109 protein-coding genes and 2 tRNA genes (1 of these 111 only partly in view) are annotated in these 111,849 nt (G+C 66.8%); 50 read left to right on the top strand and 61 right to left on the bottom strand.

Annotated features, from left to right (window positions below):
- The 6 genes from BW981_RS09820 to galU all read right to left on the bottom strand — a co-directional run.
- On the bottom strand, nt 1-145 hold the beginning of the coding sequence (locus BW981_RS09820; RefSeq protein ID WP_076438590.1) for a DUF29 domain-containing protein. It extends 356 nt beyond the left edge of the window; only the first 145 of its 501 coding nucleotides appear in the window; it begins with the start codon at nt 143-145; its stop codon lies beyond the left edge, outside the window.
- A 25-nt stretch (nt 146-170) separates the two neighbouring features.
- On the bottom strand, nt 171-407 hold the full coding sequence (locus BW981_RS09815) for a BolA/IbaG family iron-sulfur metabolism protein (protein WP_076438589.1): 237 nt from the start codon (nt 405-407) through the stop codon (nt 171-173).
- Between the two features lie 11 nt (nt 408-418).
- Nucleotides 419-2,629 carry a phosphoribosylformylglycinamidine synthase subunit PurL gene (purL, locus tag BW981_RS09810; protein WP_139333714.1) on the bottom strand — a complete coding sequence of 737 codons (2,211 nt, stop codon included), beginning with the start codon at nt 2,627-2,629 and terminating at the stop codon, nt 419-421.
- A gap of 93 nt (nt 2,630-2,722) precedes the next feature.
- Nucleotides 2,723-3,160: an acyl-CoA thioesterase gene (locus BW981_RS09805; protein WP_076438587.1), complete on the bottom strand. Its 438-nt coding sequence runs from the start codon at nt 3,158-3,160 to the stop codon at nt 2,723-2,725.
- On the bottom strand, nt 3,157-4,047 hold the full coding sequence (locus BW981_RS09800) for a methyltransferase domain-containing protein (protein WP_076438586.1): 891 nt from the start codon (nt 4,045-4,047) through the stop codon (nt 3,157-3,159). The genes BW981_RS09805 and BW981_RS09800 overlap by 4 nt, the downstream gene beginning before the upstream one ends.
- 57 nt (nt 4,048-4,104) lie before the next feature.
- Complete coding sequence (gene galU, locus BW981_RS09795; protein WP_076438584.1) at nt 4,105-4,986, bottom strand: UTP--glucose-1-phosphate uridylyltransferase GalU; 882 nt, start codon at nt 4,984-4,986, stop codon at nt 4,105-4,107.
- 169 nt (nt 4,987-5,155) lie between these two features.
- Between galU and galE the strand changes: the two genes are divergently transcribed.
- On the top strand, nt 5,156-6,148 hold the full coding sequence (gene galE / locus BW981_RS09790) for a UDP-glucose 4-epimerase GalE (RefSeq protein ID WP_076438582.1): 993 nt from the start codon (nt 5,156-5,158) through the stop codon (nt 6,146-6,148).
- A 39-nt stretch (nt 6,149-6,187) separates the two neighbouring features.
- Here the strand turns inward: galE and rnk are convergent, their stop codons facing one another.
- On the bottom strand, nt 6,188-6,613 hold the full coding sequence (rnk, locus tag BW981_RS09785; protein WP_076438580.1) for a nucleoside diphosphate kinase regulator: 426 nt from the start codon (nt 6,611-6,613) through the stop codon (nt 6,188-6,190).
- A 318-nt stretch (nt 6,614-6,931) separates the two neighbouring features.
- Between rnk and BW981_RS09780 the strand changes: the two genes are divergently transcribed.
- The gene (locus tag BW981_RS09780; protein WP_076438578.1) at nt 6,932-8,164 is read left to right on the top strand and encodes a lytic murein transglycosylase; all 1,233 of its coding nucleotides are present in this window, start codon (nt 6,932-6,934) and stop codon (nt 8,162-8,164) included.
- Nucleotides 8,165-8,222: 58 nt separating this feature from the next.
- The gene (locus tag BW981_RS09775; protein WP_076438576.1) at nt 8,223-9,425 is read left to right on the top strand and encodes an SGNH/GDSL hydrolase family protein; all 1,203 of its coding nucleotides are present in this window, start codon (nt 8,223-8,225) and stop codon (nt 9,423-9,425) included.
- Nucleotides 9,426-9,511: 86 nt separating this feature from the next.
- Here BW981_RS09775 and BW981_RS09770 read toward each other — a convergent pair whose 3' ends face one another.
- Nucleotides 9,512-10,936, bottom strand: coding sequence for a glutamate synthase subunit beta (locus tag BW981_RS09770; RefSeq protein ID WP_076438574.1), 1,425 nt, complete (start codon nt 10,934-10,936; stop codon nt 9,512-9,514).
- A 111-nt stretch (nt 10,937-11,047) separates the two neighbouring features.
- The gene (gene gltB, locus BW981_RS09765) at nt 11,048-15,715 is read right to left on the bottom strand and encodes a glutamate synthase large subunit (RefSeq protein WP_244560289.1); all 4,668 of its coding nucleotides are present in this window, start codon (nt 15,713-15,715) and stop codon (nt 11,048-11,050) included.
- Nucleotides 15,716-16,424: 709 nt separating this feature from the next.
- Here gltB and BW981_RS09760 point away from each other — a divergent pair.
- Nucleotides 16,425-17,477 (top strand): threonine aldolase family protein, encoded by a 1,053-nt coding sequence (locus tag BW981_RS09760; protein ID WP_076438570.1) that lies wholly within the window; start codon nt 16,425-16,427, stop codon nt 17,475-17,477.
- Nucleotides 17,478-17,583: 106 nt separating this feature from the next.
- Complete coding sequence (locus BW981_RS09755) at nt 17,584-18,483, top strand: hypothetical protein (RefSeq protein ID WP_076438568.1); 900 nt, start codon at nt 17,584-17,586, stop codon at nt 18,481-18,483.
- 77 nt (nt 18,484-18,560) lie between these two features.
- On the opposite strand, the gene BW981_RS09750 is transcribed toward BW981_RS09755, so the two are convergent.
- Nucleotides 18,561-19,031: an Hsp20 family protein gene (locus BW981_RS09750; protein ID WP_076438566.1), complete on the bottom strand. Its 471-nt coding sequence runs from the start codon at nt 19,029-19,031 to the stop codon at nt 18,561-18,563.
- A gap of 187 nt (nt 19,032-19,218) precedes the next feature.
- Here BW981_RS09750 and BW981_RS09745 point away from each other — a divergent pair, with 187 nt between their 5' ends.
- Nucleotides 19,219-20,271 carry an alpha/beta fold hydrolase gene (locus tag BW981_RS09745; protein WP_083712290.1) on the top strand — a complete coding sequence of 351 codons (1,053 nt, stop codon included), beginning with the start codon at nt 19,219-19,221 and terminating at the stop codon, nt 20,269-20,271.
- Here BW981_RS09745 and hisN read toward each other — a convergent pair.
- Both hisN and BW981_RS09735 read right to left on the bottom strand, forming a co-directional pair.
- Nucleotides 20,176-20,958, bottom strand: coding sequence for a histidinol-phosphatase (gene hisN, locus BW981_RS09740; RefSeq protein WP_076438563.1), 783 nt, complete (start codon nt 20,956-20,958; stop codon nt 20,176-20,178). The two genes, BW981_RS09745 and hisN, sit on opposite strands and share 96 nt — an antisense overlap.
- Before the next feature lie 330 nt (nt 20,959-21,288).
- Entirely contained in the window at nt 21,289-22,137 is an 849-nt protein-coding gene (locus BW981_RS09735; protein ID WP_076438951.1) for an N-formylglutamate amidohydrolase, read from the bottom strand.
- Between the two features lie 325 nt (nt 22,138-22,462).
- Here BW981_RS09735 and BW981_RS09730 point away from each other — a divergent pair, with 325 nt between their 5' ends.
- The 3 genes from BW981_RS09730 to BW981_RS09715 all read left to right on the top strand — a co-directional run bounded on the left by BW981_RS09730 (nt 22,463) and on the right by BW981_RS09715 (nt 24,392).
- Entirely contained in the window at nt 22,463-22,822 is a 360-nt protein-coding gene (locus tag BW981_RS09730) for a cell cycle two-component system response regulator CpdR (protein ID WP_054143348.1), read from the top strand.
- A gap of 122 nt (nt 22,823-22,944) precedes the next feature.
- Nucleotides 22,945-23,019, top strand: a tRNA-Val gene (locus BW981_RS09725).
- Nucleotides 23,020-23,504: 485 nt separating this feature from the next.
- Nucleotides 23,505-24,392, top strand: a complete 888-nt coding sequence (locus tag BW981_RS09715) for a hypothetical protein (protein WP_139333711.1) — start codon at nt 23,505-23,507, stop codon at nt 24,390-24,392.
- Nucleotides 24,393-24,690: 298 nt separating this feature from the next.
- Here BW981_RS09715 and BW981_RS09710 read toward each other — a convergent pair whose 3' ends face one another.
- Genes BW981_RS09710 through BW981_RS09690 form a run of 5 tightly spaced genes read right to left on the bottom strand, consistent with a single transcriptional unit; the run spans nt 24,691 to nt 28,080 of the window.
- Nucleotides 24,691-26,532, bottom strand: coding sequence for a phage major capsid protein (locus tag BW981_RS09710; protein ID WP_076438557.1), 1,842 nt, complete (start codon nt 26,530-26,532; stop codon nt 24,691-24,693).
- Nucleotides 26,533-26,564: 32 nt separating this feature from the next.
- Nucleotides 26,565-26,765, bottom strand: coding sequence for a hypothetical protein (locus tag BW981_RS09705; RefSeq protein WP_076438555.1), 201 nt, complete (start codon nt 26,763-26,765; stop codon nt 26,565-26,567).
- Nucleotides 26,765-27,304, bottom strand: a complete 540-nt coding sequence (locus BW981_RS09700; RefSeq protein WP_076438553.1) for a hypothetical protein — start codon at nt 27,302-27,304, stop codon at nt 26,765-26,767. Before BW981_RS09700 ends, BW981_RS09705 begins: the two co-directional genes overlap by 1 nt.
- Before the next feature lie 52 nt (nt 27,305-27,356).
- A complete protein-coding gene (locus tag BW981_RS09695) occupies nt 27,357-27,575 on the bottom strand; it encodes a hypothetical protein (protein ID WP_139333710.1) in 219 nt (72 codons plus the stop codon).
- Nucleotides 27,576-27,591: 16 nt separating this feature from the next.
- On the bottom strand, nt 27,592-28,080 hold the full coding sequence (locus BW981_RS09690) for a hypothetical protein (protein ID WP_139333709.1): 489 nt from the start codon (nt 28,078-28,080) through the stop codon (nt 27,592-27,594).
- A gap of 417 nt (nt 28,081-28,497) precedes the next feature.
- On the opposite strand from BW981_RS09690, the gene BW981_RS09680 reads away from it, so the two are divergent.
- Complete coding sequence (locus tag BW981_RS09680) at nt 28,498-28,782, top strand: Arc family DNA-binding protein (protein ID WP_175624088.1); 285 nt, start codon at nt 28,498-28,500, stop codon at nt 28,780-28,782.
- A 400-nt stretch (nt 28,783-29,182) separates the two neighbouring features.
- Here the strand turns inward: BW981_RS09680 and BW981_RS09670 are convergent, their stop codons facing one another.
- The 4 genes from BW981_RS09670 to BW981_RS09655 form a co-directional block, all read right to left on the bottom strand.
- Entirely contained in the window at nt 29,183-29,485 is a 303-nt protein-coding gene (locus BW981_RS09670) for a hypothetical protein (RefSeq protein WP_139333708.1), read from the bottom strand.
- A gap of 42 nt (nt 29,486-29,527) precedes the next feature.
- Entirely contained in the window at nt 29,528-31,825 is a 2,298-nt protein-coding gene (locus BW981_RS09665; protein WP_076438540.1) for a hypothetical protein, read from the bottom strand.
- 518 nt (nt 31,826-32,343) lie between these two features.
- On the bottom strand, nt 32,344-33,672 hold the full coding sequence (locus BW981_RS09660) for an AAA family ATPase (RefSeq protein ID WP_244560283.1): 1,329 nt from the start codon (nt 33,670-33,672) through the stop codon (nt 32,344-32,346).
- Between the two features lie 379 nt (nt 33,673-34,051).
- On the bottom strand, nt 34,052-35,884 hold the full coding sequence (locus tag BW981_RS09655; RefSeq protein WP_076438538.1) for a methyl-accepting chemotaxis protein: 1,833 nt from the start codon (nt 35,882-35,884) through the stop codon (nt 34,052-34,054).
- Between the two features lie 341 nt (nt 35,885-36,225).
- On the opposite strand from BW981_RS09655, the gene BW981_RS22540 reads away from it, so the two are divergent.
- The 3 genes from BW981_RS22540 to BW981_RS09645 all read left to right on the top strand — a co-directional run bounded on the left by BW981_RS22540 (nt 36,226) and on the right by BW981_RS09645 (nt 37,550).
- Nucleotides 36,226-36,594: a hypothetical protein gene (locus tag BW981_RS22540; RefSeq protein WP_210188657.1), complete on the top strand. Its 369-nt coding sequence runs from the start codon at nt 36,226-36,228 to the stop codon at nt 36,592-36,594.
- A gap of 254 nt (nt 36,595-36,848) precedes the next feature.
- Nucleotides 36,849-37,148: a hypothetical protein gene (locus BW981_RS09650; RefSeq protein WP_076438536.1), complete on the top strand. Its 300-nt coding sequence runs from the start codon at nt 36,849-36,851 to the stop codon at nt 37,146-37,148.
- A gap of 60 nt (nt 37,149-37,208) precedes the next feature.
- Nucleotides 37,209-37,550 carry a hypothetical protein gene (locus BW981_RS09645; RefSeq protein ID WP_076438534.1) on the top strand — a complete coding sequence of 114 codons (342 nt, stop codon included), beginning with the start codon at nt 37,209-37,211 and terminating at the stop codon, nt 37,548-37,550.
- A 63-nt stretch (nt 37,551-37,613) separates the two neighbouring features.
- Here the strand turns inward: BW981_RS09645 and BW981_RS09640 are convergent, their stop codons facing one another.
- Nucleotides 37,614-37,829 (bottom strand): DUF2934 domain-containing protein, encoded by a 216-nt coding sequence (locus BW981_RS09640; protein ID WP_175624087.1) that lies wholly within the window; start codon nt 37,827-37,829, stop codon nt 37,614-37,616.
- Nucleotides 37,830-37,951: 122 nt separating this feature from the next.
- The gene (locus tag BW981_RS09635; protein WP_175624086.1) at nt 37,952-38,968 is read right to left on the bottom strand and encodes a bile acid:sodium symporter family protein; all 1,017 of its coding nucleotides are present in this window, start codon (nt 38,966-38,968) and stop codon (nt 37,952-37,954) included.
- Between the two features lie 96 nt (nt 38,969-39,064).
- On the opposite strand from BW981_RS09635, the gene BW981_RS09630 reads away from it, so the two are divergent.
- Both BW981_RS09630 and BW981_RS09625 read left to right on the top strand, forming a co-directional pair.
- Nucleotides 39,065-39,955 (top strand): LysR family transcriptional regulator, encoded by an 891-nt coding sequence (locus BW981_RS09630; protein WP_076438530.1) that lies wholly within the window; start codon nt 39,065-39,067, stop codon nt 39,953-39,955.
- Nucleotides 39,956-40,095: 140 nt separating this feature from the next.
- Complete coding sequence (locus tag BW981_RS09625; RefSeq protein ID WP_076438528.1) at nt 40,096-41,025, top strand: GGDEF domain-containing protein; 930 nt, start codon at nt 40,096-40,098, stop codon at nt 41,023-41,025.
- Between the two features lie 27 nt (nt 41,026-41,052).
- Here the strand turns inward: BW981_RS09625 and denD are convergent, their stop codons facing one another.
- The 7 genes from denD to BW981_RS09590 form a co-directional block, all read right to left on the bottom strand.
- The gene (gene denD / locus BW981_RS09620; RefSeq protein WP_076438526.1) at nt 41,053-42,033 is read right to left on the bottom strand and encodes a D-erythronate dehydrogenase; all 981 of its coding nucleotides are present in this window, start codon (nt 42,031-42,033) and stop codon (nt 41,053-41,055) included.
- Nucleotides 42,034-42,076: 43 nt separating this feature from the next.
- The gene (locus BW981_RS09615) at nt 42,077-42,823 is read right to left on the bottom strand and encodes an SDR family oxidoreductase (RefSeq protein WP_076438524.1); all 747 of its coding nucleotides are present in this window, start codon (nt 42,821-42,823) and stop codon (nt 42,077-42,079) included.
- Between the two features lie 25 nt (nt 42,824-42,848).
- Nucleotides 42,849-43,295: a GNAT family N-acetyltransferase gene (locus tag BW981_RS09610; protein ID WP_076438521.1), complete on the bottom strand. Its 447-nt coding sequence runs from the start codon at nt 43,293-43,295 to the stop codon at nt 42,849-42,851.
- Nucleotides 43,296-43,298: 3 nt separating this feature from the next.
- The gene (locus BW981_RS09605; protein WP_076438519.1) at nt 43,299-44,000 is read right to left on the bottom strand and encodes a GNAT family N-acetyltransferase; all 702 of its coding nucleotides are present in this window, start codon (nt 43,998-44,000) and stop codon (nt 43,299-43,301) included.
- Complete coding sequence (locus BW981_RS09600) at nt 43,997-44,323, bottom strand: hypothetical protein (RefSeq protein ID WP_076438517.1); 327 nt, start codon at nt 44,321-44,323, stop codon at nt 43,997-43,999. The genes BW981_RS09605 and BW981_RS09600 overlap by 4 nt, the downstream gene beginning before the upstream one ends.
- A complete protein-coding gene (locus BW981_RS09595; protein ID WP_076438515.1) occupies nt 44,320-45,159 on the bottom strand; it encodes an isocitrate lyase/PEP mutase family protein in 840 nt (279 codons plus the stop codon). The genes BW981_RS09600 and BW981_RS09595 overlap by 4 nt, the downstream gene beginning before the upstream one ends.
- 212 nt (nt 45,160-45,371) lie before the next feature.
- Complete coding sequence (locus BW981_RS09590) at nt 45,372-47,234, bottom strand: IlvD/Edd family dehydratase (RefSeq protein WP_083712259.1); 1,863 nt, start codon at nt 47,232-47,234, stop codon at nt 45,372-45,374.
- A 259-nt stretch (nt 47,235-47,493) separates the two neighbouring features.
- Between BW981_RS09590 and BW981_RS09585 the strand changes: the two genes are divergently transcribed.
- Nucleotides 47,494-48,678: a pyridoxal phosphate-dependent aminotransferase gene (locus tag BW981_RS09585; RefSeq protein WP_076438513.1), complete on the top strand. Its 1,185-nt coding sequence runs from the start codon at nt 47,494-47,496 to the stop codon at nt 48,676-48,678.
- A gap of 5 nt (nt 48,679-48,683) precedes the next feature.
- Nucleotides 48,684-49,016: an SMR family transporter gene (locus tag BW981_RS09580; protein WP_076438943.1), complete on the top strand. Its 333-nt coding sequence runs from the start codon at nt 48,684-48,686 to the stop codon at nt 49,014-49,016.
- A 98-nt stretch (nt 49,017-49,114) separates the two neighbouring features.
- On the opposite strand, the gene BW981_RS09575 is transcribed toward BW981_RS09580, so the two are convergent.
- Nucleotides 49,115-49,930, bottom strand: a complete 816-nt coding sequence (locus BW981_RS09575) for a DUF3108 domain-containing protein (protein ID WP_076438511.1) — start codon at nt 49,928-49,930, stop codon at nt 49,115-49,117.
- Nucleotides 49,931-50,222: 292 nt separating this feature from the next.
- On the opposite strand from BW981_RS09575, the gene rpmB reads away from it, so the two are divergent.
- Nucleotides 50,223-50,510, top strand: a complete 288-nt coding sequence (gene rpmB, locus BW981_RS09570) for a 50S ribosomal protein L28 (protein ID WP_076438509.1) — start codon at nt 50,223-50,225, stop codon at nt 50,508-50,510.
- A 177-nt stretch (nt 50,511-50,687) separates the two neighbouring features.
- Here the strand turns inward: rpmB and BW981_RS09565 are convergent, their stop codons facing one another.
- The 10 genes from BW981_RS09565 to BW981_RS09520 all read right to left on the bottom strand — a co-directional run bounded on the left by BW981_RS09565 (nt 50,688) and on the right by BW981_RS09520 (nt 63,397).
- Complete coding sequence (locus BW981_RS09565; protein WP_076438507.1) at nt 50,688-51,683, bottom strand: esterase-like activity of phytase family protein; 996 nt, start codon at nt 51,681-51,683, stop codon at nt 50,688-50,690.
- On the bottom strand, nt 51,683-53,581 hold the full coding sequence (cobT, locus tag BW981_RS09560) for a cobaltochelatase subunit CobT (RefSeq protein WP_076438505.1): 1,899 nt from the start codon (nt 53,579-53,581) through the stop codon (nt 51,683-51,685). The genes BW981_RS09565 and cobT overlap by 1 nt, the downstream gene beginning before the upstream one ends.
- Nucleotides 53,578-53,994, bottom strand: coding sequence for a GNAT family N-acetyltransferase (locus BW981_RS09555; RefSeq protein ID WP_076438503.1), 417 nt, complete (start codon nt 53,992-53,994; stop codon nt 53,578-53,580). The genes cobT and BW981_RS09555 overlap by 4 nt, the downstream gene beginning before the upstream one ends.
- Nucleotides 53,995-54,008: 14 nt before the next feature.
- The gene (cobS, locus tag BW981_RS09550; protein WP_076438501.1) at nt 54,009-54,992 is read right to left on the bottom strand and encodes a cobaltochelatase subunit CobS; all 984 of its coding nucleotides are present in this window, start codon (nt 54,990-54,992) and stop codon (nt 54,009-54,011) included.
- A 151-nt stretch (nt 54,993-55,143) separates the two neighbouring features.
- Entirely contained in the window at nt 55,144-56,298 is a 1,155-nt protein-coding gene (locus tag BW981_RS09545) for a glycosyltransferase family protein (protein ID WP_076438499.1), read from the bottom strand.
- A complete protein-coding gene (locus BW981_RS09540; protein WP_076438497.1) occupies nt 56,295-57,569 on the bottom strand; it encodes a glycosyltransferase in 1,275 nt (424 codons plus the stop codon). The genes BW981_RS09545 and BW981_RS09540 overlap by 4 nt, the downstream gene beginning before the upstream one ends.
- Entirely contained in the window at nt 57,566-58,228 is a 663-nt protein-coding gene (locus BW981_RS09535) for a hypothetical protein (RefSeq protein ID WP_076438495.1), read from the bottom strand. The genes BW981_RS09540 and BW981_RS09535 overlap by 4 nt, the downstream gene beginning before the upstream one ends.
- A gap of 87 nt (nt 58,229-58,315) precedes the next feature.
- Nucleotides 58,316-60,148: an adenylate/guanylate cyclase domain-containing protein gene (locus BW981_RS09530; protein WP_175624085.1), complete on the bottom strand. Its 1,833-nt coding sequence runs from the start codon at nt 60,146-60,148 to the stop codon at nt 58,316-58,318.
- Between the two features lie 13 nt (nt 60,149-60,161).
- On the bottom strand, nt 60,162-60,614 hold the full coding sequence (locus BW981_RS09525; protein ID WP_076438491.1) for a cyclic nucleotide-binding domain-containing protein: 453 nt from the start codon (nt 60,612-60,614) through the stop codon (nt 60,162-60,164).
- Nucleotides 60,611-63,397, bottom strand: a complete 2,787-nt coding sequence (locus tag BW981_RS09520) for an ABC transporter ATP-binding protein/permease (RefSeq protein ID WP_076438489.1) — start codon at nt 63,395-63,397, stop codon at nt 60,611-60,613. Before BW981_RS09520 ends, BW981_RS09525 begins: the two co-directional genes overlap by 4 nt.
- A gap of 224 nt (nt 63,398-63,621) precedes the next feature.
- Between BW981_RS09520 and BW981_RS09515 the strand changes: the two genes are divergently transcribed.
- The 15 genes from BW981_RS09515 to BW981_RS09445 all read left to right on the top strand — a co-directional run bounded on the left by BW981_RS09515 (nt 63,622) and on the right by BW981_RS09445 (nt 79,079).
- The gene (locus BW981_RS09515) at nt 63,622-65,502 is read left to right on the top strand and encodes an ABC transporter ATP-binding protein (RefSeq protein ID WP_076438487.1); all 1,881 of its coding nucleotides are present in this window, start codon (nt 63,622-63,624) and stop codon (nt 65,500-65,502) included.
- Nucleotides 65,499-67,457 (top strand): ABC transporter substrate-binding protein, encoded by a 1,959-nt coding sequence (locus tag BW981_RS09510; RefSeq protein ID WP_076438485.1) that lies wholly within the window; start codon nt 65,499-65,501, stop codon nt 67,455-67,457. The genes BW981_RS09515 and BW981_RS09510 overlap by 4 nt, the downstream gene beginning before the upstream one ends.
- Nucleotides 67,458-67,464: 7 nt before the next feature.
- The gene (locus BW981_RS09505; RefSeq protein WP_076438941.1) at nt 67,465-68,463 is read left to right on the top strand and encodes an ABC transporter permease; all 999 of its coding nucleotides are present in this window, start codon (nt 67,465-67,467) and stop codon (nt 68,461-68,463) included.
- Nucleotides 68,460-69,647, top strand: a complete 1,188-nt coding sequence (locus BW981_RS09500) for an ABC transporter permease (RefSeq protein ID WP_076438483.1) — start codon at nt 68,460-68,462, stop codon at nt 69,645-69,647. The genes BW981_RS09505 and BW981_RS09500 overlap by 4 nt, the downstream gene beginning before the upstream one ends.
- A 21-nt stretch (nt 69,648-69,668) precedes the next feature.
- Nucleotides 69,669-70,799, top strand: a complete 1,131-nt coding sequence (locus tag BW981_RS09495) for a glycosyltransferase family 4 protein (RefSeq protein ID WP_076438481.1) — start codon at nt 69,669-69,671, stop codon at nt 70,797-70,799.
- Nucleotides 70,796-71,584 carry a polysaccharide deacetylase family protein gene (locus BW981_RS09490; RefSeq protein ID WP_076438479.1) on the top strand — a complete coding sequence of 263 codons (789 nt, stop codon included), beginning with the start codon at nt 70,796-70,798 and terminating at the stop codon, nt 71,582-71,584. Before BW981_RS09495 ends, BW981_RS09490 begins: the two co-directional genes overlap by 4 nt.
- A gap of 120 nt (nt 71,585-71,704) precedes the next feature.
- Nucleotides 71,705-72,979, top strand: a complete 1,275-nt coding sequence (locus BW981_RS09485; protein ID WP_076438477.1) for a glycosyltransferase family protein — start codon at nt 71,705-71,707, stop codon at nt 72,977-72,979.
- A 67-nt stretch (nt 72,980-73,046) separates the two neighbouring features.
- Nucleotides 73,047-73,238: a twin transmembrane helix small protein gene (locus tag BW981_RS09480; RefSeq protein WP_076438475.1), complete on the top strand. Its 192-nt coding sequence runs from the start codon at nt 73,047-73,049 to the stop codon at nt 73,236-73,238.
- A gap of 145 nt (nt 73,239-73,383) precedes the next feature.
- Nucleotides 73,384-73,983: a hypothetical protein gene (locus tag BW981_RS09475; RefSeq protein ID WP_076438473.1), complete on the top strand. Its 600-nt coding sequence runs from the start codon at nt 73,384-73,386 to the stop codon at nt 73,981-73,983.
- Between the two features lie 69 nt (nt 73,984-74,052).
- Entirely contained in the window at nt 74,053-74,634 is a 582-nt protein-coding gene (locus BW981_RS09470) for a cob(I)yrinic acid a,c-diamide adenosyltransferase (RefSeq protein ID WP_076438471.1), read from the top strand.
- A gap of 67 nt (nt 74,635-74,701) precedes the next feature.
- Complete coding sequence (locus tag BW981_RS09465) at nt 74,702-75,400, top strand: rhomboid family intramembrane serine protease (RefSeq protein ID WP_076438469.1); 699 nt, start codon at nt 74,702-74,704, stop codon at nt 75,398-75,400.
- 161 nt (nt 75,401-75,561) lie between these two features.
- The gene (locus BW981_RS09460; RefSeq protein WP_076438467.1) at nt 75,562-76,308 is read left to right on the top strand and encodes an electron transfer flavoprotein subunit beta/FixA family protein; all 747 of its coding nucleotides are present in this window, start codon (nt 75,562-75,564) and stop codon (nt 76,306-76,308) included.
- Nucleotides 76,308-77,252, top strand: a complete 945-nt coding sequence (locus BW981_RS09455; protein ID WP_076438466.1) for an electron transfer flavoprotein subunit alpha/FixB family protein — start codon at nt 76,308-76,310, stop codon at nt 77,250-77,252. Before BW981_RS09460 ends, BW981_RS09455 begins: the two co-directional genes overlap by 1 nt.
- A gap of 71 nt (nt 77,253-77,323) precedes the next feature.
- Nucleotides 77,324-78,208 (top strand): 3-hydroxybutyryl-CoA dehydrogenase, encoded by an 885-nt coding sequence (locus tag BW981_RS09450; RefSeq protein ID WP_076438464.1) that lies wholly within the window; start codon nt 77,324-77,326, stop codon nt 78,206-78,208.
- A 313-nt stretch (nt 78,209-78,521) separates the two neighbouring features.
- A complete protein-coding gene (locus tag BW981_RS09445) occupies nt 78,522-79,079 on the top strand; it encodes an HNH endonuclease (RefSeq protein ID WP_076438939.1) in 558 nt (185 codons plus the stop codon).
- A 4-nt stretch (nt 79,080-79,083) separates the two neighbouring features.
- Here the strand turns inward: BW981_RS09445 and BW981_RS09440 are convergent, their stop codons facing one another.
- Nucleotides 79,084-79,611: a disulfide bond formation protein B gene (locus BW981_RS09440; RefSeq protein WP_076438462.1), complete on the bottom strand. Its 528-nt coding sequence runs from the start codon at nt 79,609-79,611 to the stop codon at nt 79,084-79,086.
- 12 nt (nt 79,612-79,623) lie between these two features.
- Nucleotides 79,624-80,235: a YqaA family protein gene (locus tag BW981_RS09435; RefSeq protein WP_076438459.1), complete on the bottom strand. Its 612-nt coding sequence runs from the start codon at nt 80,233-80,235 to the stop codon at nt 79,624-79,626.
- 197 nt (nt 80,236-80,432) lie between these two features.
- On the opposite strand from BW981_RS09435, the gene BW981_RS09430 reads away from it, so the two are divergent.
- Nucleotides 80,433-80,517 (top strand) — tRNA-Leu (locus tag BW981_RS09430).
- A 55-nt stretch (nt 80,518-80,572) separates the two neighbouring features.
- Here the strand turns inward: BW981_RS09430 and BW981_RS09425 are convergent.
- From BW981_RS09425 to BW981_RS09415, 3 genes are all read right to left on the bottom strand, one after another.
- Nucleotides 80,573-80,818, bottom strand: coding sequence for a DUF6894 family protein (locus tag BW981_RS09425; RefSeq protein WP_076438457.1), 246 nt, complete (start codon nt 80,816-80,818; stop codon nt 80,573-80,575).
- 186 nt (nt 80,819-81,004) lie between these two features.
- Complete coding sequence (locus BW981_RS09420; protein WP_076438455.1) at nt 81,005-81,208, bottom strand: hypothetical protein; 204 nt, start codon at nt 81,206-81,208, stop codon at nt 81,005-81,007.
- Nucleotides 81,209-81,218: 10 nt separating this feature from the next.
- Nucleotides 81,219-81,788 carry an ATP-dependent Clp protease proteolytic subunit gene (locus BW981_RS09415; protein ID WP_076438937.1) on the bottom strand — a complete coding sequence of 190 codons (570 nt, stop codon included), beginning with the start codon at nt 81,786-81,788 and terminating at the stop codon, nt 81,219-81,221.
- A 202-nt stretch (nt 81,789-81,990) separates the two neighbouring features.
- Between BW981_RS09415 and BW981_RS09410 the strand changes: the two genes are divergently transcribed.
- Together BW981_RS09410 and BW981_RS09405 are read left to right on the top strand one after the other, a co-directional pair.
- On the top strand, nt 81,991-82,254 hold the full coding sequence (locus BW981_RS09410) for a hypothetical protein (RefSeq protein WP_076438453.1): 264 nt from the start codon (nt 81,991-81,993) through the stop codon (nt 82,252-82,254).
- 123 nt (nt 82,255-82,377) lie between these two features.
- On the top strand, nt 82,378-82,893 hold the full coding sequence (locus BW981_RS09405; protein ID WP_076438451.1) for an invasion associated locus B family protein: 516 nt from the start codon (nt 82,378-82,380) through the stop codon (nt 82,891-82,893).
- A gap of 68 nt (nt 82,894-82,961) precedes the next feature.
- Here the strand turns inward: BW981_RS09405 and BW981_RS09400 are convergent, their stop codons facing one another.
- From BW981_RS09400 to BW981_RS09380, 5 genes are all read right to left on the bottom strand, one after another.
- On the bottom strand, nt 82,962-83,861 hold the full coding sequence (locus BW981_RS09400) for a cation diffusion facilitator family transporter (protein WP_139333706.1): 900 nt from the start codon (nt 83,859-83,861) through the stop codon (nt 82,962-82,964).
- A gap of 474 nt (nt 83,862-84,335) precedes the next feature.
- A complete protein-coding gene (locus BW981_RS09395; protein WP_076438449.1) occupies nt 84,336-85,868 on the bottom strand; it encodes a malonate--CoA ligase in 1,533 nt (510 codons plus the stop codon).
- A gap of 28 nt (nt 85,869-85,896) precedes the next feature.
- The gene (locus tag BW981_RS09390; RefSeq protein WP_083712289.1) at nt 85,897-87,294 is read right to left on the bottom strand and encodes a malonyl-CoA decarboxylase; all 1,398 of its coding nucleotides are present in this window, start codon (nt 87,292-87,294) and stop codon (nt 85,897-85,899) included.
- A 157-nt stretch (nt 87,295-87,451) separates the two neighbouring features.
- Nucleotides 87,452-87,763 (bottom strand): hypothetical protein, encoded by a 312-nt coding sequence (locus tag BW981_RS09385; RefSeq protein WP_076438933.1) that lies wholly within the window; start codon nt 87,761-87,763, stop codon nt 87,452-87,454.
- A 92-nt stretch (nt 87,764-87,855) separates the two neighbouring features.
- Nucleotides 87,856-88,770: an NAD(P)-dependent oxidoreductase gene (locus tag BW981_RS09380; protein WP_348521403.1), complete on the bottom strand. Its 915-nt coding sequence runs from the start codon at nt 88,768-88,770 to the stop codon at nt 87,856-87,858.
- Nucleotides 88,771-88,862: 92 nt separating this feature from the next.
- Here BW981_RS09380 and BW981_RS09375 point away from each other — a divergent pair, with 92 nt between their 5' ends.
- Nucleotides 88,863-89,930 carry a LacI family DNA-binding transcriptional regulator gene (locus BW981_RS09375; RefSeq protein WP_076438443.1) on the top strand — a complete coding sequence of 356 codons (1,068 nt, stop codon included), beginning with the start codon at nt 88,863-88,865 and terminating at the stop codon, nt 89,928-89,930.
- A gap of 7 nt (nt 89,931-89,937) precedes the next feature.
- Here BW981_RS09375 and BW981_RS09370 read toward each other — a convergent pair whose 3' ends face one another.
- The 5 genes from BW981_RS09370 to ugpC all read right to left on the bottom strand — a co-directional run bounded on the left by BW981_RS09370 (nt 89,938) and on the right by ugpC (nt 95,408).
- Nucleotides 89,938-90,840 (bottom strand): NAD(P)-dependent oxidoreductase, encoded by a 903-nt coding sequence (locus BW981_RS09370; protein ID WP_076438441.1) that lies wholly within the window; start codon nt 90,838-90,840, stop codon nt 89,938-89,940.
- Nucleotides 90,841-90,921: 81 nt separating this feature from the next.
- Entirely contained in the window at nt 90,922-91,827 is a 906-nt protein-coding gene (locus BW981_RS09365) for a carbohydrate ABC transporter permease (protein ID WP_076438439.1), read from the bottom strand.
- Complete coding sequence (locus BW981_RS09360; protein WP_076438436.1) at nt 91,820-92,776, bottom strand: carbohydrate ABC transporter permease; 957 nt, start codon at nt 92,774-92,776, stop codon at nt 91,820-91,822. Before BW981_RS09360 ends, BW981_RS09365 begins: the two co-directional genes overlap by 8 nt.
- 167 nt (nt 92,777-92,943) lie before the next feature.
- Nucleotides 92,944-94,248, bottom strand: a complete 1,305-nt coding sequence (locus BW981_RS09355) for an ABC transporter substrate-binding protein (RefSeq protein ID WP_083712256.1) — start codon at nt 94,246-94,248, stop codon at nt 92,944-92,946.
- 107 nt (nt 94,249-94,355) lie between these two features.
- Nucleotides 94,356-95,408, bottom strand: coding sequence for an ABC transporter ATP-binding protein (gene ugpC / locus BW981_RS09350; protein ID WP_076438432.1), 1,053 nt, complete (start codon nt 95,406-95,408; stop codon nt 94,356-94,358).
- Between the two features lie 201 nt (nt 95,409-95,609).
- Between ugpC and BW981_RS09345 the strand changes: the two genes are divergently transcribed.
- The 6 genes from BW981_RS09345 (at nt 95,610) to BW981_RS09320 (ending at nt 101,264) form a co-directional block, all read left to right on the top strand.
- Entirely contained in the window at nt 95,610-96,380 is a 771-nt protein-coding gene (locus tag BW981_RS09345; RefSeq protein ID WP_076438430.1) for a FadR/GntR family transcriptional regulator, read from the top strand.
- A gap of 142 nt (nt 96,381-96,522) precedes the next feature.
- Nucleotides 96,523-97,497 carry a 2-hydroxyacid dehydrogenase gene (locus BW981_RS09340; protein WP_076438429.1) on the top strand — a complete coding sequence of 325 codons (975 nt, stop codon included), beginning with the start codon at nt 96,523-96,525 and terminating at the stop codon, nt 97,495-97,497.
- Nucleotides 97,498-97,602: 105 nt separating this feature from the next.
- Nucleotides 97,603-98,496: a tellurite resistance TerB family protein gene (locus tag BW981_RS09335; RefSeq protein ID WP_076438427.1), complete on the top strand. Its 894-nt coding sequence runs from the start codon at nt 97,603-97,605 to the stop codon at nt 98,494-98,496.
- A 171-nt stretch (nt 98,497-98,667) separates the two neighbouring features.
- The gene (locus BW981_RS09330) at nt 98,668-99,558 is read left to right on the top strand and encodes a UbiA family prenyltransferase (protein WP_083712255.1); all 891 of its coding nucleotides are present in this window, start codon (nt 98,668-98,670) and stop codon (nt 99,556-99,558) included.
- Nucleotides 99,555-100,868: an FAD-binding oxidoreductase gene (locus BW981_RS09325; protein WP_076438424.1), complete on the top strand. Its 1,314-nt coding sequence runs from the start codon at nt 99,555-99,557 to the stop codon at nt 100,866-100,868. Before BW981_RS09330 ends, BW981_RS09325 begins: the two co-directional genes overlap by 4 nt.
- Nucleotides 100,869-100,976: 108 nt before the next feature.
- The gene (locus BW981_RS09320; RefSeq protein WP_076438423.1) at nt 100,977-101,264 is read left to right on the top strand and encodes a hypothetical protein; all 288 of its coding nucleotides are present in this window, start codon (nt 100,977-100,979) and stop codon (nt 101,262-101,264) included.
- Between the two features lie 86 nt (nt 101,265-101,350).
- On the opposite strand, the gene BW981_RS09315 is transcribed toward BW981_RS09320, so the two are convergent.
- From BW981_RS09315 to BW981_RS09305, 3 genes are all read right to left on the bottom strand, one after another.
- Nucleotides 101,351-102,793, bottom strand: coding sequence for an aspartate aminotransferase family protein (locus BW981_RS09315; RefSeq protein WP_076438421.1), 1,443 nt, complete (start codon nt 102,791-102,793; stop codon nt 101,351-101,353).
- Nucleotides 102,790-103,794: an NAD-dependent epimerase/dehydratase family protein gene (locus tag BW981_RS09310; protein WP_076438419.1), complete on the bottom strand. Its 1,005-nt coding sequence runs from the start codon at nt 103,792-103,794 to the stop codon at nt 102,790-102,792. The genes BW981_RS09315 and BW981_RS09310 overlap by 4 nt, the downstream gene beginning before the upstream one ends.
- Before the next feature lie 111 nt (nt 103,795-103,905).
- Nucleotides 103,906-104,274, bottom strand: a complete 369-nt coding sequence (locus BW981_RS09305; RefSeq protein ID WP_076438417.1) for a DMT family transporter — start codon at nt 104,272-104,274, stop codon at nt 103,906-103,908.
- Nucleotides 104,275-104,480: 206 nt separating this feature from the next.
- Here BW981_RS09305 and BW981_RS09300 point away from each other — a divergent pair, with 206 nt between their 5' ends.
- The 5 genes from BW981_RS09300 to BW981_RS09280 all read left to right on the top strand — a co-directional run bounded on the left by BW981_RS09300 (nt 104,481) and on the right by BW981_RS09280 (nt 109,764).
- Nucleotides 104,481-105,113 (top strand): hypothetical protein, encoded by a 633-nt coding sequence (locus BW981_RS09300; protein ID WP_076438931.1) that lies wholly within the window; start codon nt 104,481-104,483, stop codon nt 105,111-105,113.
- 323 nt (nt 105,114-105,436) lie between these two features.
- Complete coding sequence (locus BW981_RS09295; protein WP_076438415.1) at nt 105,437-106,369, top strand: ABC transporter ATP-binding protein; 933 nt, start codon at nt 105,437-105,439, stop codon at nt 106,367-106,369.
- The gene (locus BW981_RS09290; protein WP_210188656.1) at nt 106,366-107,148 is read left to right on the top strand and encodes an ABC transporter permease; all 783 of its coding nucleotides are present in this window, start codon (nt 106,366-106,368) and stop codon (nt 107,146-107,148) included. Before BW981_RS09295 ends, BW981_RS09290 begins: the two co-directional genes overlap by 4 nt.
- Nucleotides 107,149-107,316: 168 nt before the next feature.
- Nucleotides 107,317-108,924: a peptide chain release factor 3 gene (locus BW981_RS09285; RefSeq protein WP_076438413.1), complete on the top strand. Its 1,608-nt coding sequence runs from the start codon at nt 107,317-107,319 to the stop codon at nt 108,922-108,924.
- A gap of 150 nt (nt 108,925-109,074) precedes the next feature.
- A complete protein-coding gene (locus BW981_RS09280) occupies nt 109,075-109,764 on the top strand; it encodes an OmpW/AlkL family protein (protein ID WP_076438411.1) in 690 nt (229 codons plus the stop codon).
- 65 nt (nt 109,765-109,829) lie between these two features.
- Here the strand turns inward: BW981_RS09280 and BW981_RS09275 are convergent, their stop codons facing one another.
- The gene (locus tag BW981_RS09275) at nt 109,830-110,294 is read right to left on the bottom strand and encodes an Lrp/AsnC family transcriptional regulator (protein WP_076438927.1); all 465 of its coding nucleotides are present in this window, start codon (nt 110,292-110,294) and stop codon (nt 109,830-109,832) included.
- Between the two features lie 192 nt (nt 110,295-110,486).
- Between BW981_RS09275 and BW981_RS09270 the strand changes: the two genes are divergently transcribed.
- Together BW981_RS09270 and BW981_RS09265 are read left to right on the top strand one after the other, a co-directional pair.
- Nucleotides 110,487-111,008, top strand: a complete 522-nt coding sequence (locus tag BW981_RS09270; RefSeq protein WP_076438410.1) for a cysteine dioxygenase — start codon at nt 110,487-110,489, stop codon at nt 111,006-111,008.
- A gap of 69 nt (nt 111,009-111,077) precedes the next feature.
- On the top strand, nt 111,078-111,665 hold the full coding sequence (locus tag BW981_RS09265) for a glycoside hydrolase family 19 protein (RefSeq protein ID WP_076438408.1): 588 nt from the start codon (nt 111,078-111,080) through the stop codon (nt 111,663-111,665).
- 7 nt (nt 111,666-111,672) lie between these two features.
- Here the strand turns inward: BW981_RS09265 and BW981_RS09260 are convergent.
- A partial coding sequence (locus BW981_RS09260) for a PLP-dependent transferase (protein WP_175624050.1) occupies nt 111,673-111,849 on the bottom strand: 177 nt, incomplete at its 5' end.

Raw genomic sequence — 111,849 nt, 5'->3', positions numbered from 1 at the left:
CCAAGGTCTCGATCTCCTCGACAATGTTCTGCCAGTCGATGGAGTTCGAAAGCTCAGGCCGAGCGCGCACGAGTTCGCGAATGGCCTGAGACTGCTGCTCGGCCCAGGCGACGATGTCGTCCTCGTAAAGCGTATCGGCCGGCATGGCAGCCTCCGCGGAAACTCGTCCCCTAATTCTGGGGAACCGAGGTCGTCAGCGCAAGGGCGTGCAGGACGCCGCCCATGTTCCCCTGCAGCGCGGCATAGACCATCTGGTGCTGCTGCACCCGGGTCTTGCCCTTGAAGGCGGCCGAGGTCACGGTCGCCGCATAGTGGTCGCCGTCGCCGGCGAGATCCTTGATCTCGACGATCGCGTCCGGCAGCGCCGCCTTGATCATCGCCTCGATGTCGTGGGCATCCATCGCCATGGCGGTTCTCCTCAGGCGGCCTTGCCGGCCATGTAGGACGGCAGCCAGTCTTCGTGGATGCTGCGCAGATCGGTGATCGCCAGCGCCGGCTCGCCCGGCAGGCTGAGCGAAACGCCGCCCGTCCGGCCGATGGCAAGCGCCGGCACGCTGGCCGCCTTCGCCGCTGCGAGGAGCGCGTCCGCCTCGGCGGCAGGCACCGCCAGGACATAGCGCGCCTGGTCTTCGCCGAAGAGCACGGCATGAGCCGGGCCGGCCGGCAGCGTCTCGATCGTCGCGCCGATGCCTTTCGCCATCGCCATCTCGGCGAGCGCCACGGCGAGCCCGCCATCCGACAGGTCATGACAGGTCGTGACCTTGCCGGACTCGATCAGCCCGCGGACGAAATCGCCGTTGCGGCGCTCGATGGTGAGGTCGACCGGCGGCGGGGCGCCTTCCTCACGGCCGCAGACGGTGGCGAGATAGGCGCTCTGGCCGAGCCAGCCCGCGGTCTCGCCGATCAGGATGATCGCCTCGCCCTCGGCCTTGAAGGCGACGGTCGCATGCTTCGTCACATCGGCCATGACGCCGACGCCGCCGATGGTCGGGGTGGGCAGGATCGAGACGCCGTTGGTCTCGTTGTAGAGTGAGACGTTGCCGGAGACGACCGGGAAGTCGAGCGCCGTGCAGGCCTCGCCGATGCCCTTGATGCAGCCGACGAGCTGGCCCATCACCTCGGGCTTCTCCGGATTGCCGAAGTTCAGGTTGTCGGTGATCGCGAGCGGCCTGGCGCCGGTGGCGGTGAGGTTGCGCCAGGCTTCCGCCACCGCCTGCTTGCCGCCCTCGAACGGGTCGGCCTCGCAGTAGCGCGGGGTGACGTCGGCCGTCATGGCGAGGCCCTTGGGCCCGTCCTCGATGCGGATCACGCCGGCATCGCCGCCGGGCGTCACCACGGAATTGCCGAGGATCAGCGTGTCGTACTGCTCCCAGATCCAGCGCTTGGACGACAGGTCCGGCGAGCCGATCAGCTTCCTGAGCGCGTCGGCGTTCCCGCAAGGCGGGGTCACGCTCTCGGGCGCGACGCGCTGCTGCGGCGGGGTCTCGATCCAGGGCCGGTCATATTCGGGCGCCTCGTCGCCGAGCTCCTTGATCGGCAGGTCGGCCATGACCTCGCCCTGGTGCTTCACGACGAAGCGGAGGCTGTCGGTGGTGTGGCCGATGACGGCGAAATCGAGCCCCCATTTGCGGAAGATCGCCTCGGCGGCGTCCTCATGCCCCGGCTTGATCACCATGAGCATGCGCTCCTGGCTCTCGGAGAGCATCATCTCATAGGCGCTCATGCCCTCCTCGCGGCAGGGCACCTTGTCGAGGTCGAGCTCGACGCCGAGGTCGCCCTTGGCGCCCATCTCCACGGCCGAGCAGGTCAGGCCCGCCGCGCCCATGTCCTGGATCGCATCGACATGGCCGGCGGCCATGATCTCGAGGCAGGCCTCGAGCAGCAGCTTCTCGGCGAAGGGGTCGCCGACCTGCACGGTCGGGCGCTTCTCCTCCGACTTGTCGTCGAATTCGGCCGAGGCCATGGTCGCGCCGTGGATGCCGTCGCGGCCGGTCTTGGAGCCGAGATAGACGATCGCCTTCCCGACGCCCGAGGCCTTGGCGTAGAAGATTTCGTCGGCCCGGGCGATGCCGACCGCCATGGCGTTGACCAGGATGTTGCCGTCATAGCGGCTGTGGAAGCCCGTTGCGCCGCCGACATTCGGCACGCCGAAGGAATTGCCGTAGCCGCCGATGCCGGCGACGACGCCGGAGACGAGATGGCGCGTGCGCGGATGCTCCGGCGAGCCGAAGCGCAGCGCGTCGAGCACCGCGATCGGTCGCGCGCCCATGGTGAAGACGTCGCGCAGGATGCCGCCAACGCCCGTCGTGGCCCCCTGATAGGGCTCGATGAAGGAGGGGTGGTTGTGGCTCTCCATCTTGAAGACGATCGCGGTGCCGTCGCCGATGTCGATGACGCCGGCATTCTCGCCCGGGCCCTGGATCACCCAGGGCGCCTTGGTCGGCAGCGTCTTCAGATGGATCTTCGACGACTTGTAGGAGCAGTGCTCGTTCCACATCGCCGAGACGATGCCGAGCTCGGTGATCGTCGGCTCGCGGCCGATCAGGTGCAGGAAGCGCTGATACTCGTCCGGCTTCAGGCCGTGCTCGGCCACAAGCTGCGGGGTGATCTTGATGTCGTTCGGAATCACGGGCTCAGGCTTCCTGGCGGTCCGGCGGGCGATGGAGGCGGCATAACCCGTGTGCGGCTGCGAGACAACGTTTGAGCGATGTCCCGCTTCTTTTCAGGCGCGCATGTCCGCCAGGGCCGCCCGCAAGGCAGCGGGAACGGGCACCGGCCTCTGGTCCGCGCGGCCGACATAGACATGCGTGAAGCGCCCCTGCGCCGCCGCCTGGTCCCGGCCCTCCCGGAAGATGCCGATGCGATAGGTCACCGAGCTGGTGCCGAGCCGCTCCACCGCAAAGCCCGCCTCGACCGTCTCGGGAAAGGCGACGCTCTCGAAATAGGTACAGGCGGTCTCGACCACGAGCCCGACGATCTCGCTGCCGCCAAGGTCGAGAAAGCCGTTCTCGATCAGCCAGGCGTTCACCGCCGTGTCGAACCAGGAATAGTAGACGACGTTGTTGACGTGGCCATAGGCGTCATTGTCGTGCCAGCGCGTCGGAATGACGCGGAAGACGCGCAGATCGGCGCGGCTGAGGCGGGGCTGCCGCTCGCTCACCGCGGCGTCCCCGGCTCGGTGCCGGGCCTGATTTCCGGCACGCCCAGCGCGTCCGCCAGCCGGGCCTTGGCGGAGCCCGGCTTCAGCGGCTTCTGCTGGCTTTCATGCGGGGCCCAGCCCGAGAGCCAGACGCATTCGAAGGTCGCGCGCACCCGCCCGTCCGGATCGGCGAAGCGCTCGGCATAGATCGCGGCCGCCCGCAGCAGGGTTGCGCGCCGCAAGGGAGCCTTGCGGCGGGCGATGAGCGCATTGGCCCAGCCCATCGCGCGCAGGTCGCGCATCAGCCCGAAGGCGTCGCGGTAGCGCACGGTGACGATCTCGCTGTCGATGACCGGCAGGGCGAAGCCCGCGCGCTGGAGGAGCCCGCCGAGATCGCGCAGGTCGCCGAAGGGCGCGACGCGGGGGCTGACACCACCGCTCGTCTCGCTCTCGGCTTCGAGCAGGGCCTGTCGCAACTCCTGCAAAGTCCGCCCCCCGAGCAGGCAGGCGATGAAGAGCCCGTCCGGCCGAAGCGCACGCTTGATCTGGACGAGCGCGCCCGGCAGGTCGTTCACGTTCTGCAGGGCGAGCAGCGAGACCGCGAGGTCGAGCGATCCTGGCCCGAAGGGCAGGCTCTCCAGATCGCCGACGAGATCGGGCGAGGCGCCGCCCGTCGCTTCCGCCAGCCGCCAGAGCTGCTGTGCCTTGCCCCCCAGCACCGACCCGACGACGGGAAGCGGCGTGCCCAGATCGGCCGCGACGGCAAACTGGCGCAGCACGGCGCCGAGCCGCTCCTCCAGATCGCCCGCCACCCGTTGCAGCAGGAAATCCGGATAGTCGCCGGCGAGCGCCCGCATCAGCCGCGAACGGCCGAGCGCGCGATCGAAGACGAGGCTCTGATCGCTCAACGGCTCATCTCCCGAACGATGCGGCCGCGCGCCGGAGAGCGCCGGCCATCCCCGATCTCAGCGATCCAGCAGCCGCTCGATCTCGGCGCGCAACTGCGGGGCGAGATCGTTGCGGTCCAGCGCATAGGCGATGTTGGCGGTGAGGAAACCGATCTTCGAGCCGGTGTCGTAGATCTCCCCGTCGAAGCGGACGGCATGGAAGCTTTCCAGCCGCGACAGGGCGACCATCGAATCGGTGAGCTGGATTTCGCCGCCCGCGCCGGGCTCCTGGTTGGCGAGCAGGTTGAAGATCGTCGGCTGCAGGATGTAGCGGCCGCTGACATGCAGGTTGGAGGGCGCCTTGCCCTTCGGCGGCTTCTCGACCATGCCGGTGATCCTCGAGACCTTGGCATTGGCATCCTCGACCGCGACGATGCCGTATTGATGCGTCTGGTCCTCGGGAACGGGCGCGACGGCAATGTGGTTGCCGCCATGCTTCTCGTAGGCGTCGATCATCTCGGCGAGGCAGCCCTTCCCGGACAGGGCATAGTGCAGCATGTCGGGCAGCAGCAGCGCGAAAGGCTCGTCGCCGACGATCTCGCGCGCGCACCAGACCGCGTGGCCGAGGCCCAGCGGCGCCTGCTGGCGGGTGAAGCTCGTTGCGCCCGCGAGCGGCAGGTCGGCCTTCAGCGCCTCCAGCTCCTTGAGCTTGTTGCGCTTGGCGAGCGTGTCGTCGAGCTCGTAGGCCATGTCGAAATGGTCTTCGATCACCGCCTTGTTGCGCCCCGTCACGAAGATGAAGTGCTCGATGCCCGCCGCGCGCGCCTCGTCCACCACATGCTGGACGACCGGCCGGTCGACGATGGTCAGCATCTCCTTCGGGATCGCCTTGGTGGCCGGCAGGAAGCGGGTGCCGAGTCCGGCGACGGGCAGGACGGCCTTGCGGATTCGTTGCGTCATGAAAGGTCCATTGGTGCCGTGGCAGGTGCCGAAGCCGGGCGGGTGGTCGGTTGCGCCCTCTCCTTTCGGAAGCGGGCGATGGTGCTCTATAGGAGAAAGGGCTTGAGAACCCGTCAACGCTTTTTCGTTAAGGCGGGTTCCCGGCCGGTGCGGATGGGGGACGATGCGGATGGCAGTGCTGGTTTCGGGCGGCGCGGGCTATATCGGCAGCCATATGGTGCTGGAGCTGCTCGACCGCGGTGAAAAGGTCGTCGTGCTCGACAACCTCTCCACCGGGTTCTGGTGGGCGGTGCCGCCGGAGGCGGTCTTCGTGCAGGGCGATGTCGGCGACCAGCAACTGGTCGAGTCCGTCATAGCCGAGCACGGGGTGAGCGAGATCGCCCATTTCGCGGCGCGCATCGTGGTCCCTGAATCGGTCAGCGACCCTCTCGGCTATTATTACAACAACACGGTGAAGACGCGCGCGCTGCTGGAAAGCGCCGTGCGCTGCGGCGTGAAGCACGTCATCTTTTCCTCCACCGCGGCGGTCTATGGCGAGCCTGCCGTCTCGCCCGTCCCGGAGGAGATCGCGCTCGATCCGATCAACCCCTACGGCCGCTCCAAGCTGATGAGCGAATGGATGCTGCAGGACGCGGCGAAGGCACACGGCTTTTCCTATGTCGCGCTGCGCTACTTCAACGTCGCCGGGGCGGACCCGCGCGGCCGCTCGGGCCAGTCTTCCCCGAACGCGACGCATCTGATCAAGGTCGCGAGTCAGGCCGCGCTCGGCCAGCGCGAGGGGCTGACGATCTTCGGCAGCGACTATGCCACGCCCGATGGCACCTGCGTGCGCGACTACATCCACGTCACCGACCTGGCCCGCGCCCATCTCGCCGCGCTCGACCATCTGCGCGGCGGGGGAGCCAGCCTGACGCTGAACTGTGGCTATGGCCGCGGCTATTCGGTCCGGCAGGTCGTCGATGTGGTGAAGAAGGTCTCCGGGGTCGATTTCCCGGTGACGATGGCCGAGCGGCGGGCGGGCGATCCGGGCTCCCTGATCGCCCGGGCCGACCGCATCCGCGCCGAACTCGGCTGGTCGCCCGAGCATGACGACCTCGAGGAGATCGTCGGCCAGGCGCTGGCCTGGGAGGACAAGCTCAGGACCAGGAACGCTTCGGCTTGAACGCTTCGGCTTGAACGCCTTGGCCTGAGCGACCTCTCCTCACGCCGCTGCGACGTCCTGCACCGGCTCGCCGACGGCGGCCACGGTGAGGCGGCGGACCTCCCCGCTGCGTGTCGTCCAGTCGATGGAACGGCCGGCCGCCATGCCGAGCAGAGCCACGCCGACCGGCGTCATCACCGAGATGCGGCCCTTCTCGATATCGGCGTCCTGCGGCCAGACCAGCGTCACGCTGGTCTCGCGGCCGGTGCTTTCGTCGCGGTAGCGGATCAGGCTGCCGATGCGGGCATGCTCCGCCGAGACGCGCCCCTCCGGCAGGATGCGCGCCCGGTCGAGCTCGCGGGTCAGCTCTTCGGCGAGCTCGGGCATGGTGTTGACGGCGCCGGCCGCGATGCGGCTGAGCATGGCGTGGTCGGCGGCCGTCACGGTGATGGCGGGGCGCGCGGGCGCCCGGTTCTTGGCAGTCATGGGTCTATCCTTGGAAAATGGCGCAGCGCCGGCACGCTGTTCGGCGCGCCGCGATGCCTGGAAATCTCGGAAAAACGCGCCCCCGGACCGGAGGCGCGACGCGCGACAGGCCCGGGGCTACGAGCCCGCGATAAGGATCCCCGGCCGAAGGCGGCCGTGCTGGAAGCTGAAGGCGCTGTGCATGCGTCAAGAGTCGGACAATCCCCGCGGCTTGTCAAATCGTCGCGGCAGGGGCGTCTTGGGAGCCGATTAACCGCTGATTAATCTTGTTCAGGCGCTTTGGAGATGGTTTCATTCCTCTCGCAGCCGGGAGCCCCCATGCGCCTGACCGTCATCGCCGCTTCGGCCCTGCTGAGCCTGACGCCGGTCTTCGCGCAGGTCACCGGCTCGATTTCCGTCTCGCGCAATCCCAACGGCGTCCAGGCCGCCACGCCCGCCAGCGCCGGCTTCGAGATCTTCCTGCAGCGGCTCTGGCCGCAGGCTCAAGCCCGCGGCATCTCGCGCCAGACCTTCGACCTCGCCTTTCGCGGCGTGACGCCGGACCCCTCCATCGTCGCGCTGACGAAGAAGCAGTCCGAGTTCAGCGCCCCGATCTGGAACTACCTGACCAACGCCGTCGGCGGCGGTCGCGTCGCGCGCGGCCAGGCTGTCGCGGCCGAGAACGCCGCCGTCCTCGCCCAGGTCGAGGCGCGCTACGGCGTGCCGAAGGAGGTCGTGCTCGGCGTCTGGGGCATGGAAACCAATTACGGCTCCTTCAAGGGCAACAAGGACGTCATCCGCTCGCTGGCGACGCTCGCCTCGATCCGCTACCGCGGCGACTTCTTCCGCGACGAGCTGCTGGTCGCGCTGGAGCTGATCGAGAAGGGCTATGCCGGCCGCGACGAGCTGCGCGGCTCCTGGGCCGGCGCGATGGGCCACACCCAGTTCATGCCGTCGAGCTACCTGAAATATGCCGTCGACTGGACCGGTAACGGCCATGCCGACATCTGGACCTCGTCGAGCGACGCGATCGCCTCCACGGCGAACTACCTCAAGAGCTTCGGCTGGGTGCCGGGCCTGCCCTGGGGGATGGAGGTCGCGCTGCCGGAGCGTTTCGACCATCGGCTCGACAAGGGCAGCTTCGCCTCCTTCCGCAGTGCCGGCGTCACCCGCGCCGACGGCCGCCCCCTGCCCTCCTCCGGCGAAGGGCGCCTGTTCTATCCCGCCGGCCATACCGGGCCCGTGCTCCTGCTGACGGCGAACTTCGGCGTCATCAAGAAATACAATTCCTCCGACGCCTATGCACTGGCGGTCGGCCATCTCGGCGACCGCATCATGGGCCGCTCGGCGATCCAGGCGGACTGGCCGGTGAAGGCCGCCCGGCTCGACATGGCCGGCACCAAGGATCTGCAGCGCCGCCTGAAGTCGCTTGGACTCTACGACCACGATGCCGATGGGCGCATCGGCACCGGGACGCGCGAGGCGGTGCGCCGCTATCAGATCAGCGTCGGCGAGGTCGCGGACGGCTACCCGACGCCGGCGCTCCTCTCGCGCATGCGCGGCGGCCGCTGACTCACCAAGCCCTTCGGCCTATGATGGTGCTCTCCGGGACCGCCGGAAGGGACGGCTGATGCGCCTGCGCTCGCTACTGACGACCCTCGCTGCCATCTGCCTGCTGCTGCTGATCGGCGGGCCGGAATCCCTCGCCCAGCAGCCTCCGCAGCAACGCAACCTGTTCCAGTTGTTCTGGCAACTGCCCACCCAGCCCCCCAGGCCACAGGTCCAGCCGCGCCAGCGGGCCGCCCCTGCGGTGAAGCGCCGGACAGCGCCGGTCGTGGTCCGCGACGACCCCGTCATCCCCAAGGTCGATGTCGCCCATCACATCGTCGTGCTGGGCGATTCCCTTGCCAACCTGCTCGCCGAGGGGCTGGACGACGCTCTGAACGACAGGCCGGATGTCGAGGTCGTCGCGCGCACGCGCGCGGATTCCGGGCTGGTGCGGTCCGATTTCCACGACTGGCCGAAGGCCGTCGCCGAGCTGCTGGCGAGCGACCAGAAGATCGGCATCGCGGTGATGATGATCGGTCTCAACGACCGCCAGGCGCTGCGGGACGGCGAGACGGCTCTCGAGCCGCTGAGCCCGCGCTGGCTCGAGCTTTATCGCGAGCGCGTCGACGGCATCGCCAGGGCTTTCGCCGACAAGCGGATTCCCCTGATCTGGGTCGGCGTGCCCCCGGTCCAGAACGCCCGCCTCTCGACCGATCTGGTGACGCTGAACGAGCTCTACCGCGAGCGCGTCGAGAAGGCCGGGGGCACCTATGTCGATCTCTGGGGCGCCTTCGTCGATGCCGAGAACCGCTATACGGCGTCCGGCCCCGACGTCTCAGGCCAGACGACGCGGCTGCGGCTGGGCGACGGCGTTCATTTCACCCGCGCGGGCGCCCGCAAGGCAGCGCATTTCGTCGATCTCGTCATCCGCCGCATGATCGAGGCGGCGCCGCAGGCCAGTGTCGTGGCCTTGCCCACCGCACCGGACACCGGCGCGCCGACCGCGCCTGAACTGAAGCCCGGCGGCGTCGAGCGGCTGATCGACCAGATGGTCGCGGGGCTGCCGGTCCTCGGCCTTGCCGACGCGCTGCGCGCCCGCCCCCTCGCGGGGCCGATCCAGCCGCTCACCGGGATGATGCCGACAGGCGAGCAGCCGCTTCTCGCTTCGACAAGCGAAGCCCGCGGCACCGGAGAAGCCGCGCTCCGGCTGGAACGGGTCTTCGGACAGGGCCTCGTCCCCGAGCCGGTTCCGGGACGGCTGGACGATGTGCGCTGGCGGCGCTGACCGCAAACTCACGACAGAGCGCGTCGGCCCAGAGACGGCCGGGTCAAGCGCGGCCATGACGCGGCCATGACGCGGCCGCGACGGCCTCACACCGGCAGGATCGTCGCGCCCATCAGGTCCTTGTCGATCGCATGCGCGGCCTGGCGGCCCTCGCGGATCGCCCAGACGACGAGGGACTGGCCGCGGCGCATGTCGCCGGCGACATAGACCTTGTCGACGCTGGTCCTGTAGCCGCGATCGTCGGCCACGACATTGGCGCGCTTGTCCATCGCCACGCCGGCCTGGGTCAGCATGCCCTCGGCGACCGAGCCGGCGAAGCCGATGGCGAGGAAGCACAGATCGGCCTGCAGCACGAACTCGCTGCCGGGAATGGGCTTGCGCTTCTCGTCCACGCGGGCGCATTTCACGCCGGTCAGCCGGCCGTTGCGGCCTTCCAGCCCCAGGGTCGCCGCCTGGAACTCGCGCTCGGCGCCCTCCGCCTGCGAGGAAGAGGTGCGGAACTTCGTCGGCCAATAGGGCCAGACCGTCAGCTTGTCCTCGATCTGCGGCGGCATCGGCCGGATGTCGAGCTGCGTCACCGAGAGCGCCCCCTGGCGGAAGGCCGTGCCGACGCAGTCGGACGCGGTATCGCCGCCGCCCACCACCACGACATGCTTGCCGGCGGCCAGGATCGGCGCCTCATGCGAGACGTCCTCGCCGCCGACGCGCTTGTTCTGCTGGGTGAGGTACGGCATCGCGTAGTGCACGCCGGCGAGATTGGTGTCCGGCAGGCCGGGATCGCGCGGCATTTCGGCGCCGCCCGTCATCAGCACGGCGTCGTGCTCGGCGGCTAGCTGGGCGAAGGGCACGGTGACGCCGATGTTCTGCCTGTAGTGGAAGGTGACGCCCTCGGCCTCCATCTGCTTCACGCGGCGGTCGATGTGCTTCTTTTCCATCTTGAAGTCGGGAATGCCGTAGCGCAGCAGGCCGCCGGCCTTGGCCTCGCGCTCATAGACATGGACATCGTGCCCGACACGGGCGAGCTGCTGCGCCGCCGCCATTCCGGCGGGGCCGGAGCCGACGATGGCGATGCGCTTGCCGGTGCGCCTGGCCGGGATTTCCGGCGCGATCCAGCCCTCCTGCCAGCCCTTGTCGGCGATGGCCTGCTCGATCGTCTTGATCGTGACCGGCATGTTCTCGAGGTTCAGCGTGCAGGCCTCCTCGCAGGGCGCGGGGCAGATGCGGCCGGTGAACTCCGGGAAGTTGTTGGTGGAGTGGAGGTTGCGCAGCGCATCCTCCCAGCCGCCGGAATAGACCAGCTCGTTCCAGTCCGGGATCTGGTTGTGCACCGGGCAGCCGGTCGGCCCGTGGCAGAACGGAATGCCGCAATCCATGCAGCGCGCCGCCTGCTTCTTGACGTCGCGCTCCTCCAGCGGGAGCGTGAACTCCCGGAAATGGCGGATGCGGTCGCCGGCGAGCTGATACTTCTGCTCCTGCCGGTCGTATTCGAGGAAGCCCGTGACCTTGCCCATGCCCTGTCTCTCGCCGTCCTGCCCGGATTGAGGCCCGGGGTGCCCCGCCGCGGCGGGGAGCCTGTCCTGATCGCATGACCGGGGCCAGCGGGCCCCGGCGGTGGCGTCGCCTTACTCGGCGGCCTGCAAGCTGCGGGCCTGCTCCATCTCGCGCAGCGCGCGGCGGTATTCGACCGGCATCACCTTGACGAACCTGGTCCGGTAGTCGGCCCAGTTGTCGAGGATCGCGCGCGCCTTCGCCGAGCCGGTATAGGTGAAATGGTTGGTCAGCATCTGCATCAGGCGCTCGTCGTCATGGCCGGACATGTTGGTCATGTCGATCCGGCCCTTGGTTTCGAGATCGCCGCCGTGATGGTGCAGGCGCTCCATCAATTCCTCCTCCTCCTCGACCGGTTCCAGATCGACCATGGAGAGGTTGCAGCGCGACTTGAAGGTGCCGTCCTCGTCCAGCACATAGGCGATGCCGCCCGACATGCCGGCCGCGAAGTTGCGCCCCGTCTGGCCGATGACCGCGACGACGCCGCCGGTCATGTACTCGCAGCCATGGTCGCCCGTGCCTTCCACCACCGCGATGGCGCCGGAGTTGCGCACCGCAAAGCGCTCGCCCGCGACGCCCCGGAAATAGGCCTCGCCCGAGATCGCGCCGTAGAGCACCGTGTTGCCGACGATGATCGAGCGCTCCGGCGACGCCTTCGAGGCCGGATCGGGCTTCACGATCAGCTTGCCGCCCGAGAGGCCCTTGCCGACATAGTCGTTGGCCTGGCCGGTCAGCTCCACAGTCACGCCGGCCGCCAGGAAGCAGGCGAAGCTCTGACCGGAGGTGCCCTTCAGCTTCACCGTGATGGTGTCGTCCGGCAGGCCGGCATGGCCGTATGCCTTGGCGACGACGCCCGACAGCATCGCGCCGGTCGAGCGGTCGACATTGCAGATCGTCTCCTCGATCGTGACCGGCGTGCCGGTCTCGACAGCGCCCTGCGCCGCCGCGATCAGCCTGCGGTCCAGCACGTCGTCGATCGGGTGCTTCTGCCGCTCGACATGGCGGATCGCCACGCCCGGCAGCTCGACCTTGTGGAAGAGCCTGGAGAAATCGAGCCCCTTCGCCTTCCAGTGGTCGATCGCCTCGCGCTTGTCGAGCAGGTCCGTACGGCCGACGAGCTCCTCGATCCTGGTGAAGCCCATCGCCGCCATCAGCCGGCGGACATCCTCGGCCACGAAGAAGAAGTAGTTCACGATATGCTCGGGCAGGCCCTTGAAGCGCTTGCGCAGCACCGGGTCCTGCGTCGCGACGCCGACCGGGCAGGTGTTGAGGTGGCACTTGCGCATCATGATGCAGCCGGCCGCGATCAGCGGCGCGGTCGAGAAGCCGAATTCATCGGCGCCCAGCAGCGCGCCGATGATGACGTCGCGCCCGGTGCGCAGGCCGCCATCGACCTGCAGCGCCACGCGCCCGCGCAGCTGGTTCAGCACCAGCGTCTGCTGCGTCTCGGCGAGCCCGATCTCCCAGGGCGAGCCGGCATGCTTCAGCGAGGTCAGGGGGCTCGCGCCCGTGCCGCCCTCGAAACCGGAGATGGTGATGTGGTCGGCGCGCGACTTGGCGACGCCCGCCGCGACCGTGCCGACCCCGATCTCGGAGACGAGCTTGACCGAGACATCGGCCGCCGGGTTGACGTTCTTCAGGTCGAAGATGAGCTGCGCCAGATCCTCGATCGAATAGATGTCGTGATGCGGCGGCGGCGAGATGAGGCCCACGCCCGGCGTCGAATGGCGCGTCCGGGCGATCTTGGCGTCGACCTTGTGGCCGGGCAGCTGGCCGCCCTCGCCGGGCTTGGCGCCCTGCGCCACCTTGATCTGCATCACGTCGGAGTTGACGAGATACTCCGTCGTCACGCCGAAGCGGCCGGAGGCGATCTGCTTGATCGCCGAGCGCTTGGAGCGGCCATCCGCCATCGGCTTGAAGCGGATCGATTCCTCGCCGCCCTCGCCGGTGTTGGACTTGCCGCCGATCTGGTTCATCGCCAGCGCCAGCGTCTCATGCGCCTCGCGCGAGATCGAGCCGAAGGACATCGCGCCCGTCGCGAAGCGCTTCACGATCTCGGAGGCCGGCTCGACGCTCTCCAGCGGCACCGGCTGGCGCCCGTCATCCGCCGCCATCTTGACCTTGAACAGGCCGCGGATGGTGCTCAGCCGCTCGGCGTCGTCATTCACCTGGCGGGCGAAGTCCTCGTAGCGATCCTGGGCGTTGAGGCGCACCGCATGCTGCAGCGAGGCGACGACATCCGGCTTCCAGACATGGTCCTCGCCGCGGATGCGATACATGTACTCGCCGCCGATATCGAGGCTGTCGCGATAGATCGGCGAGTCGCCGAAGGCGTCGCGGTGTCGGCGCAGGCTCTCCTCGGCGATCTCCTCCAGGCCGACGCCCTCGATGGCTGTGCCGGTGCCGAAGAAGAACTTGTCGACGAAGGCGGTCTTGAGGCCGACGGCGTCGAAGATCTGCGCGCCGCAATAGGACTGGTAGGTCGAGATGCCCATCTTGGACATGACCTTCAGCACGCCCTTGCCGACGGACTTGATGTAGCGCTTGACCACCTCGCCGGCATCGACCTCCTCGGGGAAGGCGCCCTGCGCATGCTGGTCGAGCAGGGTGTCGAAGGCCAGATAGGGGTTGATCGCCTCGGCGCCATAGCCGGCGAGGCAGCAGAAATGATGGATCTCGCGCGGCTCGCCGGTCTCGACCACGAGGCCCGCCGAGGTCCGCAGGCCCTTCCGGATGAGATGATGGTGCACGGCCGCCGTCGCCAGCAGGGCCGGGATCGGGATGCGGTCCGCCCCGACCTGCCGGTCGGACAGGATGATGATGTTGTAGCCGCCATGGACCGCCGCCTCGGCGCGCTCGCAGAGCCGTTCCAGCGCGCCTTCCATCCCCGCCGCGCCCTCGCGCGCCGGATAGGTGAAGTCGATCGTCTTGGTGTCGAAGCGATCCTCGTAATGGCCGATGCAGCGGATCTTCTCGAGATCGTCATTGGTCAGGATCGGCGTGCGGACCTCCAGGCGCTTGCGCCGCGAGGTGCCCTCCAGATCGAGGATGTTCGGCCGTGGCCCGATGAAGGAGAGCAGGCTCATCACCAGCTCCTCGCGGATCGGGTCGATCGGCGGGTTGGTCACCTGCGCGAAGTTCTGCTTGAAATAGGTGTAGAGAAGCTTCGACTTGAGCGAGAGCGGCGAGATCGGCGTGTCGGTGCCCATCGAGCCGACAGCCTCCTGCCCGGTCACCGCCATCGGCGCCATGAGCAGGCGGACATCCTCGGTGGTGTATCCGAAGGCCTGCTGGCGATCGAGCAGCGGCACGTCGGTGCGCGAGGCCCGCGCCTCGACCGGCGGCAGGTCCTCCAGCACGATCTGGGTGCGCTTCAGCCAGTCCTTGTAGGGGTTGGCGAGGCACAGCGAGGTCTTGATCTCGTCGTCGCCGATGATGCGGCCCTGTTCGAGGTCGATCAGCAGCATCTTGCCGGGCTGCAGGCGCCACTTCTCGACGATCTTCTCCTCCGGGATCGGCAGCACGCCGAATTCCGAGGCGAGGACGACGAGCCCGTCATCGGTGACGAGATAGCGCGCGGGCCTGAGGCCGTTGCGGTCCAGCGTCGCGCCGATCTGGCGCCCGTCGGTGAAGGCGATGGCGGCCGGCCCGTCCCAGGGCTCCATCAGCGCGGCATGGTATTCGTAGAAGGCGCGCCGCTCCTCGTTCATCAGCGGGTTGCCGTTCCACGCTTCCGGCACGAGCATCATCATGGCGTGGGTCAGCGAGTAGCCGCCCTGCACCAGGAATTCGAGCGCGTTGTCGAAGCAGGCGGTGTCGGACTGGCCCTCATAGGAGATCGGCCAGAGCTTCGAGATGTCGGAGCCGAACAGCTCGGAATCGACGGAAGCCTGCCGCGCCGCCATCCAGTTGACGTTGCCGCGCAGCGTGTTGATCTCGCCGTTATGCGCGACCATGCGATAGGGATGGGCGAGGCGCCAGGACGGGAAGGTGTTGGTGGCGAAGCGCTGGTGCACCAGCGCCAGCGCGCTCTCGAACCGCTCGTCCTGCAGATCCTTGAAATAGGTTCCGAGCTGGTTCACCAGCACCATGCCCTTGTAGACGATGGTGCGGCAGGACATCGAGACGGGGTAGTATTCCGCCGTCTTGCGCTCCTGGTGCTTGTAGACCTTGTTCGAGACCGACTTGCGCAGGACATAGACCTGCCGCTCGAATTCGTCCTCATCCGTGATGTCGGCAGGCCGGCCGACGAAAAGCTGGCGATGCACCGGCTCGGTCTCCAGCACCGCCTTGCCGAGATCGGCATTGTCCACCGGCACGTCGCGCCAGCCGAGGAAGTCGAGCCCCTCCTCCTCCACGGTCTGCGCGATGATCTCCTCGCACATCGCCCGGCTGCCGGCGTCCTGCGGCATGAAGAACTGGCCGATGGCGTAGAATCCCGGCTCCGGCAGCGAGATACCGAGCGCTGCGCACTCCTCCTTGAAGAAGCGATGCGGGATCTGGGTGAGGATGCCGCAGCCGTCGCCGAGCTTGGGGTCGGCGCCGACGGCACCGCGATGGTCGAGATTGCGCAGGATTTGCAGGCCCTGCTCGACCAGACCGTGGCTCTTGCGGTTCTTCATGTCGGCGACGAAGCCGACGCCGCACGAGTCCTTCTCGTGGCGCGGATCGTAGAGGCCCTGGCGCATCGGCAGCGCCGGATCGCGCACCGCCGGGAAACGCCCTGCTTCTTCCGCACCCATCGATTGGCTGGTCGCGCTCATCGTCAAACCCCGCTCGCCGGACCCCGCCGGCGATGCCGGCTGGCAGACAAAACCTCGATCGTTCTCATCGCCGCCGCGGCCAGCCCCGCCCGGAACGCTCCGGACGCGAGGGGTGGAGGCCAAGGCGGATCAGCCGCCTCGATCGCCGCCCGGCCCAGGGGCGCGGTCGCGGCGGTCGATCTTGCTGTGGAGCCCCGGATCGATCCGAGGCTCTGGTCAGAGGCTTGCTTGCTCAGGTCATCCCCGCGCCCGCGTCCTCCGCAGGCGCTTCGGGCTTGCTTGGCCCGGTCGCGCCTGTCTTCAGGCCGTCGTTTTACGGACGGCGCGCATACGATCGGCTTTGGCGTCTTTGGCCTGGCCCTTCGTCATGCTCGCCTCCGTTGCGACGGCGCGACCGGAACCTGGGAGGGTATTCGGTCGGCGCGATGAAAAATGGGACAGCAACACTGTCCTATCGGGATGAATTTGCCAGAATTCCAATCTGGGCACAAGCGCCGATTTCGGCCGAAAACGAAATTTTGTTGCGATATGACGATTCGCATGGACATTTCCGGAAAGAAACCCCGACTCAGGCAGCACGCTTCTTGTTTTGCGGGGATGACGCGGCAGCCCCCTTGCGTGCCGCGCAGGCCGCACCTTCCGGGCGCCCGGCTTGGCACGGTCCCGGCGAGTATCTAACCCTTCTCCCATGAACTTCATCAGCGACAACGCCGCCGGCGCCAGCCCCCGTGTCATGGCCGCGCTCGCTGCCGCCAATGACGGCCCCGCCGCCGGCTATGGCGCCGACGACTGGACGAAGCGCGTCGAGGAGCGGCTTTCCGCGATCTTCGAGCACGAGGTCGCAGCCTTCCTCGTCACCACCGGCACGGCGGCCAATGCCCTGGCGCTCGCCAGCGTCGTCCGGCCCTGGGGCGCGGTCATCACCCATGAGGTGAGCCACATCGTCGAGGACGAATGCGGCGCGCCGGAATTCTTCAGCGACGGTGCCAAGCTGGTCGACCTGCCCGGCCCCGGCGCCAAGCTCAGCCCCGAGGCCGTGACGCAGGCGCTCCACCATCTCCCGCAGGGCAACGTCCACAATGTCCAGGCTCAGGCGCTCTCGATCACCCAGGCGACCGAATGCGGCACGATCTACACCCCGGCTGAGGTGGCCGCGCTGCGCGAGGCGAGCGCCGCCAGCCGCCTGACCTTCCACATGGACGGCGCCCGCTTCGCCAACGCGCTGGTTTCGCTCGGCTGCACGCCGGCCGAGATCACCTGGAAGGCCGGCATCGACGTGCTCTCCTTCGGCGGCACCAAGAACGGGGCCTGGGCGGCCGAGGCCGTGGTCTTCTTCGACCCGGCCCGGGCCGACGAGATGAAATGGCGCCGCAAGCGCGCCGGACAGACCTTGTCGAAGGGGCGCTTCCTCGGCGCGCAGTTCGAAGGCCTCCTGGCGAACGACCATTGGCTCGACCTCGCACGCCACGCCAACGCGCAGGCAACCCGGCTGGCGCAGGCGGTTGAAGCCGGCGGCAAGGCCCGCCTCGCCTGGCCGGCGCAGGCCAACGAGGTCTTCATCCTCCTGCCGGCCGAACTGGATGCCGCGCTGAAGGCGGCCGGCGTCCGCTACCATGCCTGGTCATCCCGCTCGCTGGCGCCGGGCAATGCCTTGCGGGCTGGCGAGATCGTCGCCCGCTTCGTCATGTCTTTTGCGACCGATCCGGCGGAGGTCGAGCGGCTCACGGCCCATTTCAACTGAGATCGGGCCGGTTTCGCCCCGAATTCAGCCGCATGCCCGCCTCATTCCCTAAGACAATGCCCGGTTCAGCGACACCGCGTTAACAATCGCGTCGAGGAACATTGGCATGGCATATCGTTCGACGGCTGCATGGCGCATGGGCATGATCGGCCTCGCCGCGGCCGGCGCGCTCGCCGGCTCAGCAGGCGGCGCCGCCGCGCAGTACTATTATTACGAGGACGCTCCCTCCCCGCCCGCCGCGATCTATGGCTACGGCCCGCGCTATGGCGGCTATGATGATGGCTACCGATACGAGGACGACGAATTCTATCGCCCCGCCCCCCGGCGACGCGCGCCGGCGGCCGTCACGCCCGATGCGATCGGACGCATCGCCTTCGAGCGCTATGGCATCGTCCGGATCGAACGGCTGGTCCGCAGCGCCGACGCCTATGTTGTCGACGGGTCCAGCGCCGATGGCCGCCGCCAGCGCCTGGTGCTGGACGCCTATGCCGGCAGTCTCGTCCGGCGCCAGGCCCTGTCCGCAAAGCCGAACTCCGAGGTCGCGCGTACCGATCCGCGCGAGCAGCCTCGCCCGCGCACAGCGCCAAAACCACCTGAGCGGCCGGCCGAGCTGAAGCCGCAGGCAAGCGCGCCGGCGGCCGCGCCCCCGGCGAGCCCGGAGAAGCCCGCGCCCGACAAGCCGGTCGCCCCGCCCGTCGAGGCCAGCGCGCCGGCTACGGTCGCCGCACCTCCAGCACCGGTCAAACCGGCCGAAGGCGCCACCGCTGCACCGAACCCGCAGAGCGGAGCGTCACAGCCCAAACTGGTCAATCCTGACGACGTCCGCGCGCCCGAATGGCCGCGCCCCCGCGCCGTGCCGGACGTCAAGCCGCCGCAGGCGACGGCGGCCATACCCGCGCCCGCTTCGCCAGCCGCCCCCGCAATGCCGCCCGTGCAGGGCCAGGATAGCGGCTCCGCGCAGCCGAAGCCCGATGTCGTCATCCCGCCGGTGACGCCGCTCGAATGATGCGGCCATGAAAAAGGGCTCCCGTTGCCGGGAGCCCCCTCGTCTTCGAGTCTGAAGCTCGATGACGACGGTCGCGATTACGCAGCCTTGGCGGCCTCGACCTTGGCTTCGATCACCTTGGCCGAACCGGCGCCGATCGGGATCTGGCGCGGCTTCTTGGCCTCGGGAATCTCGCGGACGAGATCGATATGGAGCAGGCCGTTCTCGAGGCTGGCCCCCGTCACCTGCACATAATCGGCAAGCTGGAAGCGACGCTCGAAGGCACGGGCCGCAATGCCCTGATGCAGGACCTCGCGCTTCTCGTTCTCCTGGCCGGCCTTCTCGCCCTTCACGGTCAGCGCGTTCTCCTTGCTCTCGATCGAGAGGTCGGATTCGCCGAAGCCCGCGACCGCGATGGTGATGCGGTAGGCGTTCTCGGCGGTGCGCTCGATATTGTAGGGCGGATAGGTCGGAGCCGCGTCGTTGCTCGAAGCCTGGTCGAGCAGGGAAAACAGGCGGTCGAAGCCGACGGTGGAACGATAGAGCGGGGAAAGATCGAAATGACGCATGGTTTGTCCTCCAAAGAAGCGACTGTCATGGTGGCCCGCCTCGCCTGAGCACGGGCCGTCTTCGGTTCGCGCAGCCGGTCTCCAGCCTGCGCAGGACTGATCTGGGAAACGGTTTTCGGCTTTTCAAGTGGTCTCCACGAAGGGCATAAACGGGCTCGGCATGCTCGCCGCAAAGCCCGGAGCTCCGATGGCCGAGGCCAGCCTCTTCCACCTTCCCGACTACCCTGTTCCGGGCCACGGCAAGGTCTGGACCGCCGTCACCCGGGACCGGGCGCAGTTGCGCTTCGCAAGCTGGCACCCGACGGTGCGACCGGTGCGCGGCACGGTCGTCGTCATCCAGGGCCGGGCGGAATTCATCGAACGCTACAGCGAGACGGTTGCCGAGCTGCGCCGCCGCGGCTTTCATGTCCTGACCTTCGATTGGCGCGGCCAGGGCGGCTCGCAGCGCTTCGTCCGCCGCGGCCGCAAGGGCCATGTCGGCTGGCTGAAGCACTATGAGGCCGACCTCGCCTTGGCGATGGACGAGATGCGGGCGAAGTTCCCGCCCCCCTATTTCGTGCTCGCCCATTCGATGGGGGCGGCGCTCTGCCTCGACGCCTCGCGGCGCGGGGCCCTGCCGGTCTCGCGCATGGTCGCGCTGGCGCCGATGCTGGGGCTGTCGATGGTGGCGCGCCCCCGCGCCGCGAGCCGGCTGGCGAGCCTGCTGTTCTGGCTCGGTTTCGGGCGCGCCTTCGTGCCCGGCGGCGGCGACACCGCGATCGCGACCAAGCCCTTCGCCGGCAACCGGCTGACCAGCGATGCGGCGCGCTATGCCCGCAACAGCGCTCTCTCGGCCGCCGCGCGCGAGCTCTGCGTCGGCGACCCGACGATCGCCTGGGTCAGGACCGCCTTCCGGCTGATGGCACGGCTTGCCGCGCCGGGAGCGGCCAGCGAGATCGGGGTGCCGACGCTGATCATCGCGGCCGGGCAGGACCCGGTGGTCTCGACGCCGGCGATCGAGCGCTTCGCCGCCCGGCTCAAGACCGGCCAGGCGATCGTCCTGCGCGAGGCCCGCCACGAAATCCTGATGGAGAACGACGAGATCAGGCAGCGGTTCTGGGCCGCCTTCGACGCCTTCATCCCGGGCGAGGACGCAGCCGCGCCCTCAGCCGGCGAGCCGGGCGAGCGCGGCCTCGTGCAGCGCCTTGCTGGCGGCGGCGACGACACGCCCGCCCCCGGCAGCGCTGCCGCCGTCCCATGAGGTCACGACGCCTCCGGCGCCCTCGATGATCGGGATCAGCGCGACGATGTCGTAGGGCTTCAGCCCGCTCTCGATCACCAGATCGACATGCCCCGCCGCCAGCATGCAATAGGCGTAGCAATCGCAGCCATAGCGCGAGAGCCGCACCTGCGCCTCGACCCGCGCGAAGGCCTCCGCCTCCGCCCCCTCGAACAGCGAGGGCGAGGTCGTCATCAGCGTCGCGGTCGCGAGCTCGGCCGTCTTGCGGGTTCGCAGGCGGCGCGGGCCGCCCGGCCCCTCATAACGTGACTCGCGGCCGTCGCCGGAGAAGCGCTCGCCCGAAAAGGGCTGATGCATCATGCCGTAGACCGGGACGCCGCCGCGCGTCAGGCCGATCAGCGTGCCCCAGACCGGGATGCCCGAGATGAAGGCGCGCGTGCCGTCGATCGGATCCAGCACCCAGACATATTCGGCATCGGTATTCTCACTGCCGAACTCCTCGCCGAGCACACCATGCTGCGGAAACTGCTGCTGGATCATCCGGCGCATCACCACCTCGCCGGCCTTGTCGGCCTCGGTGACCGGATCGAAGACGCCGCCGCGCGACTTGTCCTCGGCGACATGATGCGCTCGGAAGAACGGCAGGATGGCTTGGGCCGACTGTGTCGCGAGCTCCCCGACAAAGGCCTTGAAATCCACTGCGCCCATATTCCGCCCTGTCTCTCTTCTTCGCACCGCAACATACGCGTCCGGAGACGCCGCCGCGAGCAGATCACACACCGGCATCCACCGCGCAAACAGTTCGACTCGCAACGATTTTCATGGCGGCATGCGTTGATTGCATGGCTAACCTGACACAGGACAAATCCGCTTGATCTTCGGCGCCGCAATGTCATATTGTGCAGGTGCGAAGGGGAGATTGCCTCAATCCTTCGCTTGCCCTCCTTGGGCGTTTCCTCCCTAGACTTGGGCCGCCACGCAAGTGTGCGGCCCTTTTTTCTGGGCGACGCATCGTCTTCCGGCGCAGGCCTGCCGGCTCTACTCGGCCGCCTCACGCCACTCCTCGAGCCAGCCGCTCCAGCGCGCGAAGCAATCGGCCATCGCCCGGGAAATCGCCTCCTGCAGTGCGGGAAAGCCCGCATGCGGGGTCAGGGTCGGCTCGTCCATGTAGAGCGCGCGATTGATCTCGATCTGGAGCGCATGTACGCCGGAGCCGGGCGCGCCGTAATGCTCGGTGATGAAGCCGCCTGCATAGGGCCGGTTGCGCGTCACCCGGAGGCCCAGGCCCGCGAAGGCCTCTTCGGCGATGTCCATGATGTAGCCGGCCGCGCTCGTCCCGAATCGGTCACCCAGGATGATGTCGGATTTCGGCAGCCCGTCGCGGTCCAGCCCGGCGGACGGCATCGAGTGCGCGTCGACCAGGATGCAGGTGCCGAACGCCGCCTGCGTGCGCTGCACCAGCCCGCGCAGCCCGGCATGGTAGGGGCGATAGAGCGCGTCGATCCGCGCCAGCGCCTCGGCCACCGGAATGCGGCCGCGATAGATTTCCTGCGCATCCCCGACGATCCGGGGAATCGTTCCGAGCCCGCCCGCCACCCGCATCGAGCGCGTATTGGCGAAGGCAGGCACACGCCCCTCGAACATGCGGGGGTCGAGTTCATAGGGCTCGCGGTTGACGTCGAGATAGGCGCGCGGGAATTCGGCCACCAGAAGCGGCGCCCCCAACGCGACGCTGTGGGAGAAGAGCCGGTCGACGAAGGCGTCTTCCGAGCGCCTGAGGCCCCTGAGCGGCAGGCGCGCATTGTCGACGAAGCCGCGCGGATAGCGCCGGCCGGCATGGGGCACGTCGACGACCACCGGCACGACCTGGAGCGCCGGCTGGTACAGGCTGAAGGCACGTTCGATCTCGCCGACGACATCGTCGGGCCCGGGCGGGAACGGATCGCTGGACAAGCTCATCTGCTGTGACTGAAGCACACAAATCCGGCGCTTAGAAGCCGCTTCGCGAAAGCGGCCTCGCGCAATCGGGATTCACCGGTTGTTTACCATAATGCGAGCTTATAGGAGGACTTGGTTCCAACGGCGCAGCCGTCTCGCTACCCAGCCCGCAGGGCCCGGCGGCGGACGGGCGCAAGATGCATCGATTCGGACGCGGGCCTTGCCCGGGCAGCGTCCGCTGAAGACAGGCCTCGGGGACGGACAGAACTGGCCCATGACGAAGATTTTGCTCGCGGAAGACGACAACGACATGCGTCGCTTCCTGGTCAAGGCCCTGCAAAACGCGGGCTACGACGTCGCCTCCTTCGATAACGGCCTGTCGGCCTATAACCGTTTGCGGGAGGAGCCCTTCGAGCTCCTGCTGACCGACATCGTCATGCCGGAGATGGACGGCATCGAGCTGGCACGCCGTGCCACCGAGCTCGACCCCGACATCAAGGTGATGTTCATCACCGGCTTCGCCGCCGTCGCCCTCAACCCCGATTCGCAGACTCCGAAGGATGCGAAGGTGCTGTCCAAGCCCTTCCACCTGCGCGAATTGGTGAGCGAGGTGGAGAAGCTGCTGGCCGCCTGAAAATTATGCGGCAGATGCCTTGCCAGCCAAAAGGCGAGCCGCTATAGCCCCCTCACCTCGCAGCATGGCTGCGGCCGTCAGGCCCGGACATGCTACCCCGTCGCGTCGCCAGGCGCGGCATCGGGCGCGTAGCTCAGCGGGAGAGCACTACGTTGACATCGTAGGGGTCACAGGTTCGATCCCTGTCGCGCCCACCATTTTTAGCCCCGTCTCGCAATAACTTAGCGGGACGGGGCGTTGCCCCCACCCTCCGCAGATCGTCAGCGTTCAACTGCACTTCAACAGCAAACAGCCTCGTTGACGTGAGCTTTTGCAGTTCGCTGATGACGAAATCCGTAGCTAGCGCGACATCGGCGACCACATCGACATCGAACGCCTCATAGTGCTCGGTCGTCGTCGACCCCTCCTTCACAGTATGGCCCAGCCAGAGCGAGCGCAGCTCGCGGGGGACCCGCGGGCACATCTTGCGGACATGCGTCGCCATGAAGGCGCGGATCGTACGCTGCGTTAGATCCGGCACGCCGGCCTCATCCGCGATTCGCTTGATCGCTTTCTTCACCGTGCCGACGCGCTGGCCTTTGTAGGTCAGCAGCGGAATGGCGAGGTTCGGTCGCGCGCCGTTCTTGGCCTGCCATGCCGCAGCGTCTTCCTCGCGCCAGGCGTCAAGCCAGTCGGAAAGCCCATGCGTCGCCATGATCACCGGTCGGCGCTTGTTCGTCTGGATGCGGCCGGGTGGATTGAGATCGATTGCCCCGGTCCCTCGATTGCATTGGATGACTGGGTCGAAATCGGTGATGGCCTCCGGGCGCGCCCAGGTGTTGAGGGCCAAGATGACCCAGCGGCGAAGGTGCTTCGTCTCGATCGAGTCGATGAATGTCGCCATCTGCTGCAGTGTCGGGACAAAGCCGCCCTTTTTCGGGGGCGCGATCTGGAGCTCTTTCGCGATCCGGGCGCGTTGATAGACGACCTTGGGAGCGTGCGAAACGAGTGCGCCTTCCACCATGCTGCCGAGCGGGTCTGGCCGCATCTTCACAGCCGCAGCATCATTCATCGCGGCGCCGAGCACACTCAGCGTCCGGTCGATCGTCGCGGCGCTATGGCGATAGGTCTTGTGGCAGAACCGGGCGAGGTCGAGCTGGCGCGACGGCGTCCAGAACGAAACCGGTGCAGCCAGGTTTCGCGCCTCATCGCGCAGGTAGTCGGTGACGATCGCGACGGCGCGAGCGGCCTGCTCTTCGCTGGCGATCGAGGTGGCGTGGCCGTTGAGGTAGGCCTCCATGACGTGCACTGTCAGGACTTGATTGGGGTGAGGGCATTCGTCTGCCGACCGCGCCGGGGCCGCAGCGATGAGGGCGATGAGTGCTTGCTTCGCCTCATCGCCAACCGTTGTGCGCAGGCTTCGGCGGCGGACAGAGCGAGATCCGGCGTCATACCGGCAGGCGTAGAAGATGCCGCCACGGTCGGGCCAGGGAACGTCGAGATAGTAGCCGCCGAATTCCCATCCGACGGCTGGGTCGGGATGATCGGTGCCTTTGCGGTTTCGGTCTGCCACGATGCTGTCCTGTGGTAGCGATGATCGAGATATTCCTGCACAGCTTCGGCCGTGTAGTGCGGACCGGACGGGAAGGCGTAAAACGCAATCAGCCCAGCCTTGCGCGCCCGGCGCATTTCGCCAGACTTGAGAAATCGCCAGCGCTGTTCCACCTCGGATTCCGAGAGGTAGGACGCCGGGTCGATGACGGGCATGGTCGCGTGCGGCATAGCGCTCGGTCTTTGAGTGAGAGTGTCCGCGCCCCGCTCCGTCATGGAGAGAACCGAAGCAGGGCGCGGGTTTGCGGCGGGCGCCACCAGATCGCCCGCCATCCCGGCTAGGCTAGGCCGGGATTCCGATAGGCGCCGCGGAAGTCGACCGCAGCAAAGCCGACGTCGTGTTCGATCTTGGCCTTGACGCCCTGAGTCTCGAATGGCGAGTGCAGCGTCAGCCGGGGTGCGATGTACCCCTCCAGCAGGCTATAGATGAAGGTGGGGACCTTCGTCGGGTCGGCGAAGAGATACCAGGAGTTGTCAGGGATCTCCGGGGTGACCACCTTGGTCAGCGTGCCGGCAAACGGATTGGCCTTGCTGACCTCATTCGGGACGATCGAGGCCAAGAGTCTGTCAGCCGCCAATTCCTGATCAGGTCCGACGACAATGAATTTCGGCTCGGATTGCACGAACAGGCCGTCGAGCGACTTTTGCTTTCGCATCGCCGAGCGCGCCGCGGAAATCATGGTCTCGTTGACGCCGCCGGCGGTGGCGGGCAGAGTGCCGTCGGTCGTGTTGAAGATGGGGCGGTTGGTCGACTGGAGCGTCGGTCCCGCCTTGGCAGCCGAGAGGACAAGCGTCCAGAAAAGGCGCTCCTCAAACGCGATGACACGCTCGCCATAGCTGTTCAGCAGATCGTCGATCGCGCCATAGTCGTCATTGACGAGCATCTGTCGCGTGAAGCCGAGGCCCTTGGCATAGGGCGCGACCATCAGATACTCGCGGCTTTCGGAGAAGGTTCCGAAGGTGATTTCGCCACCTTCCGCCAGCTTGGCCAGGGCCGGCAGGTCACCAGGTCGATAGTGCGGGGCCGGACGGAAATCCGAGAGGTCGCGGCGCCGGCATAGCGTGCGATATGTCGGCTGGGCTGCGGTGTAGCGCTCAGCCATGCGGCCATTCGTGGCCGTTTCGAACATCGCCGGAAAGTCCGACGTTGCATGGAACGCGCGCTTGAGAATGCGCTCGCGCTCGGCGGCCGAATGTCCGATGCGGCCGCGATGGCCGATAACTTCCGCCGCCAGCTCGACCAGCGGAATATCGAAATAGCGTTGCGACGAGGCCGAGCGCGGCGCGCTTTCTCCGGCCATCCGGCGCATCAGCTCCTGCGACATGTCGCGGAGGCGGATGTCCCCCTCGTCGCGGCCGATCGAGACCGAGTAGTCCACGGCACGCGGCACGAGCGGCTGAGTACGAGCGGCCAGCGCGTCCAACGCCGCTGCGCGGAAGGTCTCGACTGGCGTGCCTTCCTCGATCGCGTCATCGATCGCCTGCTGGGGCATCCCGCCCCTGCGGCCGATATTCGTGATATCGCGCACGCGAGAGCGTTCGGCCCGGGTCTGCGGGGCTGTATTGTCGACCGGCGGAACCGTCGGGTTGGCGTTGGTGTGCGAGTCGTCTTCGAGGTCCATGGACCCGGTTCCTTTCAAGGAGCGCACCACAGCGGCCTTGTCGGCGGGGATCGAGACGAGCGAGACCTCGTACAGTTCCCAATCGACGGCGCGGACCGAGTCGGTGCCGGAGGAGGAGTGACGCTGGCTCCAGTCGCGGACGCTGAAGCCGATCGAGAATTGCGACAGCTCGCCGCGCGCAACCTGGCCTTCGGCCTTGCGGCCCTCGTCCGTGTCGGCGAAGCGCAGCAGCGCAATGAGTTGCCCTTTTTTCATCGTAACCTTGACCACGGTTCCGATCGGGCGGTCGGGATTGTGGTTGAGCAGGAAGGCCATGCGACCGCCGTCCGCGCGGCCGAGATCGGCGGCATCGTCCGACATGACGAGAATTTCTTTGACGCCGTAGCGCTCGATCGGCGTGTCTGTCGCGACAACGGCTTCGATCGTGTGAGCATCCGAATCGTAGCTCGACGGAGCGGCGAGGGCGCGCGGGTCAGGCGCCTTGAGGCGCGTCTGCATCCGATCGTGCGAGCGTGAGAGAAGAGCGACAATCACTCGCTTTCCTCCGAAACTTCCTCGCCGAGCGCTTCCTCGATGTCATCGAGCGCGTCGGCGATGTCGTTCATGGCCTCGAAATCGAGGACATAGCGGCCTTGTGCATCGACCTCGGTGGTATCGAAGTCGAGGTGCTCGCGGAGCGTGGCAAGCGCAGCCCTCGGTCCTGCCGAGTTCGATGAAAGACCGCTGCACATCAGGCCTCACCACCGCGCGGGGTGGACAGCTCTGCGATCCAGTCGAGAACCGGCGCGATGCCATCCTCCTGCGCAGCGGCATGAACATCGACCAGGAGCTGGCTGAAATTGACGAGAGACACCGTGGACAGCGCGAAGCCTGCGCCTGCGGCCGGGAGTCGCTCGCCGGAGTGCTCGTGATAGAAGGCAAGATCGTTGATTGGGCCGAAGATGGCGAACGGCTCGTTCATCCCGTGATGAAGAACCTTGCAGAGACCGAAATAGATCGGCTCCGAGCCGGGGACGAAATCGTTGCGGTGCCTCTCCAGCATCGCCGAGTAGCCATTGACGACGGTGGTGCTTGCTTCCCCCTGGTCGATGGAGTTTTGCGCGAGCGCAACGGCCAGGCGGGTCATGAGCGCCTCGTTGACGCCATATCCGTTGTAGCCTTCGCGCTCCGCGCTCGCGCCTTGCACAGTCGGCGTCAGGTTGTTGCGAGCGAGGTATTTCAGTTTGGCGTCGCTGAGGCCGGTGATCTTGAGATGCTGCCTACGGTTCATCGAACCCTCCTAAGTGGAATTGGATCACTTATGGATCAGAAAAATTTCCCCGTCAAGAAATTGGATCGCTGAAGGATCTATTTCTGGCAGCCTCGATGATCGCGCGCGCCCGCTCGATCGGGTCGGGGCGCTGAACAAGCGCGTCGCGGCCGGCGATCAACTTTTCCAGAATGGGTGAGAAGCGCGCGCCGTGGGCGACGACGCATTCCGCCAGGTAGAGGATTGCGTCGTCATAATCTTTCACGGTCAGAGGGGTGTGCGGGCCTGGCATAGGGCACTCCATCGAATTATCGGTCGACGGCTTCCGTTTCGCCCACACTCCGGCCTTCCGGGAAAAGCTCGGCGACCGTCTCGAATGGGTTGCGCCAGCAGCACCGGTAAAGTTCGGCAAGATCGGCGATTCCGTCACGGGCCGGATCGAGGCCGGCGGCGTCGACCATGACGCGGATCGCTGACCCTAGCAGCCGCGAGATTGCGCGATCATCCTCCGGTCGGCGGTCCGTGAATATTTCCGAGACCGAATGGAGCTTCATCGCTGCCGCGAGCTGCACGGTGGCGCCCGCCAACGACTGAGCGGGAAAGGCAGCCAGCGCTCCGATCAGCGTGTCGTCGCGATCGTAAAGATGCTCGGCGGCCCGGGTCATGTAGGCGTCGCCGGGCGATTCGCGCTCCCTAAGCGACTGTTCCTCAGCCTCGACGCGCGCCATCTCGGTGCGAAGGCGGGCAATCTGCCGGCCGATCGAGAGATGGAAGTCAGTTGTGGCCTCTTCGGGCAAGCCGGGAGCGGCTGCCGCAACGCGTGCGCTGTGCATTAGAAGTCTCCGAACGGGAATGAGATAACGGCCGCGATGGCGACGAACGCGACTAGTCGCGACTGAACTGCGTGATTGAGTTGCCGGCAGTGACGCTCGATGGCGGAAGTGACGAGGTGACCTCGCCAGCCAGCGCGGCTTCGAGGTGGACTATCAACTCCGCGTTCATCGAACGACGGTTGGCCCGTGCTGCCGCCGCGAGGCGATCTCTCAGGCCTTCGGGAAGGCGGACCATGAATTTATCCAATTGAGCGCTCGGAGCCACGTTGCTGCCCTCTAGTGTCACGGTGACTTATAATGTCACCGTGACGTATCTTCGTCAATCAGAAAAGTCACGGTGACATCATTTTCAAGGTGTCACCGTGATAGTATGGAATGCCAATGAGCGAGAAGCAGGTCCGAGAGCACGATAAAGTCATGTTGCGCCTGCCAGACGGCGTGCGCGAGATGCTGAAGCTCCAAGCCGATCACAACAAGCGCAGCATGAATGCAGAGATCGTAGCGCGGCTGCTGGAAAGCCTCGAGCCTTGGAAACCGGGCGATCAGCCCTTGGTCTACAAGGAATCCAAGCACGAATTCCCGGCCGAAAGCTACGATGTAGACGTACTGCTCAATCGTCTCGATCAGATCGCGCAGAAGATCTCCAAGGGCAGGGCAAAAAAGTAGCGGCGAGTCATTATGGCAATAGAAACCGTGCTGCCAGACAGGACCGCCCTCGCCGCCGATACGCCGATCCGGATTGCCGTTGCCGCTGCATTGGCCTTTCCCGACGGGTCGATGAAAGCGGGTGGTCTTCGGCGCGAACGCGATGCAGGTCGCTTGGAAACCTGGATCACGGCAGGGAAAGAATACACCTCGCTCGCTGCTATCGATGAGATGACCCGCAGATGCCGAGAGGAACGAAGGGCGCGGTCTCTACAGCCGTCTATCTCTCCGGCTCGCACACCTCATCAATCCGCCTCGGAAGAGCAGCAGAGCCAGATTGCCCTAGCGGCGGCACTGGCCCGCTGCGAAACGCGCTCGCCTAAGAAATTGTCGCACGAAGAGTGACACCCTCTTACTGGCGTTACTGCCGGGATTTCCCCGTAAGGGTCAAAATATCGTCCGCCATCCCGCGCATAGCGCGCAGCATGTTGAGAAAGTCGGCTTCCTCGTCACCCGTCGGGGTGATCGTCGAGGCGACGAGCCCACGCTCCTCGCACCAGCCGCCGATCCCAGAGAGGAAATCCTGCATGGCGGCGAAGGAGCCCTCATAGGCAATGTGCCGGGCCTCCTCCATCTCCTCGCACAGCTCCTGCATCTCCCGCTGCAAGGCCTCGACATCCAACCTGGTTACCGGGACGATGTGATCTTCGTCGTCAAGCTTCATGGTCATATTGCTCTCCTTCTGACGGGTTCGCAGGACCGCGCGTCAGCGCGGCCCCATCTGGCGACCGGTTTCGGGAGCTGCGGCCTCCGTCATGGAGCGCCCCGTCGAGCCCGGGCCACTTGCGTCGACAGCGATGTGGCCGACTTGGGAGAGCACGGCTTTCACAATCTTGACGATGAAATCCGGAGTGGGTTCAACAGTCACATTGACGCCGACCAGCGCCTGACCTTCCAGCTTCGCCGTGACCTGGTCGGGCTTCACCACGGGCTCGACCGCTGTTTCGGAGCGCCGCTGCAAGTCCATCATCGCTCGGCCGCGGGCGGCCTCCGGATCGCGTCGGAAAGCATCCTGGGCCAGCCTCGACCGCTCGAATACATCCGGCCCGACTTTGAAATAGGTCTCAGCACGGTTCTTCATCCGCTCGTCACTTTCGAGCGCCTTCTGGATGAGGAGCGGGACGGCTAGGCCACCCGCGACGGCGCCGCCACCAACGCCGACCGCCATGCTGCCCAACCGCAACAAGACGCCCGCTCCCTGCGTGAGATAGGTCGCCAGGGCTCCACCGGCAATCGCGCCGCCAGCGACGCCGGCGCCGGTGGCTGTCTTGTTCCCGCGCGCGGCCTCGGCTGCGCTGTTGAGGTTCTCGGCTGCCGCGTCCGCAGCCTTCTTCAACGGCTCGATGGCTGGATCGCTGATGGCCGCGCCGACATTCTTCAGACTGCCCTTGACCCGATTCACAGCGAGATAGGGATCATCCTTCAGCGCCTGGTCGACACCGGGGAGGCCTTTCGCCTTCTCGACAGTGGCCCGGTCCTTCTCCAGACGAGCCATCTGCGTCATCATCAGGTTGATGATGTATTCCGCATTGCGATCGCTAAAGAAGGTCGAGATAATGGCGGACCGCTCCTCAGGCTTCACGCCTTTTTCGTCCATGGCGGGGATCGCGAAATCCCTAACCCACTCCAGCGGGTTCTTTTCGGCAATCTTCCAGCCCTTGACGGCATCCTGCCGGACGCCCTTCACGTCTTCATCTTTGGTGGCGATTACGCCGGCCGGGTCGATAAGGCCGTACTCCGTCATCGCTTCAGCCGCGCGCTTCTTCATCTTGCCGCCGACCAAGGCCTGGCGCAGCGTCATCAGCGCCGTACCGAGGCGATCGCCGCCAAGTTCCGGCAGCATGGTCGGCATAACCGACTTGAGAAAATCGAAGCTGGCGGCCGATCCGGCCGATTTACTGCTTTTCGCGAAGTTGAGGATTTCCTCGCCGCGCAGCGCGGAGCCGTGGACCTGCACCATCTGCGTCATGAAATCCGCGTACTCACGCAGTTTTTTCGGTTCCGACGAATAGCCGAGGATCTCGCCGGCCTTGATCAGCATGCCAAGCTGGTAGCCGTGCTCCCCCTCGCTAGCTTGAGGCGATTTCTGCCGCATGGCCGTCAACACCTTGAAGAAGTCCGGTACGTTCTGCAGCGTCTGCTGGAGATCTCCACCGAAGGTCGGGCGGGCCTCGCGGATGATGTTCATCGCCGTGGCGGGCGCGACGCCATATTGCGCGGCGAAGCGGTTGGCGCGGTGTTCCAGCGTCTCGATCTCTTTGTCGGTCCAGCCGGCCTGACGTGCCTGAGAACGCTCGGTGTCGACGTTCATGCCGGAGAGCATGGTATCCTGCACCGTTTGCCAGATACCGACGCCAGCGACAGCCTCAGGAAGCCCGACCGGATGCCGCGGGGCCGGTGGGTGCGACATGATTGGCGATGCACCGGGAAGTTTCGTGAGCGGTGTACGGAAATTCGAGACCACACGCGCCTGCTGCCTCAGCGCGCGCGTCGTGGCCGTGATCTTCTCTCGAATCTCGGCCTGCTGGCGCCCCAGGCCGACAAGCGGCATCCCGAGGTCGCTAACTGCCCGCTTGGCTGCGATCGCAGCGCGGCTGCTATCGCTGAAAGCGGCGCTGGCGTTGCGAACCTGCCGCTGTGCCGCCTCGTAGTCGCGCGCAAGGCGCCGGCTGGGCTCGCCAGCGGCGTTCATTTCCCGGCCAAGGGAGCGGACGTTGGCTTCGGCATCCCGAAAGGCGGTGCGCGTCTCGGCCATGCGCTTCATCGATCGTGTCAGATTATCGATGGCCTGATCCTTCCGGCCAAGCTGATCGAGATGCGTGGATGTCGCTTTCGTGAACTCACCAAACTTCCGGCTCATCTCGGAGAGCTGACGAATGTTGGCGCGGGAAACGACCTGCGCGGCCTTGCTGGTCGCCTCAAGATTCTTCGCGACCGAGGCAAATGCCTGGCCTGTGGCGTCCTTTGCGGTGATGAGGGCTTGGGCCTCAATAATCTTGACCATGGTTCAGCTCCTGAGTGCTGGGCATGAGTTCGCGATCGCGCGCCAGGTGGCTCGCGGCGAATTTCGACAAAGCAGAAGGGTCGGTGGAAGGCTGGTGCGCCCATAAGTTGCAGGGGCGAGACCGGGCCTTGATCGTTGCGCAAAGCGTTGCGTTGCACCGAAATCGTTGCACCCAATTTCGATCCGGCCACTAGCAAAAAGCCGGGCCATTTCCATTGCGCAGGGGGGGTACCCTTGGGGAAGGACCCGCGAGGCCCGAGGCGCAATCCGTTTCCGCACTCGGCTTGATCGGGAAGGACGGCCTCGGGGTCCTGCTTCGGGGCGTTCAAGTGACCGAGCCGGGCAGGCCAGGCGCCCCGCCACACCCACTGCCTCGGGTGCCACACCCGCCGACCGCTCCTGCCCCACCCTTACGCCCCCCCTAAAGGGGGGGCTATAGGGAGGTGGGGCAAGCCCGGTTTGCCCCGCCGCCACACCATGCAGTGCCACACCTTTCAAGGTGTGGCAGATCGACCTCGTCATGGCACTTCTCCCGGTACGACAAACTCCCGCGTCATGCGTTTCGCGTCCTGACGCTTGACGACCTTCAGCCAGCCCTCGGCCACCCATTTCTTGACGAGCAGCTTCATGGCGATGCGCACGGAAGCATCTTCGGCGTCCAAGCCGAGGGCCTCGGCGATGACCAGGCCGACCCAGGTCTTCGCCTGCTGATCGTGACGCCACTCACCCTGCGAGATGCGCCCGAGGGCTGCGCGAACGTCGTCGACTGTGACGTCCTCGTTCGGGTCGGGCCACTTCCAGCCCGTCACGACGCCAACGTCGTCGCCGGGGATATCCGGCGTTGCGTTCCCGAGCTGGACCGAGATGAGCTTCAACCAGCGCGCACCTTCCGCCGGCGGGGCGAGGTTCGCCTTCACGTCGTCTATGCGCACATGCGAACGGGCCTGCTCGACCTTTGCCTTTTCCGCATCATCCTTGGACATCTGGTTCAGCGTCCGGGCAGACCGGACCGCGGCAAGCAAGGCGCTGGCCCCGCGGGCGTCGTCAGCCGTCACGTCACCGCTGCCGCCGATCGCCAGCTTGCGGGCGTGATGGACGAACTCGACGGCGCAGCCCGTCTCGTCCGCGATCTGCGCCCATCGTTTGCAAACCGCGGCAATCTGACCGTTGTCGTTCTCGGAAACCTCGTGGCTCGACACGAACGGGTCGATGATGACCACATCGATGCCGTTTTCACGGATAGTCTCGACCAGGTCCCGCTGGACGTCATCGCGCAGAATGATTCCGCGAGGGCTTGCGCGAGCGATGCTGATCTCGGTCTGGCGTCCAGTGTCGATGAAAAGCCGACCGTCGAGACATGCGGGGTCGATGAGGTAGTATATGCAGGCCGCAGCGATGCGGCGCTCGATCTCGTCGCGAGGATCTTCGCCGTTCCAATACCAGACGGTTAGAGGTTTCGGCGGCTCGATACCGAGCAGCGGCTTTCCGCTCACCATGGCCAGCGCTTCCGTCAGCCCAAGTGCAGACTTTCCTACGCCACCCGGCGCGATGGTCGCGGAGAGGTATTTCCGCACGTAGTGGCGGCCATAGAGAAACTCGCGCGGCGGGATCGAGCTCGGGCGTTGCCAGACGAATGGAGTCGCGGTGATCGGCTTCCGTCGACGTTCTTCCTCATCTCGATCGGCCGGCGGGAACCCCTCTGGACCGTCGCGCCGACGGCTCATGATTGCGCGCAGGCTCTCAGCGGAGAGCGGGTCCTGATAGTTGGCAGCGGTCAGTGCGCTCTCAACCAGGTTAGCAATTCTGGTGTGCGGATCGGCTGTTATTGCGTCGTCATCGGGGGGCATGAAGCCCTCCGCTGAAATCGACCGCCTTCAACAGCAGTTCAATCGCAAAGCTCATTCTGTTCTCCTCTTGATCGCCTTGCGTTCGGAAGGCGGAAGGGAGGAAACACCCGTTATTTCAACAGCTTTAGGGCTTGGAACCTCGTTGACATCGTAGGGGTCACAGGTTCGATCCCTGTCGCGCCCACCATTTTAAAAGCCCCGGAAGCCGCCAAGCAGCGGTTTCCGGGGCTTTTTGATTCGCCGCCACTTTCTTGTGTTCGGTCCGAAGGTCACGCCTGCTGCGGAAGCGCCGCTGGCGGCCCTAAGGCCGCCAGCGCCTTGGCGTCGAGGCGCGCAAGAGGCCGCCGCTCGATGCCCGGGGCGCCGAGCCCCGCATCTCTCAGAACTCTTCCCAGCCGGCCGAGGACCCGCCTGCCGCCTTCCTGTGCGCGGCGGGCTGAGCCGCGCCACGGACGGCAGGCTTCGCGATGCTTTCCGCCATGCGCGCCGCCACCTCCCGCAGCTCGGCTGTCGGCGCCGGGACGCCGGAGGTCGCAGCTCCCGGAACGCTGAAGCCGGCCACGAGCTGCTGGAGCGCGTCGGTTGCCTTCTGCAGCTCGTTCGCCACCGAGGCGCTCTGGTCGGCCATGGACGAGTTGCGCTGTGTCATCTCGTCCATATGGGCGACGACCTTCGCGACCTCCTCGATGCCGTTGGCCTGCTCCCGCGAGGCGCTCTTGATCTCGTCCAGGGCCGCGGAGACGCTGACGGACGAGGTCACGATCTCCGACAGGGCGGCACCGGCCTGCTGGACCAGCTTGACCCCGCCGGCGACCTGGTCGCTCGAATTGGTGATCAGCTTCTTGATGTCGTTGGCCGCGTCGCTCGAGCGCTGCGCCAGCGTGCGCACCTCCGAGGCCACCACCGCAAAGCCCTTGCCGGCATCGCCGGCCCGCGCCGCCTCAACCGCCGCGTTCAGCGCCAGCAGGTTGGTCTGGAAGGCGATGTCGTCGATCACCCGGATGATCTCGCCGATATCGCCCGACGCCTTCTCGATGCGCTCCATCGCCGTGACCGCATCGCCGACGATCGTGCCGCCGCGGTTGGCGACGCCGCTGGCCGTCGCGCCCAGATCGGCCGCCTCGCAGGCTCGCTCGAAGCTCTGCTTGACGGACGCCGCGAGTTCCTCGGTCGTCGCGGCCGTTTCCTCGAGCGAAGCCGCCTGCTCCTCGGTGCGCTGCGCGAGATCCTTGCTGTCGGCGCCGATCCGGCGCGAACCGACGGTGATCCGCTCCGAGACTTCGCCGACGGCCTGCACCACATTGGAGAACGAATCGAGCAGTTCGTTGACGCCGATGCACAACTCCCGGATTTCGCCGACCTTGCCGTCGAGTGGAATCCGCTCCGTGAGGTTCTTCGCCTGCGTCGCGCGGATCACGGCCCGCATCTGCCCGACCGCGTTCTCAAGGGCCGCTGCGGCTTGCTTGGTCGCGGTGATGTCGGTGGCATATTTCACCACCTTGAACGCCTTGCCGAACGGATCGAGGATCGGGTTGTAGCTCGCCTGGATCCAGACCTCTCGCCCGCCCTTGCCGATGCGCAGATACTGGTTCTCGTCATATTCGCCGCGCCCGAGCTTCTTCCAGAACGCGCTGTAGGCCTCCGTGCCGCGTTCGGAAGGCTGCACGAACATCGAATGATGCCGGCCCTTGATCTCGGCCAGCGTGTAGCCCAGCGCGTTCAGGAAGTTCTCGTTGGCGTCGAGCACCGTGCCGGAGAGGTCGAACTCGATCACGGCCTGCGACTTGCGGATTGCGGCGAGCTGGCCCTGCGCGTTCGCCATCGCCTCCTTGATGGCGGTGATATCGGAGGCGTATTTGATCACCTTGAACGGACGCTTGCCATCCGTCCCGCAGATCGGCGTGTACGTGGCCTGCAGCCAGATGCGCTTGCCCCCCTTGCCGATGCGGGGGAACTCGGCCTGGAATGCCTTGCCGGACTTGAGCTCCTGCCAGAAGGTCCGATAGGCCTCCGTTCCGCGCTCCTCCGGCGGAACGAAGATCCCATGATGCTGTCCGACGACCTCGGAGCGCTCATAGCCGACGGTCTTCAGGAACAGGTCGTTGGCTTCAAGGATCTTTCCGTCGAGGTCGAATTCGATCACCGCCTGCCAACGGCGGATCGATGCCGCTTCTGCGACGGCCTGGCTGCTGGAGCGCTTGAAGAACATCATTTCTGGGATCCCGCCCTGGACTTCCTATCGTTACGTCAACACGGTTGATGATCTCAGTTACCAAAGCGTTATGGCGCAGCAGCCGAGAATGAATATTGTCAAGGCCGGGCTCCTCGACCGGCGTTTTTTTGATCCAGAGCAACCCGAACGAGACTGGTCGCCGCCAAAGACACCGAAGGGGCCAATCCGGTGGCCGCTGATCAGCCGTCCCTTGGCCGATCTCGGGCCCGAAAGCCCGCACCCTTGCAATGGGCGGAACCTTTCGACCCGTCGGAGGTTCGTTCACACGCCATTTATGCGCCGCATGCCCAGCTTGAGGCATCGCAATCTGGGACATGATGATGAAACGATTTGCCGTTCTTGCCCTTCTCGGCGCACTCGGACTGGCTGGCGCTGCCCTGCCAGCGAGCGCCGGAGAAGCGCTGCCCGCCGCCCTCGCTCATAGGCTCGACGCCACACCGGCGGAGTTCACCGCCAGCGCTGCCAAAATGCGCCGCATGCAGATCATCCAGGATACGATGAACCGCCAGCGCTACGACCGGCGCGGACGCGGTTACGGTCGCGCTTACGGCCCGGGTCCGCGTTACGGCCGGGCCTATGGCCCTCGCCCCGGCTATTACGGTCGCCCCGGATATTACGGTCGCCCCGGATATTCCGGACGCGGCGGTCATCCCGGCACCGGTTACCCGCCGGGCTATTACGGCCGGTGACAGCCGGGACAGCGAGGGGAGTTTAGCAGCCCCTCGCAGTCCTCGGGAACACGTATTTTTTAGTAGAGTGATATACAGTATTGTAAAAGAATGATATTCTGACGATCTCTGCGGCGTTATTTGCATAACTTGAAAATAGATAAATTTGACGCAACGGAAGTTATTCTGAATTTATCGTGAAAATAACGTTCTTGCGACGTTCATTTTTCCCACCTAAACTGGGGAAATTCGTTCCAATGACCGGAGGATATACCATGGAAAGACGCAATTTTCTTCTCGGCTTGTTCGCGCTGACGGCGGGTTCGGCGGCTGTCGCGATCGCCGGCAAGGCGGAGGCTGCGCCTGTTGCTTCGGCCGCCACGCTTCCGGCTGCTGCACCTGACATCGCGCGCGGAACCGCTCTGCCCGACGGGACGCCGATCGAGAAGGCCCAGTACTACCGTGGCCGGCCTTATCGCGGTCGTCGCCGGCCCCGCCGGCAGCGCCAGGTCTGCCGCGTGGCCCGCAACCGCTTCGGCCGCCCCGTTCGCGTCTGCCGCACGGTCTGGTATTGATCGATTGGGGAGGGGCTCCACGGCTCCTCCCCGGTCCCGTTCTGAAGAAGTCGGTTCGCCTTGGCGGTGCCGGCTTTTTCGCTGTCGAGCTCAAGGAAGAAGGTGCGCGAGATGATCAGGATGTCGATGGCCGCGGCCGCCATGGCGATGCTGATGGCGGGCTGCGTATCAAGCCGGCCGCAGCCGCAGCCCGTGTCGGTCGCTCCCGCGGCCGGCGTGGCGAAGCAGATCCTGCGCGACGGCGGGCAGCTCGTGCTGCCGGACGGCACACGCGTAACGCCGGACACGACCGGCGGCTTTTTGCTGCCCAATGGCGACTACGTCCGGCGCGAGCGTGGAGCACTGGTCCTGCCCACCGGGGCCCGTTGTGCGCCGAGCGCCGCAGGCTACATCTGCCCCTGAGGCTCGCGTCCTGAAGACGACGGCTGCGCCTGCGACATCGCGGGTGCAGCCGTCTTCGGACCGCTACCTCATTTCGCGGTCGGCCCTGCCGGAGCTTGCGGCCTGCTGTGCCATGTCCGCTTCCTCATCCGGGAGGGTGCGGTCATGACTGCGGAAGGCCCAGATCTCCTTGGCGGCCTCCCAGTGCTCGCGGTCACGCCCCTCCGGCTGGCCCGCCTGCATCCAGATCCCATAGGCGATCCTGCGGATCTCGCGCTGGGACTTCTCGTCCGTGCTCATGATCTCCTCCATCGCAGCCCATCGGCTTGATCGGAGCGCGCCTGCCCAGATCGTATGGGCCTTGAGGACTCAACCGGGTCGCTTCGGCTGGGTTCCGATCAGGAGGCCGCAACCCTCCGGCCCTACGCCTTGGCCGGTTCGGCCACGGCCTCCGCCGGCAGCAAAGCAGCCTGCGGGCGGCGTGCGTAACGCTGCGCCAGCGTCGCGCACGCGAAGAGCTGGGCCTGATGGAACAGCATGAGCGGCAACACGATCAGGCCGAGCGCCTGTCCGGGAAACAGGATGTTCGCCATCGGGATGCCACTCGCCATGCTCTTCTTCGAGCCGCAGAAGACGATCGCGATCTCGTCCTCCTTGGAGAAGCCAAGGCGGCGGCTGAGCACCGTCGTCGCCACCAGCACCGAGGTCAGCAGCACGACGTCGAGCAGGATGACCAGCCCGAGATCGCGCGCCGTCACCTGGGACCAGATCCCCGCCACCATGCCTTCGCTGAAGGCGGCATAGACCACGAGCAGGATCGAGCCGCGATCCACCAGCGACATCACCGCCTTGTGGCGCAGCAGGAAGGCCCCGATCAGAGGCCGCAGCAACTGTCCTGCCACGAAGGGCAGCAGCAACTGGATGGCGATGTCCTCGACCGCCTTGGTGCTGAACCCGGCGCCCTTGCCATCGAGCAGCAGCATGACGAGCAGCGGCGTCACCACCATGCCGAACAGGTTCGACACCGAGGCACTGCAGAGCGCCGCCGGCACATTGCCGCGCGCGATCGAGGTGAAGGCGATCGAGGACTGCACGGTCGAGGGCAGCACGCAGACGAACATCACGCCGAGGGCCAGCTCCGGCGCGAGCCAGGGCCCGCAGGCCTTGGTCAAGGCGAGGCCCAGCAGCGGAAACAGGACATAGGTGCTGGCGAAGACGAGCGACTGCAGCCGCCAGTGCAGCAGCCCCTCCCAGACCGCCTTCGGCGAGAGCCGCGCGCCATACAGGAAGAACAGCAGCGCCACCGCCACCGAAACGGCATCGCCGGCGATGGTGGCACCCACGCCGCGCGCGGGCAGGATCGCGGCCACGATGACCGTGCCGATCAGAGCGAGAAGATAGGGGTCGATGCCGAAGCGGGCGAGCGTGCGGCGGAGCATGATGGGTCCTGTCGGCTGAGCACCCGCTTCTAGCAGCTCTCGCTGACATCGTGATCCGTGCTGGACATGATATGGCTCATCACAGATCATGATGACATGAGCCCTGAAGCCAAGCCGCTCGACCCCACCCTTCTGCGCAGTTTCCTCGAGGTCTGCGAGACGCGCAGCTTCACCGAGGCGGCGCGCCGCCTAGGCCTGCGGCAATCGGCGGTCAGCCAGCATGTCGCGCGTCTCGAGCGGCGCGTCGGGCGCCGATTGCTGGCGCGCGATACCCATGGCGTGCGCCCGACGCCCGATGGCGACGCGATCCAGCCCTTCGCGCGCCAGATGCTGGAAGCCGGCAGCCGAATCGAGAACTTTCTGAAAGGCTCGACCCTGCGCGGGCGCCTGCGCCTCGGTGTCTCCGAGGACTTCGCCTTCACGGCGTTGCCGGACATCCTCGCCGAATTCGCCATGCAGCACCATGCCGTCGACATCGAGCTGACGGTCGGCCTCAGCGGGCGCCTCTACGAGCAATACGACGCGGGCGAGCTCGACCTGATTTTCGCGAAGCGCCGGGCCGGGGACCAGCGCGGCGCGGTCGCCTGGGAGGAGAAGCTGGTCTGGGTCGGCCGGCCGGGCTCGCGGGTCGCGGATGCCGATGTCCTGCCGCTGGTGCTCTATCCACCGCCGAGCATCACCCGCATTCATGCGCTGGAGACGCTGGAGCGGGCCGGCCGGCCCTGGCGCGTCGCCTGCACCAGCGGCAGCCTCGCGGGCCTGCGCGCCGCGACCGTCGCCGGACTCGGCGTCACCGCCCATTCCGCGCGGCTCATTCCCCAGGGGCTCGCGGAGGTCGAGGCGCGGTCGCCCCTGCCGGAGCTCGGGACGATCGCCTTCGTGGTGATCGGCGGGGACAGTCACCGGGAAGCGCCGCGCGCGCTCGCCCGGACCATCCTGTCGGCGACCAGCCGGCTCCTGCCTTCAAGGTCCGCGACCGTACGCTGAGAGAATGTCGCACGAGCCTAACGCTCTGAGATTGAAGCCCTTAAACCGGGCCCATTCATTTCGCTCAAATGCAAGTCGTTTCGCTTACCCGGCATGCGTCCGGCATTGCTACCCCGACGCCTCATCGAACGGGGTGGTCCATGCCTTTCAGTCTCGCGAAGACAATCGGTCTGACGAAGGTCGGCACTGTGTTCAGGACGTCCCTGCTGGCGCGCGCCTTCGCAGGTGGCTTTGTCGCGACCCACATCCCGATCATCGCCTTGATGGCCTATGTCGCGACGGGTGCGGACGTCAACGCCGGTGCCGTGCTGCTCGTCGCCTTGTTGGCCACGGTGCTCGGCACGGGGATCGCCTTCCTCGTGATGCACCACCTTGTCGCGCCGATCGGCTTCCTGGCGAAGGATCTGCGGCGCTACCGCCAGGAGGGCACGCTGCCGGCCCTCACCAAGACGCGGGCCGACGATATCGGGCGGCTGACCGACGAGATCCGCGACCTGATCGGCGCGCTCGAAGACCGCATGGCGCGGCTGCGCCGCCAGGCCTTTTCCGACTCTTTGACCGGGCTCGGCAACCGCCGCTGGCTCTCCGAGAACGCCGCAACCGAAATCGCGCGGGCCAAGCGCGACCGCAGGCCGCTCTCGGTCATCGCTTTCGACCTCGATCACTTCAAGCGCGTCAACGACGAGTACGGCCATGAGACGGGCGACGAGGTCCTCATCGCGGTCGCCGAAGCCGCCAAGCCCGTGCTGCGTCCCTACGACCTGCTGGCCCGGATCGGCGGCGAGGAATTCTGCGCCGTCCTGCCGGCGACCGACCAGCGCGGGGCCCACCTCATCGCGGAGCGGCTGAGGAGCGAGATCGCGGCGATCGCGCTCGCCAGCCTCGCCGGCCATCGCATCACCGCGAGCTTCGGCGTGCACGAAGCCCAGCTGCAGACGCAGCGCTTCAGGGACATGCTGCGGCAGGCCGATCAGCGCCTCTACGAGGCCAAGCGCGCCGGCCGCAACCGCGTGCACCCGGATCGCTCCGCCACCCATGCCCTCCTGGCGGGCTCGCCCGTCAGGAGTTGAGCCATCGCGGCGGAAGCGACCGCCGCGTCATTTCACGAAGGTGCCGTGCAGCTCGTCCTCGATATGCACGCGGATGATCTCCTCGAAGCTGCTCTCGGCCTTGAAACCCAGCGCCAGCGCCCGCTGCGGATCGAAGTTGCGGGGCCATCCGGCAACGATCCCGTCGATGACCGGGTCGGTCTCGCGGCGGATCCGCTTGACGACATTTTCGCCCGCGACCTTGCGCAGCGTCTCGATCTGCTCGGCCACGGTGCAGGAATAGCCCGGCATCGTCAGCGCACGGCGCGGGCCGATGGCGGCGGTGTCCATCGTCGCCGCGTGGAACAGGAAGCCGACAGCCGAGCGAGGGCTGGCATGCCAGTGCCGCACCTGGTCGGAAACCGGCAGAACCGCCTCCTCCCCGTTCAGCGGCTCGCGGATGATGTTGGAGAAGAAGCCGGAAGCCGCCTTGTTGGGCTTGCCCGGCCGCACGCAGATCGTCGGCAGGCGGATCGCGACCCCGTCGAAGAAGCCGCGGCGGCTGTAGTCGCAGAGCAGCAGCTCACCGATCGCCTTCTGGGTGCCATAGCTCGTCAGCGGCGTGGTGAAGAACTCGTCCTCGATCTTGTCGTGGAACGGGGCGCCGAACACCGCCACCGAGGAGGTGAACACCAGCCGCGGCGTATAGCCTTCCGTCAGCCGGATCGCCTCGAACAGCGCGCGCGTGCCGTCGAGATTGATGCGATAGCCCTTCTCGAATTCCGCCTCCGCCTCGCCGGAGACGATGGCGGCCAGATGCACGATCACCTCCGGCCGCGTCGCGATCAGCTTCTCCGGCTCGCCCGCCAGCGACAGGTCGGAGACCACCGCCTCGAAGTCGAAGGGCGCGGCCGGCGGGGCCGCGGCGGGCACCACGTCCTGCGCCGTGACCCGCGTGACCGCCTTGCCGCCGAGCGCGCCTTCGCGCGCGAGCCGCTCGATGAATTTGCGCCCGACCATGCCGGCGCCGCCAAGGACGAGAATATGCATCGCTGACCTCCCTTCGACTGTTGTTATTGGAAGTTGACCGCGCTCAGAGCGCGAAGCCGCCATCGGCGAGGTGGATCTGGCCGGTGGTGTAGCTCGCCTCGTCCGAGGCCAGATACACCGCGAGCCAGGCGATCTCCTGCGCCGTGCCGAGCCGGCCCATCGCCTGCCGGTCGATGAAGGCCTGCCGCGCCGCCGCCTCGCTGACATTCTGCAGCTTGGCGAGGTCCTTGATGCGCTGGTCGAGCGAGGGCGACTGGATCGTGCCGGGGCAGATCGCGTTGGACCGGATGCCCTTCTTGATGAAGTCGGCGGCCACGGATTTGGTCAGGCCGATCACCGCCGCCTTGGTCGTGCCATAGGCGTAGCGGTTCGGGATGCCGCGCACCGAGCCGGCACCCGAGGCGATGTTGACGATCGAGCCCTTGCCCTGCTCCAACATGCCGGGGAGGAACGCCTGGATCGTCCGGTGCATCGAAACGACGTTCAGATCCCAGGAGAAGTTCATCGCCTTCTCGTCGGTATCGAGGGCCGTGCCGTGATGCACGAAGCCGGCGGCATTCACCAGGATGTCGATCGCGCCGACCTTCTCGGCGAAGGCGTTGACGGCCTTGGTCGACAGCACGTCGAGCTTGCGCTTCTTCGCCTTCGGAATGCCCTCCAGCAGCGCGACATCCTTGTCGGTCGCCCAGACGGTCGCGCCTTCCGCGACGAAGGCCTCCGCGATCGCCCGACCGATGCCCTGGCCGGCGGCGGTGACGACCGCGACCTTGCCCTTCAAACGTCCTGCCATGCCCGTTTCCTCGTGTTGATCCAGCTTATGAGAGTGTCTTTCGCATGTGGACCAGCCGCCGGTCAGGCAGGTCCTCATGATGCGTGACGGCGTAGCCCTGCCGCTCGTACCACGCGATGCGCGGGGCGAGCTTGGCATGGGTGTAGAGATGCACCGAAGGCCGGCCGAGCGACCGCGCCCGCCCTTCGGCGAAAGCCATCAAAGTCGCGCCGAGCTTGCGGCCGGCAGCCTGCGGCGAGACGGCGATGCTCCAGATGGTGAAATCGTCAGGCTCGATCTCCAGCACCAGCGCGGCAGCAAGCGCCGCTTCGCCATCGACCAGCCAGACCTCGTGCTCGGCGAGCACCGCGTGATAATCGGCGATGCGCGGCAAAGAGGGCACGCCGATGATGGCCTCGTTCGGCAGATAGGCGGCTTCCGTCAGCGCGACGATCGCCGGGATATCGGCAGGCGTGGCGCGGCGCGGTTCCATGCTTCAGGCCTGGGCCTTGGCGAGTTCGCCGAGCGACGCCTTCTGCCGGCCTGCCGCGTCGAAGTTCTCCGGCGCCAGCCAGGCCCTGAAGGCAGCCGACACCGCCGGCCATTCGGAATCGAGGATCGAGAACCAGGCGGTGTCCCGGTTCTGATCCTTCACCACCATATGCTGGCGGAACAGCCCCTCGAACTTGAAGCCGAAGCGCAAGGCGGCCCGCTTGGACGGCTCGTTCAGATTGTTGCACTTCCACTCGTAGCGCCGGTAACCGAGCGAGAAGCCGTATTCGCCGACGAGATGGATCGCCTCCGTCGCGGGGCGTGTCTTCTGCAGCGACGGCGAATAGGTGATCCAGCCGACCTCGAAGACACCATGCGCCGGCCGGATCTCCATGATCCAGAGATGGCCCTTGGCCTTGCCATCCGCCTTGTCGATCACCGCCAGCGGCACGATGCCCGCCTGGTCGACCATGGATTGCAGCAGAGCGCGGTAGGCTTCCTTGTCGACAGGCGGCCGGGCCGGCAGCCAGTCCCAGACGGAGTCGTGACCGGCCGCCGCAGCCCAGATGTCGTCGAGATGCCTCGCGACGTCGAGCGGCTCGAGGCGGCACCATTGCCCCTCCAGCACCTTGGCGGGCGGAAAGGGCGGAGGAGCCCAGTCAGGCGCGAGCGTGGAATTCGCGGGCGGCGCAATGGGCGGCATCATGGCTTGGTCATCTCCTGCCAGCCGGTCAGATCGGTGGTGACGGTCCAGCCGGCGCCGAGTTCGGCGCGCACGGCCTCGGCGATGGCGGCGCCTTCCGCCTCCCAGGCCAGTTGCTCGACGGCATCGGGAAAGCGGGAACGGGCCTCGTCATCCTCTTCATAGATGCCGTCGAACGTGTCCATCCACGCCTCGAGCCTGTCGGCGAGCGCGTCGGACAGGCCGGCATCCTCGGCATCGACCTCCCTGCGCCGGCCCTTGGCGTCGATCGTCCAGAGGCCACTGCGCCCGAGCCAGGCCGGCGCGATGAGCAGCGTCTGGCTCACGAGCGCGCCTTCAGGTCTTCGGTGAAGAACGGGTTGAGCGGCGCGGAGGCGCCGTTGCCGGCGAAGCCCTTGAAGCTTCCCTCCTCCGCGATCAGTCGCGTCGCCTCGATGAAGGCCGCCCAGGCCGCGCGCGCCAGCGCCCCGCCGATCGAGATCCGTCGCGCGCCGGCCTTCGCGATCTCCGAAACCGACAATCCGAAATCGCCATAGACCAGCGCATTGACCGGCCGCCCCCCGGCCGCCGAGACGATCGTCGCGATATCCGCCACCGTCTTCGGCCCCGGCGCATAGAGCACGTCGGCACCGGCTGCGGCATAGGCCTCGATCCGCCTCGCGGCTTCCTTCAGGGGCTCGGCATGGCCGGTGAGGAAGCATTCCGCCCGCGCCGTCAGCAGCACGCCCGAGCCCGTCTCGTCGATGGCCCGTCTCGCCGCCTTGATCCGCTCGACCGCGAGGTCGAACGGATAGAGCGGATCGGCCTCGCGCCCCGTCGCATCCTCGATCGAGAGCCCCGCCACACCCGTCGCGACGCAGAGCTTGACGTTGGCGGCGACGCCGTCCGGCGTATCGGCATAGCCGTTCTCGAAATCGGCGTTGACGGGCAGTTCGGGCACCGCCTTCACCATTTCGGCGATATGCGCGAGCATCATGTCGCGCGGCACGTCCTGATCGGCCCGCGCTTGCGTGAAGGCGAAGCCCGCGCTCGTCGTCGCCAGCGCCTTGAAGCCCTGCCCGCGCAGCCAGCGTGCCGAACCGACATCCCAGGGATTGGGCATGACGAAGCAACCGGCTGCATGCAGCGCCCGGAACGTCTCGACCTGAGGGGAATAGCCCATGTTAAATCGTTTCAGATGCACCGGAACGGCAGAGCGCCATAGTGTCGGCAATGCGACGCGTTGTCAGCCCCGGCCCGGCGCACAGCGGGCCCGTCGGCGATGCGCGGGTGGAATGGCGCCCAGTGACGTCATTCTCGGGCGGCGCATGGCGCCGACCCGAGAATCGCTTGCCGGAGATGCTCGGGTCAAGCCCGGGCATGACGAGGCACCCCTCAGTGGTTGTCGCGGGGGACGCCGAATTTCTTGTGGATCTTCTGGTACTTGACCGCCGGCTTCAGCACCATGCCCTCGGACAGCTCCCCGACGATCTTGCGCTGGATCTCCTGCCAGGGCGTCTGGCTCTTGGGATACTTGTACCCCCCGGCCGCCTTGAGCGCCGCCCGGCGCTGCGCGAGCTCCTCATCCGGGATCAGGATGTTGGCGCTGCGCTTGTTGAGATCGATGCGCACCTTGTCGCCCGTCTTCAGCAGGGCGAGCCCGCCGCCGGTCGCCGCTTCCGGCGAGGCGTTGAGGATCGAGGGCGAGCCCGAGGTGCCGGACTGACGCCCGTCGCCGATGCAGGCCAGCGCCGAGACGCCCTTCCTGATGAGATAATCCGGCGGGCGCATGTTCACCACCTCGGCTGCGCCGGGATAGCCGATCGGCCCGACGCCGCGAATGAACAGGATGCAGTGCTCGTCGATCGCCAGCGCCGGGTCGTCGATGCGGTGGTGGTAGTCCTCCGGACCGTCGAAGACGATGGCGCGGCCCTCGAAGGCGTTCGGGTCCTTCGGGTTCTCCAGATAGCGCTGGCGGAATTCCGGCGTGATCACGCTGGTCTTCATGATCGCGGAATCGAACAGGTTGCCGGAGAGGTTGAGGAAGCCCGACTGCGCCTTCATCGGCTCGTCATAGGTCTTGATGACCTTGCGGTCGCCGGAGAAGAAGCCCTCGCAATTCTCGGCCAGCGTGCGGCCATTGGCGGTGAGCGCCGGCTTGATCTTGCCCTTGGCGACCAGCTCCGCGACCACGGCAGGCACGCCGCCGGCGCGATAATAGTCCTCGCCGAGATATTCGCCGGCCGGCTGCAAGTTGACCAGCAGCGGGATGTCGTAGCCGATCCTGGTCCAGTCCTCGTTGTCGAGGGGCACGCCGATATGCTTGGCGATGGCGTTGACGTGGACAGGCGCGTTGGTCGAGCCGCCGATCGCCGAATTGACGACGATGGTGTTCTCGAAGGCTTCACGCGTGAGGATCTTGGAGGGAACGAGGTTCTCCCAGACCATCTCGACGATGCGCTTGCCGGTCAGATAGGCCATCTCGTAGCGGTCGCGATACGGCGCCGGGATCGCCGCGCCGCCGGGCAGGGTCATGCCCATCGCCTCCGCCAGCGAGTTCATCGTCGAGGCCGTGCCCATCGTGTTGCAATGGCCGGCCGAGGGCGCCGAGGAGGCCACGAGGTCGACGAAGCCTTTGTAGTCGATCTCGCCGGCCGCCATCATCTGGCGGGCCTTCCAGACGATGGTGCCCGAGCCCGTGCGCTCGCCGCGGAAATTGCCGTTCAGCATCGGCCCGCCGGGGAGCGCGATGGCCGGGATGTCGACCGTCGCGGCAGCCATGATCTGCGCCGGGGTGGTCTTGTCGCAGCCGGTCGTGAGCACGACGCCGTCGAGCGGATAGCCGTAGAGGATCTCGACGAGGCTGAGATATTGAAGGTTGCGGTCGAGCGAGGCGGTCGGCCGCTTGCAGGTTTCCTGGATCGGATGGATCGGGAATTCAAAGGGCACGCCACCCATTTCGCGGATGCCGTCGCGCACGCGGTGCGCGAGCTCGATATGGTGGCGGTTGCAGGGCGCGATGTCGGAGCCGGTCTGGGCGATGCCGATGATCGGCCGGCCCGACTGCAGCTCCTCGCGCGACAGGCCGAAATTCATCGTGCGCTCGATATAGAGCGCGGTCATGTCGGCATTGGCGGGATTGTCGAACCAGGCCTTGGAGCGAAGCTGCTCGGGCTTGATGCGCCGGGGCGCCTTCTTCCTGGTCGTCGCGACCGGACGATCCTGACGCGGCACGTTGCTCTCGGGGGTCTTCGCCATCCCTCGCTCCTCTCCCTGCGCCGGCCTCGGACGGGCCGGCTGCCTTTTCTTTGAAACGGTTCGCAGATTATCCGGCCCCGCCCTTCGCGCCGCAAGAGGCCGGCCGCGAAAAATCATACTATTTATCATGCACCCTTTGCATGCGGGCAGCAGGACACCGGCGGCACCCGGACTTGCGGGAGCGGCCTGTTTGCGGTGAAGACTGCGTCCCAAGGCCGCCCGAGAGACGGCCACCGGAAGCGAGCATCCCGAGGCTGCCATGACCCTGCATGTCGTCCCCTCTTTCTCCCGCATCGGCGAGGAGAACGCCTTCGCCGTGCTGGCACGCGCGACCGAACTCCAGCGGCAGGGCAAGGACATCATCAATCTCGGCATCGGCCAGCCGGATTTCGCCACGCCCGATCACGTCGTCGAGGCGGCGGTGAAGGCGCTGCGCGACGGCCATCACGGCTACACCCCGGCCAACGGCATCCTGCCGCTGCGCGAGGCGGTCGCCGCCGACCTGCACAAGCGCTTTGAGGTCGAGGTCTCACCCGAGAGCGTGATGATCGTCCCCGGCGGCAAGGTCACCATGTTCATGGCGATCCTGATGTTCGGCGAGCCCGGCGCCGAGATCCTCTACCCGGACCCGGGCTTCCCGATCTATCGCTCGATGATCGAGTATACCGGCGCGACGCCCGTGCCCGTCCCGATCCGCGAGGAGAACGGCTTTGCCTTCTCGGCCGAGGAGACGCTGGCTCTGATCACGCCGAAGACGCGGCTGCTCATCATCAATTCGCCGGCCAACCCGACCGGCGGCGTCACCCCCAAGGCCGAGATCGACAAGCTAGTCGCCGGGCTCGCCGCCTTCCCGGACGTCGCGATCATGTCCGACGAGATCTACGACCAGATGGTCTATGACGGGGAGAAGCATGTCTGCCTGCTCTCCTACCCTGAGATCCGCGACCGGCTGATCCTGCTCAATGGCTGGTCGAAGACCTATGCCATGACCGGCTGGCGCATGGGCTGGTCGGTCTGGCCCAAGCCCCTCTACGACAATGCCCGCAAGCTCGCGGTGAACTCCCATTCCTGCGTCAACGCCCCGGCGCAATGGGCCGGCCTCGCCGCGCTGACCGGCCCGCAGGACGCCGTCCACGCCATGGTGGCGGAGTTCGATCGGCGCCGGAAGGCGGTGGTCGCGGGGCTGAACGGGCTGCCGGGCGTCTCCTGCATCACGCCCAAGGGCGCCTTCTATGCCTTTCCGAACGTCTCGCAGACCGGCTGGAAGGCCAAGAAGCTCGCTTCCGCCCTGCTGGAGGAGGCCGGTGTCGCCACCATCGGCGGGCCCGATTTCGGCGTCCACGGCGAAGGCTATATCCGCCTCTCCTACGCAAACTCGCTGGAGAACATCGAGAAGGCGCTGGAGCGGATGAAGCGCTTCCTGGAGCAGGCGAAGGCGGCGTGAAGGACCTGTCCGCCTATCTCTGGCTCGCCGGCGCCATCCTCAGCGAAGTCATCGGCACCTCGGCGCTGAAGGCCTCGAACGAGTTCACGCGGCTGGTGCCGTCGCTGATCACGGTCCTGGCCTTCTGCTGCGCCTTCTACTGCCTCTCGGTCACGCTGCGCACGATCCCCGTCGGTGTCGCCTATGCGATCTGGTCGGGCGTCGGCATCGTGCTGATCAGCCTGATCGCGCTCGTGCTGTTCGGCCAGAGGCTCGATGCCCCGGCCCTGATCGGCATGGCGCTGATCGTCGCCGGAGTCGCGGTGATCAACCTGTTCTCGAAGGCCGCGGCGCATTGATCGGCCGCATCATTCTCGGGCCTGACCCGAGAACATCATGACAGGAAAGACGCGGGTTCCAAAAATGCTCGGGCCGGGCCCGAGCATGACGGCGCCCGTCAGTTCCGCGCCGTGCTCGCCGTCACGCCCGGATCGACCTTGAAGCTCGACGCCTCGATCACCGCCGTGCCGATCATCGTCTTCACGGAAATGCGCACCGGCACCATCACGTCGGTGCCCGCCACCGGCGCGAGCCAGGTGGTGATGTCCTTGTTCTCGGCCATGAACTTGGTGCTGGGCCGCAGCGCCCGATGGCCGGCGATCGGCACATAGCGCGCCTGGCAGATCGAGACCGGCCCGGAATAGCCTTCGAGCTTGACGTTGCGGGTGCCGGCACCGGTCAGCTTGATGTCGTAACGGGCCGCGCCGTCGAAGATCGGCAGCGTGCGGTTGCAGGCGCCGTCCTTGCCCTTGCCGTTGACCGGCATCAGGAAGGCGCTGAGCGGATCGACGATGTTGCGGCGATGGCTGTCGGTCAGCGGGACCCGGTCCGGCTTCTCGTCGATCGGCGGCTCGATATCGACCCCTGCGACGGCATTGTCGGCCAGCGCCATCCTGACCGTCCGGCTCTCGCTGCTGTTGGCGGAGCTCACCGCGAAGGTCCTGGGCGCGAGCTTGCCGCCGAGCATGGCGCCTGTCGCAGCGCCCGAGCCGCGCCCGCCCGTGACACCGCCGACGATGCCGGTGAGCTTGGCCACCATGTCGAGCTTGTAATTGGACCCGTCGATGGTGCCGGCGAGGCCGGCCGTGCCGAAGGTGATTCCCAGGAGCGAGACGTCATAGCGCGCATCGAGCGAGGCGGCCCGCGCCGGGCCGGCAGCGAGCGCGGCCGTCACGATCGCAGTGGCCAGGGACGCGGCAACGGCGGGCTTCATCCAGTCTCTCCGGAGCGACGCTGAGGAACAGAGGATTGCACGGCGAATCGGCCCGAATCGTGGCCGTCCCGCCCCGCGACACCATCGCGGTCTCAACGAGCATCGGCGCCGCCTCTTTACGGTCCGTTAACGCTGATGAAGCGCGCCCCGCTCGACCGGAGTTTTTCTTGACGCCGGCTTCGGGCTTGGCTATGCAACCGCGACTTCAATTTGACTTCCGGTGCTCATAGGGCCGGCACGTCGCGTGTCGGCATTTTTGTTTGAGCGAACCGGGGACGTAAGGAACGATATCATGGCCCGCCGTTGCGAACTGACCGGGAAAGCCACCCAGACCGGCCACCTCGTCAGCCACTCGAACCGCAAGACGAAGACCGTCTTCCGCCCGAACCTCGTCAACGTGACGCTGCAGTCCGACGCGCTCGGCCGCTCGGTGCGTTTTCGCATCTCGGCCAATGCCCTGCGTTCGGTCGAGCATCGCGGCGGCCTCGATGCCTTCCTGCTCAAGGCTGCGGCCGGTGACCTCTCGACGGGCGCCCTCACGCTGAAGCGCGACCTCGAGAAGAAGCTCGCCGCCAACTGAGCGGTTCAGCCCTTTCGGGTTTGAAGGAAGCGGCCGCAAGGCCGCTTTTTTCGTTTGGGCTCCACACGTCATTGCGAGCGAAGCGAAGCAATCCGGAAGGGCCGGGTTGGGCGCTTCAGCCCGGTCCTTCTGGATTGCTTCGTCGCTGACGCTCCTCGCAACGACGGCAGAGGATCGTCAGACCAGCTCGAATTCGAGCAGCAGCGTGCGCTGAATGATCGAGAAATTGTCGTCCGAGATCAGGGTCAGGATCGTCCGCCCGTTTTCCTGATGGACCGACAGGCCTTCCATGTTGTCGATCTCGCAGCCCAGATCGGCCTCGATCAGCACCGGCCCGTCGAGCAGCGCTCCCGCCTTCAGATCGGCGAGGGCAATCCGCCGGATCCGCATCCCGGCGCCGCGCAGCGGCCGGTACCAACGCTCCAGCAGCAGCATGTCGCCGCCCGGCAGAAAGCCGAGGTCGGTGATGTCGTAGCCGCCCGGCCGAGCGACCTGAAAGAAGGCCGGGGCGCCTTGGCCGAGCAGCGCGCCGAGCGTCGGCTCGTCTTCCTTGCCCGAGCGCTCCGAGATCGCGACGATGGCGCCTTTGTGCGCCCCGGCCGGCACGATGCCGAGCGCCTCAAGCCCGCGATTGCGGGGCAGTTTCTTGAGCGCCGCCGGCACCGGCAGGGAGCGTGCCCGCGCCTCGACTCCCTCGCGCGCCCAGTCGAAGCGCAGGATCTCATGGGTACGCTCGACGCCGACATAGGCCTGGCCCCCGACAATCGCGAGGCTTTCCGTATCGAAGGATCTGGAGCGCGCCAGAGGCCTCCCCGCGGCATCCAGCATCGCCGCCATCTCGGCGGCGTCCAGCCCGACAGGGCGCCCCTTATCGGACGCGATCTTCGCCGTCAGCCAGTAGCCGCGATCGGTCAGCGAGACGAGATCGCGCCCATCGGCCGAGCGCCACAGCGCCGAAAAGCCTCCGAATCGCGGATGATGGCAGGAGAGCACAAGCCCGCCACGAAACTGCAGCGCGCCGAAGCGGCGCCTGTCTGGGCTGCGCGGCTCGAAGGCGGAGATGCGGCGCGCAGCGATCTCGACCGGAAAGCGCGTCTGCTCGGCCGCAAGCGCCTCGCGCGGCAAGGCGAGCCCCGCGAGGCCCGCCAGCAGGTGGCGACGATGGAGGCGCATCAACGGCCGCGGCGCGCGCCCGCTCCGCCCTTCGCCTGCGCGCCGTCCTCCTCGAACAGCTCGGCCAGCTTTTCGGTCATCACCCCGCCCAGCTCCTCGGCGTCGACGATGGTGACCGCGCGGCGATAGTAGCGCGTCACGTCGTGGCCGATGCCAATGGCGATCAGCTCGACCGGCGAGCGCGTCTCGATCTCCGCGATGACATGGCGAAGATGCCGCTCCAGATAGTTGCCGGCATTGACCGAGAGCGTCGAATCGTCGACCGGGGCGCCGTCCGAGATCACCATCAGGATCTTGCGCTGCTCGGACCGGCCGAGGATGCGCTTATGCGCCCAATCCAGCGCCTCGCCGTCGATGTTTTCCTTCAGCAGCCCCTCGCGCATCATCAGGCCGAGATTCTTGCGGGCACGCCGCCAGGGCGCATCCGCGGCCTTGTAGATGATGTGCCTGAGATCGTTGAGGCGCCCCGGATTGGCCGGCTTGCCCGATTGCAGCCAGGCCTCGCGCGAGAGCCCGCCCTTCCAGGCGCGCGTGGTGAAGCCGAGAAGCTCCACCTTGACGCCGCAGCGCTCCAGCGTCCGGGCCAGGATGTCGGCGCAGGTCGCCGCGACCGTGATCGGCCGGCCGCGCATCGACCCGGAATTGTCGATCAGCAGGGTCACCACCGTGTCGCGGAAATTCGTGTCCGATTCCTGCCGGAAGGAGAGCGGCTGGAACGGGTCGAGGATGATGCGCGGCAGGCGGGCCGGATCGAGCGCGCCCTCCTCCAGGTCGAACTGCCAGGTGCGGTTCTGCTGCGCCATCAGCCGGCGCTGCAGCCGGTTGGCCAGCCGCGCGACGACGCCCTGCAGATGCGCCAGCTGCTTGTCGAGATAGGCGCGCAGCCGCGTCAACTCCTCGGCGTCGCAGAGCTCCTCGGCGGTGACGATCTCGTCGAATTTCTGGGTGTAGGCCTTGTAATCGGTCGCCTGGCGGCCGTCGTTCTTGCCCTCGCGCGGGCGCGGAGCTTCGCCGGCCTCCTCGGATTCGGAGTTCTCGTCCTCCTCCTCCCAATCGCCGGCCGGCGCGTCGCTGGCTTCCGAGGCCCCGTCCTCCAGTTCCTCGGTCGCGTCGTCGCTGACCTCGACCTCGGAGCGCTCCGAGCCGCTCTGCTGCTCCGATTCGCCTTCCTGCTGCTCCTGGTCCTCGGAGGACTGGTCCTGGTTGTTCTCGTCCTCCTCGGCCTCGTCGCCCTGGGCCGACTGGTCGGCCATGTCGAGAGCGGCGAGCATGTCGCGCACCGTGCGGGCGAAGCCGCGCTGGTCCTCGATCGTCTTCGCCAGCCGGTCGAGATCGCCGCCCGCCTTGGCCTCGATCTGCTCACGCCAGAGATCGACGATCTTCTCGGCCGCCTTGGGCGGCTTCAGCCCGGTCAGCCGCTCGCGCACCATCAGCGCCAGTGCATCCTCCAGCGGCGCATCGGCCCGGTCGGTGATCTCCTCGTAGCGACCGCCGCGGTGATAGCGGTCCTCCAGCATCGCGCCGATGTTCCCGGCCATGCCCGCCATCCGCCGCGAACCGATCGACTCGACCCGCGCCTGCTCGATCGCATCGAAGACCGCGCGCGCCGCGTCGCCTTCCGGCGCGGCGCGGCGATGGACGGTCGCGTCATGACAGGCGAGCCGCAGCGCCATGGAATCGGCATGGCCGCGCAGGATCGCGACATCGCCGGGCGTCAGCTTGCGCGGCGGTTCGGGCAGACGGGCCCGCTCGCCGACGAGCGAGGGTTTGTCGGCCGCGAAGACGATTTCCATCTCCGGCTTGCGGGCGATCGCCTTCATCGCGCCCGAAACGGCGCGCTTCAGCGGCTCGGACGGGGCTTCCTTCGGCGTACCGGGCTTGCGGTTCGAGATGCTCATAGCGCCTTCGTGAAGTGATGCAGCCTTTGGCCGGCGACGGGATAGTCCTCCATCACGCCGCAGGGCTTGTAGCCGAGCCTGGGATAGAACTCCGGGGCCTGGATGCTCATGGTGCTGAGATAGACGCCGCGCGCGCCATGATCGCGTGCCGCGGCCTCGGCCAGCGCCACCAGCCCCTCGCCATGGCCCGCGCCGCGCTGGCTCTCGTCGATCCAGAGCAGATCGACATGCAGCCATTGCCATTTCAGCTCGCCGATCAGCCCGCCGACGATGGCGCCGTCATCGTCCCGCAGGCTGAGCGCCAGCGGCACGCCGTTGCGCGGGCCGATCCTCGCGGCGTTGTATGCGCTGAGCCCAGCGATCACGGCCTCCCTCGTCGCCGCGACATCGGTCTCGCGCTGGAGGGTGGCCATGGCTGTCGCTACCCTCAGCTGAGAACCACGTTGGCCGCGCTCTCCGGCAGTTCCTTGCCGAAGGAGCGCTGGAAGAATTCCGCCACCAGCGTGCGCTCCATCTCGTCGCACTTGTTCAGGAAGGTGACGCGGAAGGCGAAGCCGATATCGCCGAAGATCGCCGCGTTCTCCGCCCAGGTGATGACCGTGCGCGGGCTCATCACGGTCGAGAGATCGCCGTTCATGAAGGCGTTGCGGGTCAGGTCGGCGACGCGGACCATCTTGTTGACGATGTCCTTGCCGTCCGGCGTCTTCTGGTAATGCTTCGACTTGGCGAGAACGATCTCGACCTCGTTGTCATGCGGCAGGTAGTTCAGCGTCGTCACGATCGACCAACGGTCCATCTGGCCCTGGTTGATCTGCTGTGTGCCGTGATAGAGGCCCGACGTGTCGCCGAGGCCGACCGTGTTGGCGGTGGCGAACAGGCGGAAGGCGCCGTGCGGGCGGATGACGCGCTTCTGGTCGAGCAGCGTCAGCTTGCCGGACTGCTCCAGCACGCGCTGGATCACGAACATCACGTCCGGGCGGCCGGCATCGTATTCGTCGAAGACCAGCGCGATGTTGTTCTGCAGCGCCCAGGGCAGGATGCCGTCCTGGAACTCGGTGATCTGCTTGCCTTCCCTCAGCACGATCGCGTCCTTGCCGACGAGGTCGAGGCGCGAGACGTGGCTGTCGAGGTTGACGCGGACGCAGGGCCAGTTGAGGCGTGCGGCGACCTGCTCGATATGGGTCGACTTGCCGGTGCCGTGATAGCCCGAGATCATCACGCGGCGGTTATGCGCGAAGCCGGCCAGGATCGCGATCGTGGTGTCGCGGTCGAACCGGTAGTCCGGGTCGAGATCGGGCACATGCGGATCGGTCTGCGAATAGGCCGGCACCTCAAGATCGGAATCGATTCCGAAGGTCTCGCGCACCGACAGCTTGATGTCGGGCAGGCCGGGCGCAGTCGTCGTCGTCATCTTCTAGTCTCCGGGCGCGGGGCCTTGGCCGGGTTGAACCGGGTGCCCAGTGCCGACCGAGGAGGGAGGCGGATCATCTCTCATTAGAGCGAAAGCCGGGGAGCGGCAATTCGCAAAGCTGCAACCCCGCCTTCGCAAGGGGCATGCCGGCTCAAGGATCGGCCGGCCAGCGGCGCCGGGCGAGAAGCCGTTTCACCGCCGCGGCCGCGCGCCGGCCGTCATCGATGGCGATCAGCCCGCGCGGGACGGGACGGCCGATCCCGGCTGCGACCGCATCGGCGAGCCGCTGCGGCGTCAGCGCATCGAGCCGCAGGCACGTCGCGATCCCCGCCTGAGCTAGCGCGCCGGCGCGGACGCCCTGCTCCGTCTCTCCCCCGGCGTCGAAGGGCACCACGATCGCGGGCCGGCCGGCCGCGACGAGATCGAGCACCGTGTTGTAGCCCGCCTGGCTGATCGAGAGCGCGCAGCGCGCGAGCAGAGCGGGAAAATCCGGCCGCGCCCGCTCGACGGTCGCATTGGCGGGCGCCGAAGCCGCCAGTCGGGCAAAGTCGCCCTCCGACACGCCCCGCCCGACGAGCACATGCCATTGCGGGCCGGACGACAGCCGCGCCGCCTCGAGCGCCAGATCGAACAGTGGCATCGCCGCCGCCGAGCCGCCGCCGGAGACCAGGATCTCGCCTGCGCCATCTCCGGAGAGCGGCGGAGATGCCACAGTGTTTCCAAGATAGCCGACATAACGCAGCTTGCCCGCAAGCTCCGCCGTCATCGGCCACGAGCGCGCCAGCGGCAGCACGCTCTCCTCGCCATGCACAAGCACTGCGTCGAACAGCCGCGCGATGCGCTCCTGCGCCTCGGCGATGCGGGCCGGCTTCGGCGTCACCAGCACGTCGCGGATCGAGGACAGTACCAGCGCGGCCGGGTTGGCGATCCTGGCCGCCGCGATCAGGGCCTGGAACTCGCCTGCAAGCTGGCGCCGGCCGAACGGAAAATGCTCGGTGATGACGGCGTTGGGCGCCAGCCGCGTCGCCTCCTCCTCCAGCATGGCGATGCGCGCCGCCATCCGCTCCGGCGCTGCCGGCAGCCCACCCTCGTCGAGCAGGTTGCGGAAATCGACGCCCTCGGTGCGAACCGGAGGCAATTGCAGGAAGGCGAAGGGCTCCCCGGCCATCGGCCGCAGCGGCATCCCGCCGCTTGCCAGCGTCACCGAAAACCCATCCTCGGCCAGCGCCCGGGCGAGCTGCGCAGCGCGCACCAGATGGCCGCTGCCAAGCAGATGCGTGACCGCGATGAGGACCGAACCGCTCAAGCCGCAGTACCGGACGAGCCGCGCAAGGAAGCCGCGATCCGGTCGAGCCCGGCTTCGGCCGAGAACGCGCCGGTCAGCCGGGCGAAAGCGGCCTCGCCGAGCATGGCCCGCCGCTGCGGCGCCGCGCCGAGTTCCGCCAGCGCGGCAGCCAATGCCGCGACGTCGCCCGGCGGCACCAGCACGCCCTCGACGCCCTGCCGCACGAATTCGGGAATGCCGGCGAAGTCCGTGGCGACGATCGGCAGGGCCTGGCTCGCCGCCTCCATCACCACGTTCGGCAGCCCGTCGCGGTCACCGTCGCCGGCCTGCTTCGACGGCAGGACGAAGAGATCGGCCTCGCGCAGCGCCGCGATCACCTCGCCTTGCGCCTTCGCTCCAGCCCAGACGATCCGGTCGGCAAGCCCCAACGCCTGCGCCTGCTCCTTCAGCGCCGCGAGCTTCTCGCCGCCTCCGATATGGGTAAGGCGCCAATGCAGCCCTCCGGGCAGACGCGCCAGCGCGCCGAGCAGGTCGTCGAGCCCTTTTTTCGCGACCGCCCGGCCGATGGTGACGAAAAGCAGCGGATCGGCAGGATCGGACCCGTCGCGCATCGACCGCTCCGGCGGCGCGGGAAAACGCAAAAGATCCAGCCCGTGATAGAGCAGCGCAACCTTGCCCGGCCGGTCGGACAGCCGTTCGAGCTCGCGGTGGCCGTCCTGCGTGCAGGTGACGCCCCATGCCGCATCCGCGATCTTCTCGCGCTTCTCCCAGTCCGGCGTGGTCCAGATGTCCTTGGCATGGGCGGAGAAGGACCATGTCAGACCGCGCAGCAGCGCGGCGTAGCGGATGACCGAGGCCGGGGTGTGCAGGTAGTGTACGTGCAGATGCCGGATATCCTGCGGCAGCTCGCGCGCCATCACGCAGGCCTGGCCGAAGCGGCGCCAGCGGTTGCGCGTCCGGTCGCGGGCGAGATCGCGCAGGAAGGCGGGCAGCATCCGGAACAGTCCCGGCCGCCGCAGCGCCGAGAGCAGCCCGAGTCCGACGCGGGCCGCATCGTCATGCAGGTATTCCGGCAGATAGCGCAAAGGCGCGGTGATCTGCCGATGCATCAGGTGCTTGTCGGGATCGGTCGGGTGACGCAGCGACCAGATCTCGAAGCCTACGCCGCGCTGCTGCAATCCCAGCAGCTCCTGCGCGATGAAGGTCTCCGACAGCCGCGGATAGCCCTTCATCGCGATGGCGATGCGCGGAGGCCCGTCGACCGCACCGGCTTGCCGATGCGGCGCGCTCATCGCCGGCCGATCAGCATGAAGCGGGTGTAGTTCTTCGTCGGCCGCGCGCCCGCGAACCACACCTCCGACAGCCCCGCCTGCTCGCGGAACGCAGCGAGCGAGGGCACGCAGCTGCGGTGATCGGGCTCGCGATAGTAATCGTTGGACTGGAGCAGCAGCGGCAATCCCGCCGGCAGCGTCGCGAGCCAGCCCGGCACGTCGGCCAGATGCTCGCAGCTCGTATTGATGACGAGGCCGGGCCGCGGCGTCGTCGCCGCAAGGTCGAGCGCCGTCATATCCGCCGTTACCGCCCGGAAGCGGCCGGATGCGACATGGCGATGGTTCAGCGTCTCGGCGATGGAGGCACAGCTCGGATCGACATCGAGGCTGACGACCTCCGACACCGCGAGGCCCTCATCATCGAGCAGCAGCGCGCCCAGCACGCCATACCAGGCGCCGAGGACCCAGACCGGCCCCTCCGGCTGCGGCAACGTCTGCGCCAGCGCCTCGACCAGCCACTGCTTCGAGGCGATCTGCTTATGGTTGCAGGCGATCGACAGATCGGGCGGCGCACCCTTGCCGTAGAGCCGGGCGACGTCGGCGACGATCCGGTGGCCGGACAAAGCGGCCATCCCCCTCAGCAGATCATGGACGGACTCGACGGGGGGCTCTGGCGTCATGGCTCGGGCGGCATGGGGAGGACGAGGCGAAGCGCGGCGGACCATAGGCAGCCGGCGCGCCGAAAGCCAGTGCGGCAACGGCCGGTTCTAACCCTCCGTCACCGGCTTGTCGGGCTCGCGGGCCGGCGCATCAGCCGTCGCTGCGGCCTCCCCGGACTCCTCGCCCGTCACGGGGACGGAGGGTTTCGCTTTCGAAGCGCTGTCGCGCCGGCTGCGCAACTCCGGTGCGCTGACGAAGCCGAAGGCATTCAGCGGCTTGTCGCGGCCCTTGATCGATACCTTGAGCGCGCTGGTGCCGGCATAGCTGCGCCCGCTCAGGCGGATGGTGTCCTCCGAGACGACGACATCGGCCAGTACCCGCCGCGTCGCGGATTCGAGCTGGGCGGCGATCATCACCGTCTCGCCGACGGTGATGTCGCGCCGGCCGAGATTGTCGTTCTCGACCGCGCCGGTGATCGTATCCCCGCTATGGATGCCGATGCCGATCCGCAGCGGCAAAGGCAGGGCGGCACCGAATTCCCGGTTCAGCGCCTCGACCGCGCGCACGATGTCGGCGGCGGCGGCGATCGCCGATTGGGCCGCGCGCGCCGGCGTGCCCTCCAGCCCGAACACCGCCATGAACCCGTCGCCATAGAACGCGTCGATCCGACCGTCATGAGCGGTGATGGCCTGCCCCATCTCGTCGAAGAAGCGATTGAGCAGGCCGATGAGCTCCTGCGGCAGCTGACGCTCGGATAGCGCCGAGAACGCGCGCAGATCGGCGACCAGCACGGTCAGCCCGCGCTTGCCCATCATCGCATCGGGCTCCAGCGTGCGCCCCGGCGCCGCGTTGAGGCGCGAGGCCAGCAGGATCTGCACCTGCAGGTCGTCGCGCGGCCTGATCTGGCAGGCGAGCCGGACACGATCCGGCGCCGAGATGCGGCGCAACAGCCTGGCCTCGTTCATGCTCGGCCGCGGCAGGCTGTCGGCACCGTCGATCACCAGCACGCGGCAGGTCGCGCAGCGTGCCCGCCCGCCGCAGAGCGCCGCATGCGGAATGCCGAAGCGGCGGAACATCTCGAGCACCGTCGGCCCCGGCGCGAGCCGCCGCGTGCCATGGCCGACGAAGCGCATGGTGATCTGGCGCGTGGTGCGCACGCGGAACTCGCGCACGCCGACGAACAGCACGAAGAACCCCACCAGCCCGTAGAAGGTGCTCTTCGCGGTGGCGACGTTGAAGTTGGCCATCGCCTGCTGGGCCTGCGTCATCAGCTCCGGCGGCAGCGACATCTGCATCGCCTCGCGCGCCGCGACAGAGAAGCCGATCAGGGCGAGGAGCGGCACGAGGACGGCACCGAGCAGGAAGGCGTCGCGCCAATGCCGGTAGCTCTCCCGCGCGCGCAGCAGGAAATGCACGCCGATGACGCCATGCGTCCACACCAGCAGAAGAAGCAGCGACTGGGTGACTGCATAGGTCGGCCAGAGCCGCCGCAGCACCGCGTGGTAGCTTTCGTCGACCCCGAAATAGCTGCCCATCACCCTTGTGCCGATGATGTGGTCGACGAGCAGCAGCGGGATGGTCAGCCCCAGCGCGATCTGGATCATCTCGCGGGCCGGCATTTTGAAGGTGCGGCGCTGGGCCACGCGGATCAGGGCGAACAGCGGATGGACGACGAAGGAGCCGTAGAGCGCGACTGTGCCGGGCCAGCTGCCCCAGATCGCGAAACGCCAGGACTGCGCCTGCTCCATCACGCCCACGCCGAAGATGCCGAGCGCGTGGTTGAGGAAATGCGTCGTTGCGAAGAAGAGCAGGACGAGCCCGGAGACGAAGCGGATGTCCCGGCTCCAGGACGAGACCTGCTCCATGCCGGCGCCCATGCCGGCGCTCATGCCAGCTCCGATGGAGCGGTTTCCGGTGCCCGGCGGTCGGGTTGAGCTCATGCGAGAATCCGCGTCATGATACCGCTTCGTCTTCGCGCAGCAGGACATTGGCCAGCCGCGCCACGCGGCTCGCGAGATCACGGCAGATCGCCAGGCTGAACTCGGGCACGGTCTGCAGCAACTCGAAGAACAGGTCGCGGGGAATCCGCAGGGCCAGCACCTCGGTCTTCGCGCTGACCTTCCCGAGGAAGCGCTGGCCGCTGAGCAGCGAAACGTCCCCGATGATGCTGCCGGCCTCCTTCTGGAACCGGCGGACGGAACCACCCGCATCGCCCTGGGAAAATTCGACCTCACCTTGCAGGATGACATAGACGCCGTCCGGCTGTTCTGTATCGCGCACCATCGGCGTCCCGGCCGGGAAGCGCAGACGCTCGCCCATCAGGGCGACGAGCTTGAGGCGGGAGGCCGGCAGGTCCTTGAACAGGGGCAGGGCCCTCAGGCAACCCATGTCGGTTTCGAGCGTCATGACCGTGCCTCCATCCGTTCCAGAGCCGGGGTGCCCGGGGCTTCCGGGCGGGCATCGTTCGCAGGCTCCCGATGTTCGCCCTGCCGGACCGTGCCTGTCGCCCCGTGAAAGACCACACGGGTCGGAACGTCCTCGACCAGACTAGCATCCGCCAGCAGAAGAAACAGCGTCATGCCCTCGCAATAGCGACGCAGGCGCGACAGAACTTCGCCCGGCTCGTCGGAGATCGCCAGCAGCCCCGTCACGTCGAGGACGGCGACCCGCGGCCCCTTGATCAGCGCCTGCACGATCGGGACCGCGTGCCGCAGCCGGGTGGGCAGGTGCCGGCCCCGGATGCCGGCTTCCGTGGCGAGACCCAGGCGGTACAGCGCTTCCTCGAGCCCCGAGCGCGCCAGGGCCTGATGAACCACCTCGCCCACGCGCCGCTCCGCATCCGCGATGCCGTAGCCGACGCGCCCGAACATCAGATTGTCGCGGACGCTGGCGCCCAGCATCACCCGCTCAGGATCGTAGAAATCGATGTCGTCCGCCGCGTCGGCGGGCAGGTGGAGCCTGAAGCTCGCGCGGGCACGCAGGATGCGCCGCCGCAGCCGCTCGTCGATCAGGTTCAGCCTGTGCTTGGGCTCGATATAGCCGAGAGCCAGCGCGACGAGGTCCCGCTCGGTCTCCGGGTCCAGCGGCGCGCGCATGTCCTGCTTCGACAGGATGTCCGCGAGCTCGTTCAGGCGCTCGAAAGCGAAGCCGACGCCGAAGGAGTAGCGATCGAACAGCGCATGGCCCTGCGGCAACCCACTGAAGATTTCGACCACGGTGGCGACGATGCGCGCCCCCATCTCGGCGAGAGGCTCGATCAGAGCCTCAGCCTTGAGGATCGCATGCGCATAAGGCTCGAACAGCAGGGTCGCGCTGTCGAAGCGCGGGGTCGTGCGCGTTCCGAAGATCAGGTTTTCGGCGATGGTCGCGTTGTCGTTGTAGCGGTCCAGGACGAAGGGCTCGATCAGGTTGCCGAGATCGGCACGCTCCAGTTCGACCGCGACGGCTTGGCGCGAGGCGATGATCCGTGCGGTCGCGCCCTCGCTGAGCGGCGGCATCACCTTGCCGCCGAGGCCGAGCTGATAGATGTCCTCCCGGACGCCCAGCACGTCGAGCAGCTCGCTGACGCGGCTGACCAGCGCGGCGTTGTCGGCGACGCCGGCTCCCTCGTAGTCCGTCCAGTCGGCATCGAACGGAAAGGGCGGATTGCCCGAACGAATCGATTCCACGAAGCGCCGGTGTTCCCGCTCGCTCAGCCCGTCGCGCTTGAGGGTCGGCCGATGGCGCTTCAGCGGCAGCAGGATGTTGTCGCGGATCGTCCCGGCGATCAGCTCGGGCTCGTCCCCGGCATAGCCGATGAGATGACTCGCCCGCTCGACCGACATCTCCGCCAGCGGCGTCCCGTCGATCGAGACGCGTCCGGTGTAGTTCGTTGCCTGCCGCCCGAGGATGCGGCCGAGCACGTCCTTGCCCGCGCCATGGGGACCGATGAGGGCCACCACGCCAGGCCGGGGCACCGTCATCGAGAGGGGTGTCAACAACGGTTGCCCGCGATTGTCGAGCATCTGCAGCGCATCGATACGGATCTCGCCGCGCTCCGGCAGCGGGTCGGCCGCGTCGCCGTTCCCGAGGATCAGCGTATCGTCGCTGTTGAACTGGGAGATGACCTGCTCGTATTTGATGGTCACGTCGTTGCGCTGCTGGTCCCAGTCGATCAGCTCCTTGATCGGCGGGGGAAGGTCGCGATAGGCGGCGATGACCGCGACGAGCTGGCCGATGTCCAGCCGGCCCTGCAGCGCAAAGAAGCCGCCGATCGCGTAGAAGAAGAATGGCGTCACCTGGGCCAGCAGGTTGTTCAGGAATTTGACCGCGAATTTGCGCTTGTAGAGCGCGTAGCGAATGTCGAAGAGCGTTCCGAGGCGCCCGGCGATGTCGGCCTGGACATAGGCCGTCGCGCCATGCGCCTGGATCATCGGCCCGGCATCGACGATCTCGCCGATGCGCCCGGCCAGAGCGCGCGACTCGATCTGCCGTTCGCGGCCCAGTCTCAGCTGCTCGCGCCGCAGGATCGGGATGATGATCGCCTGCGCCAGCACGATCAGCAGCGCGATGGAGCCCAGCCAGAAGCTCTGCGCCATGATGAAGACCAGCGCCGTCAAAGCCTGGGACAAAAGGAAGACCGGCTGGATGAAGGCGTCGCCGACGAAGGCGCCGACGGGCTCGACCTCGTCCTTGATCATGCTGGCGATCTCGGCCGGCTTGACCGAGCGGATCTCCTCCGGCCGGAAGCGCATGAGCTGACTGAACAGGTCGAAGCGCATCCGCCGCAGCATCCGCTCGCCGAGAATGCCCTTGCGGACATTGACGACGTATTTGAACGCGCCGTTGATCAGGACCAGCAGCAGGAAATAGGACGAGAGCCCGAGCAGCAGGCCGAGCTGCTCGACCTGGAACCCGTCGAACAGCTTGAACCCGGCCCCGCCCAGCCAGTCCGGCAGATGGAAGGAGATATCGAACAGCGTCGCCGTCGTCTTGCCGTCCTTGAAGGCTCCGCCCTGGATCGCGTCGTTGACGATGCGCTTGGGCACGTCGAACGAGGCCCAGTTGAACGGGATCGACGCGAGGATGATCAGCAGGACGACGATCTGCTCGCCCCGGCTCTTCTGCCAGATGTACCGGAAGAGGTTGGAATCCAAGGCGCGATCCTGTCCGGCGCGGCGGAAGTCGATCTCCTCACTTATGCGTCGCATGGACGATCGTCCATAGAGCGAGATCGCGGGGCTCGGGCTGCAGGATCACCGGGTGGGAGAGGTTCGGCATGGCGCTGCCGTCACCGGTCCGTCATCCGCATACGGCAAAGGCCTTCCTCGATCCGCTCGCACGTCGAAAGCCATTGGCAAGACGGAACTTTCAACGTCTAGTGGCGTCGGGTTTGGTAACCGGCGTGGTCAAGGGGCAGGCGTCGTTTCGGGTCATGGACATCCTGCGCGTCAAGGATCTGCAGATCGCCTTCACGGTCCACGGGCTCGCTCGCGATGTCGTGAAGGGCGTAAGCCTGCGCGTTCCCGCCGGCAAGACGGTGGCGCTGGTCGGCGAGTCCGGGTCCGGCAAATCGGTGATCTCGCAGGCGATCATGGGGCTGCTGCCGCGCTCCGGCGCCATCACCGGCGGCGAGATCCTGTTCCGGGACCCGGCGGCGCCCGAAACGGCGGTCGACATCGCCGGCCTGCCTGCCGAGGGACCGGGCATCCGCGCCCTGCGCGGCGGGCGCATCGGCATGATCTTCCAGGAGCCGATGTCCTCGCTCTCGCCGGTCCACACCATCGGCAACCAGATCGAGGAGGCGCTGCTCCTGCACCGCCCGATGAGCCGCAAGCAGGCGCGCGAGCAGATCGAGGCGATGCTGAAGCGCGTCGGCTTCAAGGACCCGCCCCGCGCCTTCGGTGCCTACCCTTTCGAACTGTCGGGCGGCCTGCGCCAGCGCGCGATGCTGGCCATGGCACTGATCTGCCGCCCGGCCCTGCTCATCGCCGACGAGCCGACGACCGCCCTCGACGTCACCATCCAGGCCCAGGTGCTCGACCTGATGCGCGATCTCCAGGCCGAGATGGGCATGGCGATCCTGCTGATCACCCATGACCTCGGCGTCGTCGCCAACATGGCCGACGAGGTCGTCGTGATCTTCCATGGCGAGATCATGGAACGCGGCACGGCCGAGGATGTCTTCCGCCGCCCCCGTCATCCCTATCTCAAGGCCCTGCTCAAGGCCTCGCCGCATTTCGACATGCAGGAAGGCGAGCGTCTCGTCGCCCTCCGCGAGGCCAAGCCGCGCCCGAAAGCCGAGATCCGCGCAAGGCCGGAGCCTGCGGCACAGGACGCGCCGCTGCTGCGCGTGCGCGGGCTCTCCAAGACCTATGTCACGGGCTCGCGCAGCTTCTTCGGCAAGGGCACGCTAAACGCGGTGAAGGCCGTGGACGACGTCTCGTTCGACATCTGCCGCGGCGAATGCCTCGGACTGGTGGGCGAGAGCGGCTGCGGCAAGACCACCGTCAGCAAGATCATCATGCGCGCCGTCAGCGCCGATTCGGGCGAGGTGATCTTCGACGACGGACGGGGGCGGACCGACCTCCTGGCCCTGCGGGGCGAGGCGTTGCGCGCCTTCCGCCCCCGCGTCCAGATGATCTTCCAGGACCCGGTCTCGTCGCTGTCGCCGCGCATGACGGTGAAGAACATCCTGCGCGAGCCGCTGATCATTCACGAGCGCGGCGAGAGCGCGGCCCAGAACGAGCGCGTCAAACAGCTGATGCAGGATGTCGGACTCGATATCCGCTTCCTGAACCGCTACCCGCATTCCTTCTCGGGCGGGCAGCGCCAGCGCATCGGCATCGCCCGCGCGCTCGCGCTCGATCCGGAGCTGATCATCTGCGACGAGCCGGTCTCGGCGCTCGACGTCTCGGTGCAGGCGCAGATCCTGAACCTGCTGAAGGATCTCCAGGCCGAGCGAGGCCTGACCTTCCTGTTCATCTCCCACAACCTGGCCGTGGTGAACTACATGGCCGACCGGATCGCGGTAATGGCCAACGGGCGCATCGTCGAGATCGCGCCCCGCCACCGCATCTTCGCCGCGCCGGTCCACCCCTACACCAAGGCGCTGCTGCGCTCGGTCCCCTTCGCCGATCTCGACCGCAAGCTGGACTTCAAGCTGACGGCACCGGGCGGCGCCTCGGACGAGCGCCATTGGGACGCCGCGTTCCGCCACGGCGAGGATGGCGGCGGGCTGTCGCATCTGCCGCTTGGATCGGGACACTATGTGCTGGCGCGCGCCGATGCGGATGTGAAGGAGCTGGTCTCGTGAGCGGGCACAAGCCAGGCCACACCCGCCGCGAAGTACTGATACTTGGCGCCGCCGCGCTCGCGCCGGCCGGCTGGGCGCGGCCCGCCCGCGCCTTGCCACCGGCGGGCGGCGCGATCGACAGCCCCTATTTCGCCGAGCGCGTCAAAAGCGGAGCCCTGCCCCGCGTGGCCGAGCGGCTGCCCAATGTGCCGCGCGTCATCGAGATGGCCAGGCGCGCCCGGCTTCCCGGCCGTCATGGCGGCGACATCCGCATGCTGATGGGCGACCAGCGCGACCTGCGCATGATGACGCTCTACGGCTACACCCGCCTGATCGTCTATGACGACGACCTCGAGCTGGTGCCGGATGTGCTCGAGAGCTTCGACGTCCAGGAGGGGCGCGTCTTTACCCTGCGCCTGCGCACGGGTCACCACTGGTCCGATGGATCGCCGTTCACCACGGAGGATTTCCGGTACTGGTGGGAGGATGTCGCCAACAATGCGCGGCTCTCGCCCGGCGGGCCGCCGCAGGCGCTGCTGCCGGGCGGCGAGCCGCCGCGCATCGAGATCCTGAGCGAAACCGAGATCCGCTACAGCTGGACCACCCCGAACCCGACCTTCCTGCCGGCGCTGGCCGATGCCCAGCCGACCTATCTCTTCATGCCGTCCCGCTATCTCAAGCAGTTCCATGAGCGCTATGCCGACAGGCGCGCGCTCAAGGCCAAGATCGCCGAAAACCGCGTTCGCGACTGGGGCGCGCTCCATGAGCGCAAGTCGCGCATGTATCGCCCGGAGAACCCGGACCTGCCGACGCTGGAGCCCTGGCGCAACACCACGCCGCTGCCGGCCGAGCAGTTTGTCTTCGAGCGCAACCCTTACTTTCACCGCATCGACGAGAACGGCCGCCAGCTGCCCTATGCCGATCGCGTCACCTTGACGATCGGAACGAGCGCGCTGGTGCCGGCCAAGACCGCGGCCGGCGAATCCGATTTGCAGGCCCGCTATCTGCGCTTCGACAACTACACCTTCCTCAAGGACGCCTCGAAGCGGATGAACATCGAGGTCAAGCTGTGGAAGCGGGCGGAGGGCTCCTATTTCGCGCTGCTGCCCAATCTGAACGCGATCGACCCGGTCTGGCGTGATCTCAACCGCGATCTCCGCTACCGCCGTGCCCTTTCCGTCGCCATCAACCGCGAGGACGTCAACAAGGTCATCTTCTTCGGCCTGGCGCGCGTCAGCGGCAACACCGCCTTGCCGGAAAGCCCGCTCTACGATGCCCGCCTCGCCGCGCTCTGGACCCAGCACGACCCGGCTCTCGCCAACCGCCTGCTCGACGAAATCGGCCTGACCAGGCGCGACGATGACGGGGTGCGCCTGCTGCCGGACGGGCGCCGGCTCGAGTTCAGCATCGAGACGGCAGGAGAGAACACCGAGGAGACCGATATCCTCGACCTCGTGAAGCAGGATTTCTTCGCGGTCGGCATCAAGATCTACCCGCGCTCGACGCAGCGCGACGTCTTCCGCCGTCGCATTCTCGCCGGCCAGACGGTGATGTCGGCCTGGGCCGGCATGGACAATGCGCTCGTCACCCCGGACATGGAGCCTGACGCGCTCGCCCCCACCTCCCCGGCTCAGTACCAGTGGCCGCGCTGGGGGCAGTTCTTCGAGAGCAACGGGCGGGAGGGCGAGCGTCCGGCGCTCGCAGAGGCGAACGGGCTCGTCCGGCTCTACCAGCAATGGCGCATCAGCGTGACGAGGCAGGAGCGCCGCAAGATCTGGCAGGAGATGCTCGCCATCAACGCCGACCAGCTCTTCACCATCGGCGTCATCAACGGCACGCTGCAGCCGATCGTGACCGCGCGCGACCTGCGCAACGTTCCCAATGAAGGGCTCTACAGCTTCGAGCCGGGAGCCTTCCTCGGCCGCTACATGCCGGACGCCTTCTGGTTCGACCGCAAGACCGAAGCCGAGGGCTGACCCGGTGCTGCTCCGCTACATCCTGAAGCGCATCCTGATCATGATCCCGACGCTGATCGTCACCAGCGCGCTGATCTTCACCGTGATCAACCTGCCGGACGGCGACTATTTCGAGACGCTGGCCGCCGAGATGCAGGCGCAGGGCGAGAAGGCGGATATGAGCCGCATCGAGTTCCTGAAGAAGGAATACGGCTTCGACCGCCCGCCGGTGGAGCGCTATGTCCGCTGGGTCGCCGGGCTCCTGCACGGCGATATGGGCTATTCCTTCGAGTATCAGCGCCCGGTGCGCGAGATCGTCGGCGACCGCCTGATGCTGACGATGCTGGTCTCCTTCGCGACCATCGTCTTCACCTGGATCGTCGCCTTCCCGATCGGCATCTACTCGGCCACCCATCAATACAGCTGGGGCGATTACGGGCTGACCTTCATCGGGCTCATCGGCCTCGCCATCCCGCATTTCCTGCTGGCGCTGGTCTTCATGTACTTCGCCAATGTCTGGTTCGGCACCTCGATCGGCGGCCTTGTCGACCCGGCCTATCTCAACCAGCCGATGAGCTGGGCCAAGCTCGTCTCGGTGCTGGAGCATCTCTGGATCCCGGTCATCATCATCGGCGCCGGCGGCACGGCAGGCATGATCCGCGCGCTGCGGGCCAATCTGCTCGAGGAACTGCAGAAGCAGTACTATGTCACCGCCCGCGCCAAGGGGCTGCCGCCCGGCAAGGCGCTGCGAAAGTACCCGCTCCGCATGTCGCTCAACTTCTTCATCTCCGACATCGGCGACATCCTGCCCTCCATCGTCTCGGGCGCCGAGGTCGTCGCCATCGTGCTCTCGCTGCAGACCACCGGGCCGCTGCTGATCCGCGCGCTCCAGAGCCAGGACATGTATCTCGCCGGCTCCTTCCTGATGTTCCTGTCCTTCCTGACCGTGATCGGCGTGCTGATCTCCGATATCGCGCTGGCCATCCTCGATCCGCGCATCCGCCTGCAGGGAACCGCGACCAAATGACGGCCGAGGCTCTCAAGGACCTGCCGCCGGACGGCGAGCCGCTGCCGCATCTGGCCTCGGACGCGCCGTTCGAGCCCTATGCGGTCGAGCGGGTGACGCCCGAGCAGGACCGGATTGACCGTGCGTCCCAGCTGCGGCTGATGTGGTGGAAGTTCCGCAAGCACAGGCTCGCGGTCATCTCGGCCGTCGTCATCATCGTCATCTACGGCATGGCGGCCTTGGCCGAATTGCTGGCGCCCTATCACTACACCACGCGCAACACCGACTTCATCCGGGCGCCGGGCCAGAGCGTTCATCTCTTCCACGAGGGCAGCTTCATCGGCCCCTTCGTCTACCCCTACAAGCTCCACCTCAACATGGAGAACCTCAAGCGGGAATATACGGAGGACCGCACCAGGCCGCAGAAGCTGCGCTTCTTCTGCCGCGGCGATGCCTACGAGTTCTGGGGGCTGATCCCCGGCAACCGCCACCTCGTCTGCCCGCCGGAGGGCGGCACCTTCTTCTGGCTGGGCTCCGACCGGCTGGGACGCGACATGCTCTCTCGGGTTCTCTATGGCGGGCGCATCTCGCTCTCGATCGGCCTCATCGGCATCAGCATTTCCTTCGTGCTTGGCATCATCATCGGCGGCATCGCCGGTTATTATGGCGGGCGCGTCGACCTCGTCGTGCAGCGCGTCATCGAGATCGTGCAGTCGCTGCCGCATATCCCGCTCTGGCTGGCGCTGGCGGCGGTGATGCCGCCCTCCTGGAGCCCGGTGCTGGTCTATTTCGGCATCACCATCATTCTCGGGCTGATGGACTGGACCGGGCTCGCCCGCTCCGTCCGCTCGAAGCTGCTCTCGCTGCGCGAGGAGGACTATGTCGTCGCCGCCCAGCTCATGGGCGCCAGGCCGGCCCGCATCATCGCGCTGCATCTCGTTCCCGGCTTCATGAGCCATCTCATCGCCTCGGCGACGATCACCATTCCCCGCACCATCCTGGGCGAGACGGCGCTGTCCTTCCTGGGCCTTGGCCTGCGCCCGCCGATCACCAGCTGGGGCGTGATGCTGAACGAGGCGCAGAACATCAATGTGGTGGCGCTCTACCCCTGGCTGCTCTATCCGGTCGTGCCGGTGATCCTGATCATCCTCGCCTTCAACTTCCTCGGCGACGGTCTGCGCGACGCAGCCGATCCCTATCGCTGAGCCGCCACCGGCCCCGACCGCTTGCGCATCGCGTTCCACACCCCGCTCAACCTGTTCGACGATGGCGGCGTCTCGGGCGACAGGCGCATGGCGCGCCAGCTCGTCGCGGCGCTCCGCAGCCTGGGCCATGAGGTCGATCCGGTCGTGGCTCCGCGCGGCTATCTGCCCAGCTCCGATGCCGCTTGCCTGGCCGAGCGGGAAGACCGGGCGGCGCAGCTGCGGGACGATCTCCTGCGCCACTGGCGCAGCGGCGCGAGCCCTGCCCCGGACCTCTGGTTCACCTATCACAATTACTACCGCGCCCCGGACCTGCTCGGCCCCGCGCTCGCCGCGGCCTGCGACATTCCCTATGTGACCGCCGAGGCCAGCGATGCCCCCCGCCGCGCGCAGGGAGAATGGGCGCCGCATACCGAGCGCGTCCGGCGCGGGCTCGCGGCCGGCGACGTGCATTTCCATTTCACCGAGCGCGACCGGCGAGGGCTGGAGCCCTGGCGCGAGCCCGGCACGGCGCTTCTGCCGCTGCCGCCCTTCATCGCCTTCGCGACCGAGCCGCCCGCCCGCGCGGCGGCGAACACCCCTCCCCGCCTCGTCACCATCGCGATGATGCGCGAAGGCACCAAGCAGAACAGCTATCTCGCCCTGGCCCGCATTCTCGCGCTCATCCAGGACGAGGACTGGCGCCTCAGCATCATCGGCGACGGGCGCCAGCGCGCCGCGATCGAACAGGCCTTTGCGACGCTTCCGGCCGGGCGCGTCACCTTTCTCGGCCTGCTCGATCGCGACGGGGCGATGCAGGAGCTCGCCGCGCACGACATCTTCGTCTGGCCCGGCATCCGGGAGGCCTATGGGCTGGTCTATCTGGAAGCGCAGGCGGTCGGCCTGCCCATCGTCGCCTTCGACAGCGGCGGTGTCGCCGACACGGTGGACGCCGGGCGGACGGCGCTGCTCGTCGAGGAAGGCAACGAGGCCGCTTTCGCAGCCAGGCTGTCGGCCTTGCTCGCGGACCCGGCACGACGCCGGCGCCTGGGCGATGCCGCGCGCCGGTTCGCCCTGACCGAACGATCCCCGCAGAAGGCCGCGGAGCGGCTTGCGGAAGGCCTCGCGCTGGCACTGGAAAACCATCGCGCGAAGCGAAAGGAGGCGGAGCGATGACCGACGCGCCTTGGGACTCCTTGCGCGACGAGCTCGACCGCTGGAGCGAAGCGGGGCGGTCCTTGCGTCTCTGGCTGCGCGACGACGACGCCATCGCACCGAGTCCCGCCTTGTCGCGCCTCTCGGAGCTGGCGGAGCGCTTCGAAGCGCCCGTCCTGCTCGCCGTCATCCCCATGCTGGCCGAGCCCGGCCTTGCGGCAGTGCTGCAAGCGATGCCGCTGCTGCAGCCCTGCCAGCACGGCGTGCGCCACCAGAACCACGCTCCACACGGCGCCAAGAAATCCGAATTCGGCGGAGGCCGCAGTCCCGCCACGGTCGATGCCGAGATCGCGGAGGCGGGCCTGCGCCTGCGCGACCTTCTCGGCGACGGGCTCGTGCCGATCTTCGTGCCGCCCTGGAACCGCATCGACCCCGGTCATGCCGCCCGCCTGCCCGCGCTCGGCTTTACTGGCCTCTCCTGCTTCCGTGGCCACCGCCTCACTGGAACAGGCGACCTCGTCCTGCTCGATACCGATCTCGATGTGATGGACTGGCAGGGCGGCCGCGTCGGCCGCAGTCATGAGGACCTGATCGCGGAACTGGTCAGCCTCCTGGCACGCAGACGCACCGGCAGCATCGACGAAGCGACCCTCGGCGTGTTGCTGCACCACCGCGATCATGACGACACGGTGTGGAGCTTTCTCGACGCGCTGCTGCGCCTTGCCCGTGCCCATCCGGCCGTCCATCTCGCCGAGCCGAGGGCTCTGCTGGATGGCCGGCGCGACGGCCCCGCATCGGCAGGTTGATGCCGCCAGAGCCGCAGCGCCCTTGGATCGAGCGGCGCAGCACGCTATAACGCAGCGGTAGCGAGCCTCGTTCGTCCTCTTCGAGAGGTCGTTTGCCTTTCCTGGAGGACCGGCGTTCCGATGTATTCCAACGTCGTCGACCTTCCCGGAGCCGAGCGGGCTCCGCGCAGCCCCCATGCGCCGCGTGTCCTGATCTACAGCCACGACACCTTCGGGCTCGGCCATATCCGCCGCTGTCGCGCCATCGCCAATGCGCTGATCGCGAGCTACCCGCATATCTCGGTGATCATCGTCTCCGGCTCCTCGGTGATCTCGAGCTTCCAGTTCGGCGACGGGGTGGACTACGTCCGCATCCCGGGCATCGAGAAGCAGCCAGACGGCAGCTACCAGCCGCATCATCTCAATCTCGACCTCGACGACACGGTCCGGCTGCGGACCGAGCTGATCAAGCAGACGGTTCTCACCTTCGACCCCGACGTCGTCATCGTCGACAAGGAGCCCGTCGGCCTGCGCGGCGAGATGAAGCCCGCCCTCGACATCCTGCGCCGACGCGGCGCGCGCATCGTGCTCGGCTTGCGCGACGTGCTCGACGAGCCGGCGGCGGTGCTGGAGGAATGGACCGCGAGCGGTGCGCTCGATGCGCTGGAGACGCTCTATGACGACATCTTCGTCTACGGGCTCGAAAGCGTCTACGAGCCGCTGGCGGGGCTGCCGAACCCGGAGCGCTTCGCCGACAAGATCCGCTATCTCGGTTATCTCAAGCGCGCCGTGCCGAGCCCGATGCCGCCGAATCGCTACCCGCGCATCACCAAGCAACCGTTCATCCTTGTCACCCCCGGCGGCGGCGGCGATGGGGCGGGCGTCATCGACTGGGTGATTTCGGCCTATGAGACCGACCCGACGATCGAACTGCCGGCGCTCATCGTCTTCGGTCCGTTCATGTCGCGCGAGAAGCGCAAGGATTTTGCCGAGCGCATCACCCGCAATCCCAAGCTCGAAGGGCTCGGCTTCGAGCCGCGCCTCGAACTCCTGATGAACCGGGCGCACTGCGTTGTCGCCATGGGCGGCTACAACACCTTCTGCGAGGTGCTGTCCTTCGACAAGCCGGCGCTGATCGTCCCGCGGATGCATCCGCGTCTCGAACAGGCGATCCGCGCCAGCCGCGCCGACGAGCTCAAGCTGATCGACATGCTGCTCGACCCGACGCAGGCCGGCGATGGCGAGCGCGACCCGGCCGTGATGGCGGCGGCGCTGCACGCCTTGCCGAAGCGGCCTCCGCCCTCGCAGGCCTTCGTCCCCAGCCTGCTGGACGGGCTGCCCGCGCTCTGCCGGGCGCTTGCGTCCGATCTCGCTGCCCCGGTCCGCGGCCGTGCACTGGCCGCGCTTCAGAGCTGACGCGAATCGCCGGGATAAGCCTGGGCTGGCGCTGGCCAAGCCCGGCCTCGTGCTTTAAGCCCGATCCATGACGCTCTCGAATACGCTCGTTCCGGTCGCCATCGGCGCGGTCGCCGTCGTGCTCCTGCTCGGGCTCATCAACATGATGCGCGGCGGCAGCGCCAACACCTCGCAGAGGCTGATGCAGCTGCGCGTCCAGCTCCAGTTTCTCGCCATCCTGATCATCGTCTTCGTGCTCTGGTGGCGCAGCGGCGGTTGAGCCGCGATTTGCACAAGCCTTTGCACACGAAGCTCTTTTTCTGTGACAACCCTACGAGATGCGGCATCGCCGCGCGGCGCCCTGCCACATTCCGGTCACGAGTATGTGTGCTTCACTAACGCCTGCTCAAACCCAGCGGTCACCCATGGTTCGCGTCGCGTTGCTGTCTCTGGCCGGTTGTCTGGCTGCCCTGCCCTGTCTGGCGCAGTCGCAGCCTCTTCCGTCCGGCGTGTCCAGCTACGCCCCGGCCAGCACCTCTTCCACCCCAGCCTGGGAGGCACGGATCGGCGGTGGCTTCGCCTCGGTCGGCGGGCGTGAAAGCGGGCTGTTCAACCTCGGCGGCGAGGTGCTCTCGCCGCGCCTCATCCCGCTTCAGGACCGCATCGCCTCGGCCTTCATCCCGCGCTTCAACATCGGCTCCAGCATCAACCTCAACGGCACGCGCTATGCCTACGCCGGCGCGACCTGGACCTTCGACGTCAGTCGCGACGTCTTCGTCGAGGCAAGCCTCGCCGCCGCGCTGAACAACGGCAAGAACGGCGCCGTGATCCCCGAGAACCGCCTCAGCGTCGGCTGCAACACGGGCACGCGGGAGGCCGCCGCGCTCGGCTTCCGCCTGTCGCGGAGCTGGAGTCTCGTCACCACGCTCGAGCACTTCAGCACCGTGGGCTGCTCGGGCCAGCCGGGGACGGCCTCGCCGCGCGGCCCGGCCAATTTCGGCGCCAAGCTCGGCTACACCTTCTGAACCGGACGCCTGCCGCAAGGCGGCAAAAGGCGCTCTTCCCCAACGCAAGGCGCGCGCTATAAGCAGCGCATGGTCAAGCTCAACCGCATCTACACCCGCACCGGCGACAATGGCACGACCGGCCTGACCAGCGGTCCGCGCCGCCCGAAATACGATCTGCGCGTGGCCGCCTACGGCACGGTCGACGAGACGAACGCCTGCATCGGCATGGCCCGCCTGCACGCTGCGACGGAGGACGCCGGGCTCGATGCGATGCTCGGCCGAATCAGCAACGACCTTTTCGATCTCGGCGCCGACCTCTCGACGCCGGCCTCCGGCGTGCCGCTCGCCTTCGAACCGCTGCGCATCATCGAGGCGCAGGTCGAGCGCATCGAAAGCGAGATCGACCGCCTCAACGAGGCGCTTAGCCCCCTGCGCTCCTTCGTCCTGCCCGGCGGCACGCCGGGAGCCGTGCATCTCCACCTCGCCCGCACCGTCTGCCGCCGGGCCGAGCGCCTGATGACGGAGCTCGCCGCCACCGAAGGCGAAGCGGTGGGGGCCCCGGCCCTGAAATACGTCAACCGCCTCTCGGACTTCCTGTTCGTGGCCTCGCGCTTCCTCAATGCCAAGGCCGGCGGCGACGTGCTCTGGGTGCCGGGCAAGAACCGTTAGCAAGACCTGCTGGCCCGACCGCCAGCGCGGCGTCCATCGGCGGGGCGCCCCACCAACGAGGCAGGCCATGTTCGTTCCTCTCTATGACGGCGTGCCGCTGCGTTTCACCCGTTCGGCCTTCGTCACCTACGGCCTGATCGGCGCCTGCACCCTCATCCAGCTCGCGCTCTGGCGCTGGCCGGGGACACAGGGCGACATCGCGGTGATGGCCGGCTTCGGGCTGATTCCCTCGGTGCTGTTCGGCACGGCCCAACTGCCGGAAGGGCTGATGCACGCGCCGGCCTGGCTGACCCTGTTCAGCAACATCCTGATCCATGCCAGCGTCGCGCACCTGGCCGGGAACCTGCTGTTTCTCTGGGTCTTCGGCGATAATGTCGAGGATGCGATGGGCCATGCCCGCTTCCTCGCCTTCTTCTTCCTCTGCGGGCTCGGCGGGTCGCTGGCCCATGCCGCGATGTATCCGGGCTCGGACCAGCCGCTGGTCGGAGCATCGGGAGCGATCTCGGGCGTCATCGCCGCCTATCTGATGCTCTATCCGCGCGTCAGGATCTGGGGGCTCGCCTTCAAATGGATCCCGATCCACATCCCCGCCGTTTACACGCTCGGTGGCTGGATCCTGTTTCAGGCAGCCTCCGCCTGGTTCGATCCGCAGGGGCAGATCGGATGGTGGGCCCATCTCGGCGGGCTTGCGACGGGGGCCGCGCTGACCCCTCTGATGATCCGCCCCGGCCTGCGGCTGTTCGGGCGGCCGGGGCTCCGGGCATGAGCCGCTGCGCGCCGCGGTCGCATGCGCCGTCGCGGCGTTGACAAGCACAAATACCCGTCGCTACGGTCCGACCGCATTCCAGCCGAGGGCCGCGATGCCGCCATTTCGCCCTTCGAGGCGGCACGGCGCGCGGCGAATCTCTTCTGAACGGTGATCGGACGATGAAGATCCTTGTGCCCGTCAAGCGGGTTGTCGATTACAATGTGAAGATCCGCGTCAAGGGCGACGGCTCGGGCGTCGAGCTGGCCAACGTCAAGATGTCGATGAACCCCTTCGACGAGATCGCCGTCGAGGAGGCGCTGCGCCTGAAGGAAGCCGGCAAGGCGACCGAGGTCGTCGTGGTCTCGATCGGCCCGCAGCAGGCGGCCGAGACGATCCGCACCGGGCTCGCCATGGGCGCCGACCGCGGCATCCTGGTGAAGGTCGAGGGCGTGGTCGAGCCGCTGGCGGTGGCCAAGCTCCTCAAGAAGGTCGTCGAGCAGGAGAGCCCCGGGCTCGTCATCCTCGGCAAGCAGGCGATCGACGACGACTGCAACCAGACCGGCCAGATGCTCGCCGCCCTTCTGGGCTGGCCGCAGGGCACCTTCGCCTCGAAGGTCGAACTCGCCTCCGACAGCGTCGACGTCACCCGCGAGATCGATGGCGGCCTGCAGACCGTCTCGCTCAAGCTGCCGGCGATCGTCACCACCGATCTGCGCCTGAACGAGCCGCGCTATGCGTCGCTGCCCAACATCATGAAGGCGAAGAAGAAGCCGCTCGACGAAACCTCGGCCGAGACCCTGGGCGTCGATATCGCGCCCCGCCTGAAGGTGCTGAAGACCACCGAGCCGGCCGGCCGCTCCGCCGGCGTCAAGGTCGCCAGCGCCGCCGAACTCGTCTCCAAGCTCAAGACCGCCGGGGTGATCTGATGACCACGCTGCTGATCGCCGATCACGACAACGCCACCGTCAAGGACTCGACCGCCAAGGCGCTGACCGCCGCCCGGCAGCTGGGCGCGCCCGTGCATATCCTGGTCGCCGGCGAAGGCGCCAAGGCCGCGGCCGACGCCGCAGCCAAGCTCGACGGCGTCGAGAAGGTGCTTCTGGCGGAAGGGCCTTCTTACGCCCACCAGCTGGCCGAGCCGCTCGCCGCGCTGGTCGTCAAGCTCGCCGGGGCTTACGACGCCATCGTCGCCTCCTCGACGACCACGGGCAAGAACGTGCTGCCGCGCGTCGCCGCGCTGCTCGACGTCATGCAGGTGTCGGATGTGATGAAGGTCCTCTCGCCCGACACGTTCGAGCGCCCGGTCTATGCCGGCAACGCGATCCAGACGGTGCAGTCGGCCGAGCCCAAGAAGCTGATGACGATCCGCACCGCCTCCTTCCAGGCGGCCGCCGAAGGCGGCTCGGCTTCGATCGAAACGGTCCCGGCCGTCGAGGATCCGGCGCTGTCCTCCTTCAAGGGCGAGGAGGTCGCCAAGTCCGATCGTCCGGAGCTGGCATCCGCCAAGATCATCGTCTCGGGCGGTCGTGCCCTCGGCTCCACCGAAGCCTTCACCAAGGTGATCGAGCCGGTCGCCGACCGGCTGGGCGCCGCGATGGGCGCCTCGCGCGCCGCGGTCGATGCCGGCTACGCGCCGAACGACTGGCAGGTCGGCCAGACCGGCAAGGTGGTGGCCCCGGAGCTCTACATCGCTGTCGGAATCTCGGGTGCGATCCAGCACCTCGCCGGCATGAAGGATAGCAAGGTCATCGTCGCCATCAACAAGGACGAGGAAGCGCCGATCTTCCAGATCGCCGATTACGGCCTTGTCGGCGACCTCTTCACCATCCTCCCGGAGCTCGACCAGGAACTCCAGAAGGCCGGCAAATAAGACGTGACCGGGCCGCTCTTCTGCGGCCCGCCTCGCTCCCGCGGGAGCATGACGGATATCGGGATCGAACAATGGCGGATCACGCGATCAGGAAGCTCGGCATCATCGGCGCGGGCCAGATGGGCAACGGCATCGCCCATGTCGCGGCCGTCGCCGGCTTCGACGTGAAGCTGCACGACGTCGCAGAGGAGCGCATCAACGCCGCGCTCGCCACCATCGACGGCAACATGGCCCGCCAGGTGGCCAAGGGCGGCCTGCCCGACGAGGAGCGCCGCACCGCCATGGCGCGTATCGCGTCGGCGCCCGCCCTGGCCGACCTTGGGGATTGCGACCTCGTCATCGAGGCCGCGACCGAGAGCGAGGAGGTGAAGCGCAAGATCTTCACCGCCGTCTGCCCGCATCTGCGCGCCGACGCGATCCTCGCTTCCAATACCTCCTCGATCTCGATCACGCGGCTCGCCGCCGCCACCGACCGGCCCGAGCGCTTCATCGGCATCCATTTCATGAACCCGGTCCCCCTGATGCAGCTCGTCGAGCTGATCCGGGGTATCGCCACCGATGACGGGACCTTCGAGACCTCCAAGGACTTCGTCTCGAAGCTGCACAAGACCATCTCGGTTTCCGAGGATTTCCCGGCCTTCATCGTCAACCGCATCCTGCTGCCGATGATCAACGAGGCAGTCTACACGCTCTATGAGGGCGTCGGCTCGGTCGATGCCATCGACACCGCCATGCGGCTCGGCGCCAACCACCCGATGGGCCCGCTCCAGCTCGCCGATTTCATCGGCCTCGACACCTGCCTGTCGGTGATGCAGGTGCTCTATGACGGGCTGGCGGACTCGAAGTACCGCCCCTGCCCGCTGCTGGTGAAGTATGTCGAGGCCGGCTGGCTCGGCCGCAAGACCAAGCGCGGCTTCTACGACTATCGTGGCGAGAAGCCGGTCCCGACGCGCTGACGGGAACGGCCCGCTTCGCGCGTCGGATTCGGCGGGAATATGCCGCCGGACGACGTCGCATTCTCGGGCCCCTGGCGGGAGGCCGCGCAGGAGGCGTCATTGACGCATCCCCTTCACATTGCTGTCGTCTCGCGCTTACATTGATCGCGGGGCGGGATTCGTCCCGTTGGAGCCTGGTCCGTCAGGTTGAATCAACCTGATCGGCGAATCGGACTCCTGAACGCGTTGGAGCACGACCAGATCCGGTTGCGCCGCAATCCGATCCGGTACGCTCCGGCAAAGCGGAGGTGCGACGGATTTGACGGCGCATGTGATGCATCCGATGGCCTCGCCGGAGAGCTGCCCGGCCCTGGTTCTGAACGCCGATTTCCGGCCGCTGAGCTATTATCCGCTCTCGCTGTGGAGCTGGCAGGACGCGATCAAGGCGGTCTTCATGGACCGGGTCAATATCGTCTCCGAATACGATACCGTGGTCCGCAGCCCCTCCTTCGACATGCGGCTGCCCTCCGTCGTCTCGCTGAAGAGCTACATCAAGCCGTCGCGGACGCCGGCGTTTACCCGGTTCAACGTCTTCCTGCGCGACCGCTTCGCCTGCCAGTATTGCGGCCAGCGCGAGGAGCTGACCTTCGACCACGTCATCCCGCGCTCGAAGGGCGGCCTCACCACCTGGGAGAACGTCGTCGCCGCCTGCTCACCCTGCAATCTGCGCAAGGGCGACAAGATGCCCGCGGCGGTCGAGATGTTCCCGGCGCAGAAGCCCTTCGCGCCGTCGATCAACGACCTGCACCGCAACGGCAAGCTCTTCCCTCCGAACTATCTGCACGAGAGCTGGCTGGATTATCTCTACTGGGATTCCGAGCTGGAGCCGTAAGGCTCTAGCCTCGGCGCGAGCGCAGCAGGCCCGACACGGCGAGCCCGAACAGCGCCGCCGAGGCGACGGCGTTCCAGCCGGCCAGGGACAGGCCCAGGAAGCGCCAGGCGGCCTCCGCGCAGGAGACGATCTTCACCGTCTGCAGCTGCTTCATCAGGTCCTGCACGCCGCCTGCCGAGGCGATGCCGCCGCCGCAGTCGCTCGGGCCGAGGAACCAGCCCCATTCGACGCCGGCGTGATAGATGCCGAGCCCGGTGCTCCAGGCCATCAATCCGGCAAGCCCCAGAAGAACCAGCCATTGCAGCCGGGCCGAACGGGAGAGGATCGCTCCCACCAGAGCAAGCCCGATCGCGGCATAATGCGGCAGCCGCTGCTCCAGGCACAGCTTGCACGGCACCAGCCCGACGACGAGCTGGAAATACCAGGCTCCGGCGATCAGCGCGAGGCTCGTGAGCCCGATGAAGCCGACGAGGCGCAACGGCGTCAGGATGGCGGCATTGCCAGGAGAGGTGGTGAGGGTCGAGGTCGTCATGGCCGGGCCTGCTCAGCAGGAGAAGAGCTGGCCGGACCCTGCAACGAGCTTGAGGCCGAAATAAAGCAGGATCAGCAGCCCGGCCGCGGCGACCGCGATCACTTTCAGGCGACGTTCGATGAAATGGCGAATCGCACCGCCATAGCGCCGCAGCAGGAAGGCCAGGGCGAAGAAGCGCGCGCCCCGCGCCAGTACGCAGGAGACGACGAAGAAGACCAGCCCGATATGGACCGCGCCGGCCAGGATCGTCACGACCTTGATCGGCGGCAGATGCGCCAGCCCCGAGGTCGTCAGCAGGATGAGCGTGGTGTCCGGCCCGGCACAAGCCCGCAAGGTGTCGAAGGCGCCGAGCTTGCCGTAGAAGGCGAGCACCGGCTTGGCCAGCGCCTCGAAGGCGTAGTAGCCGATGGCGTAGCCCATGATGCCGCCGAGCACCGAGAACAGCGTCGCGATCGCCGCCAGCCGATAGGCGCGGGCCGGCCGCGCCAGGGCCATCGGCACGAACAGGACGTCGGCCGGGATCAGGAAGAAGGAGCTCTCGACGAAGGCGACGATGGCGAGCCACAGCTGCGCGCGCGGCCGCGCCGCCAGCGACATGGTCCACTCATAGAGGCGCCGGATCATCGAGAGCTCGACTGTCGGAATTGGAACGGTCGCAGAGCCTCTAGAGCATCCCCCGCGAAAGGGGAACGGCTGCCGGCCCCTGATGACCCGGCCGGTCATGCCGACACCAGGCGGCGAATGCCCGACAATCGTTCCTACCACCTCTGGGAAAGATTGACCCTCGATGGTCGATCGCTATAGTCCGCCCGCCTGAAAGGGCCCCTGTGGCGGAATTGGTAGACGCGCTCGACTCAAAATCGAGTTCCGCAAGGAGTGCTGGTTCGATCCCGGCCAGGGGCACCATTCCCGTATGCGCACCTTCGTCCGAAGGCAGAAGATCGCACCACCGCTCAGCAGCTCATCGAATGGCGTTTGGCTCTGTCCCGTCGAGGCTGAGCTGCGCGCGATAGATCTTCTTGCCGGCTTCATCGCGGACCGTGACGCGCAAGCCGATATGGTCGCCATTGGGCAGCCTCTCGCCGATCATCGATGCAAGAATCGATTTGGCGGCGTCCTTGGCACTCTCATGGTCCGGGAAGTCGACGCCTTCGTCATCGACATCGGTGGCCTGGCCATCGTTGGTATCGAAAAAGAAGCGTGCCATCCCAGCAGAATGCGGCGCCCCGGCTTGTGTTCCTCGCGGAGACGAATTCACCCGCCCGCGGCGTGGCTGTGACACTCGGGGGGCAGGCTCGCCGGGCAGAATCGCGAGGCAGGATCGCGGCAGCCCTCTGCACCACCTTCCGCACCAAGGCCGGCGACGAGACCGGCCTTGGATTGGCTCCGGCCTCTAGGCCTCGCCCGTATCCCGCGGACGCGATCCGACCGGTGCGGCCAATGCCGGCGAGAGCCTGCGTGCCTCGAAGCTCATCATCGCCGCGCTGATCTGCTCGAACTCCTCATGGTCGACGGTTTCGACCTGCTCCCGCGAAAGTTCGCCAAGCCTCAGCGCTGCGGCTTCATAATCCTCGTTGGTCTCGATGCTGACGGCCACGCCGCTCTCCTCAGATGACGTCCTCGATCAAGCCCAGCGACTTGGCTTCCTGGGCCTCGATATACCAGTTCTCCGGCGCCCGCTTCAGAACCTCGTCCATCGGCACGCGCGAGCCGCGGACGAGATTCTCGAAGCCTTCGTTCTCGATGGCGATGGAATGCTCGACCTCGTTGAGCTTGGCCTTGAGATTGGCGATGCAGGTCTTGAGGGGCCCGTCCAGCGTCACCTGCGCCTGCAGCTTGCGCTCATGGATCATCAGCCGCGTCCCGCGGGTCAGGTACCGGTTTTCCCGGGCGAAGAAGCTCATGAAGGTGGCGCCGGCCGAATAGACGGCCGCCTTGCCCAGAAAGACGAAGCGGCGACGCGTGTCGAGGTCGCTGTGGAAGCGGATGTCCTCGCCCATCATGCGGGCGACCTCGGGGTCGCCGCCGAGCGTGCTGATCTCGACGACGACGAGCCCCTCGGCAGGGGCAGCGGCAAGCCGCTCGCGAAAGAATGCATACATCCCGTAATCGACCGTGCCGGCCAGGAGGATCGCCGGGCCGCTGAAAGCCTCCGGCGTCAGAAGGGCCGGCCGGATGGCGGAGTCCTGTTGATCGAAGGCCGGGTCAGGGGTGGGCTGGGGCGCGTTCAAGCCAGTGGTCCTCGGTGCGACAGGTCCAGTCCCGTCAACGCCAGCCGCCCCCGCCCGTTCCAAGCGTGCGGCAACGACGCTGCATCGGCCGAAGGAACCGGGGAGACCTGCCGAAAGTTTCGCCATGTGCACAGAGTGGAGGCACGCCATGACCTACTTTCCCGCGTCGCTCTTCGTTGAAACGGAACGCTGGCAGCGCCGGCCGCCGACAGGCAAGGAACTCGCCACCGTGCTCGGCCGCTATTTCGAAGCGACCATCTACGTCCCCGAACTCGCCAGGCTCAGCGGCCGCTCCTCCACCGCGATCGACTGGCATCTGCGGCAGGAAAGCGTCGTCCCCGCCACGGTTCTGGCCGCGGCCTTGCTGTTCCGTCGATCGGGCGCCGGGCCATCGCCCATCGGCCGCAACTGAGGCGACGAGCTTGTCCATGCGATGCCGTGGGTGCGCCGGATCGACGCATGAATGATTTCGGCCATCTTAACGCCCCGGTAACCGCCTCCTTTCCACCCTTGCCGGATGAAAGGAGAAAAACCGATGATCAGAACGGCGCTCGTGGCAGCCTGTCTCGTTCTCTCTGCGCAGGGGGCTGTCGAGGCCGCAAATCCGCGCTCTCTCGGACAGTTCAATGACTGGAATGCCGCCATCTACGAGGACGGAGATACGCAACGTTGCTTCATCCTTGGCGAGCCTGCGGCGAAGGAACCGTCGGGCCTGCGCCATGGCGAGGTGTTTTTCTTCGTTCAGACCGGCAAGAGCGGTGACGATACGGAATCCAGCTTCCAGGCAGGCTACGCCTTCGCGAAGGATTCGACGGTCAGCGTGACCATCGGCGACGAAAGCTTCCGCATGCTGACCCAGGGCTCGAATGCCTGGCTGGAGCGGCTGGAGCGGGAGCCCGCCTTGCTCGCGGCCATGCGTGGCGGGCGTGACATGGTGCTGGAGGCCCGCTCGGCACGCGGCAACGTCACGACCTATCGCTTCTCGCTGACGGGAGTGACCGCGGCCTCGCGCATGCTCGCGCGCTGCGATGCGGATGCGGTCCGCAGCTGAGGCTTTCGGCCCGCGCTCAGGCATCGTCGTCCCTGAGGCCGGACGACGGTGCCGTTCAGACCGGCACGCTACAGGACGACGATGCCCTTGTGCTTCGCCTTCCCCTCCGGCTCGACATGGATGTTGACGAAGACGCCGGGCACGGCGGCCTTGAGCGCGTTCTCGATCCGGTCGCAGATGTCGTGCGCGTCGCAGACCGGCATCGCCCCGGACACGACAAGGTGGAAATCGACGAAAGTGGCCTTGCCCGCCAGCCGCGTGCGCAGCGCATGGGCCTCGATCGAGCCCTCCGCATTCGCCGAGATGATCTCGCGAATGCGCGCCAGTTCCTCGGGCGAGGCCGACTCGTCCAGCAGCCCGCTGACATTGTCGCGCACCACGGCCCAGCCGCTCCAGAGCACGTTGAGAGACACCAGTGCCGCCAGGGCCGGGTCCAGCACCTTGATGCCGGTCACGACCACGAGCGTGACGCCGACGAGCACGCCTATGGAGGTGACGACATCGGCGAAGAGATGCTTGCCGTCGGCGCTGAGGGCAGCGGAGCGGTGGGCCTTGCCCTGCTTGATCAGGAAGCCGCTCCAGAGCGCGTTGAGCAGCGTGGCGCCCGAGCTGATCATCAGGCCGAGCCAGGGTGCGTCGATCTCCCTGGGCTCCAGATAGCCGAAATAGGCTTCGCGCAGGATCGCCAGCGCGGCGACGATGATCAGCGCCCCGACGATCACGGCGGACAGGTATTCCGCCTTGTGATGGCCGTAGGGGTGCTCCTCGTCCGGCGGAACGGCCGCAAAGCGGATCGCCACGATTGCGGCACCGGCGGTGGCGACGTTGATGATGCTTTCCAGAGCGTCCGAATAGAGCGCGACGCTGCCCGTCAGCACATACGCGACATATTTCACGCCGAGGACGACGACGCTGACGAAGAGATTGCCCAACGCGATCTGGTTGAGTGACAGGACCGGGATGTTCACATCAGCTCTCCGCTTCGGCAGCAGACTCCCTGCCGACGACGTCTCGATTCACCGAGGACCTGATGAAAGTCAAGAATCGAAAATAACGCTCTTAAAAATCATTTGCATTTAAAAGTATTCATGGCCGTTTCGTTCTGTATTCGAACACCGCGCTTTCGATCGGGCGCAAAAAACAGCCGGGAAGACTTTGCAACCGGTGACCGTGATGAGGAAAGCCGGATTTGCCTCCCGTGCGGCAAGCCGCGCAAATGCGCGCGCCAAATCGGGCCGATCGGGCACGGAACCACCGCCTTATCCGGACAAGCTGCGAAACGGCGCCGATCCGGGATCCATCACGGAGCCCTGGCGCGTTCCGATGGACCCGGTTCCAGCCCAGGATGACGCGACGCCTCGGGAAAACCCGCGCGGTTCAGGGCCGAATGCCCGCCACCCTTGGATCAGGATGGCGGCCGAGCCGAGCGATCCGACCCGCCCTCAGCGCCTGGCGTAGATATCCTTGTACTGCTCGCGCAGCAGGTTCTTCTGCACCTTTCCCATCGTGTTCCGCGGCAGCTCGGGCACGACGAAAACCTGCTTCGGCTGCTTGAACTTGGCGAGCCGGTCTTCCAGCGCCTTGGCGATGTCCGAGGCCATGACCGTCGCGCCCGGCTTCACCACCACGGCGGCGGTGACGCCCTCGCCGAAATCCGGATGCGCCACGCCGAACACGGCGCTCTCGATCACGCCCGCCATCCCGTCGATCTCGGTCTCGACCTCCTTGGGATAGACATTGTAGCCGCCGGTGATGATCAGGTCCTTGCCCCGCCCGACAATGTGGACATAGCCGGCCGGGTCGATCTTGCCGAGATCGCCGGTGATGAAGAAGCCATCCTCGCGGAACTCGGCCTTGGTCTTCTCGGGGTTGCGCCAGTAGCCCTTGAAGACGTTCGGCCCCTTGACCTCGATCATGCCGATCTCGTCGCGCGCCAGTTCCCGTCCGTTCTCCGGGTCGACCACGCGTGCGCTGACACCCGGCAGGGGAAAGCCCACTGTGCCGGCGACGCGATCGCCCTCATAGGGATTGGACGTGTTCATGTTCGTCTCGGTCATGCCGTAGCGCTCGAGGATGGCGTGGCCGGTCCGCTCGCGCCATTCGCGATGCGTCTCGGCCAGCAGCGGCGCCGAGCCGGACACGAAGAGCCGGATATGCCGGGTCGCCTCCTTCGTCAGCCGCGCATCCTGGAGCAGCCGGACATAGAAGGTCGGCACGCCCATCATGCAGGTCGCCTGCGGGAGGTGGGCGAACACCTGCTCCGGATCGAACTTCGGCAGCAGGATCATCGACGCGCCGGCGAGCAGGATCACGTTGGTCGCGACGAAGAGACCGTGTGTGTGGAAGATCGGCAGGGCGTGAAGCAGCACGTCGTCCTTGGTGAAGCGCCAGGTGTCGACCAGCGTCAGCGCGTTCGACGCCAGATTGTCGTGGCTGAGCATTGCGCCCTTGGAGCGGCCGGTCGTGCCCGAGGTGTAGAGGATGGCGGCGAGATCGTCGGGGCCGCGCGCGATATCGTCGAAGCTCGTCGATGCGCCAAGCGCCGCGTCCGGCAATGTGCCCGCCGAAACGTCGGGCGAGCGCCAGACGCCGAGGGTCTCCAGCTTCGCCCCGGCCTTCTCGGCGAAGGGCTTCAGCGCGGTCGCCTTGGCCGGATCGCAGACAAAGACCGCCGGCTCGGCGTCCCCCAGGAAATACTCGATTTCCGCCGGCGTATAGGCCGTGTTCAGCGGCAGGAAGATCGCCCCGGCCCGCACCGTGCCGAGATAGAGCATCAAGGCCTCGATGCTCTTTTCCACCTGCACGGCGACCCGGTCGCCCGGCTTCACCCCGAGCGCCACCAGCGCGTTGGCGAAGCGCGCCGAGACGTCCAGCATGTCCTGATAGCTGTAGCGCCGCCCGTCATCGAGCGTCGCGAAAGACGCCTCCGGCGCCGGCATGCGGCTGCGGATCAGGTCGAAGAGATGGTTGGTCATGCTGTCGTCGTCCCCGAATGTCTGGTCCTCAGCCGCGCCCGCCCGCGGAAGACGCGGTCGTGGCTGCAGCCTCGCGCTGGCGCGCCGCTCCCGCCTTGGAAGGGGCGGGGCCGAGCTTGCGCACGGCCGATGCGGCAGCGATCGTCCCGTGCTGCACGAAGGCCTCGTGATTAGCCTCGATGGCGCCAGGGTCATAGAGGTAGTTGACCATCAGTCCCCCGCCCTGTCGCAGCCCATTGGCCGAGAGATCGCCCATCCAGTCGATGCGCTCCAGCCGCGCGCCATTGCCGAGATGGAAGCGCGCCACCGGATCGACCGGCCGCCCGCGCGTTCCGGCCTGGAGGAAGTAGAAGGCCGCGGCCCTGAGCTGCGCCTCGCGCAGCTTCGCATTCTCGGCCTCGGGCCGCGCCGCCCAGCCGGGGTCCGAGAGGCGGGCGAGTTCCCCCCAGTCAAGATCGGGCCGTTCTGCGTCGTCCGTCTCCAGCATGCGCTTGAGCCAGCCCATGAAGCCGGGCACCGGCGACAGCGTGACGAAGGTGGACAGCCCCGGCAGCTCGCGCTTCAGCTCCTCCACCACCTGCTTGATCAGGAAATTGCCGAAGCTGACGCCTTTCAGCCCCGCCTGGCAGTTCGAGATCGAATAGAACACCGCGGTCGTCGCCTTCCCGGCCGGCAGGGCCTCGCGCGTCAGATCAAGCAGCGGCGCGATCGCATCCGGCATCGCCTTCGTCAGCGCGACCTCGACGAAGACCAGCGGCTCGTCTCCCATCTGCGGATGGAAGAAGGCAAAGCAGCGCCGGTCTCCCGGCGCCAGACGATTGCGCAGATCGTCCCAGCTCTGGATCGTGTGCACCGCCTCGTAGCGGATGATCTTCTCCAGGATATTGGCCGAGGTCGTCCAGTCGATCCGCTTCAGCACCAGGAAGCCGCGATTGAACCAGGATGCGAAGAGATGGACGAAATCGCGATCCACGACGCCGAGCTCCTTGTGCTCGTGCAGCGCCATCAGCAGGTCCTCGCGCATCCGCACCAGCGCCTCGGTCCCGCCCGGCGCGCGGTTCAGGCGCCGCAGCAGCTCCTGCCGGCGCGGCTCCGAGGCGTCGTTGAGGTCGGAGGCGTTCTCGGCGCTGGGTTCGGCGAGATAGGCGGCGACGGCGGGGTCCAGCCGCGCCGGATCGGGCCCGAACCCGGTCGCCAGCGTCTTCAGGAAGGCGAGCCGAACGCTCGCATCCGCCCGCGCATAGCCCGACAGCAAGTCATGCGCGAGCGCGACGCCGGAGGCCTCGCCGCGGCCTCCCAGCAGGTCGTGCGCCAGGGCCGAAAGGTCGGGCGCGGCGCCGCGCGAGACGAAGCGGTCGAAGCCGACGATCTCCCGGCTGCGCGAGGTGATGCCCGCCACCAGCTCCTGGATGAAGTTGCGGTTCATGGCGAGCATCGTCCTTTCGAATCTCTCCCAACGGAGGGAGCGCCGGCGCGGCCCCGTGATTCCCGGAAGCGGAGCCCCGGAGCATGTTCATCCCGAAGCCGATGGTGAGGCCGACCGGCGGGGGGATCAACCCCATCCCGTCCCGCCCTGCGATGCGTCAGCCCCTCCGGCGCAGCCGCCCCCTGAGCCCGGCCCATTTGTCGGCGCTCCACACGGTGAAGCGTGCCATCGGCTTGCGCAGCACGGGAACGTCGCCGGCGAGCAGCAGCAGGCCGAGCGGCAGCATCCAGATCCCCAGCCCGGGCAGGATCGAGAAGACGCCGCCGAGCATCAGCAGGAGGCCGACCGGCAGCCGGATCCAGCGCGAGCGCGGATGGCGCAGCCAGCGCAACCCGCCTCCCAGCCATGGCGGAACCTCCCGCTCGAAGCGGCGGAAGGCCTGCCTGAGTTCCTGCCTTCCATTGGTCACGCTGTTCACTCCCGCGGTGTATCGAGCGAACAGCCCAGATGGTGGTCGCAAAGGCCGGAGACAACCCGCGGAAGCCTCGCCGCGCCCCGTCCTCAGCGCTCCGTCAGTGATGTCCCGTTGAGACCCGCGATCCAGTCCGACAGCATCGGCACGTAATCCTCGCCCCTGCCGCTGGCGACTGCGGTCGCGAAGCTGTTCTTCACCGCGTTGCCGACCGGGTTGGCGACGCCGACGGTATTCGCCACGCCTTCGAGATAGCGCACGTCCTTCAACGCATTGGCCAGCGTGAACTTATGCGCGTCCCGGTCCCGCTGAAGCACATACTGCATGAAGGTCTGGTAGAAGCCGCAATCCATCCGGCCGCCACGGATGACGCTGTCGAAGTTCTGCGGCGTGATGCCGATCTTCTGGCCGAGCGTCAGCGCCTCGGCATAGATCGCCGCATAGCCCATCGAGAGGAAGTTGTTGAGCAGCTTCATCTTGTGCCCGTCCCCAGCCGGGCCGACATGCACGATCTTCTCCGCCCAGGCCTCGCAGGCCGGCTTGATCCGCGCGAACACCTCCGGTGTGGCGCCCACCATGGCCGAAAGCTTGCCCAGCGCCGCCTGCGCCGGCGTCCCGCCGAGCGGCGCATCGGCGAGATGCAGGCCGGCCGCCTCCAGCTCCTGCGCCAGCCTGACCGTCACCATGGGGTCGGAGGTCGAGCAATCCACCACCACCGTGCCGGGTGCGGCGCCGGCGATGATGCCGTTCTCGCCCTTCAGCACGCCCTCGACCTGCGCCGAACCCGTCACGCAAAGGAAGATGATGCGCGAGCGCCGAGCGAGCTCGCGCGCCGACTTGGCCTCCGCCGCGCCGGCCGCGACCAGCTCCTCCACCGGCTTGCGATTGCGGTGGCCCAGCACCGTCAAGGGGAAGCCCTTGTCGAGCAGGTTGCGGGCCATTCCCTGCCCCATGAAGCCGACGCCGACGAAGCCGACGCTTTCCCGTTCTGCGCTCATTTTCAAATTCTCCCGCCTGTCTGTATGAAAAAGGGCAATGACACCGAGGACAGGGTCCGGCACCGCCGCCGATGGCCTGCCTCCAGGATGGATCGCGCATGATCGAAGGCCCGCCCGGCCCCGCCCTCGCTTCCCCTGCCGCGCCGGGCCGCAGCCGCGTCACGCTGCAGATCATCGCCGACCGCCTCGCGGTTTCGACAGCGACCGTCTCGCTGGCGCTTCGGGACTCGCCCCTGGTGGCGGAAGCGACGCGCATCCGCGTGCGCGAGATCGCGCGGGAGATGGGCTATCGCTACAACCGGGGCGCGGCCGCCCTGCGCACCGACCGGACGAACATCGTCGCCGTCGGCTTCCACGACATCACCAATCCCTATTTCGCCGAGCTTCTGGCAGCCATCGAGGAGACGACGACGGCCCAGGGCCGCTCGGTGCTGCTCGGGACCTATGCCGAGGATCTCGAACGCCAGCGGCGCGTGCTCGACACCCTTGCCGAATACCGGCCGGACGGGATGATCCTCTGCCCTGCGGCCGGCAGCACGTCGGAGAGCCTGCGACCGCTGATCGACGCCGGCATCCCCATCGTGCAGCTCTCGCGGGAGCTCGACGGCGTCGAGCTCGACTTCGTCGGCTCCGACGACCGGGCCGGCACCTTCCAGGCGATGGAGCACCTGATCGGCCTCGGCCATCGCCGCATCGCCTTCATCTGCGCGAACGAAGAGATCTCCACCGGGCGCAACCGCTATGCCAGCTACCGCGAGATGCTGGTCCGCCATGGGCTGCCCTTCGATCCGGCGCTGGTCCATATGGGCATCGGCACGCGCGAAAACGGGCTCAAGGGCATTCAGCACGTTCTGGATGCCGCCGATCCGCCGACCGCTGCCTTCTGCATGAACGACATCGCCGCCTTCGGCGCGATGCTTGGGCTGCGCCATCGCGGGCGCGAGGCCGGGCGCGATTTCTCCATCGTCGGCTGCGACGACGTAAGAGAGGCCGCGCAATGGTTTCCGGCGCTGACGACCGTGCATAATTTCCAGAACGAGATGGGCGCCAAATCGGCCGAGTTCCTGCTCAATCGCATCGCAGAACCGGCCGCGCCCCTGCAGCGCCTGACGCTGACGCCGAAGCTGATCGTGCGGGGAACGACCTGCCCGCCGCCGCCCCGTTGACATCGGTTCAGGCATCGCCTGCGGGCTTGGCGTTGAGCGCGCGATAGGCCCGCACCACCTGGCTGTCGTCGCGGGCGCCGTGGCCGAGCCCGGACGCCGCCAGGAACATCTGGTGCGCCGCGGCCGCCAGCGGCAGCGCCGCCTTGGCCGAGCGGCCGGCATCGAGCACGATGCCGAGATCCTTGACGAAGATGTCGACCGCGCTCGCCACCATCGGCTCCTGATCCTGCATGCGCGGGCCGCGATCCTTGAGCATCCAGGAGGAGGCAGCCGAGCCGCCCATGATCTCGAACAGCAGGCGGCCGTCGATGCCCGCCTTCTCGGCCAGCGACAGCGCCTCGGCCGCGACCGCGATATGCACGCCGCAGAGAAGCTGGTTGACGGTCTTCACCGTGGCGCCCTGCCCGGCCTTCTCGCCGACATGGAAGACCTTGTCGCCAAGCGCATCGAGCACCGGCTTTGCCCGCGCGAAGCTGTCGGAAGGTGCTCCGACCATGATCGTCAGCGTCGCGTTGCGCGCGCCGTTGACGCCGCCTGACACCGGCGCATCGATGAAATGCCGCCCGGTTTTCACGACCTCCGCCCCGATCGCCTCGGCCTCGCCTGGCGGGCAGGTCGCCATCAGGATGATGCTCGCCCCCGGCGCCAGCGCCGCGAGCGCCCCGGCCTCGAACAGCACGGCGCGCGCCTGCGCGGCATTGACCACCATCAGCACGAGGGCATCGGCGCCTTCCGCTGCGGCGGCGGCGCTCCCGGCCGCAGCGCCACCCGCGGCGGCCAGAGCCTGCCGGGCCGCCTCTCGCATGTCGAAACCGCGGACGCGGAATTGCCGCTTGACGAGGTTCTCCGCCATTGGCGCGCCCATCGCGCCCAGACCGATGAAGGCGACGGTGGAGATCGGTTCGGACATGGCAGGCCTCGAAAGCGGGCGGGCACGGCTCGCGCCATGCCCGCGATGATTGGCTCCGTCCTCCGGCGACGCCGGAGGCGCCTACTCCTTCACCGCGCCGGTCAGCGAGGCGACGTAGTAGTCGACGAAGAAGGAATACAGGATTGCGACCGGAATGGAGCCCAGCAGCGCCCCCGCCATCAGCGAACCCCAATGATAGACGTCGCCCTCGACGAGCTGGGTGAGCACCGCCACCGGCACCGTCTTCTTCTCCGCCGACTGGATGAAGGCGAGCGCATAGATGAACTCGTTCCAGGACAGGGTGAAGGCGAAGATGCCGGCCGAGATCAGGCCTGGCATGGCGAGCGGCAGCGTGATCTTCCGCAGCGTTTGCAGCCGCGTCGCCCCGTCGATCATCGCGCATTCTTCCAGCTCATAGGGGATCGACTTGAAGTAGCCGATGAGCAGCCAGGTGCAGAACGGGATCAGGAAGGTCGGATAGGTCAGGATCAGCGCCAGCGGCGAGTCGAACAGGCCGAACTGGAAGATCAGCGTCGCCAGCGGGATGAACAGGATCGAGGGCGGCACCAGATAGGCGAGATAGATCGCCAGACCCACATATTGCGAGCCCCTGAACTTCAGCCGCTGGATCGCATAGGCCGCGAGCACGCTGGAGAACAGCGAGAGCACCGTCGCCACCGTCGCGACCATCATCGTCGTCCAGAGCCATTGCGGATAATCGGTCTGGAACAGCAGCTTGTTGATGTTCTCGAGGGTCGGCGACTTCACCCAGAAGGGGTTGTTGGCCTTGTAGTCGAGCAACTCCCCGTTCGGTTTGATGGCGGTGATCGCCATCCAGTAGAACGGGAAGAGCAGGATGAAGACGAACACCGACAGCGGCAGATAGAGCATGATGAAGCGCCGCGGGCCGGACGACCAGTCGATGACGCCGCTGTTCTCCTTATCGACCAGCGCGGGGCGGGTGGCGGTGGCGGCGTGATCAGTCATTGGCTTCCCCCTGCTGCCACTTGCGCCGCGACAGGCCGTAATAGCTGAACAGCGTCGCCATGATCAGGAACGGGATCATCGCGACGGCGATCGCGGCACCCTCCCCGAGCTGCCCGCCCGGAATGCCGCGCTGGAAGGCCAGCGTCGCCATCAGATGCGTCGCATTGACCGGCCCGCCGCGGGTGATCGCATAGACGAGCTGGAAGTCGGTGAAGGTGAACAGCACCGAGAAGGTCAGCACCACCGCCAGGATCGGCATCAGCATCGGGAAGGTGACATGCCGGAAGCGCTGCCAGGCATTGGCGCCGTCCAGCATCGCCGCCTCGTAGAGCGAGGGCGAGATCGTCTGCAGGCCCGCCAGCAGGCTGATCGCGACGAAGGGAATGCCACGCCAGATATTGGCGGCGATCAGGGAGAAGCGTGCCGGCCAGGGCTGGCCGAGGAAGTCGATATAGGTGTCGCGCCACCCCAGAACATCGACGAGCACATAGGAGATGATCGAGAACTGGGCGTCGTAGATCCACCAGAAGGCGATGGCGGAGAGAACCGTCGGCACGATCCAGGGAATCAGGATGATCGCCCGCAGCAGCGACTTCATCGGCAGGTGATTGTTCAGGAGCAGCGCCAGCCAGAGGCCGAGCGCGAATTTTCCGAAGGTCGCGAGGCCCGTATAGAGCAGCGTGTTCCAGACCGAGGTGATGAACACCCGGTCTTCCAGCAGCGAGACGAAGTTCTCGAGGCCGATGAAGCTGCCCGGCCGGCCGATGCGCGTGTCGGTAAAGGCCAGCCAGATGCCGAGGCCCAGCGGATAGCTGAGGAAGACGAGCAGGAAGGCAGCCGCCGGCAGCAGGCAGATGAAGATCAGGAAAGGCTTGTAGTCGAACAGTCTCACGAGCCAGTTGTGTTGCAGGCTGTGGACCGTTCGCGGATCGGCGGCAGCTGCGGCCATGGCGCCCTCGCGTTCGGGTCGGCTGTCTTATCGAACCGAAGAGCGCGAAGGAGCTTTTCGGTGGACCGATGTGACGGCAAAAAGGGAACGTTCACCGCCGCATCGAAGAGGACGCGGCGGCGATGACTTAAGGCGACCGACAGGCGGTGGCCTGGCTCAGACCGTAATCAGGCCTTGTAGTACCGCTTGGCGCGGCGCTCGGCCTCGCGGGCAGCCTCTTCCGGCGTCGCCTGTCCGGCGCAGACGGAAGCGACCATGTTCACGACGACGTATTCGGCGTTGACGGTGCCGGCGGCCTCGTTGATCGAACCCTTGTAGCCGCTCCAGAGCGCGCGCTCCCAGGTGTCGCGGTAGACCACGATCTTGGGATCGCTCTGCCAGACCTTGCTCTGGGCATAGGCCTTCAGCGGCTGCGTCCAATAGCCGGACGAGCCCGTCAGCCACTTGTCGTACTGGTCCTTCTCCATCATGAAACGGAGATATTCCTTGGCGGCGTTCGGGAACTTGGTGTGCTTGAACACCATGGCATTGATCACCAGCGCCGGCTCCGACGGGCGGCCGAGCGGGCCGACCGGCATCGTCGCGTGGTTGAGGTCCTTGCCGATCGCCGCGGTCTTCTCGTCCTTGGAGTTCTTGATCGAGAAGTAGAGCGAGACGCCGTTCTGCGTCAGCGAGATTTCACCCGCCGACAGGGCCTTGTTGTTGCTGATATCGAGCCAGGACAGCGTGCCGGGGATGAAGGTCTCGTAGAGTGCCTTGGCGTATTTCAGCGCCTCGACCGTCTCCTTCGAGTTGATCGAGACCTTGTTGTTCTCGTCGACCATGTAGCCGCCATGGGTCCAGACGAGCCAGTTGCAGAAGGAGTTGCCGTCACCCACCGCATTGCCGAGGGCAAAGCCTGCGGGGTGGCCCTGCTCCTTGAGCTTGCGGCAGAGCTTGAGGAAGCCGTCGAGATCCTTCGGGAAGGTGTCGAACCCGGCTTCCTTGATGTGCGATTCGCGATAGACGGCCGGGCCGCCCGAGCCGCCCATCGGGATCGAGACCCATTGTTCGGTCTTGTCCTTCTTGCCGTATTTCTCGGCGACCGGGTACCAGCCGCCATATTTCTTGCCGAGATCCTGCGCGACATCGGTCAGGTCGACCAGCTTGTCGGAGAAGATGTGCGGATCGTCGGCCCAGCCGACCACGACATCGGGGCCCGCGCCGGTATTGGCGGTCACCGCCGTCTGCGGCCGCAGATCCTCCCAGCCGGCATAGTCGACGCGGACCTGCACGCCGGTCGCCTTGGTGAAGGCCGCGGTGTTCTCGTCGAACATCGTCTGGTCGGCATCGACGAACTTCGTCGGGCGCAGCACGCGCAGCGTCGCGCCCTTCTCGATATTGGCCTGCGCGATGGACGGGGCCAGCGGGAGGGTGGCGCCTGCCGCGAGGCCCGCGCCGCCGATCAATACGTCACGTCTCGAAATGGTCATCCTTAGGGTCTCCTCCATGAGAGCCGCGGGGAGCTACATTGGCTCCCCGTCATGCACGTTTCAGTCGAACGTCGGTCGCTCGTTGCGGCCCTGACACGGGCCGCCCGTCACAGGCGCTTGCCGGTCTCGGCATCGAAGAGATGCGTGACCTTGATGTCCGGCGTGATCCTGATGGTCTCGCCGGGCTTGGCGGTGATCCGCTCGCGGAAGACGCAGGTCAGGTTCTGCCCGCCGCAGCGGACGACGACCTGCGTCTCCGAGCCCATCGGCTCGATGACGACGACCTCGGCCTCGAGCCCGTTCGGGTCGAGATGGATGTGCTCCGGCCGGATGCCGAACACGGCAGGCCGGCCATCGGCATTCGCCGGTCGCTCGCCGATCGGCCACACCACCCCGCCCTCGGTCTCGAAGCCGGCCGATGTGATCCTGCCCTTGAGCAGGTTCATCGAGGGCGAGCCGATGAAGGCCGCGACGAACAGGTTGACCGGCTTGTCGTAGAGGTCGAGCGGGGCGCCCATCTGCTCGATGATGCCGTCATGCATCACGACGATCTTGTCGGCCATGGTCATGGCCTCGATCTGGTCGTGCGTGACATAGACCGTGGTGGTCTTCAGGCGCTGGTGCAGCTCCTTGATCTCGGTCCGCATCTGCACGCGCAGCTTGGCGTCGAGGTTGGAGAGGGGCTCGTCGAACAGGAAGACCTGCGGATCGCGCACGATCGCGCGGCCCATGGCGACGCGCTGGCGCTGGCCGCCCGAGAGCTGGCGGGGATAGCGATCGAGCAGCTTGTCGAGTCCGAGAATACCGGCCGCCTTGCCGACGCGCTCCTCGATCTCGGCCTTGGGCGCCTTCCGCAGCTTCATCGAGAACGCCATGTTGTCGGCGACCGTCATATGCGGATAAAGCGCGTAGTTCTGGAAGACCATGGCGATGTCGCGCTCCTTCGGAGGAACGTCGTTCACCACCTTCGGTCCGATCCGGATCTCGCCGCCGGAAATATTCTCGAGCCCGGCGATCATCCGCAGCAGGGTCGATTTCCCGCAGCCGGAGGGGCCGACGAGAATGACGAACTCGCCATCGTCGATGTCGATGTCGACCCCATGGATGACCTGCGTCGAGCCATAGGCCTTGCGCACATCGGCAATCTGCACTGATGCCATGCTTCCTACCCTGTTTCCGTTCCCTCATCGCTGACGCGACGCTTACGATCGGCTTCTTGTGACCGAATGATGCAAGGGCAGAGTTGTCTCCGCCTGTCCCTGCGATAAAGTCATACGATTAGAGAAAGCCTGTCAAGCGGGGCAAAGGTCGATCTGCGCCGCCCGGAACAGGCCCGAGAAAATGATGGGGGGCGTGCCGGCATGCGGATTCGAGACTTCTCGCGTCCCACGACGCTGAATGAGGACCGGCTTTTCGGTCAGGTCGCCCAGAAACTCGCGGTGGCGATTATTTCGGGGCGGATTCATGCCGGTGAGTTGCTCCCCAACGAGGACGATCTGCGGGCCGATATTTCCGTTTCGCGCACCGCCTATCGCGAGGCCGTGAAGGTCCTGACGGCGAAGGGCCTGGTCGAGGCCCGGCCGCGCAGCGGGACCCGCGCCGCGCCGCGCGAGCGCTGGAACCTGCTCGATCCCGACGTTCTCTCCTGGCATCTGGAGGCGGATCCGAACGAGAAATTCATCCGCGATCTCTTCGAGTTGCGCCGCTTCGTCGAGCCGAGCGCGGCGCGTCTGGCGGCCCAGCGCCGCAGCGCCGCCGACATCGCCCGGATCGAGGCGGCCTATCGCGGCATGGTCGAGAACCCGCCTTATGCCGAGGTGACGATCCGCGCCGACCTTGCTTTCCACGAGGCGATTTTCGCCGCGGCCCAGAACGCCGCCCTGCAATGCCTCGCCAGCGCGGTCGCCGCGACGCTGCAATGGTCGATGCTGCTGAAGACCGGCGACGAGGCCGCCTATGTGGAATCCCTGCCCGACCACGAGCATGTGCTGACGGCGATCGTCGAGCGCGACGGCGATCTGGCGGCGGCACGCATGGCCGGGCTGGTCATCGACAGCCTCAACACCACCCTCGCATCCCTCGGCAGCGAGGTGCCGGAAGCGAAGATCGCCCGAATAAAGCATACTAAATAGGGCTCGCGCAGACGTCTCTCCGCGAGGCGGCTCGGCACTGCGGCGGGATGACAATCGGCCCCGCTGGCGCATAAGCTGAATTTAATCGATTCAATCCCGTGCAGGCAACGTCCAAGCCTGCCCAACCTCTGGATACGCGACCATGGCTTCTTCCAATGCTCCCGAGATCGTCATGACTGGCCCGCTGATGGCGTACGCCGCCGATCAGCTGAAGGAGCGCTTCGTCGTTCACGAGCTCTGGAAGGCCGCGGACCGCGATGCCTTGTTGCGCGAGATTGCCGACCGCGTCCGCGGAGTCGCCGCCGGCGGCGGGCACAACCGCGTCGATGCCGCGCTGTTCGATGCGCTGCCGAAGCTCGAGATCGTCTCCAGCTTCGGCGTCGGCTACGATCACGTCGATGCGGCGGAGGCCGGCAGGCGCGGCCTGATCGTCACCAACACACCGGACGTGCTGACCGACGAGGTCGCCGATCTCGCCATCGGCCTGCTTCTCGCGACGGTCCGCCAGCTTCCGCAGGTCGACCGCTATCTGCGCGAAGGCAAGTGGCTGAAGGGCGCCTATCCGCTCACCACCTCGCTGCGCAAGCGCTCGGTCGGCATCGTCGGCCTCGGCCGCATCGGCAAGGCCGTGGCCCATCGCCTGGAAGCCTTCGGCCTGCCCGTCGCCTATCATGGGCGCTCGCGCCAGGCCGACGTGGCTTACCGCTACTATCCCTCGCTGATCGACATGGCCGCCGATGTCGACACGCTGATCTCTGTCGCGCCGGGCGGGGCCTCGACCCATCACATCATCAATGCCGAGGTCTTGAAGGCGCTGGGCCCCAACGGCATCCTCGTCAATGTCGGCCGCGGTACGGTGGTCGATGAGGCGGCGCTCATCAAGGCACTGCAGGACAAGACGATCCTCTCGGCCGGTCTCGATGTCTTCGAGGACGAGCCACGCGTGCCGGCCGACCTCATCGCCATGGACCATGTCGTGCTGCTGCCTCATGTCGGCTCGGCCTCGGTCCACACCCGCGAGCAGATGGGCCAGCTCCTGGTAGACAACCTCGTCTCGTGGTTCGAGGGCAAGGGCCCGAAGACGCCAGTGCCGGAAACGCCCGTAAGGGATCGCTAACCACAGCTCGGAATGACGCTGGCACAGTCGTGCCATCGTCATGCCTCTTTCGCATGGCTGTTCCAGCAGCAACGCGAAGCGCCCGACTGAGGCGGGGAATCCGAGATGTTCAATGCAAAATCACTGCTCGACGCTCTTGTCAGCGCGGGCAGCCAAGCGGCTCGTAACAACACTCAAGCCGGCCAGCCAGGTGGCCAGCAGGGCGGCCTCGGCGGCTTGCTGGGTGGACTGGCCGATCAGGTCCAGCGCTCCGGCGGCCTCGGCAATCTGGCCGGGCAAATCCTGACGCAGGCCAGGCAGGGCGTCGGCGATGCCGCACGCCAGGCCGGCGGCCAGCCTGCGGCCACCCCAGGCGCGGGCGGCTCCGGCGCCGACCAGCTGCTGGCGCAAGCCAGGACCATCTTCACCAACAATCCCCAGCTCGCCAGCGTCGCGCTCGGCAGCCTGGGCGCGCTCGTCTTCGGCTCGAAGAGCGGGCGTTCCGTCGCGATGTCGGCCGCCAAGCTCGGCGGCATCGCCCTGATCGGCGGCCTCGCCTATAAGGCCTATCAGAGCTATCAGGCCGGCAAGCCGCTGCTCGACGCCAATCAGCAGCCCATCCTGCCCGCGCCGGCCGGAACCGGCTTCGAGCCCCAGGCTGCGAGCGACAGCACCGCGCTGACCTTCATCCGGGCGATGATCGCTGCCGCGGCCGCCGATGGCCAGATCGACGCCACGGAACGCAACACCATCCTCGCCGGCCTCAAGGAAGCCGGGCTGGATGCCGAGGCGCATCAATGGCTCGCCGCGGAAATGGCGCAGCCGGCATCGATCGATGCACTCGTTGAGGCGGCCGCAAGTCCCGAGCTCGCGACGCAGATCTATGCGGCGGCGCGCCTCGCCATCGATCCGGACACGCCGGCGGAGAAGGATTTTCTCGCTGGCCTGGCCGGCGCGCTGGGGCTCGATGTCGAACTCGTCGCCAATATCGACGCAGCGGCCGGCGCTGCGAAAGCCTGAAGACCGGCGGAGCGCGGCAAGCGGGCGTTAATCACGCCGGTCAAATCCGGCACGCCCGCGCAGCGCGTGCACCTCGGCTTAGGACTTCCCGGACGACAACTCCCGCGCCGGTACAACCGGCCGTTGCTGTGCGCGGTGCCGGCGGCGAGGGGTCGGAGCACGGGCCGGGGCATGTCTTTAGCCGCCTTGATCAGGGCGATGCGTCCGCATCACTGGTTGAAGAACGGGCTGGTCTTTGTCCCGGTTTTCCTCAACCACGATGTCTTCGACCCGGGCGCTCTCCTGAGTGGCGCCGTCGCCTTCGTCTCCTTCAGCCTGATCGCATCGGCGATCTACCTGCTGAACGACGTCAAGGATATCGAGGCCGACCGCCGCCATCCGACGAAGTGCAAGCGCCCCCTGGCTGCGGGCGAGATCACCGTGGGGCAGGCCTATGCCGCGGTTCCGCTGCTTCTCGTCGCCGCCTTCGCCCTGTCCTTCCTCGTCTCGCAGCCGACGCATTTCCTGCTGGCGCTCTCGACCTATCTCTTCCTGGCGCTGGCCTATCTGTTGTTCCTGAAGCGCAAGCTCCTCGTCGACGTGCTGGGCCTGGCCGCGCTGCATACGCTGCGGATCCTGGCGGGCAATGCCGCCGCCGGCGTGCCGGTCTCGTCCTGGCTTCTCGCCTTCTCGATGTTCCTGTTCCTGAGCCTCGCGCTGGTGAAGCGCTATGCCGAACTCCGGATCACCCAGGACCAGTCCGGCCTCAAGAAGGCCGGCCGCGGCTATCAGGCGGAGGATATCGAGGCCCTGTCGCAGCTCGGCATGGCGTCGGGTTGCACCTGCGCGCTGATCATGGCGCTCTATGTCGACAGCGCCGCGGTCAAGCAGCTCTACCGGCACCCGGAGCTGATCTGGCTCGTCTGCCCGATCATCCTCTACCAGATGGCCCGGATCTGGTTTCTCGCCCGCCGCGGACAGATGCCGGACGACCCGCTCGTCTTCATGATCAGCGATTGGCGCAGTCAGCTCATGGGGCTGGTGGTGGTTGCGATCATGGTAGCGGCGACGCTGCTTCCGTGACCGCCGCGCCCTCATCCTACCGCTCCTGGGGCGGACTGGCCGGCCGCGACAGCCGGGTCGTCGAGGCGCGCGACTGGGTCGCCCATCCCGAGCGGTTTCGGAACCCCGTGCTCGCCCATGGCCAAGGCCGCTCCTATGGCGATTCCTGCCTGATATCGAACGGCACGCTGCTCGACACCCGGAACTTCGGCGACATCCTCGCCTTCGACCGCGAGACCGGGCTTGTCACCTGCGAGCCGGGCCTCACCATCGCGCAGCTGCTCGATGCGGCGGTCCCGGCCGGGTGGTTCCCGCCGGTCACGCCCGGCACCGCCTTCGTCACCATCGGCGGGGCACTGGCCAACGATGTCCATGGGAAGAACCATCACGGGGCCGGCACCTTCGGATGCCATGTCCGCGCCTTCGAGCTGATGCGCTCCGATGGGCATCGCCTGCTCTGCGCACCGGACGTGAACCCCGGGCTCTTCTCGGCCACCATCGGCGGCCTCGGCCTCACCGGGCTCGTCACGCAGATCACCCTGCAGCTCGTCCCGATCCGCTCCACCCTGATGGCGCAGGAGACGCTGCATTTCGACGGGCTCGACCGCTTCTTCGCGTTGGCCGCCGAATCGGATGCCAGCCACGCCTACACCGTCGCCTGGATCGACTCGCTCGCCGGCGGCCGGCATTTCGGCAGGGGCGTCCTCTTCCGCGCCAACCATGCAAGCCAGCCCGGACCGCTGCGGGCGGAGTCCGCACGCAGCCTGCCCTTTCCGCTGAAGCCGCCCTTTTCGCTGATCAACCGCGCGACGCTCGCCGCGTTCAATTACGCCTACCGGCTCGGCCAACCGCGAGACGGCGCCTCCCGGCAGGTGCCTTATGGCCCCTTTTTCTATCCGCTCGACGGCGTGCGGAACTGGAACCGCGCCTATGGCCCGCGCGGCCTGCGGCAGTTCCAGTGCGCCGTGCCGATGAGCGCGGCGCGCGAAGCCGTCGAGACGATGCTGCGCCGGACGCACGCTGCAAGGGAAGCCTCCTTCCTCACCGTGCTGAAGCTGTTCGGCGACAGGCCATCCCCCGGGCTGATGTCGTTTCCGATCCCGGGCGCGACCCTGACGCTCGACTTCCCCTATCGCGGCGCGCGCACCGATGCCCTGCTGGCCGAGCTCGACAGCATCGCGCTCGATGCCGGAGGCCGGGTCAATCCCTACAAGGACGCGCGCATGCCGGCGCAGACCTTCCGGGCCTCCTTCCCGCAATGGCAGAATTTCTCCGCCCATCTCGACCCGGCCTTCGCGTCGGATTTCTGGCGCCGCGTCTCGGCTCCCTGAGCCCTCCGCAAATAATCACGACCGGCTTTGAACCGATCCTGATCCCGTCGCGACCAATCGGCATGGAGAGCGAATGTCTCGCTCTCGCATCGATCGGGAGAGACGAGCATGACGACGTTCCGCAAGACGCTGACCGCGACCCTCGCCGCAGCGACCCTGGCCACCACTGTCTTCGCCTCGGCGGCCGAGGCGCGCCCGCGCTGGGGTTACCGCTATGGCGGGTGGGGCGTCGGCGCCGGTGTGGTCGGCGCGCTGGCGGCCGGCGCCATCATCGCCGGAGCCACGCGCCCGGCCTATGCCTACGATCCTGGCCCGGTCCGCTCCTGCGACCTCGTCGAGCGGTTCGACCGCTGGGGCAACGTCATCGGCTACCGCCGGGTCTGCGGCTACTACTGAGCCTGCCAGGGCCACCCTGTTTCGAGACCCTGAAACTCAAAAAGGCCGGCGCGAGCCGGCCTCTTTCGTTGCGGATGCTTCCGCCGTCAGCCCTTGGCGGCGGCGATCTTGCGCAGATAGCCGGTGACGATGCCGGTGACGCCGCGCGACAGCACGTCCTCGAAGGCCGCGATGAACTGGTCGCACTGCTCGCGCGTGACGATCAGGGGCGGCTCCAGCCGGATGACGTTTCGGTTGTATTCGGTGAAGGCCACGAGCACGTCATGTTCCTTCAGCAGCAGCGCGCCGACGAAGCCGCAGAGCGAGCCCTTCAGCTTGTCGTCGAGCAGCGCCACCATATGCTTGACGCCGAAGGGCATGGTCTCGCTGATGTCCTGGAACTCGACGCCGATCATCAGGCCCCGGCCGCGGATTTCCTTGAGCAGGTTCGGATATTTGACCCGCAGCGCGTTCAGCCGCTCGAGCAGATAGTCGCCCTGGCGCTGGGCATTGCCCATCAGGTCCTCGTCATAGAGGACGTTCAGCCCCTCGATCGCCGAGATGCAGGCCTCGCCCATGCCGCCGAACGTCGCCTGGGCATGGATCAGCGCGGTCTTGGGCTTGCCATAGGCCTTCATGTAGATCTCGCGCCGGGCGATCATCGCGCCCATCGCGGCCTTGGAGCCACCGAGCGCCTTGGCGAGCGCGGTCACGTCCGGCACCACGCCGTCGCGCTCGAAGGCGAAGAACTGGCCGGTGCGGCCGAGACCGCACTGCACCTCGTCGGCGACCCAGAGCACGCCATGCTTGTCGCAGAGCGCGCGCAGCTCCCGCCAGAAGCCCAGCGGCGCCTCGACGATGCCGCCGCCGCCCTGGATGGTCTCCATGACGACGATGCCGATCGACGGATCGCTTTCCAGCGCCTGACGCACCGCCTCGATGTCGCCGAAGGGCACCTTGACCCGGTTCTCGACCAGCTTGAACTGCGACTGGTAGAGCGTCGAATCCGTGACCGAGAGCACGCCCTTCGTCTTGCCGTGGAACGAGTTCGCGGCATGCAGGATCTTGGACTTGCCCGGCCCCTGCGCCTGCTCGGCGACCTTCAGCGCCGCTTCCATGGCTTCGGACCCGGTCGAGCCGAGGAACACCATGTCGAGATCGCCGGGCGAGATCGCGGCGAGATTGGCCGCGAGCGCGGAGGCGTATTGCGACATGAAGGCCATGCAGATCTCATGGCGGTTCTCGTCCTGGAATGTCTTCCGCGCCGCGACGATACGCGGATGGTTGTGACCGAAGGCGACCGAGCAGAACCCGCCGAAGAAATCGAGGATCTTGCGGCCGTCCCTGGTGATGTAGTGCATGCCCTCGGCGCGATCGACGAGGATCTTGTCGAAGCCGAGCAGCTTGAGGAAATGCAGCTGGCCGGGGTTGATATGGGCCGCGAACAGGTCCTTCACCGTCGCCGCATCGAGTTCCTTGGCCTGCTCGACCGTATAGAGCTTCGGGCGCTGCGCCACGGGGCTGTCATCCTTGAAGGCGGGCATGCTCATGCGGCGAGGCTCCTGCTGGCCGGGGCGGGCGCCTCCTTGGCCTTGCGATATTCGGTGTAGGCGGCGAGCAGCATGTCCTCGTCGCGATATTGCGGATGCCAGCCCAGTTCGCGCTTGGCCTTGGAGGTGTCGAGGATGCAGATCTCGTCGGCGATCTTGTACTGCTCCGGGTCCATGATCGGCATGTTCACGGCATCGAGCGCATCGAGCGTCAGCTTCACCAGCGGCGCGGGCGTCGGCAGCAGGATCGATTTCGAGCCGGCATGCTTGATCAGGTCGCCGAGCAGCTTTCTCACCGGCGGCGGATCGTCCGAGCCGAGATTGTAGGCCTCGTTCGGGAAGCCCGCCTTCCAGGCCGCGATGCAGGCGCTGGCGCAGTCGAAGACCGAGATGAACTGGTAGGGATTCTTGCCCGACCCGATCATCGGCACCGGCAGGTTCATGTCGATCAGCCTGAACAGCTTGACCAGGATGCCAAGGCGGCCAGGGCCGATGATCAGCCGCGGCCGGAAGATCGGAATACGGAACCCCTTGGCGCGATATTCGTCCGCCAGCCGCTCCGTCGCGAGCTTGCTTTCGCCATATTCGCCGAGAGGCTGCGCTGGATGGGTCTCGTCCTGCGGAACCGTGACGGAATGGCCGTAGATCATGTCGGTGGTGAAGTGGACGAGGCGTGTCGCCCCGCGCTTCTCCATCCAGCTCAGGATGTTCTGCGTGCCGTGATAATTCACCGGCCAGAAGAAATCGTGCCGCTCCGCCCGTGTCACGATGGGCGAGAGCATTTTGGCAGAGAGGTTGTAGACCACGTCATCCGGCGACAGCGCGATGCTCTCGACGCTTTCGGGAACCGTCACATCGATGCGCTGGAACGCGACCTTGGCATAGTGCGGATGGGCGCTCTTCTGGATGTCGGCGACGACCACCGCCTCGCCCATCGCCACCAGATCGGCCGCGAGCCGGGCGCCGACGAACCCGTCGCCGCCGATGATGACGTGCTTCATCGCGGCCCCCTCGCGCTCTTCACGCGGATGGGGATGGGCTGCGGCGCGGGCCGCGGCTCGAGCAGGGCGCCGAGACGCAGGAAGAGACGTACGATCAGATCCATGATGCCCTCAGCTCTGTGCGATGAAGATGGTGCCAACCACGATGAAGCCGATGCCGGCGAGACGCGCCGCGCTCAGATCCTCGTGGAAGACGAAATAGGCGTAGGCCGCGACCACGACATAGGCGAGGCTCAGAAAGGGATAGGCGTAGCTGATCTGGACCTTCGACAGGACGATCAGATGCGAGGCCATGCTGACCACGAAGGTGCACAGGCCCGCGAAGACGAAGGGGTTGAAGACCACGCGGAACACCGTGCCCAGGAGCCCGTCCGTCGCGAGGTCGAAGCCGCCGAGCCCGCTCATGCCCCGCTTCAGCATCAGCTGCGCGGCGGCATTGGTCAGCACCGTGAACAGGATCAGGGGGGTATAGGAATTCATCCGGGCGTTCCGGCTCCGCTTGCGTTCGTGAGCTCAGGGATGCAACCGAAAGTACTGCCAAGTTCTTAGAGGTCGCCGCAGAGTTGGGCTTAGCGTTAAGAGGAGCCTGCCGGGATCGCCGAAAGCGCAGCGCAACCTGCTGCCGCCTTTCGGCAAGGTTCGAGCGCTATTGGATGGCTGCGACAGGCCGGCTCGACGGAGGCTGCATGCCCCTTCCCAACCGCGTAAAGCCCGATGGCTCACTCTTCGCCGACCCCGCGCGAGGCCTCTTTCTCGGAAACCGCGGCGGCCGCTTTCACCACCCTGGGCGGCAGGCCCTGCCGCGCCGCATCCAGGCGAGCCGGCAGTGGCTCTGCTGCGTGCTGTCCTTCAAGGGACGCCGCCGGCAGGTCTGGGGCAGCGGCTACACCGAACTCTTCTTCTGCGACGAGGTGACGGCGCTCGCCGCCGGCCACCGCCCCTGCATGGAATGCCGCCGCACCGATGCGCTTGCCTACCGCGAGGCGCTGATGCGTGGCCTCGGCCTGCGGCACACGCCGCTTTTCCCCGAGATCGACGCCATCCTCGACCGGGAGCGGCGGGAGGGGCGAGACAAGCGGACCCACCGTCTTCCCGCCGAGACCCTCCCGGACGGAGCGATGATCCTCGCTCCTGAAGGCTCAGGCTTCCTCGCCTTGCGCGGCGCGGTCGCTCTCGCCTGGTCGCCATACGGCTACGGCGCGCAGCGATCGAGGCCCGCCGGGGAAGCGGTCGTGCTGACACCCCCGGCAACGCTGTCGGCGCTCGCCCACGGCTATGTACCGGCTTGGGCCAGCAGCACTGGGGCGCCGGAGCGCTAGGAACCTTTCCCCGCGTGGAGGCGTTGCCGAAGCATCGATTTCGTCAGACGGGGTGCTGCACAATGCGTTCTATTTTTCTCTGGCTGCTGGGCGTTCCGATCCCGATCATCGTCCTGCTCTGGTTCTTCATGAAATAAGGGCGGCAGCACGCACGACCGGAGCCGGGCCAATGGCCCGGCTTTTTTCGTTGCGCCTCTCGGCCCCGTTCCGTGGCGACAGTCCGTCTCGCTCTTGCGCCAACCGGTCTCCCTCTTGCGGCATCGCACTTCATCGCCACATGACGGGCCCGACGTCCCGCTGCCCACACCGCACGGTCCCCCGCCATGCCCGCACCGCCTATCATCTCGGTCTCGAACCTGTCGAAGACCTATGCGACCGGCTTCAGCGCCCTGAAAGCGGTCGATCTCGAGATCAGGCAGGGCGAGATTTTCGCCCTCCTCGGCCCCAACGGCGCCGGCAAGACCACGCTGATCAGCATCATCTGCGGGCTGGTGACGCCCAGCACCGGCACCGTCCTGGCGGACGGCCATGACATCCGCGACGATTATCGCGCGGCGCGCTCGGCCATCGGGCTGGTGCCGCAGGAACTGACCACCGACGCCTTCGAGACGGTGTGGAGCACGGTGAGCTTCAGCCGCGGCCTGTTCGGCAAGCCGAAGAACCCTGCTTACATCGAGCAGGTGCTGAAGGACCTGTCGCTCTGGGACAAGAAGGACACCCAGATCCGCCGCCTCTCGGGCGGCATGAAGCGCCGTGTCCTGATCGCCAAGGCGCTGGCGCACGAGCCGCGCATCCTCTTTCTCGACGAGCCGACCGCGGGCGTCGATGTCGAGCTGCGGCAGGACATGTGGCAGATGGTTCGCCGGCTGAAGGAGAGCGGCGTCACCATCATCCTGACGACGCATTACATCGAGGAAGCCGAAGAGATGGCCGACCGCATCGGCGTCATCTCGAAAGGCGAGATCATCCTCGTCGAGGACAAGACCGAGCTGATGCGCAAGCTCGGCAAGAAGCAGCTCACCCTGCAGCTCCAGCAGCCGCTCGCGGCCCTGCCGCCGGCATTGTCCGATTTCGGCCTGAAACTGTCGGCTGCCGGCGACGAGATCGTCTACACCTACGACACCAAGGCCGAGCGCACCGGCATCACCACGCTTCTGCAGGGGCTGGCCGAGGCGGATATCCGCTTCCGCGACCTCAGCACCAGCCAGAGTTCGCTCGAGGACATCTTCGTCAGCCTCGTCAAGGAGCGCGCATGAACGAGACATCCATGCGGCTCAACCTGCGCGCCATCGCCTCGATCTACCGTTTCGAGATGGCCCGCACCTGGCGCACGCCCCTGCAGAGCATCGTCTCGCCGGTTCTCTCGACCTCGCTCTATTTCATCGTCTTCGGCGGGGCGATCGGCTCGCGCATGCAGTCGATCGACGGCGTGCCCTACGGTGCTTTCATCGTGCCGGGGCTGATCATGCTCTCGCTGCTCACCCAGAGTATCGCCAACGCCTCCTTCGCGATCTATTTCCCAAAATTCACCGGCACGATCTACGAACTGCTCTCCGCCCCCGTCGCCTGGTGGGAGGCGGTGATCGCCTATGTCGGCGCGGCCGCGTCGAAATCGATCCTGCTCGGCCTCATCATCCTGCTCACGGCGGGCTTCTTCGTCCCGCTCAGGATCGAGCACCCCGCGATGATGCTGCTCTTCCTGGTGCTGACGGCAACGACCTTCAGCCTGTTCGGCTTCATCATCGGCATCTGGGCCGACGGCTTCGAGAAGCTGCAGGTCATTCCGCTGCTGATCGTGACGCCGCTCGCCTTCCTCGGCGGCTCCTTCTACTCGATCGCGATGCTCCCGCCCTTCTGGCAGAAGGTCACGCTGTTCAACCCGGTCGTCTACCTCATCAGCGGCTTCCGCTGGAGCTTCTATGGCGTGGCTGATGTCGGCATCGGCATCAGCCTGGGTATGACGCTGGTCTTCCTGGTGGGCTGCATCGCGGCGATCGGCTGGATCTTCCGGACCGGCTATCGGCTGAAGAATTGATCCGTACGCCCTTTCAAGACCCGTCATTGCGAGCGCAGCGACGCGATCCGGGAGCGGCGGAGCTCCGCGTCCCCCTGGATCGCCCCGTCGCTCGGCTCCTCGCAATGACGACCGGGCCTGCCCGGCCCCACGATTGACTTCCCGCCCCCTTCCGTCTTCAAGCGCGCCATGACCGATCTTTCGAACCAGGATGCCGCGCCGCATGCGCGCCGGCGCACCTTCGCGATCATCTCGCACCCGGACGCCGGCAAGACGACGCTGACGGAAAAGCTGCTTTATTTCGGCGGCGCCATCCAGCTCGCGGGCGAGGTGCGCGCCAAGCAGGGCCGCCGCCAGACCTCTTCCGACTGGATGAAGATCGAGCGCCAGCGCGGCATCTCGGTCGTCACCTCGGTGATGACCTTCGAATATGGCGGCCACGTCTTCAACCTGCTCGACACGCCGGGCCACGAGGACTTCTCGGAGGATACCTACCGCACGCTGACCGCCGTCGATTCCGCCGTCATGGTGATCGACGCGGCCAAGGGCATCGAGGATCGGACCCGCAAGCTGTTCGAGGTCTGCCGCCTGCGCGACATCCCGATCGTCACCTTCATCAACAAGGTCGACCGCGAGACGCGCGACCCGTTCGACCTGATCAACGAGATCGAGACCACGCTGGCGCTCGATGTCGCTCCGATGACCTGGCCCGTCGGCCGTGGGCGCGACTTCGCCGGCACCTACGACCTCAAGACGAACACCTTCCGCCGCAACCAGAAGGGCGACGAGAACGCCGAGGACAAGCGCGTCAACGGCTGGGACGACCCGTTCTTCGACGAGCTGCTGCCGAATGGCGGCGCCGATACCTGGCGCGAGGAGGTGTTCCTGGCCGCCGAGGGCCTGAAGCCGTTCAACCTCGAAGCGTTTCGGGAGGGGCACCTGACGCCGCTCTACTGGGGCGCGGCCCTGCGGGACTACGGCGTCCGCGACCTGATCGACGCCCTCGGCGCCTATGCGCCGAGCCCGCGTGCGCAGGTCGCCGACAAGCGCCCGGTCGAGGCGGGCGAGCCGAAGATGACCGGCTTCGTCTTCAAGATCCAGGCGAACATGGACCCCAACCACCGCGACCGCATCGCCTTCATGCGCGTCTGCTCCGGCAAGCTGACCCGCGGCATGAAGGCGAAGCTCGTCCGCACCGGCAAGCCGATGCCGCTCAACGCACCGCAGTTCTTCTTCGCCCGCGATCGCTCGATTGCGGAGGAGGCCTATGCCGGCGACATCGTCGGCCTGCCGAACCACGGCACTTTGCGCATCGGCGACACGTTGACCGAGGGCGAGGACATCGTTTTCAAGGGCGTGCCGAGCTTCGCGCCGGAAATCCTGCGCCGCGTCAAGCTCAAGGACGCGATGAAGGCCAAGAAGCTGCGCGAGGCGCTGCAGCAGATGGCCGAGGAAGGTGTGGTCCAGCTCTTCCTGCCGCATGACGGCGCGCCGGCGATCGTCGGCGTCGTCGGGGCGCTGCAGCTCGATGTGCTGAAGGAGCGCATGGACGCCGAATACTCGCTGCCCGTCGATTTCGAGCCCTGCCAGTTCTCCATTGCCCGCTGGGTCTCCTCGGACGACAAGGCGGCGCTGGCGAAGTTCGTCGGGCTCAAGCCCTCGGCCATGGCGGACGATCTCGACGGCGATCCTGTCTTCATGGCCTCGTCGCAGTTCACGCTGAAATACGATGCCGAGCGCGCGCCGGACGTCACTTTCTCCGATGTGAAGGATTATCAGAAGGTGGCGAAGGGCTGACCGGACTGTGGCATGAATGCGACAGCCCGGTTCCATGACCGGATGATTTGATCTTTATCAAACCCGATGCACCCGAATGCGCGCTGATGGCGGCACGGGCTGCGTCGCAGGAACTGGCGGCAAAAGCCCATCACCTCTGGGGCTGCCGCCATGACCACGCAATCGATCCGTCTTTCTCTCGCCGCCGCGCTGCTGGGCGCGACCGCGCTCACCACCGCCCATGCGGCCGACCTGCCCTCCACCAAGGCGGCGCCGATCGCGCCGATCATGACGCAGTGGAACCCGTGGATGATCCGCGGCCGCGCGCTGGCCGTGATCCCGCAGGAGAAGGCGAGCCTGCACATCGGCGGCGCGCCCGTCGTCGGAGGCAAGGTCGACATCTCGAACTCGCTCGTCCCCGAACTCGACATCAGCTACTTCTTCACCAAGAACATCGCGGTCGAGCTCATCCTCGGCGTCACCCCGCACAATGTGAAGGGCGCCGGCTCGCTCGCCGGAGCCAAGATCGGCTCGGCCTGGCTGCTGCCGCCGACGCTGATGCTGCAGTACCACTTCACCAATTTCGGCGCCTTCAAGCCCTATCTCGGCGTTGGCGTGAACTACACGGTGTTCTTCAACGAGAAGGCCAAGGGCGGCTTCACCTCGTTCGACCTGAAGGATTCCTTCGGCCTCGCCCTCCAGGCCGGCTTCGACTACATGATCGACCAGCACTGGGGCATCAACTTCGACGTGAAGAAGATCTTCCTGGAGCCCAAGGTCAAGGTCAACAACGGCCTCGTCTCCGGCAAGGTCAAGATCGATCCTTGGCTGATCGGCGCCGGCGTGACCTACAAGTTCTGATCACAGCCACCGTCTCGACGGTTCGCTTGGGGAAAAGGGAGCGGTCCGCCGCTCCCTTTTTTGCGTCAGGTCTCGGCGAAGCCGAGTGGGATCGTCGTCGTCGATTTCAACTCTTCCATCGCGAACATCGAAGTCACGTCGCTGAGGTCTATGCGCGAGATCAGCTTCTTGTAGAGCGCGTCATAGGCCGCGATGTCGGAGACATAGGCCTTGAGCAGATAGTCGATCTCTCCGCTCATCCGGTAGAAGTCGACGATCTCGGGCAGATCGTGAACCGCCTGGTGAAAACGCTCCAGCCATTCCATCGAATGGCGTGCGGTCTTCACGGCGATGAACACCGTGACGCCGGCCTTGAGCTTCTGCCGGTCGAGCAGGGCGACTCGCCGCTTGATAAAGCCGCCCTCCTCCAGCTTCTGCACCCGCCGCCAGCATGGCGAGGTCGAGAGGCCGACCGCCTCCGCCAACTCCGCGAGCGGCAGGCTCGCATCCTCCTGCAGCCGCTCCAGGATGCGCAGGTCGAACGGATCCAGCTTGGCCACACCACCGCTCCCATAATATCGGAATCTCCTGCCGCACCATACGATCTATCATTCAGAATTTTCCAATCTAAAGCTCCATGGGGGTAAAATATTCCGCAAGGAGAAGAAAATTCTCGATCTTTGCAAACTGCTTTCCGCGGCCTGCCGCTACGATTCCCTCACATGCAGCGAGAGGGGAAGAGCATGCAGGGTTTTCTCAGCGCCGAGCGCCGTGGCGCGGTCCTTCGCAGCCTGCGCAGCAACGAGGGCACGCAGAGCCGTGATTATCTCGCCGCCGCGCGCGAAGTCCTGCGCGAGCTCGTCGCCATGCCGGATGTGATCCAGCGCCTGCCGCTCAAGCGCACGCCCGGCGGTTATGCGCGCAACCTGCTTGCCGGCGACGGCGGCGTCAGCGTCTGGGCCATGGTCTGGGGCGAGGGCTCGGCCACCTCGATCCACGACCATCACTGCTCCTGCTGCTTCGGCGTCGTTTCCGGCACCGTGACCGAGACCTGGTATCGTGCCATCGACGACAGCCGCGCCATCGCGACGGAAGAGCAGCATCGCACGCCCGGCTATGTTGCCTGCATGCTGCCGAGCGGCCCGAATATTCACCGCATGCGCAATTTCGGACCGGGCGAGGCGATCTCGATCCACATTTACGGCTTCGATCACGAGATCCATTCCTCCTCGATCGAGAAGGAGTATGTCGCCGTCAGCGGCTAACGCCGGGCGCAGACTTATCCCCGCATCCGCCCAAGCGGCGATGATGGCCTTCCCGCAGGAAGGTCGTCCATGTCGTTCAAGGGTTTCGCCTCATCCATCTTCGGCTCGCCCCCGGCTTCCGCCCTCTCGGTGACGCAGGCGCGCCTGCGGATGCTGGCGCCCAGGGCGAGGCCCGACATCGTCGCCGGCATCGCGCGCGATTTCGACCGGCTCGCGCAGCATGGCGGCCTCGCCGCGCGTCTGCGCATCTGTCATTTCCTCGCCCAGGCGGCACACGAGACCGATGGCTTCCGCACGCTGGAGGAATATGGCGGCGCGGCCTATTTCCTGCGCTACGAGGGGCGCGCGGATCTCGGCAACAGCCAGGCCGGCGACGGCGTGCGCTATCATGGCCGCGGCATTTTCCAGCTCACCGGCCGGGCCAATTACCGCCGCTTCGGCCGCATCCTCGGGATCGATCTCGAAGCCGATCCCGAGCGGGCGAAGGAGCCGGCCGTCTCGCTCGCCGTCGCCTTCGCCTACTGGAAGGATCGGGAGCTCGATGCGGCGGCGGATGCCGACGACGTCGTCGCCGTGACCAGGCTGATCAATGGCGGCCGCAACGGCCTCGCCGAGCGGACGCGCTATCTCGCCAGGGCGAAGACGATCTGGCCGTGACCTTTCCTCAGCGGTGGCCGGCTTTCAGGGCCTGGTCGAGATCGTCGTAGAGATCGTCGATATCCTCGATGCCGGTCGACAGCCTGAGGAGATCGGCCGGGCAGGGCGTGCCGGGGCCCTCGATGGAGGCGCGGTGCTCGATCAGGCTCTCGACGCCGCCGAGCGAGGTCGCGCGCTTGTAGAG

Source organism: Allobosea sp. TND4EK4 (assembly GCF_900156025.1).
GTDB lineage: Bacteria > Pseudomonadota > Alphaproteobacteria > Rhizobiales > Beijerinckiaceae > Allobosea.
This window is presented reverse-complemented; position numbering and strand designations above follow the sequence as displayed.

Excerpts from the sequence above, each read along its gene's own strand:
- BW981_RS09595 (WP_076438515.1), bottom strand. The coding sequence starts at position 45,159 with ATGGGCTATTCCCCTCAGGTCGAGACGTTCCGGGCGCTGCATGCAGCC.
- BW981_RS09650 (WP_076438536.1), top strand. The coding sequence starts at position 36,849 with ATGGAAAGACGCAATTTTCTTCTCGGCTTGTTCGCGCTGACGGCGGGT.
- BW981_RS09715 (WP_139333711.1), top strand. The coding sequence starts at position 23,505 with ATGCGTCGCCATGATCACCGGTCGGCGCTTGTTCGTCTGGATGCGGCC.
- BW981_RS09405 (WP_076438451.1), top strand. The coding sequence starts at position 82,378 with ATGATCAGAACGGCGCTCGTGGCAGCCTGTCTCGTTCTCTCTGCGCAG.
- BW981_RS09485 (WP_076438477.1), top strand. The coding sequence starts at position 71,705 with ATGTATTCCAACGTCGTCGACCTTCCCGGAGCCGAGCGGGCTCCGCGC.
- BW981_RS09520 (WP_076438489.1), bottom strand. The coding sequence starts at position 63,397 with ATGCGACGCATAAGTGAGGAGATCGACTTCCGCCGCGCCGGACAGGAT.
- BW981_RS09340 (WP_076438429.1), top strand. The coding sequence starts at position 96,523 with ATGGCTTCTTCCAATGCTCCCGAGATCGTCATGACTGGCCCGCTGATG.
- BW981_RS09290 (WP_210188656.1), top strand. The coding sequence starts at position 106,366 with ATGAACGAGACATCCATGCGGCTCAACCTGCGCGCCATCGCCTCGATC.
- BW981_RS09680 (WP_175624088.1), top strand. The coding sequence starts at position 28,498 with ATGAGCGAGAAGCAGGTCCGAGAGCACGATAAAGTCATGTTGCGCCTG.
- BW981_RS09525 (WP_076438491.1), bottom strand. The coding sequence starts at position 60,614 with ATGACGCTCGAAACCGACATGGGTTGCCTGAGGGCCCTGCCCCTGTTC.
- rnk (WP_076438580.1), bottom strand. The coding sequence starts at position 6,613 with ATGACTGCCAAGAACCGGGCGCCCGCGCGCCCCGCCATCACCGTGACG.
- BW981_RS09440 (WP_076438462.1), bottom strand. The coding sequence starts at position 79,611 with ATGACGACCTCGACCCTCACCACCTCTCCTGGCAATGCCGCCATCCTG.
- BW981_RS09730 (WP_054143348.1), top strand. The coding sequence starts at position 22,463 with ATGACGAAGATTTTGCTCGCGGAAGACGACAACGACATGCGTCGCTTC.
- BW981_RS09435 (WP_076438459.1), bottom strand. The coding sequence starts at position 80,235 with ATGATCCGGCGCCTCTATGAGTGGACCATGTCGCTGGCGGCGCGGCCG.
- BW981_RS09585 (WP_076438513.1), top strand. The coding sequence starts at position 47,494 with ATGACCCTGCATGTCGTCCCCTCTTTCTCCCGCATCGGCGAGGAGAAC.
- galE (WP_076438582.1), top strand. The coding sequence starts at position 5,156 with ATGGCAGTGCTGGTTTCGGGCGGCGCGGGCTATATCGGCAGCCATATG.
- BW981_RS09355 (WP_083712256.1), bottom strand. The coding sequence starts at position 94,248 with ATGACCATTTCGAGACGTGACGTATTGATCGGCGGCGCGGGCCTCGCG.
- BW981_RS09360 (WP_076438436.1), bottom strand. The coding sequence starts at position 92,776 with ATGGCCGCAGCTGCCGCCGATCCGCGAACGGTCCACAGCCTGCAACAC.
- BW981_RS09330 (WP_083712255.1), top strand. The coding sequence starts at position 98,668 with ATGTCTTTAGCCGCCTTGATCAGGGCGATGCGTCCGCATCACTGGTTG.
- BW981_RS09445 (WP_076438939.1), top strand. The coding sequence starts at position 78,522 with ATGCATCCGATGGCCTCGCCGGAGAGCTGCCCGGCCCTGGTTCTGAAC.
- BW981_RS09285 (WP_076438413.1), top strand. The coding sequence starts at position 107,317 with ATGACCGATCTTTCGAACCAGGATGCCGCGCCGCATGCGCGCCGGCGC.
- BW981_RS09775 (WP_076438576.1), top strand. The coding sequence starts at position 8,223 with ATGCGCCTGCGCTCGCTACTGACGACCCTCGCTGCCATCTGCCTGCTG.
- cobT (WP_076438505.1), bottom strand. The coding sequence starts at position 53,581 with ATGAGCATCTCGAACCGCAAGCCCGGTACGCCGAAGGAAGCCCCGTCC.
- BW981_RS09455 (WP_076438466.1), top strand. The coding sequence starts at position 76,308 with ATGACCACGCTGCTGATCGCCGATCACGACAACGCCACCGTCAAGGAC.
- BW981_RS09540 (WP_076438497.1), bottom strand. The coding sequence starts at position 57,569 with ATGAGCGCGCCGCATCGGCAAGCCGGTGCGGTCGACGGGCCTCCGCGC.
- BW981_RS09335 (WP_076438427.1), top strand. The coding sequence starts at position 97,603 with ATGTTCAATGCAAAATCACTGCTCGACGCTCTTGTCAGCGCGGGCAGC.
- BW981_RS09465 (WP_076438469.1), top strand. The coding sequence starts at position 74,702 with ATGTTCGTTCCTCTCTATGACGGCGTGCCGCTGCGTTTCACCCGTTCG.
- BW981_RS09665 (WP_076438540.1), bottom strand. The coding sequence starts at position 31,825 with ATGGTCAAGATTATTGAGGCCCAAGCCCTCATCACCGCAAAGGACGCC.
- BW981_RS22540 (WP_210188657.1), top strand. The coding sequence starts at position 36,226 with ATGAAACGATTTGCCGTTCTTGCCCTTCTCGGCGCACTCGGACTGGCT.
- denD (WP_076438526.1), bottom strand. The coding sequence starts at position 42,033 with ATGCATATTCTCGTCCTTGGCGGCGCCGGCATGGTCGGGCGCAAATTC.
- BW981_RS09395 (WP_076438449.1), bottom strand. The coding sequence starts at position 85,868 with ATGACCAACCATCTCTTCGACCTGATCCGCAGCCGCATGCCGGCGCCG.
- BW981_RS09745 (WP_083712290.1), top strand. The coding sequence starts at position 19,219 with ATGGCCGAGGCCAGCCTCTTCCACCTTCCCGACTACCCTGTTCCGGGC.
- ugpC (WP_076438432.1), bottom strand. The coding sequence starts at position 95,408 with ATGGCATCAGTGCAGATTGCCGATGTGCGCAAGGCCTATGGCTCGACG.
- BW981_RS09670 (WP_139333708.1), bottom strand. The coding sequence starts at position 29,485 with ATGAAGCTTGACGACGAAGATCACATCGTCCCGGTAACCAGGTTGGAT.
- BW981_RS09815 (WP_076438589.1), bottom strand. The coding sequence starts at position 407 with ATGGCGATGGATGCCCACGACATCGAGGCGATGATCAAGGCGGCGCTG.
- BW981_RS09475 (WP_076438473.1), top strand. The coding sequence starts at position 73,384 with ATGGTTCGCGTCGCGTTGCTGTCTCTGGCCGGTTGTCTGGCTGCCCTG.
- BW981_RS09315 (WP_076438421.1), bottom strand. The coding sequence starts at position 102,793 with ATGAGCATGCCCGCCTTCAAGGATGACAGCCCCGTGGCGCAGCGCCCG.
- BW981_RS09305 (WP_076438417.1), bottom strand. The coding sequence starts at position 104,274 with ATGAATTCCTATACCCCCCTGATCCTGTTCACGGTGCTGACCAATGCC.
- BW981_RS09750 (WP_076438566.1), bottom strand. The coding sequence starts at position 19,031 with ATGCGTCATTTCGATCTTTCCCCGCTCTATCGTTCCACCGTCGGCTTC.
- BW981_RS09365 (WP_076438439.1), bottom strand. The coding sequence starts at position 91,827 with ATGACTGATCACGCCGCCACCGCCACCCGCCCCGCGCTGGTCGATAAG.
- BW981_RS09280 (WP_076438411.1), top strand. The coding sequence starts at position 109,075 with ATGACCACGCAATCGATCCGTCTTTCTCTCGCCGCCGCGCTGCTGGGC.
- BW981_RS09610 (WP_076438521.1), bottom strand. The coding sequence starts at position 43,295 with ATGGAACCGCGCCGCGCCACGCCTGCCGATATCCCGGCGATCGTCGCG.
- BW981_RS09770 (WP_076438574.1), bottom strand. The coding sequence starts at position 10,936 with ATGGGCAAGGTCACGGGCTTCCTCGAATACGACCGGCAGGAGCAGAAG.
- BW981_RS09630 (WP_076438530.1), top strand. The coding sequence starts at position 39,065 with ATGAGCCCTGAAGCCAAGCCGCTCGACCCCACCCTTCTGCGCAGTTTC.
- BW981_RS09760 (WP_076438570.1), top strand. The coding sequence starts at position 16,425 with ATGAACTTCATCAGCGACAACGCCGCCGGCGCCAGCCCCCGTGTCATG.
- BW981_RS09390 (WP_083712289.1), bottom strand. The coding sequence starts at position 87,294 with ATGAACCGCAACTTCATCCAGGAGCTGGTGGCGGGCATCACCTCGCGC.
- BW981_RS09635 (WP_175624086.1), bottom strand. The coding sequence starts at position 38,968 with ATGCTCCGCCGCACGCTCGCCCGCTTCGGCATCGACCCCTATCTTCTC.
- BW981_RS09565 (WP_076438507.1), bottom strand. The coding sequence starts at position 51,683 with ATGCGCCTCCATCGTCGCCACCTGCTGGCGGGCCTCGCGGGGCTCGCC.
- BW981_RS09460 (WP_076438467.1), top strand. The coding sequence starts at position 75,562 with ATGAAGATCCTTGTGCCCGTCAAGCGGGTTGTCGATTACAATGTGAAG.
- BW981_RS09515 (WP_076438487.1), top strand. The coding sequence starts at position 63,622 with ATGGACATCCTGCGCGTCAAGGATCTGCAGATCGCCTTCACGGTCCAC.
- BW981_RS09660 (WP_244560283.1), bottom strand. The coding sequence starts at position 33,672 with ATGCCCCCCGATGACGACGCAATAACAGCCGATCCGCACACCAGAATT.
- BW981_RS09615 (WP_076438524.1), bottom strand. The coding sequence starts at position 42,823 with ATGGCAGGACGTTTGAAGGGCAAGGTCGCGGTCGTCACCGCCGCCGGC.
- BW981_RS09410 (WP_076438453.1), top strand. The coding sequence starts at position 81,991 with ATGACCTACTTTCCCGCGTCGCTCTTCGTTGAAACGGAACGCTGGCAG.
- BW981_RS09700 (WP_076438553.1), bottom strand. The coding sequence starts at position 27,304 with ATGAACCGTAGGCAGCATCTCAAGATCACCGGCCTCAGCGACGCCAAA.
- BW981_RS09535 (WP_076438495.1), bottom strand. The coding sequence starts at position 58,228 with ATGACGCCAGAGCCCCCCGTCGAGTCCGTCCATGATCTGCTGAGGGGG.
- hisN (WP_076438563.1), bottom strand. The coding sequence starts at position 20,958 with ATGGGCGCAGTGGATTTCAAGGCCTTTGTCGGGGAGCTCGCGACACAG.
- BW981_RS09490 (WP_076438479.1), top strand. The coding sequence starts at position 70,796 with ATGACCGACGCGCCTTGGGACTCCTTGCGCGACGAGCTCGACCGCTGG.
- BW981_RS09500 (WP_076438483.1), top strand. The coding sequence starts at position 68,460 with ATGACGGCCGAGGCTCTCAAGGACCTGCCGCCGGACGGCGAGCCGCTG.
- BW981_RS09470 (WP_076438471.1), top strand. The coding sequence starts at position 74,053 with ATGGTCAAGCTCAACCGCATCTACACCCGCACCGGCGACAATGGCACG.
- BW981_RS09780 (WP_076438578.1), top strand. The coding sequence starts at position 6,932 with ATGCGCCTGACCGTCATCGCCGCTTCGGCCCTGCTGAGCCTGACGCCG.
- BW981_RS09375 (WP_076438443.1), top strand. The coding sequence starts at position 88,863 with ATGATCGAAGGCCCGCCCGGCCCCGCCCTCGCTTCCCCTGCCGCGCCG.
- BW981_RS09575 (WP_076438511.1), bottom strand. The coding sequence starts at position 49,930 with ATGAAGCCCGCCGTTGCCGCGTCCCTGGCCACTGCGATCGTGACGGCC.
- BW981_RS09710 (WP_076438557.1), bottom strand. The coding sequence starts at position 26,532 with ATGCAGACGCGCCTCAAGGCGCCTGACCCGCGCGCCCTCGCCGCTCCG.
- gltB (WP_244560289.1), bottom strand. The coding sequence starts at position 15,715 with ATGGGTGCGGAAGAAGCAGGGCGTTTCCCGGCGGTGCGCGATCCGGCG.
- BW981_RS09320 (WP_076438423.1), top strand. The coding sequence starts at position 100,977 with ATGACGACGTTCCGCAAGACGCTGACCGCGACCCTCGCCGCAGCGACC.
- BW981_RS09425 (WP_076438457.1), bottom strand. The coding sequence starts at position 80,818 with ATGGCACGCTTCTTTTTCGATACCAACGATGGCCAGGCCACCGATGTC.
- BW981_RS09555 (WP_076438503.1), bottom strand. The coding sequence starts at position 53,994 with ATGGCCACCCTCCAGCGCGAGACCGATGTCGCGGCGACGAGGGAGGCC.
- BW981_RS09590 (WP_083712259.1), bottom strand. The coding sequence starts at position 47,234 with ATGGCGAAGACCCCCGAGAGCAACGTGCCGCGTCAGGATCGTCCGGTC.
- BW981_RS09755 (WP_076438568.1), top strand. The coding sequence starts at position 17,584 with ATGGCATATCGTTCGACGGCTGCATGGCGCATGGGCATGATCGGCCTC.
- galU (WP_076438584.1), bottom strand. The coding sequence starts at position 4,986 with ATGACGCAACGAATCCGCAAGGCCGTCCTGCCCGTCGCCGGACTCGGC.
- BW981_RS09270 (WP_076438410.1), top strand. The coding sequence starts at position 110,487 with ATGCAGGGTTTTCTCAGCGCCGAGCGCCGTGGCGCGGTCCTTCGCAGC.
- BW981_RS09295 (WP_076438415.1), top strand. The coding sequence starts at position 105,437 with ATGCCCGCACCGCCTATCATCTCGGTCTCGAACCTGTCGAAGACCTAT.
- BW981_RS09655 (WP_076438538.1), bottom strand. The coding sequence starts at position 35,884 with ATGATGTTCTTCAAGCGCTCCAGCAGCCAGGCCGTCGCAGAAGCGGCA.
- BW981_RS09310 (WP_076438419.1), bottom strand. The coding sequence starts at position 103,794 with ATGAAGCACGTCATCATCGGCGGCGACGGGTTCGTCGGCGCCCGGCTC.
- BW981_RS09625 (WP_076438528.1), top strand. The coding sequence starts at position 40,096 with ATGCCTTTCAGTCTCGCGAAGACAATCGGTCTGACGAAGGTCGGCACT.
- BW981_RS09370 (WP_076438441.1), bottom strand. The coding sequence starts at position 90,840 with ATGTCCGAACCGATCTCCACCGTCGCCTTCATCGGTCTGGGCGCGATG.
- BW981_RS09605 (WP_076438519.1), bottom strand. The coding sequence starts at position 44,000 with ATGATGCCGCCCATTGCGCCGCCCGCGAATTCCACGCTCGCGCCTGAC.
- BW981_RS09705 (WP_076438555.1), bottom strand. The coding sequence starts at position 26,765 with ATGTGCAGCGGTCTTTCATCGAACTCGGCAGGACCGAGGGCTGCGCTT.
- BW981_RS09640 (WP_175624087.1), bottom strand. The coding sequence starts at position 37,829 with ATGAGCACGGACGAGAAGTCCCAGCGCGAGATCCGCAGGATCGCCTAT.
- rpmB (WP_076438509.1), top strand. The coding sequence starts at position 50,223 with ATGGCCCGCCGTTGCGAACTGACCGGGAAAGCCACCCAGACCGGCCAC.
- BW981_RS09530 (WP_175624085.1), bottom strand. The coding sequence starts at position 60,148 with ATGAGCTCAACCCGACCGCCGGGCACCGGAAACCGCTCCATCGGAGCT.
- BW981_RS09450 (WP_076438464.1), top strand. The coding sequence starts at position 77,324 with ATGGCGGATCACGCGATCAGGAAGCTCGGCATCATCGGCGCGGGCCAG.
- BW981_RS09300 (WP_076438931.1), top strand. The coding sequence starts at position 104,481 with ATGCCCCTTCCCAACCGCGTAAAGCCCGATGGCTCACTCTTCGCCGAC.
- BW981_RS09695 (WP_139333710.1), bottom strand. The coding sequence starts at position 27,575 with ATGCCAGGCCCGCACACCCCTCTGACCGTGAAAGATTATGACGACGCA.
- cobS (WP_076438501.1), bottom strand. The coding sequence starts at position 54,992 with ATGACGACGACGACTGCGCCCGGCCTGCCCGACATCAAGCTGTCGGTG.
- BW981_RS09345 (WP_076438430.1), top strand. The coding sequence starts at position 95,610 with ATGCGGATTCGAGACTTCTCGCGTCCCACGACGCTGAATGAGGACCGG.
- BW981_RS09480 (WP_076438475.1), top strand. The coding sequence starts at position 73,047 with ATGACGCTCTCGAATACGCTCGTTCCGGTCGCCATCGGCGCGGTCGCC.
- BW981_RS09265 (WP_076438408.1), top strand. The coding sequence starts at position 111,078 with ATGTCGTTCAAGGGTTTCGCCTCATCCATCTTCGGCTCGCCCCCGGCT.